Raw genomic sequence first — 115,343 nt, 5'->3', positions numbered from 1 at the left:
TCCATTTTAGTGCAACATTATTTTATAAGCGTTGAATTTCACCAACGAGCGTTGAATTTGACGCTCTTTTTAGTGTTTTTTCTTATTAATAAAATGTTAACAGTATTTTTTAGACTCACGCTTATCTTCTGCAAACATCTAAAAAATGACTTATTTTGATGGTCAATATTTAATTATGAATTTGTAGTTGCAGTAGTTTTATTGAATGCAAAGAAGTAAACTCCGAAACTAATATGCAATTAGAATTGAGTATATAAAGCAATTTATATTATAAACGATATCTTTAAATGAGTTTAAGAAATTACCCAACACTCAAAACTGACTTTTATAAGTCAGCTAAGAATGTTGGGGGAATCATTATTGTACAGTTTTACAGAAGCGTGGAATTATTCTTTAATTCCTTTAATGACCTTATTCACTTTTCCATTAGTTTCAATAGCTATGTAATATATTCCACTACTTAATCCTTTAGTTTGAATTGTGTAATGATTACTGTTCGGAAGAAATATTTGTGTTTCATGCCATTTACCTAAATTATCGTACAAACGTATTGTTACACTTTCAAATTGGGTATTTGTTGGAATAAAAATAGTTGCTTGTTCACTAAATGGGTTTTCGGTAAGATGTATGTCATCAGCTATACCAAACTCATCTACACTCAATGGGTCTTGAATAATAACGCCATAATCTTCAACTTGTCCAAAGGTGGGTTTGACACAAGCATTACTTATTGAATTTAAGTCAGTAATAACGCGTAATCGAAGGAGCGTCCCAAGGGTGGTGTTTGCATTAGTTAATACAATGTTTTCGGAAACGGTCAGATCACTACTATCGCTATCAAGTATTAATTCGTCAACGGTAAAATTTCCGTCATTATTATAATCAAGCCATGCTTTAGTGAAAATATTAAAGTTAGATGTTCCTTTTGTTACAGATAACGTTACGGTAGAATTTTCATCTTCAATAGTAGTATTCGAGCAAGTATGATTTTCAAGCACAAGCTTATTCACAAATACATCTTCACTATCATTATCAATGGAGCCAAAACTTACATTAACAATTCCTGCTTGTAATTCATTATTCATTCCTTGATTTGAATCATAGTTGGTAGTACATGAAGCTTCCTGTGGCGGAACTAAATCTACAACTTCAATTGATTGGGTATTGATTGTTGACGTATTATTACACGCTGTATAACTATTCTGAACTATTAATGATATATCTTTATCCCCTATTGTATTGAAAGAAGTGGTTACTTCTTGTCCAGATTGTGGTGCTCCTTCAGAAAATGACCAGTTCCACATTGTCGTATTACGTGATTCAGCACCATTTAAGATAATTATTTCATCCTTACACGCTTTTTCTGCCAAAACAAAATGGGCGTTAGGTGTTCCTTCAATTGCATTAGTGCCAAAATTACAATCACTTGCTTGCTCTTTTGCATTAATGATTGCAATTGAGCTTGCATCCCATGAAGTAGAAGTACTTACAGATGGAGTCATAATACCGCTTGAAGTATGTGGAGATCCAAAACTATGACCAATCTCATGGCTTACTTGATTTTTCGTAAGCCCTCCAGAATAAACATCTTGTATTACGATATATCTATTTTGTGGATTTGAGCATAAGGCATCAGTAAATGCACCGCCAACTGTTGTTCCATCAAAATCAGTACGTGTAAATAATATTCCTATATCATAATCTTGTGCTGTAAGGTTCCCGTTATTTGACCAATCTTTAAAGGTATTTAAAATATCAATGTAGTCAGTAAGTGTTCCTAAATCAGTATCTAAGCCCGATGATGATGAAGTAGCTACATTAATACTTGTAATTTCAAAATCAATTCGCTTATTAAAATCAGTATCAAAATTAGATGTAATATTATTTATGATCGTTGTTATTTCACTTTCTACATTAGGAGTAGAGCCATAATGAGTAAACATATTTGATGGACAGGCAATGGCAAGCTTAATATTAATACATTCGTTTGCCATTTCTTGATTTTCTAAATACGAATGTATTCGTGATTGTAATTGCTTGGTATATTCTTCTGTACTTGATACAGAACAGGTGTTATCTTTTATAACAGAATCACCATCAGCATACAGAACGTAGAGATTTTCATTGCTGTTAGGAATGAACTTTTGTAATCGTTCTATGTAATATGTACTTATATTATTTTTATAACTTAAAGAGTACAGCTTATTATCATTTACTAATCCTTGTATATATCCATTACCAATCTCCTTCTGAAATGATTTTACAGTATTATCCCCATCCATAGATTCTCTAGCCATACCATCGATATATACAGGAAAGGTATTTGTTTCTTGTTGTGAGTTTCCGAAATCCAATTCAATAGTTTGATTATTTGATAGCTGTATAATAATATGGCTATTTTCACTATGACTGTACTGTTGATTTGTCGTAAGTAATGTGTAATTCGAAAAATGCTTAGAGAGTTTGTTTTGTTCAACCTTTGTAGAGATCATCTCCATAAGAACTAATGGTTTTTGCTGTGCCTGAACGAATATTGAACAGACAAAAAAGCACAGACTAAGTATCGTTTTTTTCATTTTTTAAAGTTTTGGTGCTTCTTTATTTGAAGGAAGCGTTAGTAATGAGTCATTTATAGTTCAAATATAGTTTTTATTTTTAAAAATACTACTTATAAGTATGAATTTATAAATGGTAACAAATTAATGTGAATTGGAATTAATTTGTTTCATGGTTAAAAAAGACAAATACACAGAGGAGCAACTTAAAAACCTTGGAGAAAAACTACGTAAACTACGTATTGAAAAAGGCTTTTCTAATTATGAACAATTTGCATTTGAACACAACTTACCGCGTGCTCAGTATGGTAGATATGAGCAAGGGCAAGATTTACGCTTTTCTTCCCTACTTAAAGTTTTGAAAGCGTTTGATATTTCTTTGGAAGAGTTTTTTAAAGAAGGATTTGAATAGTGTCAATTATATTTTGAAAACTACTTATCTTTTATAGAATCCTTAGTTATATAGAATTGAGAAATACGTTTTTTAACTTCAGTTTTATAGGTTTCTGAAATTTTATATTTCTCTCCATCTCGTAATTTAAAAAATGAACCATTAATAGTTCCTTCTAATCCATCAGGATTTATATTTACGATCATGTGGTCACTTATTTGAACGAAATAGTCTGGCAAATGAGGTAGTATGCTTTTTAGATTACACGGTAGATACAATGATGTTCCCTGCCAATCGAAAAATCGTATGTAGTTATCTTTAAGCTTGATAAATTCTTTGTAATCTTTCCCAATTGATGCTGCTTCGTTAATTTGTGTCGAGTTTCGAGTAAAAAGTATAATATCTTTTAGTTCAACAGTTTTTTGCTGTGATTGGTCTTTAGGAAGGTTCTTGGTTTCACTAACATAATCTACAAACCCTATGATAGATTTTTTCTGTATGTATTTGAATTGTTTGTTTTTATTTCGTTCTAATACCGTCTGAATAGAACGAATAAGTCTCTTTTCATCAAGATATGGCTTAGTTTGAATAACCAAAGGCTCTGTTTCGTCAAGATTGATATCTTTCTTAGAAACAAAATCGTCATGTTTAGTTTTAAGACTTTCATAAAATGTTTGATCGTCATCAAAATCTGTAACATAAATAAAAGGAATGGAATATTCCTTTTGTAGCAAATTACCAAGATAAATACCATTATGATTACCTTGTAAATCAATATCAAGTAATACAAGGTCTGGTCGTTTTTGATCTATATTATCAATTGCATCTTTAACACTTGGAGTATAAGAATCTACAGAATAGTAATTTTCTTTAAGTACTTTTTTAAGTCTTTTGTATATAAGTGACTTATCTTCTACAACAAGTATACGAGCTTTGGATTTCATTATGCAGCAGTTTTAGGTAATTGTATGTTCATAGTAACTCCACCTTTTCCGTTTAAGGTGAATTCTCCATCATATTCTTTTGTCAGTAATTGTATTATTTCCATACCGAAGGAATCTAAATCTTCAATGTTGAAATCCTGAGGTAAGCCTTTTCCATTGTCTTGTAAAGTCAAATGGTAGTTAACGTCGTCAGAGGTTAAGCTAATATTTATAATTCCATCTTCATCATCACTAAAAGCATATTTATAGGTATTGGTTACAAATTCATTGACAATGAGACCAACAGGAAACGATGTGCTGGATAATAAATTTACATTATCATGAGTATCATTCGTAATGGTAATATTTTTTTTGTTGTATACTTCCTGCACATTTTGCACTAAAGTATCAATATATCTTTTTGCTTTTACTGATGTAATATCTTCTTTTTTAAATAATTGTTTGTGTATCTCAAACATACTACGCATTCTATTCTGTAATTCATTTAGTTTGGTTCGGTAGATATTATCCGAAAAACGTTCTTTTGCAAGATTAATGAATAAGTCTATGAACGAAAGGTTGTTTTTCATTCTATGGTGTAGTTCTTTTTGTAGTGCTTCAACAATGTTCTTTTGCTTTTCAATTTGATTTTTTTGCTTGCTGATGGTTTTCTTAGCTTTAGCTTCTGATTTATAGCGTCTCCAGATGAAAAAGGCAGATGTACTTAGAATAAGTAAACTAAATAGTAAAACCCAATTTCGTGTATTTGCTTTTTGCGTTAGTAGTTCTTGCTCAATATTGTCATTTTTTAATTGGAGGTTCTCTTTTTCTGTTTTTTCAGTTTCATATTTAGTTTCAAGTTCATTTACATCCTTTGTCTTTTCAATAGATAACTTTTTATCATTTACCTCTTTATAAAGTTTATGGTAATGAAGTGCGTCTTTATAATTACCTCGTTGGCTGTTAAGGTCGGAATATGCTTTGTAAGCAATGAGTAAATGATCTTGAAGAAGATTACTATTAGTTGTGTCTTTCAAAACTATTTTTAATTCGACCTCAGCTTTTTTTATATCTCCATTTTTAATTAAAGCTCTAGCTAAAGCTGCTCGTATTCCAAGTATATTATCCTGCATTTTAATATCTTGAGATAACTCTAGAGCTTTAGTGTGGTAGTTGATTGAATTATCTAAATCATTGATTAATTCTAAAGCATCTCCTAAAGAAGAATATGCTTCAATCAGAAAAACATTGTCATTCAACTGTAAATAAATTTCAGCTGCTTCTTTGAGATAAGAAATGGCATCATTTATATTTTTATTTTGCCAAATAAAAGATTTTCCAATATTTCTCTTGCTATCTGCAATACCAGTAAGATAATTATCTTCTTCAGAAATTTTCAAAGCTTCGTATGAATAGCTAAGAACTTTTTCTGGTTGCTCAAGAATATGATGTATCGTACCTAAATTAACTAATGTAATAGCTAATTTTCTAGGATTCTTATTAAACTCTCTATTTTCTAAAGATTTCATGAAATAATCTACAGCAATATTATAATTTTCCTGTGATTGTGCCATTGCTCCAAGATTATTATAAATTGCAATTAGACGGTCTTTCATGTCATAACGATTAACAATATCAATAGCTTTATTGTAGTATAAAGTTGCTTGCTCAAAATCTCTAGTATACCTGTAAGCACTAGCAATATTGGAATAGAATTTGTATTTATCTTTTTCTTCACCAACACTATCGATTAATTTGACTCCATTTTTAAATTCAATTATTCCTTTTTGAAGCTCTCCTTTTCTAATTAGGATTGAACCTTTGTAATTATGATTAAAACTAATCAACTCTTTTTTATTATTCTTTAATGCGAGAGCTGATAATGTATCTGCATATACAAGTCCTTCTTCTGGATTTATCTGATAGTAGTAACGGCATATTCTATTTAAGGTGTTAATTCTTAAACTATCAATTTTATGCTCTTTGTAAACTAATAATAAACTGTCTATATTATTTTGCTGACCAAAAAGTGAAGTAGAAAAGAAAGTCAAAATTATAAAAAGATAAACCTGTTTCATACTCTAAAGAATAAGTTATTAATAATATAGCTTTGTAAATATGTTTCCATTAGATTAAGCAGCAATTTTAGGTAAATATATATCCATAGAAACTCCACCAGCTCCATTGAGGGTGAGTTTACCTCCATATTCCTTTGTTAATAGCTGTATTATTTCCATACCAAATGAATCTAGGTCTTTAATATCAAAATCTTGCGGTAATCCCTTTCCATTATCATGTAATGTTAAATGATAATTACTACTATCAGATGTTAAATTGATATTTATAGTTCCGTTTTCATTATCATTAAAAGCATATTTAAAAGTATTGGTTACAAATTCATTAATAATCAATCCTACAGGAAATGAGGTGCTTGATAATAATGTTTCATTTTCATGAGTATCATTTGTTATAATGATATTATTCTTGTTGTAAGCTTCACATACATTTTCTACCAATGTATCTATATATTTTTTTGCCAGCACTGATGTAATATCCTCTTTTTTAAAAAGCTGTTTATGTATTTCAAACATACTACGCATTCTATTCTGTAGCTCATTGAGCTTGGTTTGATACTTGTTATTAGAGAAACGTCCTTTTGCAAGATTAATGAATAAGTCTATAAACGAAAGGTTGTTTTTCATTCTATGGTGTAGCTCTTTTTGTAGTGTTTCAACGAGGTTCTTTTGCTTTTCAATTTCATTTTTTTGCTGACTGATCGTTTTTTTAGCTTTTGCTTCTGACTTGTAACGCTTCCAAATGAAAAAAGCTGAGATACTAAGTATGAGTAGACCTAATAATAATATCCAATTTCGTGTAGTTGCTTTTTGTGTTAATAACTCTTGCTCAATATTGTCATTTTTTAGTTGGAGATTTTCTTTTTCCTTTTTTTCTGTTTCAAATTCTATTTTATATTTATTTGCTTGATCAGTAACTTTTGTTGAATATGCTTCCATTTCATTCTTATAAAGTTCTTTATATTCAATCAAAGCTTCTTTATAATTTTTTTGGTATTCATAAATTGAAGATAAGTTTTGATGACTTATTGCAATTAGTATTTTTTGGATTTCTTTTTTCTTTGATAGCTCTATAATTGATTTGTAAATGGCTATTGATTCATCAACTCTTCCAATTTTATAATATTTTGTTGCAAGGTTAATCATTGTCATTTCTTTATAGATATGTTCTGTATTTTTTACCATATCATATTGTAATTTATAATAGTCTATCGGTTTCTTTTTACTTAAACTATCTCTAGATGCTACATAAGCTCTTGAAGGGTATGTTATGTTTAGAAAATAAAAGTTCTTTGATTTTTTGAAAAATACAATGGCAGAGTCGAGATATTTTACACTAAAACCTATAGAGTCTTTCTTTTTTTGATAATATTTTCCAATATTTCCATAGGCTAAAGCTTTTACAAAATTGTTATTTATCTTTTCCCCATAATAATATATATCAAATGCAGTCTTTAAATCATGCGTGCCTCTTGTTAATAAATTTTTTTCCTCAGCTTTTAATATTAATAGATTTAATGAATCATGAGCTTGTAAGCTAAATTCTATAGCATCTTTAATTACAATCATGGCTGAATCTTTTTGCCCACGATTACTATAAATTGCCATCAGGTTCTTTAAATGCCTACCTGCTTGTTTCGGATTTTTATTTTTAGGTAATGATAGTGCTTTTTTACAAAAAATATATGCGCTGTCATTTTTCCCTAAGTCCTTGTAGTATCTTGCGAGAATATCATAATCTTCAGCTAACCCAATTTCATTGTTAGTAATTGAATCTAAGTATATAGCCTTCTTTATTTTCTTTTTTACCATTGGAAATTGAAATTGAATAATATCAATAAATGCAGAAATTCTATAGGCATTTGCATTTTTATCTTCAATAAGAAGTATAGAGTCTGTTTTAGATTTAAATTCCAATAACTGATTTTGAATTACATCTTTATCTATTATCTGAGAAGGAGATATTTTAATGTTATTGCTTTGTCCAAAAAGAAAAAGAGAGAAAAAAGAAAAAATTAAGGAAATATATAACTGTCTCATAGGCTGTAAATTGAAGTTAGTGAATAGGCACAATAATATTTTCATTTGTTTCCACGCGATTTTCCTTTTAATAAGGAACATTTTCATTCTAGTTATTCTAAGCTATTAGATTTAAATACTTTCACATCATAGTATTCAATGTAAATACAACTTTGTGCACAAAGACTCGTCTTTTAGTCCGTTGGTGGCGAGCCAAATCCGGATCAGGACATTTTTAAATGTAAATGTCATGATTAAAAAAATTAAATTACTTTTTCTATTGTGTTTCACAATAGCTTTACAAACTTCTTGTACTACAGATGATGATCATTTGGAGGTTCCTGTTGAACAATCAACTGATGGAGAAGCTGATGATCCAGCTAAACCAGATGAGGATGACTTTCAATAGTTTTCAAAAGAACAAATCCTTTACTAGGGATTTGTTCTTGTATTAGTATTAAAATTACAATATTTATTTATATTAGATGAAATAATTTTCTTTATAATTATGAATAATTATCGTATTGCTATTATTATCGTTATTCTTACCCTTACTAGTCTTGGAATTGCTCAAAGTGATCAAAAACAATACGTTAGTAATGAAGAACGTATTAAAACCTTTCTCAAGAAAATCAACGATACTACCATTTCAGATTCGCTAAAATATGTATTCAGTAAGGACGCGTACATACTATTAGATTCTGTACAACATGATTCGTTGAAAAACAAGGTATTGAAAAATTGTGTTAGATATAGCTATAAGATTGGTGACAAAGAAAAAATGCGAAAATATATTACCGAACATATTCAGATTGCTGAACAATATGGAGACTCTTTAGCATGGGCACGATCACTTTATTATGGTGGTTATTATCATTATATCGATAAAACGCATCCTGATAGTACCTATTATTACTTTGCAAAAAGTTCAGAAGTATTTGCGCGTATAGGTGATTCACTTGGTGCAGGGAAAGCACTTTTAAATATTGCTATCAGCCAGAAAAAGATTGGTGTTGATGGTGCTGCTTTAATAACATCGATTGACGCACTTAAATTTTTTGAAGGTACAAACCAAAAAAGAAGAATTGCTTCCATTTATAATAATATTGGGTTGATTTATAAGCATCAGAAGAACTGGAAAGAAGCATTGAAATATAATTTAAAAGCATACGATCTACGCAAAAATCTCGACAATACATTCTATTATCTACAAACGCTAAATAATATTGGTATTGTCTATTCTAATACAGGTGATTTTAAACTAGCGCATGAGTATTTTGATGAAGCATTAGCCTATGATTCATTATTATCACAACCAAAAAAGCGTTGGCTTAAAGCAACGCTCATTGATAACAAAGCAAAAGCATATTTCAGAGAAAACCCAAAACCAGATGTATTGCCTGCTTTTATGCGTGCACTTGATATTCATACTGAATTACAACGAGATGAAGGGATGCTAGTGGTTTATATACATCTCGCTGAATACTACAAAGCAAAAAATGATTTAAAAAATGCGCGGATGTATGCTGAGAAAGCAGATAGCCTGGCAGAGCAAAAAAATCTGTATCGTCATCATTTAGAGTCATTGGAGTTATTAATTGATGTATATCCAGATAATATGATCAAAACAGTATCGAAACGCCATATAGCTATAAGAAAGAAGCTTGATGAGTTTGAGCAAGATTACAATGGAAAAATAGCAGCTCATAAATATAACTATGACAAAATAGCAGAAGAAAATAATAAACTCAAAGCAATTAATAAAGAAGAAAAAAACTATCGCAATATATTATTTGTAGGTAGTGCAGGTTTGTTGATAGTGTTAGCTTTTCTTGTTTACAGAAAAAGAAAACAAGGCAAAAAACTCAAAGAAACAGAATCACAGTTACAAAAAAGTGATAGTAAATTATTTGAACAAATCCAAAAAGGAGCAACTTCAAATCAAGAGGACATAGCTAAACATCATCAAAAATTAAAAAAACAGTATGGAATTAATGATCTTTTTATTGAATATTGGATGTTAAGAGCACAAAGATTTACAAATAAACAGATCGGAGAAAAATTACACATAACAGAATTTGCTGCTAAAAAACGAGGGGCACGATTAATTGAAAAGATTAAAGAAGTTGATAATATTGATAATATTGATAAACAATTTCTGAAAAATCATTATATAAAAAAGTTAAAGGAATTTAATGATTAACTTATGCTTTACAAGAAGTATCCCATAAGGGTTACTTTTTATTTCCATTAGCCACATAACTATCAAAACCATAGTTTTTAAAGGCTAATTTTTATTAGTATTGAATACATCAAATCCCAAAAGTGTATCAATATGAACAAAAAATTACTTCTCCTTTTTCTTTTATTTTTTTCACAATATACGTATTCTCAATGTACAAATGATTGTGTGTCACGCGCAGTATTAGCAGGACTCATTTATGAAGTCGTTTATGATCAAAATGATCCTGATGATTATCAACCAATGGTCGATTATCCCATTGCATTTGTTGATTTAAACTTTTCAACAACATTACAAAAGAAAATCAGTTTAGTCAGCTATCTTGATTATAATGACGGTGTCACCGTACTTGGACACCTAGCCGCAGGTGATTATTTACTGACAACTGGTGCTGTTGGACGAACAGAGGCAATTGTAGCATTACTTGAAGCATGGAACATTCAACCTGACTACACAGGTACTGTTACATTTAATGATGTAGATTCCAGTCATCCTTATTTTGGTTATATCAATGAGGCAGATGATTTAGATTTACTTGACGGACTTTTCGGAAGTAACTTAAATGGAGATTTTGGTATTACTACAAATGAATTGTTGACAATTATTAATCGTATTCAAAATACCGATTATCATCCCGTTTCAAATTCAGCTCTACTCAATCCAAATAATTATTTCACACCAAATAATTATCAACCTGAAAATATGGGATTTCTAAGAGGACTCGAACAAGGCGTATTTAGTCATTATGCAAAAAATAGCTTTGTCATTCCTGATAGAAAAATGAGTTTGAACTTTTCTCATTACTACAGCACGCAACTTGTAGAGTTACCACAATCATATTTTCCTATCCAACCGCTTGGACGTGGTTGGACACATACTTATAATTCATACATCATTCGTGAAGAAAATGTTATAGGAAACGATGATCTGTATTATATAAAATGGTCAGACGGTACGATTCATATATACAACGATAATGAAAATGAATACCTCACTAAAGGCGTATATGATGATTTGGATGAATTTGATGGCGGTGATAATATAGAAATTACTACCAAAGATCAAATGCATTACTTCTTTGAACGGCTCGATAATTCCTTAGAAATATTTTATCTCTATCGTATTGAAGACAGTAATGGAAATGTAATAAATATTGAATACGAAACGAGTGATGTTGATAACGATCTTGAGCGAATTAAATGGGTTGAAGCACCTTCAGGAAAGAAGCTACGTTTTTACTACCATAATAATACTGACTTTATTGACTACATAGAAGATCCAATAGATAGAATTATACGTTTTGAATACAATGAAGAACGTCTCAAGAAATTTTATGATGCAAAAAATCAACGAACAAAGTATTTCTATGTTTCAAATGATGAAGATATTCCAGATCAGCATCAGTACAAACGATTTCTACTAAGAAAAGTAAAACTTCCTCTGGGAAATACTATTGAAGCTAGCTACGACGAAGATGATGATGGAAAACTCAAAGAATACCAAATAAATGATAATCCAGCAGTAGGCGTCGATGTCCAATTTGATTATTCAAATTCATCAACTCCAATGACTGCTGAGTTAGAAGTTCCTATGCCAAATACAGGCAATACTCAACAATTTAATTATGAGTTCAATGTTGACGGAATGGTAACAGAGTTTCAAAATGACACTCAAGATATTGATATAGAGTATCCATCACCAACGAACACTAATGCACTCTTACCAACTAATATAGACGTCAATGGATTAGATACCTATTATACCTATGACGATAAGGGAAATGTTAAATCACGAAGGATAGAAAGTAATGAAGACGAAGATTTTTGGTATGACAACGATAACAATTTAATCCGTTATCGAGATGAAAATGGAAATGAAACACGGTTTAATTATGACAATAATAGTAATCTTACATCTATTGAGGATGCTCTAGGAAACTTCATATACCTTACCTATGACAATCATGGTCAATTAACATCAATTACTAACCAAGAAGGAATTACCGTCAATTATACGTATGAAGATGATGGAGCAGTCTCGACAATAACAGCACCAGAAGATCTAACTTCTTCATTTACGTATGACGGTGTCAATAGAATGTTGTCGAAAACTATCAATGGGCAAACGTCATCATATAATTATGATGCAAATGATAATCTACTGACACATACTAATATTGGTGGACTCACAACAAGTTTTAACTACGATGCAAATGATAATTTAATTGAAATTATTAATGCCAACAACGTTTCTACATTATTTACTTATAATGAAGACGATCAAGTCACAAGTGAAACTTTTGGTTCATTAGTAAAGCAATATGAATACAATGAAAATGGTACACTCGATAACTATATTAAACCAAGCGGAGATGTCATTCACTATGACTATTTAAGTAATGGAAAGCTCAATGATGCAGGAACAATTACTGATATTGACTATTACGGTAGTAGTGGTGGAAAAAAAGAAGGACTAATAAAAAGTATAGCCTCTAGTGATGTACGCTATAACTTAGATTATGATTATCTGAATAGACTGGATGAAGTAGAAAATGATGAAACAAACGAAAAGGTAAAGTATGATTATGATGATGTAGGTAATATAACTGAAATAGAATACCCAAACGCTGATATAGGAGATGATGTAAAAGTCTTTTACACCTACGATGCAAAAAACCGCTTAACACGGGTTCGTGTTAGAATCAATGGAAATTATACTACCATAGCAGATTATCAATATCGACAAGACGATTTGGTGAGTAATATTCTTTATGGAAATGGTGTTAGAACAATCTTTTTCTATGATGAAGCAGGAAGAAGAACAGGAGTCAACCATGTTGGGCCTGCTGATAACCCTTTGTATAAAGAAGCTGTTACTATTGATGACAGAGGAAACATAACCAATCAAGATGTTGAATATGAAGTTAGTTATGAACACTTACATTTCAGTCCAAATAAAGAGGAGCAGAACTTCAGTTATAATGAAAACAATCATATAGACGGATCGTATGCTTTCAATGATGATGGGAACTTAGTTTCTGATGGTTACGCATCACATGTATATAATATAGACGATCAACTTATCAGTCGTACAGCTTCTGGAGAAAGTTTTGTGTTTGAGTACGATGCTTATGGTAATCGAGTCTTAAAAACTGATACTCCAAATTTAGGAACACGCCGATACATCTGGGATATTATTGGTCAAAATATTATTCAAGAGCTGAATGTAAATGGAGCGGGTGTTAGACGCAATCATGTTTATGGTTTAGGCTTGGAAGCAAGCATCTTACCCGCAGGAGGCATTCTTTACTATCACGGTGATTTAAGAGGTAATGTTGTTATTATAAGTAATTCTGATGCTGAAGAATACCGAGATTATATATATGATGATTTTGGCAATACACGACCTTTTAGTGTAGGGCATATTCCTGACCATAATTCATTTACTTTTTTAGGCAAATATGGTATAGTCGAAGATGATAGAGACAAAGGACTCTATTATATCCGTGCAAGATACTACGATGCTCGTATTGGACGATTTCTAACCCAAGACCCTATTTGGAGTACGAATTTGTATCCATATTCAGGGAATAATCCTATTAGTAGAATTGATGTAAATGGTAAAGATTTTAAGAATATTTTAAATTTAGCAGAGGCTTCAGGATTGGATGCTGTCAGCATAAACGCAAGTGCAGGATTTGCTGCACCTGTAGGAATTTCTTTAGGACTTTCGTCAACTTACATACTTTCAGGAGAAGATAAGTCTTCTTGCCCAATAATTTCTGGTTCTTTTCAGATAAATGGAGGTGTTTATGCTGGAGCTGATATAGGGATTTCTGGACAAGAATTTACTGGTGAAGGAGGCTATCAAAAAGAATTTATTAATTCAAACTTATTTCAGGAGGAAGCTGCAAGCATTTCTCTAGATCTTGCTGCTGGTGGTTTTCAAGCAGGAAAATCTGAACCAAATGGTATTGGTAATGGTAACCTATATGAAATTGGAGCTAGCTATGGGCCTGGTTTAGGATTTCATGCGTCTACAACTGGTGAAAGGATACTTTTAGATACTAACAGAGTTCGTGGCTTTTTAAATTTTTTTGGATTGGATAAGATACTTTGTAGATAATTATTATGAAAAAAATAATAACAATAACAGGAATTTACATTTTTACTGGTTTGGCATTTTTATTACTGCAAGATAATAGTGTTCTGGTAAGACAAAATCAAAATAGAGAGAAAATGTTAACACTTGAATTTGAGGGGACTGTAGAAAGTGTTGCTTTTACTAGAACAGGAGAATTTCTTACTCTTGAAGATAATCATAAAAAGATTAAGTTTTATAGTTGTATAGATAAGAACGGTAATCGTTTTGCTGATATGGCAAATAAGGGTGATTTTGTTGTAAAGGAACAAGATTCATTAGAAATTACCTTACACACAGATAAAGAAATAAAAAGAATTAAAATTTGTTAATAATGAAAAAAATATTGTTTTTAATCTTTCTTACGCCAATAGCACTCTTCGCCCAAATCCACGAAGAAAGTAGAATCTATGAATACGACAACCTGAACCGTTTGGTGAAGGTTGTTTATTATAGCGGAATTGTATATGAATATAATTACGATAATCTTGGTAATCGTTTAGGAAGAACGATTGATGTAGAACTACCATACAATAACTATAGTATTAATGCGATTGGACTTACCTGTATTAATTCAAATGATGGAATTATAACTATCGAAGCATTGCGAAGAAATAAGTATGTTGCTCGCCTTGTTGGCAGTGATAATAATGTTGACGAGACCATAACAGCAAATCCAATAAATAATTGGGAGTTGCAATTTGAAAACCTAGATAGTGGCGAATATTACTTGTACATCACAATTCAAGACATACCAGAAAGCACCTATCAAAAAACATTCATTCTTAATATTGACGAGCCTGAATTACTTGATGTTGATGCAACGTGGAATGGTAATGATAGCGGTGCGAATAGATATGCTGTTAATATAAACGCAGGAACAGCGCCGTACACGGTAAGAATAAACAATGAAATCATTCTGAATACCAATGATTCAGAATTCAGCTTTGATGTAAATCATGGTGATCTTGTAGAAATATCAACGGCAAAGGCATGTGAAGGAACATTTAGCAAAACAATATCAATACTAGATACCGTTACACTTTATCCAAATCCAACTCGCGATAAAGTGCACTTTTCAATTCCGAAAATAGAAAATATTACTTCCATAAATGTAGAACTCTATGATCTAAGTGGACGCTTAATAGGTGTGTTTACACCAACGATAAAAAATAAACAAATAGAAATATCAATTCAACATTTACCAAGTGGCGTATATGTTGCGACTTTCCCAACGCTTGGAGATAAAACTTTTAAAATTATCAAAGAATGAAAAAAATAGTTCTCTTATTATCGATAATTCTGATTTATTCTTGCTCTGATGAGGAAGAAACGATAACTAACAACAATATTACACCAAGCGCACCAAGTCTTATATCACCAAATGATGGAAGTACTATAATCACACAAGAAGTAAATCAAGAAATTTCTTTTGAATGGACTGTAGCATCTGATCCTGATAATGATATTATTGGTTATCGTTGGTATGCTGATACCGATCCCAATTTCAGTAATCCTTTTCATCATTTTAGTGAAACAAATAGCACGACAGCATACTTAACTCCAAATCAAACATATTATTGGAGAGTAACTACACGTGATAGTAATGGAAATATTAGCAATTATAGCCAAACATGGTCGTTCTATTTAGAAGATGGTTTATATCCATCAGCACCAACCCTTATTTTTCCACTTCATGAAACAGAATGTTCTAATGATAATTTGACTTTTCAATGGAATGCATCTGATAATCCATCTGGAAATACTATTGAGTATAATCTCTATATATCTGATGTTCCTGATTTTAATCAAGCACAATATATCTATACTACGTATGACACAGAATATAATGTAACCTTACCACAAGGAACGGCGTTGTATTGGATTGTAGAAGCAACTAATGGGAATAATAGTAGTTATAGTGAAGCTCGTAGCTTATATACTCAAGGTGATGGCGTAATAAATACTGCTCCCCAACTTCAATACTTAAGTCCACAAGATGGCGCAATTGTTACTGGAAACTCAATTACCCTATCATGGATTGGAGATGATCTTGAAACTAATAATTCTGATCTCAGTTATAGAGTTTATGCTTCTGAAATAGGTTCTAGCCTTAATCTATTACAAGAAGGAAATAGTATTCAGTATACATTTAATAATCTTCAAACAGGAACTGAATATCAGTGGTTGATCTATGTTACTGATGGAGATGGAGCAACCAATGTTGGAGATATACAAACATTTCTTGTTCAATAATATCTAACCAAAAATTATAAACTATGAATTACGTCATTTACTACCTCATGGAATATGGTAGATATCTTTTATTTGCTATCATTATCATATTTGTCATTGCTTCAATTTTTGGAAAACTTTTGAAAAATTACCATTCGCATTGGAGTACCTTAATTGATGATTTTAAATTTTCTACTAAAGAATTTTATAAACTTATTGAAGAAGAGTTAAAGTCAAAAGGCATCAAAGGAATTCAATTTGATGAAGTGCAACTTTATGAAGGTGCTCAATTTTCTAGCGTACGACTCTATTTAAAAGTTACATGGAAAGAATTTGACTTCTACATCTGTGGAGCTCCATTTGGAAAAGGTTTTTTTGTATCCTATTGGCTTATCAATAGAAATTCAGCATTCCAAATACTTCTCAGTAAAATTCCAGCTGTTGGACACAGATTGGTAAAGCTACTATATCCTGATACTTTTTATCGTCATGATAGTGCAAGCATGTTTATGACTTACGGCGATGCAGTTATTAAATCAGTGGTAGATGCTATTATGAAAGAAAAAGGCATGCGATTAATTCCTGATGAAGATCGAAAACCAATAATGAAAAATATTTTTATACGTTAAATTACTTGTAAATGACGGCAAGTGAATTAGCAACTCTTCATTTCTATCAATGGGAGTACCGAAATCGTGGTTACTATCTTTTCGGTACACCTGTTGATATTGAACCGCCATATCTTCCCTTTTATCACAAAAGTTTTGCAGATTCCTATTCCGTTGATGACGGACGTGTTCCTTCAATCTTTGAGCAGATTGGAAATTTATTCAAACCTTCAAAGCCCGAAATACCGAAGATAGAACAAGATAGTTTCCCTCTCGATCCTCGCTTTATTGACATCAACGACATTCCTCTTTTTAGTGGATTTTCCCTTTCATTCCCGAACGGATCAGATATTCTCCCACATAGGAATATTGAATTCCTGAGTATGCTATCGTTTTCGGATTACCCAATTTCCTTTGAAATAGTCGGTACGTATGATGATATTCAGGTACAAATAGTATGTAGGATACAAGATAAAGAACGTATTTCGTCTCAACTATCAGCATATTTCCCAACAGCGATCATCCGTGAGGTTGATATTCAGAGTTTCGGTTTTGACGATAGATACGAAGTTGCTATCGCTGATTTTGGTTTGAATAATGAATTTATGCGAACAATCACCTCTGCCGATTCATTTAGCATTGATCCGTTGACCTCAATCATTGCAACAATGGATTCATTAAAACAAGACGATGTAGTTGTATTTCAAATGCTTTTTAAAGGAATCACATCTCTACTTGCAAAAGACATTCCTTATGCCGTTTCTGATGGTACTGGTGGATCATTCTTTTCAGATGCACCAGAGATGCCTCAATGTGCGAAAGAAAAAATATCTCAACCACTATTCTCTGTTGTTATGCGAGTAGCAACGCAAGGAAATAGTAACTATCGTAGTCAATATCTTGCTCAAGAATTATCACGAAGTATTACGAGCATTTCGCAATCAGAATATAACAAGTTGATACCATTATCAAACGAAGGATATGCATATGACTTTCATCATTTTAATCTTCATCATAGAACAAGTAATCGCCTTGGTTTTATCCTCAATGCCAAAGAACTATCAACCTTCGCTCATTATCCAAACAAAACAGTTGTATCAACTAAATTAGGTATACAAGGAAAAGTAACGAAACGAGTTGCTCAAGAATATATCAATGGAAAATATACGCTTGGTATCAATGAGCATTATGGCGAATCATACAAAGTTGGAGTAAATGATGAAGCACGTTTACGTCATATCCATATTATTGGGGCAACTGGTGTTGGTAAATCAACTTTGATAGCTAATATGATGTTAGACGATATGCAACAAGGTAATGGTTGTTGCATATTTGATCCACATGGCGACATAGTCTCTGATATTTTAATACGTATTCCTGAATACCGAAAAAACGATGTGATTTTAATTGATCCGTCGCACCTTGACTCCCCTATTGGCTTTAATCTTCTTCATGCAAGCACTGAAGCTGAAAAGATGGTGCTAAGTTCAGATTTAGTCGGAGCATTTAAACGTTTTGCAACCTCATGGGGAGATAATATGAGTGCGGTATTGTCGCAAGCGATTAATACGTTTTTGGAAAGTACTAAAGGCGGAACACTCATTGAATTAAAACGTTTCTTACTTGAAGATGATTTTAGACATGATTTTTTAGAACATGTACATGATCCATCAATTCATTACTACTGGAATAACGAGTATCAATTTGTACGGAAAGGGATTGCACCATTGTTAACTCGTATAGATACGTTTTTACGTCCAAAGATCATTCGTTATATGTTTGCACAACAGCATGGCGTTGATTTTAGAGCCTGTATTGAAGAAAAAAAGATTCTCCTCATCAAATTATCACAAGGACTCATTGGAGAAGAAAATAGCTATCTCTTAGGTTCGTTGTTCCTTTCTAAATTCAATCAAGTAGCACAAGGACGGCAACAACTTTCAAAGCACGAACGCCATCCGTATTACATCTACCTTGATGAATTTCAAAACTTCATGACAAACTCAATCACCTCAATATTGAGTGGTGCAAGAAAATATGGTCTTGGGTTGATCCTTGCTCATCAAGAATTAGCACAAATTGATGATCCAAAAATTCTCAACTCGGTTATTTCAAATCCATATATCCGTATTTGTTTCCGCTTGGGTGATCGTGACGCCAAACAGCTTGAAAGTGGTTTTTCAGCTTTTGATATGGATGACCTTCAAAGCCTCGGTATTGGAGAAGCAATAGTGCGGATTGGAAGTTCGCAAGATGATTGTAATATAACTACAAGTAATCTATCTGAACCAAGTGACATATCCGACATCATTCGTCAGTCAGTTATTGAACATTCACAAACTACCTACGGAAAACCTAGGGCAGAAATTGAAGAACTGCTGAAAGAACTATTACCCAAAACAATAAACAGAAAGACAAGTAAAACTGAGAAAAAGGAAGAGAAATTAGAAACTAAAAAAGTAGAGTCAAAAAAGAATCCACAGCAAGAAGTGCGCGTTGATACCGATACAAGTCAAGAGCAAAGAAAAACTGTTTCAGAAGAAGAAAAAGAAAAACTCATAGAAGCCGAAGAAGTTTCAAGACGTAATCGTGATCATCAATATCTACAAAGGCTAATTAAGAAAATAGGACAGGAGCGTAATTTCATTTCTACGATTGAAAAAGAAACAAAAGAGGGCGGAAGAATAGATATTACCTTGGAAAAAGAAGGTGTACAAATCGCTTTTGAAATCTCCATAACTAATACACCAGAATACGAAGTCAAAAACATTAAAAAATGTTTGCTTAATGGATATCTTCCTGTAATTATGATTTCCAAGAATAAACATCACTTGGATAAAATTGAAAAATTAGCAAAAGAGCAGCTCTCCAAAAAAGATTTTTCTCATGTTGTATTTATCCAACCGAATAAGATTGTTGAGGTATTAGATAGTTTTAATGTGAATAGACAACCACGACAAGAAATCATCAAAGGATTCAGAATCACAACTGAAATAAATGCCACACTATCAAATGATGGAAAGAGTATTAGAGATCGAATTCTGAAGATTCTCTCGAAGAAAAAATAAAACTTCAATATTACCTTGGATTCACTTTACACTCTTTATAAATTGATATAAACGTAAAAAAGCAATAATATGAATGTAGGTATATATGTGCGTGTAAGCTTTATTGATGCCAAGAATCAAGAGAGTCCCGAAATACACGAAAATAGAGGACGGAAATACGCAGAATTAAAAGGATGGAATGTGAAAAAAGTATATACACTTCCTAGTATTTCTGGTAAATCAACAATCAATCACAAAGAAACACAACGAATGCTTGAAGATATTAAAAGTGGAACTATCCAAACACTTATCTTCAGTAAACTTGCTCGATTAGCCCGTAATACAGAAGAGTTAATCTATTACTCAAATTACTTTCAAAAACATGAAGCCAATATGGTTTCTCTTGGAGAACATATTGATACATCTACCGCAAGTGGAAGGTTGTTCTATACGATGATTGGAGCGATGGGACAATGGGAGCGTGAGAACAATTTGGAACGTATGATGGCATCAATTGAGACACGCAGAGAAATGGGAAAATTTGTTGGCGGTATTCCATCATACGGATATAAGGTTGAAAACTCTTTTGTAGTTATCAATGAAGAAGAGGCTCCTATACGAAAATTGATTTATGAACTTTTTCTAGAACATAAACGAAGAACAACGGTTGCTCGTATTCTCAATGAACGAGGATATAGAACTCGGAAGAATAAAAAATGGTCAGATATGACGATTTCACGACTTATTAAAAACTCAGATGCGAAAGGTATTCGTAAATCCAATCATACAGCAAAACGAACAGAGGATAATCCAGATGGTATAAAACCTAAATCAGAATGGCGATTTGATCCATGTCCTGCTATTATTTCAGAAGAACTATGGGACTCATGTAATGCAATTTTAAGGGAACAAGAAGCCAAGAGTAATCAACGAAAACCATTAAACCAACGTGTGCATATTTTTACAAGTTATCTGTATTGCCACAATGGACACAAAATGTCTTTGACTACAAAGACAAATAAATATACTTGTGTTGCCTGTAAAGTTAGAATAGATAAAGATGATTTAGAAGAAATTTTCAAAACACGATTAGAACAATTCATCATCTCAGAAGAAGAACTCAATTCGTATAATCAATCAAGTAATGAGGAAATGAAATTGAAACAAGATGAGATTGAATTTGCAGAAAATCATTTGGAAGAAGTTGAAGCGAAAATGGATCGATTGCTTACGCTTAATATTGAAGGTGAATTACCGATCAAAGGTTTTAAGAAACATTATGAACCATTGTTTGAACAGAAAGAACAGATCATATCAAATATCGCCGTTTTAAAAGGAGAACTTCAAGAGATGAAAGAAACACAAGGTTTCTTACCAAATGTACTTACACAATCAAAAGATTTATATGCTAAATGGCACACACTAGATCGTCCCGAGAAACGATACATTGTACAGTCTGTAGTCAATCGCATTGAATTTGATGGTCACAATATCAAATTCAACTTAAAGCAAATAGCTCCGCTATCTTCTTTAGAATTGGGTCAGAATGACCAACGTAAAGGCACAACCTAATCGCTTGGAACAAAACGGCCGAAATCGTTGAAAAATATTTATTGAAAGGAAAAGAAATTGCAGTGGAAGGGAAGTTGACCAATCGTACGTATGAAACTGACGAAGGTGAGACAAAGTATGTAACCGAGATTTTGGTCAATGAAATATTAATGTTAGGGAGATAGATTTGGGACATCTATTGCTTATCTGTAAAGAGGCTGGTTGTTGGGAATCAGCCTCTTTTTAAATCCCAGTTATTCTAAAGATAGTTATCTGTTGTAATTATTTACTTATGGAGACTTCTTCTGATAAGCAAGACTGGATAACTGTTTGAAAAACCATATATTAACGTGAATACTAACGGGGATTTTTTTTCATACTATTTAGTTTTCTGGTAATTGTTCTTGTATTTGATATGTACTAAAATTCAGGAAGTTTTCTGGATGTGCTAAAACATTCTGAAGAATGAATGGCGTATCTGGTGTAGTACCTGTGTATTGAATTGTACCATTCATATCGACATCAGAATTATTGTATCCTAATACAGCATAGGTTGGTAAATTTAAGAAGTTCCCAGCATCATTTAATACTAATGAAAGTATGCTTGGTACATCAGGATTTGTTCCTGAGTATTGTATAACAGCATCTTCATTTACATTTCCTGCCCACATGGCTACAATTCCGCTTGGCATTCCAAAGGTCGTTTGTGCATTAGAGCCAAAAGTAATCTGATTTGTCGCATTTGTAAAGTCTACAGTAGCGCTTGTACCTGATAATGCTACTGTATTTGCTGTCATAATTCCTAAATGGCTTCTGTGTTTTATAACCACATAATAATCATCTGCTCTTACTTCTATTTCAATATCAGATAATCCATCTGTTGCTACAATATCGCCATCGCGTTGTAATAAGGCTGATTGACTTGACGCTACTATGGTATTATCTACAGCATCACGAAGCTCAATAAAAACCCAATCTACAATATCATCATTATCCATTCCTGTTCCTGATGTACCGCCTGTGTTTAAAACACTAGCAGCACAGGTTAAACCATCGCTGTATGGAGACGTTGTTGTTAAAAGAGTACTACGTAAATCATCTCGCATTAAATTATTAGAACTATTTAATAATGCGCCTTGTAAAAACACGATTAGATCTATTTTTATGCCTAAAAGAATAGTTGTTTGATGGAAACCTTGAGTTAAAGTCGAATTGCCATCAGTAATAGTTGTAACCGCAAGTTCTCCTACTGTAAAATTTAGACTAACAGTTCCATTAGCGATTGTTTCTCCTGATGAGGCTACAACTTGACGTTCAATATCCTGAGCTTGACTAAAAAAGCTTATGCATATAATTCCCAAAAATAAAAAGTAATGTTTCATAGTTTTAATTTTCTGGTAATTGTTCTTGTATTTGATACGTGCTAAAATTTAGGAAGTTCCCTGGATGCGCTAACACATTCTGAAGAATGAAAGGCGTATCTGGATTGGTTCCTGAATATTGTGTGTTACCATCCATATTTATATCATTTGCATTGTATCCTGTTACGGCGTATGTAGGGAAGTTTAAGAAGTTTCCGGGATCATTTAATACTAGCGATAAAATATTTGGTACGTCTGGAGTTGTCCCTGAATATTGTACTATTGCATCTTCATTTACATTTCCTGCCCACATTGCCACGATTCCGCTTGGCATTCCAAAAGTTGTTTGCGCATTGGTACCATAAGTGATTTGATTTGTAGCATCTGTAAAGTTTACCGTGCTTATTACTTCTTTTAAAGCTATTGTATTTGCCGTCATGATTCCTAAGTGGTTTCTGTGTTTTACGACCACATAATAATCACCTGCTGCAACATTATGAAAGGTTAGTGGTGTTATTAAATCGTCTGCAACATCTACGACATCTCCATCACGTTGTAATATGGCTGATTGTCCAGCTACTACGATTGTAGGATCAGTTGCATCTCGTAATTCCACCCAAACCCAATCGACTATTGAGTTATTTCCGTTATCGGTTATTCCAACTGCTTCACTTATGGATGCTCCATCCGTATATGGTGTATCCGAATCAATATGTCCATTTACTCTTAAATCGTCTCGCATTAGGTTTTCTTCTCCTACATTTGGATTTAATAAAGCACCTTGTAAAAAGACATCGATATCCACGATTACATACTCGCAGCTGATCTCGTTAAAACTTGCTGTGACATCTTTATTATTTGTCCAATTATCAGTACTCCATGCGGCATCATCTACTAAAATACAAGTCAAATTTGGATTATTTAAAGCATTGAATACAGTAAAATTTATATTATTTCCGTTTTTGGAATTTAGACTAGTTAATGCATTATTAGATACATCTATGTATGTTAATGCTGAATTCAAACTTAAATCTAAGTCTACAATATCATTGTTTTGGCACAATAGACTTTCAAGATTTACATTGTTACTAAGATCTAATGCGGTTAGGTTATTATCAAAAATCGCAAGGATTTTTAACGCTGTATTATTACTAAAATTCACCACTGTTAATCCACTATTAGATGCAAATACCTCTTCTAAAGCTGTATTATTTGTTACATTCATAGTTGCTAGATTTGCGTTATCTGTAACATCTAGTATTTTTAGATTTAGATTAGTACTTAAATCTAAAGTCGTTAATAAATTATTGCCTACATACAGGTTCTCTAGTGCTACAAAATCTTCGATACCTGTTAAATTTGCAATACTCTGATTTGTAGCGTTTAAATTAGTTGCTGCCTCAATTAACGCAGTAGGAACTAGACCATCATTGCTAATATCGTCGTAACCCAAAGTATCTAGCCAAGCTTCAAAATTAGCATCTGGGATCGTGGTATAACGACAAAAAGTATCAGTAAAAGTGGCTGTAGCGTCTTTGGTCCATGTAGTATAATCGTTTACTAAATCATCTACTCTAATACAGGATAAATTAGGGTTCCCCGAGGCATTAAAATTGTTCACATTCGTATTGTTACCGTTTTTAACATCCAAGTTTTCTAATTCATTGTTATATATCTGTACTATTTCTAATGCTGTGTTTAAAGAAAGGTTTAAACTAGTTAGGGTTGTATTATAACAGTATAAATCTTCTAATAAAAGGTTCTGTGATAAATCTAACGTTACAATATCTGTATCAAAACATATTAATCTTTTCAATAGCGTATTATTCGTAACATCCAAAGACGTGATGTCTGTACCTCTACAGTTAAGCTCTTCCAATAACGTGTTATTTGTTAAATTTAAACTCTCTATAGGGTTTGCAGTACATTGTAGCGCTGTTAAATTCACATTAGTACTAACATCTAAAACAGCTATATTGTTAAGATTACAATTGAACGTTTCTAAAGCTATAAAGTCTTCTATTCCTGTTACCTCTGTAATCCCTTCATTTCTGACATCTAAACTCGTTACTACTTCAATTAACGCAGTAGGCACTTGTCCGTCATTAGTAATATCATCATAGCCTAAAGCTTCTAATGCAGCTTCAAAATTTGCATCTGGAATTGCCGTATAATGACAATAGGTATCATTAAAACTTGCTGTGATATCTTTACTCCATGAGCTATAGTCATTGTTCGTTACATCATCTACTAGAATACAGGTTAAATTTGGATTCGAAGTCATATCAAAATAACCAATAATCCCATTATTCCCGTTTTTAATGTTTAGTGATGTCAATTCACAATCAATACATTCTACATCTTCTAATAGTGTATGATTGCTTAAATCTAGACTGGTAATTGTATTAAAAGATAAATAAACACCTATTAGTTGAAGGTTATTAGACAGATCGACCTCAACAATTGAATTGCTATAAGCATCTAATGATTCTAATAATGTATTGGCACTAACATCTAATGCAGTAAGGAAATTAGTATCAATGTCTAAATTTTCTAATATCGTGTTTTGAGAAAGATCAATAGTTGTTAAATTATTCTCGAAAGCATTTATGCTTTTCAAATTTACATTGTTTGTAACATCTATTGCTGCAATGGTATTTCTTGAAAAATTAAGACTTTCCAACGCTGTATTTGAGTTTACATTTAAAGTAGTTAATGAGTTTGACGAACAGTTTAAAGTCGTAAGCGCAGCAAAGTCTTGGATTCCCGTTAAATCAGCTATGCTAAGATTTTTTACATCTAAATTCGTTACCGTCTCTATTAAATAGGTAGGTACTTGTCCGTCTGCTGTAATATCATCATAGCCTAAAGCTTCTAGTGCAGCTTCAAAATTTGCATCTGGTATTGCGGTGTAACGACATCCTGTTAACGTATAATTTGTGGCATTGTCTTTTTCCCAATCAGCATTTCCTGAACTATACGCAATATCATCTACTATAATACATAATAATGAAGGTGTGCCCGTTGCTAGAAAGTCTGTAATATTAGTATTGTTTCCATTCTGAATATTTAGATACGTTAAATTACTACAGTTTGTAAGCTCTACTTCAAGTAAGTTTGGCAACATGCTTAAATTTGCCTGTACAATAGCCGTTTCTTCAGCAAAAAGAGTTTCCAAATTGGTATTGTTAGATAGATCTAAAGAAGTAAGCGGATTAAAACTGATATTAAGATCCGTTAAGGCTGGACAACCACCAAGGTAGATGCTTTCTATGTTGTTATTGTGCGCTCGAAGTGTGGTGAAATTTGCTTTCGCACCTAAGTTAATAGTACTAAGCGTCACATTACTAAGGCAATCTAACACTTCTATTGACAAGTTTGCTCCTACATCTAACGTTGTTAATGAGTTAGATCTACATTCTAAATTTTCTAAGGCTGTAAAATCTGCAATTCCAGTTAAGTCTGCAATTCCTTGGCTATTTACATTTAATGACGTCACTACTTCTATTAAGGCAGTTGGTACTTGTCCGTCAGCAGAAATATCATCATATCCTAAGGCTTCTAATGCAGCTTCAAAGTTTGCGTCTGGAATTGCGGTGTAACGACAATAGGTGATCGTAAAACTTGTTGCAACGTCTTTGGTCCACTCTGTATAATCATTCGCTAAATCATCTACTATTATACACGTTAGACTTGGATTGTTGTCAGCTACAAAATTGGTTACATTCGTATTATTTCCATTCTGAACATTTAGATATGCTAAATTAGCATTGTTGCTACAGGTTAATGCTGTCAATGCTGTATTGTTACTCAAATCTAAGCGTGAAAGATTGTTATCTTCTACAAATAGTGTTTGTAATAGTATATTGTTTGAAACATCTAATGCTGTTAAATTATTTGCTAAAAGATCTAATTCTACTAATTGGGTATTTAATGAAACATCAAGACTCGTTAGTGAGTTTCCATATAAAATTAAGCTTTGAAGACTTGTATTATTTGAAACATCCAAATTTGTTAAATCGCAATTGAACGCACTTAATGACAGTAAGTTTGTATTGTTAGAAAGATTAATAGTGCTAAGTGAATTGTTATTAGTACATAATAAAACTTCTAAAGCCGTAAAGTCTTCGATACCTGTTAAATCTGTAATATCTTGATTGGAAACGTTTAGATTGGTTACAACTTCAATCAGTCGTGTTGGTACTTTTCCGTCTCCAGAAATGTCATCATAACCAAGAGTTTCTAATCTGGCTTCAAAATTAGCATCAGGAATTAATGTATACTCACAATCTGTATCGCTAAAGTTTACGGATCCATCAATTCCCAACCAATAGGTTGTTGAATACGCTGCATCATCCACTAAAACACACCCTAAATCCGCATTTCCTGTTAATTGGAAGTTTGTTCCTCCAGTAATGTTGGTATTGGTACCATTCTGAAGGTTTAGAGCTGTTAAACTATTACTACTTGCTCTAAATGAATTTAATGCTGGATTATTGGATAAATCTAACGAGATAAAGTCATTTCCATTTCCCCAGAAAGAAGCTAATGCTATATTATTACTTACGTCTATTGCGGTTAAGTCGTTACCTGTTATCCATAATATTTTTAAATCTAGTAGATTGGTTACGTCTAAACTAGTCAATCCGCAATTTTCTGCTTTAAATCCTACTAGCAATGTATTTGCTGAAAGGTCAATAGTTGTGAGGTTGTTACTTCTAACAATTAATTGCCTTAATTCGGTGTTATTTGCGAGATTTATAGTGTTTAGTGAGTTATAACCAACATCTAAGACTTTTAACGCACGGAAGTCTTCAATACCTGTTAAATCGGCAATACTTTTGTTTTCTACATCTAAAGTTTCTACAACTTCAATGAGTTGTGTTGGCACTTGTCCGTCTCCAGAAATATCATCGTAGCCTAATGCTTCTAGTTCTGTTTCAAAATTGCCATCTGGTATTAAAGTATAACGACAATAAGTATCGCTAAAACTTGCCGTTCCATTAACATTGGTCCAATTAGTTGCGCTGTATGTCGCGTCATCTACGAGAATACATGTTAAACTTGGATTTTGATTTGAATAAAAATCAGTAATAACTGTATTTGTTCCATTTTTAAGGTTTAGGAAAGATAAAGACGTTTGAGATATTTCAATTTCTTCAAGCGCCACATTATTACTTAAATCTAAATCTGTAATAGGAACATCAATAACCAATAAATCAGTTAATAATGTATTATTAGTTACATCAAGACTTGTAAGATTAACACCAGAAAGACCTAAAGTCTCTAAATTCAAATTTTGTGATACATTAATTGAAGTTAAATTAGTATTACCAGTTATACCTAAATATTCAAGAGCAATGTTGTTTGTTGTATCTAAACTCGCAAAACTGTTTCCAGTACACGTTAATGATTTAAGAAGTGTATTGTTTGACACATCTAAACTTGTTAGGTTAGAATTATTACTAGTCTGTAAGTCTACTAATTGTAAGTTCTGTGATAAATCTATAGTAACAAAATTATGCCCACTTACATCTAAGGTTTCTAAAGCTGTAAAATCTTCTAATCCTGTTAAATCTGAAATATCTACAAAGCCATAACTTATATCTAGGTTTGTGATATTCTCTATTAAAGTGGTGGGCACTTGGTTGTCTCCAGAAATATCATCATAACCTAAGGCATCTAATCTAGATTCAAAATTAGCATCTGGTATGGCAGTATAACGACAATAAGTCTCACTAAAATTTGTGGTAACATCTTTAGTCCATGTGCTATAATCATTATTAACTATATCATCGACTATAATACAGGCTAAATTAGGATTTCCAGAAGCGTCAAATTCAGTAATAATTGCATTATTTCCATTCTTTACATTTAAATACAATAAACTATTCTGAGAACAATTTAAACTTGTCAATACTGTTTGTAACGATAGATCTAGCGAAGTAATTTGTGTGTTTTGTACCCTTAATTCTTCAAGTAAAGGGTTTTGACTGAAATCTACATTAGCAATAGAAGTCTGATGCAGATAAGCTAATGTTAATAGTGGATTATTTGAAAAATCGATAGCCATAATACCTGTATTATTGGCTTTTAGTGACTGTAGATTTACATTAGAATCAATATTTAAACTGGTTAATGTTGCCATATTATACACATCAAGGTTTACTAATTGTGTATTATTTGAAACATCTAATGCAGTTAAGTTATTTGTATCACATCGCAATGTTGATAAATTGACGTTATTAGAAACATCAAGCGTTGCTATGTTATTATCTGATATTCTTAATGATACCAACTCCGTATTATTAAGAACGTTTAGTGTTGAAAGCGAGTTCTCCTTCAACATCAAACTTTCTAAATTTAAATTATTAGAAAGGTCTATTGTTGTTAAAGCATTATTAAAGCATGATAATGATACTAGTGCTGTAAAATCTTCTATTCCTGTTACATCTAAAATCCCTTCACTGTCTACATTTAGGTCTGTAATAACTTCTATTAAAGCTGTTGGCACCTGCCCATCTGCTGAAATATCATCATAACCTAATGCTTCTAAAGCAGCTTCAAAATTTGCATCTGGAATAGCAGTATAGCGACAATAGGTATCGCTGAAGCTTGTGGTAACATCTTTAATCCAGAAGGTATAATCTTTATTTAAATCGTCTATTAAAATACAGTTTAGATTAGGATTTCCAGAAGCATCAAAGTCTGTTATAATTTGATTGAAACCATTTTTAAAATTAAAAGAACTCAAGTTATTGTCTGCGCATTCAACTTGTGTCAGGGCAACATTTGTGGTAAGATCTAATTCCGTTAAATTATTTCCAGAAAGCCTTATAATTCGTAAAACCGTTTGATTAGATAGATCTATAGAAGTTAAATCGCTATTCGTTAAATTTACATTTTCTAATAACGGATTTTGTGTAAAATCTATACTCATTAGTGCGTTTCCGCTTAAATATAGGTAGGCTAAAGCTACATTATTCGTTACATCTAAACTTGTAACTCCTGTTTGGTTCAGGTTAAGTGTTCTAAGATTTGTATTGTTAGAAACATCAACCGTTGAAAAGGTGTTGTTCCTTAAATTCAAATTTGTTAAACCTGTATTTGCACTTACATCTACTGATGTTAATTGATTGTATCTTCCAGATACTTCACTAAGGTTTGTATTTGTTCCAAGAACTAAGTTAGCTACATTATTATTATCAAAATCTAAATTCTGAAGATTTACGTTGCTGCTAACATCTAAACTCGTTAACGAATTGTTACTACAAATTAAATCGGTTAAATCCGTAAAATCTTCAATTCCTGTTAAATCTGAAATAGATTGATTACTTACATCTAAACTAGCGACTACTTCTATTAAAGCAGTTGGCACTTGCCCATCTCCAGAGATATCGTCATGGCCTAAGGCTTCTAAAGCTGCTTCAAAATTTAAATCTGGTATAAGTGTATAATTATCACAGTATAAACTAAAATAAGAAGCGCCATCTATATTGGTCCAATTGGTAGTACTCCATGCAGGATCATCAACTAAAATACAATTTACGGGTGTTCCTGATGTATTGAAACCTGTAATACTAGTATTCGCGCCGTTTTGAATGTTTAAACTTGATAAAGTTGTTATATCATTAGCAATTAAAGTAGTTAATGATGTATTATTAGATAAATCTAGTGTTGTAAGATTTGTTGAATAAACATCTAGTGTTTCAAGATTGGTATTTAAGCTTAAATCTAGTGATGTAATATTTGAATTCCATAAATCTAAGTTCACTAAGTTTGTGTTAGAGCTGGTATCTACAGTTAAAAAATCACAACTTGTACAGTTAAAACGGGTTAAAGCAGTATTTGTAGATAAATCTATTGTAGCTCCAGAATATTGTCGTAATCTAAAGTCTTCGAGTAGCGTATTATTACTCACATCTATTGTACTAAAAACATTTCCACTAGCTGCCCAAAGCGTTCTTAAATTTATAAGATTCGATACATCTAAGGATGTTAAGCTATTATTATTCAATCTTAATGATTCTAGAGCTACAAAATCCTGGATTCCGGTTAAATTAGTAATACCTTCATTAGATACATCTAGTTCTGTTACTACTTCTATTAAAGACGTTGGCACTTGTCCGTCACTCGAAATATCATCATAGCCTAAAGCCTCTAAAGCATTTTCAAAATTTAGATCTGGAATAGCGGTATAGTCACAAAATGTACTACTAAAAGTTGCGCCACCATTTTGAGTCCAATTGGTAGTACTCCATGCGGCATCATCCACTAGAATACAGGTTAAACTTGAGTTTCCTCCTGCATGAAAATAGGTGAAGTTTGTATTATTACCATTTTTTATATTTAAACCTGTAAGATCATTGCCTTGCACAGAGAAATTGACTAATGAAGTATATGCAGAAAAATCATAACCTCCTGATAGATTACAGTTTGACAATGTTATTCGTGTAATAATTGATGGATCTGCTATGCTAAAAGAAGATAAGCTTGGATTGTTGTATGCTATTAACTCCTTCAATGCAGTATTACTACTAACATCTACAGTAGTTAAGCTATTATTGTCTGCATACAGCGTTTCAAGTGCTGTAAAGTTTTCAATTCCAGTTAAATCTGCAATGTTTTCAACACGTACATTTAAAGAGGTAATTGTATTGATTAATGAAGTTGGTACTTTGTTATCATTCTGATAATTGTCATATCCTAAATTATATAGCGCATTTTCAAAATTTGCATCAGGTATTTGCGTGTAGGCGACTTCAGTTATCGTAAAGTTTCCTAAGTCTTTAAAACATAATTCATCTCCATAAGTTACCCAAACATTATACGTATCAGCAGCTAAACCTGTTAATTCTCCTGTACCTATGCTATCATCAAATACAAAAGGATATGAAATACCTCCATCTACACTAAATTTTATTTGCGTTTGTGTTGCTTCATCTGGAAAACTAACTTGTATAATTCCATCAACTTCAGCAATATTGGCTTCTATGATTGTATCTACAGAAGCCGTTGGACTAGATAGTGTTTCTATTGTATATGTTCCAACTTCTATTGGACATTCATCTCCTCCGCGTCTCGCCCATACATTATAGTCGCCTGTTGCCAAATCTGTTATCGTTTGGGTTCCCGAATTATCTGCATAACTATAAGGATAGGTAGTTCCTCCATCAATACTGAATTCTATGGTATTCAATTCTGCAACATTATTAAAATTAACAGTTAGTGAACCGTCTGTAGTACTTGTACAGCCTGCGCCACTTGGTACTACACTCGTCACATCAGGCAATCTTTTTACATAAAGAAATTTAAAGTTTGTTGTTGAAGTATTACCACAACCGTTAGAAAATCTTAATCTAAAACGCACACCATCTAATGATACATCAGGATTTGTAACGGTTAAAGTATTTGTCGTTACTCCTGAATATGTTGTATCATTACTCAAATCTGTCCAAGATCCGTCAACATCATTTTGCCAAATCATACTATCTGCATATGCTGCTTCCGCATAGAATGTTCCTGTTCCGCCTACGCATACATTTAGATTTGAATTATCTACTATAATTACAGGATTGCTACCACTATAAGTATTTCCAACTCCTACGGCATACCATGCATAAGTAACTTCTTCTTCTTCAATAGAACAGTTGCCATAGATATCTTTAGCAGCTTGTATGGCAGCATCACGCGCATCTGCATAATCACTAGTACTTGTTAAATAGACACTTTCCATTCGTACAGCGATGGCGGCGGCGGCTTCAATTCCTATTCCTGTAACAGTAAAACTGTCTCCATTATCATTTGTTCCCGATCCTCCTTGAGATAGTAACCAAAACCAGTGCGCTAATACACCACTATTGGTATGTACGCCACAATAATCATTAGCCGTTCCATTAGGTGTACAACCACTTACATCATACCAATACGTTCCGCCATATGTATCTGGTTGTCCATAGGTGTTTGGGTTAGACATAGAGCGTAAAGTGCCTCCTCCGTTTTCATCATTTAATAACTCAAAGTTTTTAGAAGTTCCGTATGCGTTATTTGAATAATTGTCAATAGCTATTGCCCAAATATCTGAGAAACCTTCGTTCAATGCTCCAGATTCTAACTCGTAATCTAAATTCGAATTTGAGTTCGTAACACCATGTCCTATTTCGTGCGATACTACATCTAGATTTGTTAATGGTGTAAAAGAACCTGCGCCATCACCGTATACCATAAAACCTTTACTACTATTAAATGCTACCCAACCAGCATTTGTGTAATCTGTGTCAAAATGTACATAAGATGCTATGGTAGAATTTAGGTCATCATAACTATTCCTACCATGTTCATTTTTCCAATAATCATACACTACTTGTGCGCCCCAATGTGCATCTAAAGCATATTGATCTTCATCATTGCTCATGTCTGCCGCTGTCCAATTATTGTTCGCATCTGTAAAATCGGTAACGATAGCTGAATTGCCATAATTATTCAAATCATCATTATGATTAAAATTTACAGTTACAATACCATTTCGTTGGCCACTTCCATAATTATGTGCTTGCCCAGTATTTGCACGTGTTTGATCGTATAAAATATAATCTGATGACTCTAGCGTAGTTTCTATATTTTGAGAACCAGAATATACAGTTGCGGCTGTTCCAGATACAAAAGGAGAAAGCGTATTCATTGTATTTGATGCTTCTTGGTTATCATTTACGTCATGATCATCAAAACATGAGAATACTAAATTTTTATATTTTAAAACCTTCCCCGTGATAGCGTCTATATATAAAACGCCCATTTTTAGTTCCGGTTTAGAAGTTCCAATACCAATGCTATATGCTAAATTGAGTATTTCATCTCTTCTGTTCGGCAAAATAATCAATTCCGGTTCTGGCTGGTTATCTTTTGAAATTCCATCTGCATTCACCCAAAAAATATCACTAGTTCTCATGTGATTTTTTGCAATGTTATATACAGAGCTTTTTGAAATCCGTGCCTGTGTAGAAATTCCGGTTGGATTAAAATAAGCACCATTAAAAGACTGTGTATTACCGTTGATTTTATGTGATTTTAGAATCCCAAATTCAACCTTAACACCATTGTAATATTGTTGATAGGTAAAGTGTTGCATTCCTAACTTGTCGGTTTCGGTTTTAATTAATCGAAACTCTGTGCCAGATATAGGTTGGATTTCAGATTGAAAAATACTTTGATCTGTGGTTCGCTGATTTGCTTGCTTGATTTTTTTTAATCTAACTTTCCCATAGTTATCTTGAGCTAAAATTGAATTAAAACTTAATAACAATGGCAATAACAATAGTAGTGATCTATTCATAGATTCGTTATTTTAAATTGTATAATTTTTACAATTACTTTTTATTCTTTATCAATTCTTTGATTAATTCTATTTCCTTTTTTAAGCTTTCTATTTCTAGATTTTGATTATCTATTAGCTTTTGTTGTTCTTTCATTCCTTCTAATAAAACTGGTATTAATTGTGTATAATTAACACCAAAATACCCGTCTTTATTTGTAAGCTCTTTAACCATTTCTGGAAACACTTTTTGAACATCTTGAGCCATTACTCCATATTCACGTTGTTTCGTTTTATCATTAATCATATTGTAGCTATAGCCATTAATTTCATTTAGCTTATCTAAAGCATTTTCTACTGGCTTCACATTTTCTTTTAAGCGTCTATCAGAAACATCCGTGATAGTTCCTGTGTATTCTATACTTCCAGCTACGTACAACAAATTTTCTGTAATATTGACTTGCGAATCTCCATCGGTTACAAAATGAATTTCATCATTTCCTCCATACGTTCCATCGTTTCCAATAGTGATAAGTGTAGATCCTGTTCCTCGTTCACTTTGAGCTTCAATAGCGTTGGTGTATATCCATGGTGTTGTTGTGAATCCTAAACCACTATTTCCTGACGCAGCTTGATCTGTACTTTCTGTGCCAATACTTATGTTTCCTATAACAGCAGTATCTACAACATCTAAGCTTGTTTGTGGGACAGCTTCTCCTATGCCAACATAGCCATTTGTATCTATGTATAATGAGTTTGCTCTAGCACCTGTTTCTATAGTAACTGGAGAATTATCATTAAGACTATCGTAAAAATTAAAGCTATCATTAGTACTATTCGTTCCTAAGTTCCAAGACACTGTATTAGTACCATCATCTTTGTCAAATAAAATGCGTGGGTTATATCCCGAAGGAGGTGTTAATTTGATTGTAGCATTTTCTGAAGTTGATACAACATGTAAGTTAGCACTTGGAGCATCGGTTCCTACACCAATATTTCCGCCAGTATCTACATACATTCCTTCATCATCGCCGTCTCCAGATATCCAATTTCCATTCGTTTCTGAATTATATTCTGCTACTCCTGGATGAATTTGCGTTTGAATTGGAATAAAATAGACTGCTCCAGAATCATTCGGGAAATTAGTGTACTTAGCACCTACTACTAAAGTTCCATTTGAAAAACTAATAGCCTTTCCTCCAAACCAAGTAAAATAACCAGCTCCATGAGTGATTTTTGCTATTTGTGTCCAGTTATGATTTCCATCGTTTTCAAATACATAAACAGCATCTCCTTCTGTTCCAGAACCGCCTCCAAAACAGGATACGTATAGGTAATTCCCGTCTAAAACAACATCGGAAGCAAATTGCTGATTGTTAAAACTATCTTTATCATCGTTCTGAACCATCACACGATTGGTCTCTAAATAATCACCATTTTCGTCGGCTCTATAAATATATACGCGTCCGTCACAACTATCCGATTGACAAGCAGCTCCTACTGCCATATATTCTCCATCTACTGCTATACTTGTTCCAAAAAAACGATAACTATTGCCGCCTCTTAAATCTTGAGCAATGGACCAAGTACCATCGCCAGCTTGTTCAAAAATTTGAACAGCTCCTACTTGCGCACTACCACTATTATAACGATCTGGTCCTCCTACATAGGCTTTTCCATTAGACAATACAACGGCTTCACCAAATCGTGTTTGATCATAGTTAGAAGCAATAGTTGGTTCTAATGTATTTTCTGTCCAAGTACCATTTCCGTTATCCTCATAAGAATAAGCGCCTCCACCAATAAAGGCATTTCTAGCGCCTACCAATACCATATTTCCTTCTATATCGACATCTTCTCCAAATCGATCACCATCTGCTCCATTACTAGGCTCAAAAATGGCGGTTTCTGTCCAAGTGCCTACACCATCATATTCAAATAGATAAGCCTTTCCACTAGCTATTCCTGATGTATTTGTTTGTGATATGGCGCCAACTACTAATTTATTTCCTTCTAAGGTGACACTTCTACCAAAGTCATCATTTGCAAAAGCATCACTTGCAGATAAAATGGTTTGTTCTGTCCAATTTCCAACGCCATCATTTATAAATATATATACCTGACCCGCAATGGACGAATCACTATATGCAGTTACAGCTGCTATATTGCCATCTATAGCTACACGATCACCAAAGCGATCGTTTGTAGATTCATTACTCGCTTGAACCTCTGAAGCTCCTAAGGTTGGTGCTGTTGCAGTGCCAGATAATGTATTACTCCCTAATGAATATCCTGTTAGCGAATGCCATTTTCCATTTTTAAAGCCTTCAAAATCATCTGTTTCGGGATTGTAACGAATTGAACCTACGGCATCACTCTCTGCTTCGTTTTCCCCTAAAGTAATGACATTGCTGGTTGCTATTCTACCATCTTCATCTATCGTCAAACCTTCGTCGTCTCCATCATTAGAAATGTAATTTCCTCCTATTTTTAGATTTTCTGTGACTGTATGATTTCCCAAATCATCACCATTTTCTACATTTTTAGCCATTAAAGCATAAGGTGTACTCATTAATTGAGAAGTTCCTACACTAGTATAAGCTGTTCCGCCAGTAACATCAACACTTATTTCTATAAAGTATGAATGTGAAGACCAATCTATTGCTGTAAAATCATCTGAAGTTGTTCCTTGACCTACAATAGCCGCAAAAACACCATAAGCATTAGTTGTAACAACATGTGTTTCTGTATACACTACCGTTCCCGTTGCTGAAGTTTGATGTAACTCAAACTGAACACCAACTGTTGTGTCTGTGATAACATTTCCCGAATCATCTCGCACTAAAGATTGATAATTAAAACCTTGTGGAGTTTGTGAAAAACTAATAATTGGAATTAGCACGATTAATATAAGTAGTATTTTTTTCATATTATTTCTGTAAAACATTAATCTCTTGAGTATGAATTATGCATAAAACCTAAAGGGATTGCAACCAAAATGAGTTTAAAAAAGTAGAGTTGTACATGTGTAGGTTTTATAAGTTTTTATTCAATTTGAAAATAATTATACCTCAAAAAAAAGGGGATAATTTTAGGGGTTTCAAAAAATCTTACAACAAATAAAATCAAATCTTAAATACTTGACTGTTTTTTGAAGGGTACTAATAGGGTTTCATGATTTTTTAAGGTGTTTAAGCCTCTTTTGATCAGCCTTTTCAATAGAAAATAAATTTTATGAAGAATTGAGTAAATCTTTACGAAGTCATGATATATAAGGTTTTAAAAGGGGTTTTAAAAGGGTACTTTTATGCAAAAAGTATCGTTAGAATTTTAAAATCTAGTTAATTATTTGTTTCATTGTTGTATATTATGATTTATTAAAAAAATAACATATTTCCATTTGAGAATGCTGCAAAGAACCCTTGTGATACTATTCTTTTTATGTGCAAAAAACATGCTTGCAGATACTCAAGAAATTGATTTCTGTAAAATACCGAACCTTACCGTTGAAGAGTTAAATAGTTATGTTGGTAAGGACTGGTTTGAAGAATTGCATAGTGATAGAGAAATCGTAAAAATAGAACGAGAACGAACGTATGCCATTCTTCAAGAAAATGCCATGAATGGTGAAGATGATTTGAAGACGATTGTACTCTATGTTTGGTATGCAGCGCTCAGTAACAGAGTCAAGGAATATGGAGATACAAACCTTTATTTCCATAGAGCATTATCATTGGCTTTAAAAAAGAAATCCAATCGGTATATCTACTTTGTTACTCTAAATTATGTGAGGCATTTAAGAGCGCAAAAAATGTATCAACCTGCGCAAAAAATGCTAGAAAAACTTTTGGAAATATTTCATGAAAACTGCGGAAATGATGATTTAATTAATTCTTTAGAAGTTTTAGGAATATTGAGCTCTATTGCAGGAGAAACTGGCAAATGGACTATTTCTGAATCATTACTAAATGAAATGATTGAAATAGAAGAAAAACAACGAAAATCATTCAGACTATCCACGTATTACAATAATCTTGGCTATCTCCAATTACGACAATTAAAGAATACTTTAAAAGCAGAAATATGTTTTAATAAAGCATTGAAAAACTTAATAGAGATGTCTCCTTCAAAAAATTCGCAAAGAGATACACTAGCAATGTGGAATGTAAGAGAAAATTTGGCACATGTGTATGTCGAAAAAGGAAACTTTTCGTTAGCTGAAGAAACCTATATTAATGTACAAAAATATAGAACACTTCATAAGACGAAATCCATTCGGGCAAAGCTGTATTTAGCTGAATTGTATTTACATCATTATCCAGAATCTAAATTCGTTACTTATATGGATGGTTTATTAAATACCTATAAAGATACTCCGGAAGTAATTGATAGAAAAGATAAGCTTAAGTTTAGTAATCTCTTGAATTCGTATGCTAAAAAAGCAACAAAAGAAACCTCAAAAAATAATGCTTTAGATTTGGGTACTTTATTACTTCAATCGTATTATGAAGAAATATCAAAAGCTCAAATTTCATTTTCTAAATCGTATTTCGGCACGGTTTATAATGATGTTACTGAAAAACTAAAAATAGAATCCGACTTATTAAAGAACGAGAAAAGAAACAGTGATCAATCAAAAGTAATCTTACTATTACTTGTCGTAGTTTTAATTAGCATTGCAATTGCTTCCAGAATCTATATTAAAAGAATTAGAACTCAAAAGAACAATCAAAAAATTAAAGCTGAACTTGCCGAAATGAAGTTTGTTCAGTCAAAACTAGAATTAGAAGCAAACAAGTCACTGTTAGACAATATTAAGTCAGATAATCTGGTTAAAAATCAACTGCTCAAAACATGGTTGAAAGATCTTAAAGAAATTGCAGGAACTAAAGATATTTTAGATGTAAAAAAACATGTGAAATCGCTCATCATCAATACGAATGAGCGTTTGAATGATACCAGTGCTTATAACCATATTATTGAAAGTCTAGACGAAGCAAATCCGTTATTTCAAAAGAAGTTAATCGAGAAATTTCCAAATCTTACAAAACGAGAAATACAATTTTGCTTACTCGTTCATTTAGATAGAAGTCGTAGTGAAATCATGAACTTAATGAAGGTGAATTTGAATGCTTATAAATCTTCTCAACACAGAATCCGACGCAAATTAGAATTAGATAAATCAATTACACTTAGAGATTTTATAAAAGACTTCTAACATCAATGTATATCTGTAAAGAGACCTTTTTTTAGATGAAATGACTCTTTTTTATTGGTCTTCTCCTTCCTTTTCTTTTTTATTAATATTAAAAATACCTTTTGTGTCTAAATTTTGATCGTCAAACTCCAAATAAAAATCATGCAATTCTGTAGCTTTTTTAATGACGTTAGAATGTAGTTTGTTGAATGAAATAGAATCACCATTAATGTCAAGACCTGTAGCGCAATAATTGACTAATTTCTTCTGTAAATTATCATAATTAATATACGCGAGTCCATTTCTATGAATGCTCTTTTCTTGATCAAATGTACTTGCCGACAATCCGAAAAAAGAACTCAACGAGGTAAATATCAAAAATAAAACCTTCACCGTAAATGCCGTTCCTTTCCAACCTTCTTGAGTAATCACAAAAACGGTTAATGCAGCAAGTATCGAGAAAAACAAAAACAAAGTTGTTGATGTAAAATGATAGGTGTATAATTTTAAAAATGTGACTTTATGTTGTTCCTTATATAATTGCAAATTATTATTTAAAACAATCAATCGTTCCGCTTCAACGGCGCTAGTATTACTACAATTTTGTATGCCTTTTTCAGCGTGTAATACACTCACAGCATCCATCGAACTCATTAATTCTTTTCCTTGTTTATTGGCGTGTTGTCTTAAAAAGAAAATTCCAATTCCTGTTAAAATCACAATGACTAAAATAATGATAACGGTTTCTTTCAATTTTTGTTTATGAGCAGCTTCCATGATGGTTGGTTGTATGTTTGATCGGATTAAAGATAACGAAAAGATGGAAAATGCAGAAAAGTCAAAAACTATATAGATAATTGAGCAATTTCGAAGCTACGAAACACGCTTCAAAGCAGTCAAATCTTCAATCTTAATTTGTTTGCCTTTGGTAGAAATAAAGCCTTCTTTTTTGAATTGGGATAAAATTCGAATTGCCGATTCGGTTGCTGTTCCCACAATATTTGCATAATCTTCTCGGGATAAAACCACACGAAGCATACCTTCATCAGTTGTTCCAAAAGTACTGTGAATATACATCAATGCTTCTGCCAAACGTTGTCGTACCGATTTCTGTGCCATATTCACAATCACATTATCGGCTTCCCGTAAATCCTTTGCCATGTGTTTTAAAACATCAAAAGTAAATTCAGTATTTTCATGCAAATCGGTCATGATTTCATGTTTCGGAATAAAGCAAACTTGCATTTCACTCAAAGCAGTCGCACTCAAATTTGCGGCTTCGTCACAGACCAAAGAACGTTGTCCCATCAAGTCACCTTTTACCACCAATTTTACAATCTGATCCTTTCCGTTGGCGCTCAACTTGGTCAGTTTGCAAACGCCTTCTCGAATGCAATACACACCATTCACATTTTCGCCTTCATCGAAGATCAATTGTCCTTTTTTGATGGTTTTGGAAGTTTTACAATTGGAAATCCGAACCAGTTCTTCTTTCGTCAAAGATTTTAACGAATTAAACTGTCGGACAATGCAGTGTTCACAATTGCTCATAATGGAAAATTTACATATCTATAAAGTTACTCAAACTATGACAAATATCATATTTTATCAGCAATTCATTTGTAACCTTTGTTACAGGTATAAATGAGCAAAGTTATGAATGAAACTACATGTTTTCATTGTGGAGATGTATGTGAAGAACAAGTCATTCAACTTGAAGAAAAATCTTTTTGTTGTTTTGGATGTAAAACGGTGTACGAACTGTTTTCAGAAAACGATTTGGTATGTTATTACGATTTAGAAACTTCACCAGGCGCCATTCCCAAAGAAATAGAAGGGAAGTACGATTTTTTAACGCAGCGAAATATCATTGATAAATTATTGGAATTTAACGATGATGCTATACAAATTGTCACTTTGTACATTCCGCATATTCACTGCAGTTCTTGTATTTGGATTCTAGAAAACTTACATAAACTCAGTACACAAATCACAGCTTCGCAAGTCAATTTTGGTAAAAAAACAGTCCGAATTACTTATAATGCTACCACATTTTCACTAAAAGAAGTGGTATTGCTTTTAAGCAAAATTGGCTACGAACCGTATATCAGTTTGGAAGATTATAGTACAGGAAAAAGTAAAATCAATCGTTCGCTCATTTACAAACTCGGAATTGCAGGATTTTCGTTCGGAAATGTCATGTTTCTATCGTTTCCGGAATACTTTCAAGTCAGCGGATTTTGGATAGAACAATACAAAATCGTCTTTCGTTGGTTAATGTTTGCTTTTTCGCTTCCTGTGGTATTTTATGCAGCACAAGATTACTTTATCTCTGCTTACAAAGGCTTGCGTGCAAAATTCTTAAACATTGATGTGCCCATTGCATTGGGAATTTTAGTATTATTTGTGAGAAGTTCTGTGGAAATTATCTTTGACTTAGGAACCGGATTCTTTGATAGCCTTACGGGATTGGTCTTTTTTCTATTGCTAGGAAAGTTCTTTCAGCAAAAAACTTATACTTTTTTGTCGTTTGAACGCGATTACAAATCATACTTTCCAATTGCCGTGACCAAAATTCTGAAAGGGAAAGAAACACCAATTCAAGTCTACGATATCAAAAAAGGCGATCGTTTGCTCATTCGTAACGAAGAACTCATTCCAGTGGATGGAATTCTGATCAATGGAAATGCTACGATCGATTATAGTTTTGTTACGGGCGAATCTGAAACGGTTCAAAAGCAATCAGGTGACAAGGTATTTGCTGGCGGAAAACAAACCTCAGGGAGTATTGAAATTGAAGCTGTCAAATCGGTGGAACAAAGTTATCTCACACAATTGTGGAGCAATGATGTTTTCGAAAAAAACAAAGAAGAAAGCTTTACCACTTTAACAAATGCCATTAGCAAACACTTTACCATTACGGTATTATCCATTGCAGTTTTAGCAACTTCTTTTTGGCTGATTATTGATGCTTCCAAAGCAATGAACGTCTTTACAGCGGTATTAATCATTGCGTGTCCGTGTGCCATTGCCTTAGCAGCGCCATTTACCTTTGGAAACCTATTGCGCATCTTCGGAAAACTCAAATTTTATGTGAAAAACGCAAGTGTTTTAGAACAACTTGCTTCTATAAACACAATTATTTTTGATAAAACAGGAACGATTACATCCAACAAAAAAAGTACGGCAAGTTATGAAGGCGAGCAATTAACAACAGATGAATCTGCTTTGCTCAAAAGTACTTTGCGTGGTTCAAATCATCCATTAAGTAGAACCTTATACGACATTTTAGACGCGCAAAATATTGTCACACTCGATCATTTCGAAGAACACATCGGAAAAGGAATGACAGCGAGTTATCATGAAAATAAAATTAAAGTCGGAGCCGCAACATTTGTAGGACATCAAGAAGAAACAAAAGTGCTCAATACAACGGTTCATATCAGTGCTAACAATACGTACAAAGGAAAATATACCTTTTATAATAGCTATCGAAAAGGACTGGCAAAATTATTCAACAATCTGAAGAAAAACTTTGATCTAGCAATCCTTTCGGGTGATAATGAAGGCGAGCGTGAAAACTTAAAAAAACTATTGCCAGCAAAAACCAAATTGATCTTCAATCAAAAGCCAAATGACAAATTAGAATACATACAATATCATCAAGCAGAAGGCGCAAAAGTGCTCATGGTGGGCGATGGTTTAAATGATGCAGGAGCCTTGGCGCAAAGTGATGTTGGAATTGCACTATCAGAAAATGTAAATGTATTTTCTCCTGCGTGCGACGCTATTTTAGATGCTTCCAAATTCAATCAATTGGATCAATATATCAACGCTTCTAAATCGGCAATTAAAATCATAAAATGGAGTTTTGTATTGTCGTTTATCTACAATTCTATCGGTTTATACTTTGCGATCACAGGACAGTTAGCGCCTGTCATTGCGGCTATTTTGATGCCACTAAGTTCAATTAGTATTGTCGTATTCACAACGGTTTGTACGTCTATCTTGGGAAGAAAACTAACGTAGCATTAATTTTTCTGTTTTATATAATCAAGAAGTTTTTTGCGTCTTTCTTCTTTGTTGGAAGCTTTGAGTATTAAATCAGGAACTGTCTTTGTTTCATCATTGGCACTTCCATCTGGATTCAATCCCATTTCTCCAGTAAAACGAATTACAATGCCACTATTAGGAAGTGTCAATAACAAAGGATCAGTTCCAACACCATCACCACTAGTTTTTTCTCCAGCAACGGTAGCAAAGTTTGTAGCTTTACAGAAATAGGCCAGCGTTTCAGAACTAGAAAATACGGCATTATCTACAAGTAAATAGATGTTTTGTACGTGTGTATAATCATTAGAAATTGGAGTAATAGTTGTATTTTCCTTTCTAAATACATAGCTGCCATTGGTCAATTCTTCTGGCATGTTTGGCAAACCTATTTCTTCATAAGTAAGTGTATTTTCAAAATAATCAGGCTTGAATTTTTGTAATCTCTTGGAATTTTTAAATGCATAAATTACGGGAAAAGTAATGGTGTCTTTAATCAGATATGGAATCATATTTTGCAACCAATATTCCGTACTACCACCATCATTTCCTTGTATGTCTATAATTAGATTTTTATAATTAGTTGTTTTATGAAAAAGAGATTTTAAGGTATCGGCATCTTGAGTTACATATTCATAACTAAACGATTTTATATGAACAATTGCCGTTGACAAAGAATCTATAAAATATGCTTCTATATTTTTAGGAGTTTCTTCTTCAATTTTTACAACTTCAACCTCATCACTATCAGTGTCAGAAAAAAAGAGTTTGTGATTAATTGCTTTCCAATACTGAGAACGGATAGAATCTGTTTTCTCCAGTTCTTTTACATAATTATAATACACAGAATCTTGAGCTACACCTTGTTGATATCCTGTATAAAAGTAATTATAAATAATAGTAGGATATGCATCTGTATGCCCATTGTGTAAGTCATTTAAAATATCATTAATTGCTTTAAAAAAGGCTGTGTCATTCTTTGTGTTTTTTATTGTTTTGAGATATTTCTTTTTGTTTGCAAGCCAATCAATTTGATACACTCTTTTGTTGATTCCAAAATAAGGATATGAAGCCTTAAATTCTTCATACAAATACTCAAAATCAGCTACTTTTTCTTTTTTAGATAACTGTTTTTGTGCACAACCTAAATTCACAAAAAAGAAAGTGAACAACAGTAAAAAAATAGCTTTCCTGTAAGTAGCAATAAAAGGTAATACGTTAAAATTCATGGGTTGTTTCATATATCGTTTCTATAAAGAAATTTCTATTCTTTTTGCTGAAAATACACAGTATACAATTACAAGTATACAATGATCTTCTGAAAATATAGTATTGGTTTCTAAGCGTGTGTTTTTCAAAAATAAAATACAAACACTTCAATTTCAGTTTCAACTTCAATTTCAAGCTCAAATTCAGTTTCAATTTCAAAAAAATAAATCCAAAACATGATAAAAGTCATTTTTTAGGAAAGTACACCACAGTAATTTTGGGCTATAACTTCAATAGGTATGAGTGTTATATATGTTTTACTAACCATCAGTATTGTGGTCGCAATACTCTTCTTTGTCGCTTTTATCCTCGCGGTAAAAAACGGACAATTTGACGATAGTTATACACCATCGGTTCGCATGCTATTTGAAGATGAATTGGTAAAAAAAGAGTCAACGACTTCGGAGCAAGTTCACGAAGCATTCAATGGAAACAATTAAAAATATTTCGAAGCAAACGTTGAGCATTTAAATCTCGATTATCGAGTCAAAAAAACAGAACTAACTATAAAATAAATAAACAGTATTATGGAAATCCAACAGTTTTATTACGATAATAAAATCGTTAAAAACTTCATCTATGCAACCATAGTTTGGGGAATTGTGGGAATGGCAATAGGATTGTTACTAGCATTCTTATTCATGTTTCCAACTTGGTTTGAAGGTGTTTCATGGCTGAGTTTTGGTCGTTTACGTCCACTACACACAAATGCAGTAATTTTTGCCTTTGTGGGGAACGCCATTTTTGCGGGTGTTTACTATTCGCTTCAACGATTATTAAAAACAAGAATGGCAAGCGATTTCCTGAGTAAAGTCAACTTTTGGGGATGGCAATTAATCATTGTAGGTGCTGCGATTACCTTACCATTAGGCTACACAACCTCAAAAGAATATGCCGAACTCGAATGGCCGTTTGATATTGCCATTGCTGTAATTTGGGTTGCTTTTGGAGCGAATATGATTTGGACGATTCTAAAAAGAAGACAACGTCACTTATACGTGGCCGTTTGGTTCTATTTGGCAACGTTTGTAACAGTCGCAGTATTGCACATATTTAATAGTTTAGAATTGCCAGTAAGTGGTTTAAAAAGTTATTCTGTATATGCAGGTGTGCAAGATGCCTTAGTACAATGGTGGTACGGACACAATGCGGTAGCGTTCTTCCTTACAACACCATTCTTAGGATTGATGTACTACTTCGTGCCTAAAGCTGCGAACAGACCTATTTATTCGTATCGACTTTCCATAGTCCACTTTTGGTCGCTCATTTTTATCTATATCTGGGCAGGACCACACCATTTACTATATACAGCCTTGCCTGAATGGGCACAAAACTTAGGAGTTGCCTTCTCGGTAATGTTATTAATGCCTTCTTGGGGAGGAATGATCAACGGATTACTGACTTTACGTGGAGCCTGGGACAAAGTACGAACCGATCCTGTGTTGAAATTCATGGTAGTAGCAATTACAGGATATGGTATGGCAACCTTTGAAGGACCATTATTATCCTTAAAAAATGTAAATGCAATTGCACACTTCTCGGATTGGGTGATTGCCCACGTACACGTTGGCGCCTTGGCTTGGAACGGTTTCTTAACCTTTGGTATGATCTATTGGTTAGTGCCAAGATTATTTAAAACAAAACTATACTCTAGAGGTTTGGCAAATGCACACTTCTGGATTGGAACCTTGGGAATTGTGATTTACGCCTTACCAATGTATGTAGCAGGATTTACCCAAGCATTCATGTGGAAACAATTTACGCCAGACGGAAACTTAGTATATCCAAACTTCTTGGAAACGGTTACGGAAATCATTCCAATGTATTGGATGCGTGCTATAGGAGGTTCATTATTCATCATAGGAATGTTCATCTTAGCTTATAACATTGTAATGACAATTGTGAAAGCGAAAGATAAAGTAACGGATGAATTAGCAGAAGCGCCAGCATTGCAACGTGTCTCTAAAAGACGTACCAAAGGAGAAGGATGGCACACTTGGTTAGAGCGTAAGCCAATCAAACTAACTATTTATGCTACGATTGCAATCTTAATTGGTGGAATTGTACAAATTGTACCGACGATTATGATTGATTCAAATATTCCAACCATTACGGAAGTCAAACCCTATACGCCATTAGAATTGGAAGGAAGAGATATTTACATCCGAGAAGGTTGTGTAGGTTGTCACTCGCAAATGATTCGTCCATTTAGAAGCGAAGTAGAACGTTACGGTGAATATTCAAAAGCAGGAGAATTTGTATACGATCATCCATTCTTATGGGGAAGTAAACGTACCGGACCTGATTTGCACCGAGAAGGCGGATTGCGAAATGATGCTTGGCATTACAAACACATGTATGATCCAAGAGGAATTGAAGAAAACTCCATCATGCCAGCATATCCTTGGTTGATTAGAGATGAACTTGATACATCGGGAACACAAGACAAAATGCGCGCTATGGTAACCTTGGGCGTTCCATATACCGAAGAAGAAATAGAAAAAGCTTTGCAATACATGGAAGAGCAAGCCGAAGGAATTGTTGAAAACTTAAAAGAAGATCCTGACTTATTAAAATCGTTCAAAACTGGTAGCGAAAAAGCAGCCGCAGAAGGAACAGAATTTATAGAGATTAAAGATCGTGAAATCGTTGCCTTAATTGCCTATTTGCAACGATTGGGAACAGACATAAAAGTAAAAGATTCACAAAAGCTAACATCAGAAAATAAATAGTAAATATCATGTTGAAATATGTAAAAAATCATTTGGAAACCATTACGGGAATTGAGATTTATCCGCTGATTTCCTTAGTCATCTTCTTTACCTTTTTTGTGGTGTTGTTTTGGTGGGTTGTGACTGCCAAAAAAGAATACATCACGAAAGTGAGTAATATACCATTAGACAATCCAAAAAATAATCAAATATCATGAGAAATTCAATTCCATCTTGGGTACGCGTACTCGTCGTTTTTTTCCTAATTATGATAGGAATCGAATACTTTGTTGAATCTGGAGATAAACCAGCATTTATTGAAAATCCAATGATCATGCTGTTTTTATTACTCGTATTACTCATCCTAATTGCTATTGAAGGAATTATTGGCGCGGTAGAAAATATCTTATTCAATAGTTTAGATGAAAAAGGTAAAGAACGCTATCTGGAAGTAAAAACCAGAAAGCCAAAGTTTACAAAGCTTAAAAAACTGTATGATCGTTTGATGGACTCAAAACCTGTGGAGGAAGAAACAGAAATCATCCTCGATCATAACTATGACGGCATCAAAGAGTTAGACAATAACTTACCGCCATGGTGGTTGTACGGATTCTACGCTTCTATCATATTTGCAGTATTTTATATGCTAAAATACCATGTGTTTGACGGCGAAGGACAACTTGTAGAACTCGAACGCGAATATGTCGAAGCACAAATTGAAATTGACTTGTACAACGCCAAGAATACCAACAATGTAATAGACTATGATGCAGTTACATTATTGACGGATGCATCTGATATTAGTGCAGGAAAACAGGTCTACTCAAAAAGTTGTATTTCCTGCCACAGAATAGACGGAGGAGGAGGAATTGGTCCAAACTTAACCGATAAAAACTGGATTTTAGGTGGCGGAATTAAAAATATATTCAAAACTATTTCACTAGGAGGACGACCAGGAAAAGGAATGGCAGCATGGTCAAAAGCTGGACTAAAACCTAAACAAATTCAGCAAGTGGCAAGTTATGTGCTCACCTTTCAAGGAACAACACCTGCGGAAGGCGCCAAAAAGCCAGAAGGAGACATTTGGGAAACGTCAACTCCAACAGAGAAAATCAACGATGAAAAAGTCAATGACTCTGTAAAAATAGAAACTGAGGAAGTCAAATAATCAAATAAAAAAACACATTGTGGAAACACCAGAAAACGAAAAATTCAGAGATTCCCTCGGAACCATCAATGATGAAGGAAAACGTGCTTGGGTGTATCCAAAAAAACCGAGCGGCAAATATTATGAATGGCGAAAGATTGTTAGTTATGTATTGCTACTCTTCTTATTTGCTGCTCCTTTTGTAAAAATTAATGGAAATCAATTTTTACTGTTCAATGTGTTGGAACGTCGTTTCAATATTTTCGGATTTCCATTTTGGCCACAGGACTTTCATTTGATGGTGATTTCTATGATTATTGGCGTCATTTTCATCACACTATTTACGGTCGCTTTTGGACGTATATTTTGCGGTTGGATGTGTCCACAAACCATTTTCATGGAAATGGTCTTTCGACGTATTGAATATTGGATTGAAGGCGATCGAGGGAAACAAATTCGTTTAGACAAACAAAAATGGAATGCTGAAAAAATTAAAAAACGACTGCTAAAATGGTTCATTTTTTTAGTAATTTCTTTTGCAATAGCGAATGTGTTTTTAGCATATTTGATAGGAAGTGACGCACTCATTCAAGATATTTTGGATGGTCCTTTTAAGCATTTAGGAACCTTATTTCCGCTACTCATATTTACAGCCGTATTCTACTTTGTCTTTGCATGGTTTCGTGAGCAGGTTTGTATTATAGCATGTCCTTACGGAAGATTGCAAGGTGTATTACTCGATGAAAAATCTATTGTAGTTGCGTATGATCATAAACGTGGAGAAGGTGAAAATGGACGTAAAAAATTCCGTAAAAATGAAGACAGATACGAATTAGGTTTTGGCGATTGTATTGATTGTTTTCAATGTGTAAATGTATGTCCTACCGGAATTGACATTCGAAATGGAACACAACTCGAATGTGTCAACTGTACCGCGTGTATTGATGAATGCGATACCATTATGGAAAAGGTAAACTTACCAAAAGGATTGATTCGTTATGACAGTGAAGCAGGTATTGAAAACAAAGAAAAATTCAAATTTACACCGCGATTAAAAGGATATACCGCAGTATTGGTCATTTTAATCGGAATATTAGTTGGAATGTTATTATTGCGAAACGATGTAGAAGCAAATATTTTACGATTACGCGGGCAATTATATGAACGAAAAGCGAACGACATTATAAGCAATGTGTTCACATACAAAGTCATCAACAAAACCACAGAAAACATTCCGCATGTAGAATTTAGAATACGAAAAGTACCAGGAACGATAAAACTCGTGTCTACCAGCAACGAATTTGTAATTCCAAAACAAGGAATAGCAGAAGGAACGATGTTTATAGAAATCCCAGAACATCAAATTGAAAATGGAAAACGAAACCTGACGATTGAAGTCTATAGCGAAGGAAAACTGATAGAAACGACTTCCGTAAGATTTCTTGGGCCGTCGAGTTATAACTAAATTAGGTCTTAGGTCTTAGGTTTTGGGTCTTAGGTGTTGGGTGTTAGGTGTTGGTGATGTTTGTTGTTCGCAAACGTCAATTCGAGTGATTTTGTCATGTTGAGTGCAGTTGAAACAGACAAAATAGTATCGAGAACAGCTTTGAAACGAGAATTGCATTAAGGATAGAGGCGGCATCCTTTTTTTAATATGAAACGTCATTACGAGGAGTTTGCGACGAAGTAAGCTGTTTTTAGAGAAACAAATTGTCACAACAAATTAAAATTTGTCTCGCAATGACGAATCAAAAAAAGATATAGCCGATAGCCTGACCGAAGAGGAATCGGAGGAAATGCCATAAAAAATATAAAAAACGAAAAGATGAAAATAAATTGGGGAACAGGAATTGTAATCGCGTTTATCGCATTTATTAGCTTTATCATGTATTTCATTGTGAATATGAATGTGCAATCCAAGTACGATCATGATTTGGTGACCGATTCCTACTACGAAGAAGAATTGCAATATCAATCGAGTATTGACAAACAACGCAACGCACAAAAATTAACAGAAAATATACGCTTAACACATACAAATTCAGGCATACAAATTAAGTTTCCTTCAGCGTTTGACATTCAAAAAATAAAAGGAAACGTGTTCCTATATCGACCATCAAACAAACAATTTGATTTCGAAATTCCGATTTCATTATCTCATCACACATTGCTCATACCTGACAATCGTTTGTTAGATGGTCGTTGGAACATTCAAGTAGATTGGAGTTATAACAACACGGATTATTTGTTTAAGGAAGAAATTAATTATTAGATATAGATTGTCATTCTTGCGTAGACAGGAATCCAATGTGTTACGAAGTAGATTTCGCATCAAGTGCGGAATTATAAAAATAAAATTTTTATAATGATTGTTGCAGGTTTTATATTAGGATTATTAGGAAGTTTACACTGTGTAGGCATGTGCGGACCAATTGCTTTTATGTTGCCTGTAGATCGTACGAATACGTATAAAAAAGCAGCGCAAATTCTACTTTACCATATTGGACGGTTACTTTCGTATGCTACGATCGGATTTATTTTTGGACTGCTCGGAAAAAGCTTGTACATCTTCGGAATGCAACAACGTTTGTCTATTGCTATTGGAATTTTAATGATTGTGGTGATGCTGATTCCGTACAAAACAATTAGCAAGTACAATTTTTCAAAACCTATTTTCAAAATCATCTCTAAAGTCAAATCGAGTTTAGGAAAACAGTTCAAAAAGAAGACTTTAGATACTTTTTTTACAATCGGATTTTTAAACGGATTTCTCCCTTGCGGATTGGTCTATATGGCAGTTTTTGGAGCCGTAGCCACCGGAAATATGCTCGAAGGAAGTTTATATATGCTCTTTTTTGGCTTAGGAACCATTCCGTTAATGACGACAGCGATTTACCTTGGAAAATTCCTCAATACAACCATCAAACAACGTATTCAAAAAGCAATTCCAATTTTTGTCGTTATCATTGGAATGTTGTTTATTCTTCGTGGTTTAGGTTTAGGAATTCCGTACATTTCTCCGAAGCCAAATGTTGGTATGGTAACCAATACCATGAATTGTCATTAAGCTGAATTTAAATATTTGAATCAATATACACATACCAATTTCCGTCTGCTTCTTTTTTCCAAACAAGAATATATTTTCCTCCATAACCTCCGCTACATTGTCCAATTTCAAAGGCAAAATTAGCATTCACAATTGCTAGTTTTAGTGGATCAAGTTGTAAAGAATAGTTTTCATTATTCATATAATTATATTCTTTAGTTAGTGCTTCTGTTCCTTGTATTAAAGGTTTATGATTAAAATACATCGTATTCTTACTATAGAGTTGTTTTACAAGATTTTCAGCATTGTGCGCATTGCAAAGCTCCATCCATAATTTTCGCCTTTTTGCAATTTCCGAGGAATTAACCTCAGCAGCAGTATATGTTTCGGTAAATTCAAATTCACGAATTACTTTTTCATCTTTTGTTTTCCAAATTACAATTTGAATATGTGCTGTTTGATTGTCTAATGTATAACGAACTATCTCATAGGTTATACCTCTTTTTTTATTTGCTTCTACACTAAAGAGCGATTCCACAGAAGTGATTTTGTCCTTTTGTATTCCATAATAATTGGCAATTTCCGAAGTACTAGTTAGAATATTATCGGCAGAAATAATTTTGACAGCATTTGTCTCATAAGTATTTCTGAGTGCATTACGGTTATAACTATTAATGGCGTTTTTCCAATTGGTTAAATGACTAGAAGTTTTTTCAGGTTGAGGTATTTCCAAAGTGGATTTGGAGGTGTTTTCTTTTTTTTGTTCTTGTTGTTTACATCCAATCATGGATATGAATATGGCAAGTAGGAGTATGGTTTTTAATTTCATTTTTCTAGGACTTAATGGGTGCTATTCTATTGAAAGAGTTGTCTTTAAAGCTATAACAATCTGATTGAAAAATCAAAGAAAATTAATTAAGGCATCATTTTTGTTACTTCTCGAAAAAATATATTAGATGTGAATTTAAGTTGCAGATCTGTTTTGATGCGAGTTTAGATTATCATAGTTTTATCAACAATCAAAAAACAATAACATGAAAAAAAACATTACGCTATTATTATGTATTCTTTATGCATCACTATCTTTTTCTCAAGATAAGAAAGTTGCAGTGGTATCATTTTATACCGATAAAATAATTGGTTTCGAAGAATTAGGACTTGGAAACGAAGGACTCATCGAGGCGGTTCTAAATTTAAGTGACAATCGTGATTTTAATTTAACACCAATGCTAGAAAAATTTCACAAAAAGTTTTTCGATGACTATTCGCAAAAATTACCTTTTTCTTTACTTCCAGAAGAAGCAGTAGTCACCAATGAAGCATATAAAACGTTTGAACCTAAATGGGATAAGTCTGAAGACGAATTAAGACATTTTTTGGTGTATGATGGATATAAATATATCTATGAAGGCTTTTTAGGAAAAAAGAATGAGGAAGGCATGGCAAACATATTTAAAGACCAAGCAGATGGCGTATTGTTTGTTGAAATTCACTTTAGTTTGGTAAAAGGTTTTGGAATAGGAGGAACGGCTTCTATCAAAATGAAAGCATTCTGTCGAATGGCATTGTATAATAAAGAAGGTAAAAAAGTATTTGCGATTAACGAATCGGCAAGATCAAAAAAGACAGCCGTAATGATAGGAGGAATTCCAGCCATGAGTCCTAAAAAAATATTGCCAATGTGTGAGAGTGCGATGGATAGACTCATGAAACACTTGGATAAAAAGATAAAGAAGATTACCAAAAAAGCTGGTAAAAAATTATAAAAATCCTTGTAAAATAACATCAATTATATAGAAAGCCCTTTTAAGGGCTTTTCTGCTTTTTAAGAGATACGTGTCATCATGTAAACAATGTCCAAATTACTTCACTAGCATGATATATATCATAGTTTTTCACTGGATTCTAAAGTACTTTTAGTATAGAATTTAAAACCTAAAATACGATGAAATCCACAAACGTACATTGTGTTTACCTACCATCACAATTTGCGTCGGATTTCATCAAATCTAACTAAAAATATAAAAAAGATGAAAAAAAGAACTCCAGTTTCAACGATCATGACCGCCAATGTTATTACACTAAATCATACCGACAATTTAGACACGGCAGAACGTTTGTTCAAGGCAAATAATATTCGTCATATTCCTGTAGTCAGTGGCGATGCTATTATTGGAATGTTAAGTTATACAGACTTACTCCGTATTAGTTTTGCCGACGGAGCGTATGAAGAAGAAGACAACGTAGAAACGGTGGTGTATAATATGTTTACGATTGAGCAGGTCATGGCGAAAAACTTAGTCAGTGTAAGCTCCAAAACAACCATAAAAGAAGCCGCAGAAATATTGGCAGCAAAAGAATTTCATGCATTACCGGTAGTTGACGATGGAAAGCTTGTTGGAATTTTAACTACGACCGATTTGATCAATTACCTTTTAGACCAATTCTAATAATTGATAGAAGCTTGTAAAAAATCACTATTGTCACTTCGAGCGCAGTCGAGAAGTCTTAGAATTATATAGTTCTTCATTGAATCTCGACTGCGCTCGATTTGACATTTTTTGTTAAAAATTTGAAGATCAGAATTATAAAAATCAAAGTTATATCGAACTCCGTTAAAATATACTGACATGAAAAATATAGTAATACTTACCGATTTCTCAACATGTTCACGCAATGCGATACACTATGCGATTCAGTTTTTAAAGGACAAAACCTGTCGTTTTTATGTGATGCATGTGCACAAATCAGGAAGTTTTACACTAGATGATTTGATGTCTTCCGCTACTGCTAATGTATATGAAAGTGTATTGAAAGCAGAAAAAGAACGTTTGGAAAAACTAAAAACGGAATTAGAGCAAACTGCTTTTGAACAGCATACATTTGAAACCATTTTAGAATACAATAGCTTTATTGAAGCAACTCACAAAATCATTGAAGAAAAAAATATTGATCTCTTAGTCGCTGGTTTCAACGGAGTTTCTAATGCTGCCGAAATTCTCTTTGGAAGTCACACACTCAGTATCATTAGAAGAATCAATTGTAACACTTTGGTAGTTCCTGAAGAGGTTACTTTTCAGCAACCGAAAACCATGTTAATACCCTTAGATGCAAAAGATGACATCCAAAGTGCTGCTTTTGCTAAAATCTTAACGGTCGCCAAAGATCAAAACATGCACGTACATGTATTACGTGTGTATGAAAAAGGATTTACAGACAATCGCTATGACGAATCGTTCTTAGTGAAAGCATGTAAAGAACTCAACTACACATATCATGTCATTGAAAATGTTCCCTTAGAACATGCAAAATCGTGTTATGTACAACTACACGACATAGACACGATTGGATTAATAGTGCAAAAAGAATCTGTCTTTGAGCGTTTGTTTAAACACTCTTCTACCACAGCCATTAGTAAAACGTTAAAGAGACCTTTGTTGGTGGTGCATCCTTCGTAGATTTAGGAATGATTTTTTAAATCTAATTTGGTAATAAAAGTGATGTATTCTGTAATATAAATATTGTTTGAATGTGTTGTTTCTATTTGTTTAATTTCAGCAATCCAATCACTTGTTTTTTCTTTAGCATACAAATGTAAGTTTCTTAGAAAATCTATGGGTTTTTTACTTAGAAGTATCAATTCTTTTTTAATATTAGTATAATCGTACTTTGTTAATAGATTAAGAATATAAAGCTTTATAACTTCATCTTTTTCAACTTTATATCTGTTCCATAATACACTAATAGAAGCATCTGAAAGTTTTTTAAAGCTTCTTATATATGCTAAAGAAACTAATTTCCAATAGTGTTCTTTTCTATCAAGAAATCCTTTAATACAGCTTTCTTCAGACTCTATTGTATACAAACTAGATTCCATTATTTTTTCTCCAGAAATAATTGCATCAAGCCAGCTTTCGTACCAATCTAAAAAATTGATTTCATCGACAAAACCTGGAGGATATTCCATTTCATCGTATGTGTGTATAATACGTCCTTTATCTTTCCCATGTAGCATAATGCCTATATAACCAGAGCATCCACGAGCTCCAATATTAAGCACTCCGGCATACATTTTTCCGACACCATTTTCATATTCTTCATCAGAGAAAGTATCTCTAAAAGTAGCGTACATTTTATCCCATTCTTCAAAAGTAGTTTCAGTACTTAAAAAAGGTATACTTTGAAGATAATGTTTTGGAACTTCTATCATTTGACTTAGATTTTCCAATGGAAATATTCCGTAAAAAGGTCCAGCAGCTGAACTATCTTCTTTTAATCCTCCGTTTCCAATTTCTGTTAAAAAAACCTTGTATTCATTAGGAAATAAAATATTGTATTCATTTTCAAATTCCTTTACTCTATCCTGACTTAAAGGTTTATTTAGAACATAATTATGAGAAGATGCTCCAAACACTTCTAAAAAAGTATCATTCATTTTAGCAAGTCGTAACTTGATCTTAATTCTTTCTACTTGATTTATTTTTTGTATTTCCATTAGTAATAATACTCATTCAAAAGTTTCATCCAATATAGAATTTATGAGCTAATATTCAAACCAAAAAAAGCAGGAAATCCCCAAAATTTCCTGCTTTTCACTATGTACCCATAGTTAACTAACAACTACTAATATTAAATTCTGAAAGTCATTACGGGCAATGCGGAATGATTGGCAATATCTTCAGAAATACTTCCTTCAAAGAAATGTGCCAACCCTTTACGACCATGCGTGGCTACCGCAATTAAATCTGCTCCTTTTGTACTTGCAAAATTTAAAATACCTTGCTCTATTGAATAATCGTTTACATAATGTACATTCTCTAAGTTGTCTAAATTTCCATCGGCAGTCTTTAAAAAGTCAGTCACTTTAATTTCCATCTCCGTAGAACTCTGGAAACCTGTACCTGGTAAATTCACATACACTAAGTGTAATGTTGCACCAAGCGTTTTAAACAAATGTGTAGCATTGATATAAGGTTTGATAGCTTTTCGAGAAAAATCGCAAGCAAAAACAACCTTTCCAAAGTCCATCAAAATAGGATGATGTTTTACCACCAATACTGGAATTTCTGCATGACGCACTACTTTTTCAGTATTAGAACCAATAAAAATTTCTTTGAAACCACTCGTTCCATGCGAACCCATTACAATCAAATCAGCTTTGTGTTCTTGTGCTACATCATTTACTTCTTTAAACACCTTAAAATGCTTTACAATAGGTGTAATTTTTAAATCTTTTAAATAGGGTTTGTCTAAAAAGTCGTTGAACTTCTGTGCAGCCAGTTTCAAGAAAAAGACAGCCTCTGCTTGTTTAGAATTATCATCATCTGAAATCAGTGCGTTTGATAATTCTAACATGTGCAATGCTAAAATTTCAGCGTTGTGTTTTTGTGCCAAAGCAGCTGCAGCTTCTAAAGCGTATTCAGAATGCTTTGAAAAATCTATCGGAACAATAATTTTTTGTATCATAATAAATGGAAGTTTAATGTTAAATAGTCATAGAAAACAACTGTGTATCTGGCTTTTTTCGTTGCAATAACACATCAAACGCCATGCAAATATTGCGGACAAATGGTTTCCCTTTTTTAGTAATGCTAAGTGTATTATTTTTGATCTGAATGAGTTCGTCTCGTTCAAATTCAGCTAATTTTTCAGTAATATTTGTCAACTCAGGAATCTGTGTCGTTTCCGTATTCCAAGACGTTTTAAAGTGGCACATTAGGTTTAAAATGTGCTTGCGAATTAGTAAATCTTCTGCACTCAAAATATGCCCCTTGCTAAGCGGAATCATACCTTCATTCACCAAGTGATAATAGGTTTCAATATTTTTCACATTCTGTGCAAATCCGTACCAACTATCACCAATAGAAGACACGCCTAAACCAATCATGAGCTGTGTTTTTTGTGCGGTATAACCCATAAAATTACGATGCAAACGCTTTTCAATCATAGACGTATACAACGAATCGGTTGGCAATGCAAAATGATCCATGCCGATGTCTGTATAATCAGCTTCCTGTAATAATTGTTTTCCTAAGTTGTACTGCGCTGTTTTTTCAGTAGCCTTTGGCAGATCTTCATCACGAAAACCGCGTTGTCCGTTTCCTTTCATCCAAGGCACATGCGCATAACTATAAAATGCAATTCGATCGGGCGCTAATAGTTTTGTTTTTGCAATGGTTTCCTGTACGTGTTCGGTCGTTTGAAACGGCAATCCAAAAATAATATCGTGTCCAACGGATGTATAACCAATCTGTCGCGCCAATTCGGTAACACGTTTTACATTTTCAAAAGGTTGTACTCTGTGAATGGCTTTTTGAACCGTTTCGTTATAATCTTGCACACCAAAACATACACGTCTAAATCCAAGATCGTACAAGGTTTGCAAATGTGCTTCAGTAGTATTATTGGGATGACCTTCAAAACTAAACTCATAGGAATCTGCTATGTTTGCATGACACAACAAACCTTTTATCAATTCTTGCAAATGTTGCGGTGAAAAAAACGTTGGTGTTCCGCCGCCTAAATGAATCTCCTTGATTGTTGGTTTCGATTCAAATAACTCACAATACAACGCCCATTCTTTCAACAATGCTTTGATATATGGTTTTTCAACCTCATGACGTTTGGTAATGCGTTTATTGCAACCGCAAAACGTACACAAGCTCTCGCAAAATGGCAAATGAACATACAAACTGATGCCTTCTGAAGCATTACTTTCGTTGAATGATTTTTGGACAGCCGTTTTCCATTTATTCACAGAAAACGTTTCCATATTCCAGTACGGAACGGTTGGATAACTCGTGTAGCGCGGACCTGCTACGTTATACTTGTTTACTAAATTGCACATACCTGATTTTGTTATAGTTCAAAATTAGGCATCGTGTCGCAGGCAATATATGATTTATATCATGTTTGGAGGTTTTGTGTTATTAAATTCAATTTTATTTAAATTAAAATCTTTATTACCATATTGTTAAGCCTATTTGAAAAATACGTCTAATGAGTAAATAATGTCTACTTTCGTTAATAATTTGATCCAATAAAAAGCCTAAAATGTCACTAACTTCTACCGAATATTACAACAGAGATGTATCATGGTTGCGTTTTAATCATCGTGTACTACAAGAAGCTGCCGATACACGAAATCCGTTGTACGAACGCATTAAGTTTTTGGCGATATTTTCTTCTAATTTGGATGAATTTTTTAAAGTACGCGTATCTGCCATTCGTCAAATTAAAACCTTAGACAAAGGTTTGCGTAAAAAGCTCATTACAAAGCCAAATAAGTTGTTGAAAAAGATCAAAAAAGAAGTCAATTTGCAACAAGAAGAATTTGGTAAAATCTTTAGAGAGCAGATTATTCCCGAATTGAAACAAGAAGGAATCGAGCTGATTGATTATACACAGTTTTCAGAAACACAGCAGCAATTCGCGAATGTATATTACAAAGAAAATTTAGAAGCAAAACTGACACTTGATGCCAATAATTTACAAGAATCAGCACTTTTTATTGAGAATGAAAAATTATATGTAGCAACTGTTCATGATGAGCAATTGGTGGTGTTTAAAATTCCAGTAGATTCAGGTCGATTTGTAGTGCTTCCAGCAGAAAATGACACACATTATATCACTTTTGTAGATGATATCTTAAAGTACCATCTCACGAAAGTGTATCCAGAAAATACATTTCATTCCATTAAAGTTTCCCGAGATGCCGAATTGTATATTGACAACGAATATTCGGGCAATTTATTAGATAAAATTAAAAACTCTTTAGGCAATAGAAACACAGGACAAGTAACGCGGATGTTGATTGACCAACAGGCATCTGAAGACTTATTAGACGAACTGAAAGATGAATTGAATGTCAATGATACGGATGTTGTTTTGGGTGGAAAGTACCATAATTTCAAAGACTTTTTTGGCTTTCCAAATCCTACCAATAAAGAACTATCGCTGCCGGATTTGCCGCCAATAAGAAATAAGCAATTGAGCAGTTATGATAGCATGTTTACAGCAATTACTGAAAAAGATCGATTATTATACTTTCCGTACGAATCCTTTGATCATGTGTCGGAATTGTTGGAAGAAGCTGCCGCAGATGCAACCGTGACAAAAATCAAAATTACCTTGTACCGAGTTGCCAAAGAATCGCGCTTAACCAATGCATTGATTGATGCGACGCAAAATGGCAAAGAAGTCACTGTTTTTATGGAAGCCAAGGCACGTTTTGATGAGCAAAACAATATCAAATGGGGAAAAATTCTGGAAGACAAAGGCGCCAAAGTTTTGTACAGTTATCCGGGCATCAAAGTACATTCGAAAATCTTGTGCATCGAACGAATAGAAGATGAAGTTCCTGCATATTACGGCTATGTTGGTACAGGAAATTTCAATGAAAAAACAGCTACATTATATACAGATTTCTGTTTGATGACCAAGCGTGAAAAGATCACTTCAGAATTGATGCAAGTCTTTCAAGTGTTGGAACGCGAAATCATCATTCCGAAAAGTAAAAAACTATTAATTTCTCCGTTTACGACACGAAGTACATTTTTAGAACTAATTGATCAGGAAATTAAAAATGCGCGTGCAGGAAAAGAAGCGTATATCATTTTAAAACTCAACAGTCTCCAAGACAAACGTATGATTGAAGCCTTGTATGAAGCGAGCAATGCAGGCGTAAAAATAGACATGGTAGTGCGTGGAATTTGCTGTTTGGTGCCAGGCATAAAAGGACAAAGTGAAAACATTAGCATCAAAAGTGTGTTGGGACAATTTTTAGAACACGCTCGTGTGTATATTTTTGCCAATGGTGGCAATGAAAAAATGTATATCGGTTCTGCCGATTGGATGACGCGTAATTTAGATCATCGTATAGAAGTTATTGCGCCAATTTTAGATGCAGATATGCATCAACAATTACGAACATTCGTACAATGGCAATTGGATGATACAGTAAAAGCTAGAATCATTGATGCCAAGCAGAAAAATAAATATGTTTCGAAAAATGCAAAAGCTATTCATTCACAGCAAAAAGCGTATGAAGAATTGGTAAAGATGAATTCATAAACAATGGCAAAAGAACACAATGAATGGCTATAACTCATTGTTGTTTTTTTAGTATACCATTACCACTTTATAAACTCATTAATGTTTTCTCACTATTAATGAAGTCTTTTAAACAAAACTTACAATGAAATTATAGCCAATAATTTATAGCTAGGACTTGTACTTGTATTGTTGTTTTGCAAACCAACCAACAATAAAACCAACGATTCCAATGAGCCAATATCCTTTTGTGGTTAGTGTAAACAGTTGAAAAATTATTAAGATACAACTACCAATAACCCACATAACATCTAGAAATATAATTAGAGAGATGATATTCTTACGTTTTAGATGATATTTAATAATGAATAGAATACAACTAGCAAATAAGAGTAAGCTGATTCCAATACTTGGTAGAATGTCTGCATTGTGAATTCCTAAAAATGTTTGTAAAAATTGATTTGCAAATAGCAAGCACAATCCGCTTGTTACAGAAAATACAGCGTTACAGTATAACCAAAACTTTAAATGCTCCATATACTTTATCTTTTATGCAAAGAAACAATTGGAATTGAGGAGTTTTATGATATTTCACGACAATCAATTGCGATAGTGCGACATCAGTTTTATTCCTTAAACATTTTGTATACTTTTAAAGTATGGACAAAAAAGTAATAGCAAAAACAATATATATAAGTTACCTAAGTTATGCGTCGCAATTGAAAATAGACACCACAAAGTTTGTTCAGAATGAAGTCAATACGAATGAAGACGATTTTGTATCGTTTGAGCAATTTGCTTTTGTAGTGCGATTGCTAGTTCAAAAAACAGGGAATCAAAATTTAGGACTTTATTTTGGAGAACAATCTAATATTGCTGCACTTGGTATTGTTGGTCAACTGATACAAACTAGTAAAACTATTGGAAATGGTATTGAGCAGGCATTATTTGCATTTAATTTGATCAGTAATGTAATTGCATTACGATTAGAAAAAACGAGTACAAGCTTCAAATTGTATTTTGAAATTGAAGCAGATGTTAAAGAGAAATATCCAATTGCGTATAAACAATTAATCATAAGTTCGATGACTTTTGTGTATAAAGAAATCTACTTTTTAACCTTAAAAAAGCAGCAACCAAGGCAGGTAACATTCGAATTTGAAATTGATAATGTATCATTATACGAACGGATATTTGATTGCGAAATAGCTTCAAAAAACGAACAAACCTTTATAGAGTTTGCTCCTGAAATTTTAAATGAAAAAATTGTGTATGCTGATTATGAATTGTTTGTGCATTTAGAGAAATTAGTTTGTAAACGTTTATCAGCGCAAACGAAAAAATCAGAAAAAATAGCGGATGTTGTAAAAGAGATTATTTATAAATTATTAGATCCTGATTTTCCGAAATTAAATACTGTTGCAAATCATTTACATATGTCAGAACGCGCATTGCAACGCAAACTCAAAAATGAAAAGACTACGTATAGTCAATTATTAAATGAACTCAAGCAAAGCATGGCGTTGGAATATTTAGCATCAACAAATAGTATTAAAGAAATTAGTTATATGCTCGGCTATTCCAATCCTAGTGCCTTTGTAAATGCTTTTAAAGGTTGGTATAAAGTTTCTCCTTCTACTTATAGACAAGAACTTGTGAGGACGAATTTGTAGCTAACGGTATTCAAAGTACTTCTCGATACAATTTTTCTTCATTTTATTTCGAAAAATCACTCGAAGTGACGCGTGATGGTTTGAAGTAAGGAAGTTACTAACAGCGAAGCAATTTAAAATTTAGCATTTAAAATTTCACATGTAGAATTTTCAAAATGTCAATTCGAGCGCAGTCGAGAATACTTAGAAACGAACTACTCTTCATAACTCGCCAAACGTTCATCAATCCATTCTGAAACGTTTTTATAGTAATTCTCACTTACATCGGCCTTTTGTGCTTCAAGTAGTTTTTTAGTCTTTAAAAAAGCAGGTTTTGCCAAGTCTTTTTTGTTCATTTTATCATACAAATCGCAAATATTCACATGCACTTTTACATCGTTTGGTTTTTTGTCTAAAGCCAGCTTATAAATTTGAATGGCAATTTCATATTTATCCTGATCTCTAAAATCGTTTCCAACAAAATTCAAATAGCCAACACTTGCTTCGTGAATATACCCAAAGACTTCTTTTTGTTGTTTGTTAAATTGAGTAAGCTGCGTTCTTAAATCGCCCTTTTCAGCAAAATCTTCAAATACTTTTTGATCGGCAAAATAGTTTCTGCTCATGCTTATCAAACCATCACAAATAGAAGGTCCTACAATTTGCCAATGTCCCACACGTTCTATAGGTCTTGGTTGCCAAGCAATGGTTTTGTTTGGGTATTTTTTTAGCAGTGAATCAATCGTATTCACATAACCAGCAAATTCAATTTCCCTTCTTCCAACATCGCCATGACTGAAATACAGATATTTTCCAAACGTAGCATTGTTTTTCAATAAGGAATCGGCATGTTTTACAATGACATTGTCTTTATCGCCAAACGAAGGACTGATGCCAATATACGCATCAAACATGTCTCGTTTGTTACTAAAAATAGTATTCCCTACAAAAGCGCCGCCCCAAGAATGACCAAGAATCGTTCTAAAACCATCGGTTCTGTAATTTTTGGCAATCAAAGGAAAGACTTCATTTTTAAGGTGTTCTTGAAGTTTTGAATTTTTAGGGTTAAACTCAGGTCCGCGACTGTCGGAAACCACACCAACCACAATCATTGGTATTACCGAATAATTATCGACCATATAGCCAATATTGCCTTTGGCGGCATCCCAAAATATTTGATGTTGTGCGTCTAAAACGTAGGTTACAGCAAAGTTTGAAATGGTATCTCTGTTGTATCTGTTGGGTAAAAAGACTTTTACTTTGCGTTCTTTTCCAAAAACTTCGGAAGTAATTGTATGTTCAATTTCTGATTTGTCTTGTGCATAACTAACAAATACAAATAACATGATATAAAGAATACTGATTGTTTTGAAGAATTTCATGATGGTCGGTTTTTTATAGCTAACGTTTAAAAATGCGCTTTAATTGTTTAAAAATTAAAGTTTTACAATTTGTTAAACAATCACGGTAATACATTTTTTAAAATATTCGCACTCATACAGACACTGCTTTTCGCTAAAAAATAATGTATTTTTGAAATAAAAATTTCGCAATGATTTCCACTACTTTCGAGCAATTTCTATCAACACTAGGACAGCAATCTTTATATGTGATAGATCAAAACATTGCAAAGTCAGATTATATTCCCTTAGATTTATCTGTGACGAATGAACAATTAAAAACGGTTGATGTTTCTTCTTCTTACACATTGGGACAATATATTAATAGTTATATTGCGATGAATGAAGCAAAAGTAGCTTTTGGTGGATATTTAGAAAAACGCGGAATTTACAATAGAAGCAATTATTTTAACGATCAGAATCCAGTAACGGAACGCAATATTCATTTAGGTTTGGATTTGTGGATTGCAGCTGAAACACCTATTTATACACCTTTAGATGGCGAAGTACATAGTTTTCAAAACAATACTAATTTTGGCGATTACGGTCCGACGATTATTCTAAAACATTGTATTGATGAGGTTGAATTTTATACTTTATACGGTCATTTAAGTGTAGCTTCTATCGAAAACTTATATGTTGGACAAACTTTTGCAAAAGGCGATCAAATAGCTGCTTTAGGTGATGCAAGTGTCAACGGAGATTATCCACCACATTTGCACTTTCAAATCATAAAAGACATGCAAGATTTTTCAGGAGATTATCCTGGTGTATCTTCGCAAAAAGATTTGGAATTTTACAAGCAAAATTGCCCTGATCCGAATTTATTATTGCAATTATTTTAACGTATAATTTTCGGCAAAATCTTTAAATTGATTCATCCATTTTTGACTTTGCTGCTTGAATTTACCCGGAAATAACTTTGCCATCAGTTTAATCATAAAGCCATTAAACTTTGTATACTCAACTTCAGATATGTATTGTGTTTTATGTTCGTCAATTGCTATAAAGCGTGAAGTTTGCGTATTTGTCATATGAATATGTTCGTAAAGTCCCACTTTTTCATTCGGTAAATCGTTGGAAATAATGGTTTCCAATAATTCCATTTTATGTTTCCCGTTGAAAAAAATCTTTGATTTGGCACCTTTTGTATCTGGAGTTCCGCTGATAAGTTCAATACGCTCAAACCCATCTTGCCATTCTTTAAAATACGCTTCATCATTCCAAAGCGCGACTACTTTGGTTATTGGTAAATTTATATCAATTGTACATGTATATTTCATGATAATTTTTTTCTTGGTTTATGCTTCTTCAATAGTATTTCCTTCAGCATCCAATTCCAAAAACGGATTGTATGCAATCTCCCATAAATTATCATCTAAATCGGCAACATAACCGCTATATCCGCCCCAAAAAACCTGTTCAGGTTGTTTGACAATCTTCACATTTTTACTGCTTAAATCGGCAAAAACTTCATCAACTTCTTCTTTTGTGCGTGTATTGTATGCTAAGGTAAATCCTTTAAATCCTGAACCTGTTGGATTAACGGTGGCATCTTCTGCAAGTTTCTCTCTTGGATAGAGTGAGAGTAACACGCCGTTTAACTGAAAAAATGAAATATTTTCGTTGCTAGCATTGGTTAATTTCCAGCCAAATTTTTCTTGATAAAAAGTAGTTGCAGCTTTTAAATCTTGAACGCCTAAGCCAATAATGGTAACTCGTGGTTGCATGGTTTTGTTTAGAATAAATAGTTAACATGAATATCTAACTAAGATATAAATAAACAAGAAAACCACTTCTGAAAAAGCGGTTTTTTATTGTATACTGCAAAGAATCATTTATGCTATTTGTGTTGCCACACCATATGGATCTTCTGTAGGTTCTAAGTTTTCATTAATGCATCCTACATAATTTACATTGATAAATTCACCATCCTTTTCTACTACAAGATCAAGCTTTGTTGCATTAGTATCTGGCAATTTCCCTTTCATTTCTATCCAAACAATATTTGGAGTACGTGCATTGCAGAAATAATACTTTAATTGATGATGATCTGAAAGTGTAGTCCAAATTGTAGGTGCAATATTTGGATGCCCTTTAAATCCTTGCATTCCAATTGGTACAGAAGCATTGGCAACTACTGATTTGGCTTGTGCTAAAGATTCGTGTTCATTTTTAGGGCTTTCTAAATGTTGATAGTAGTATGTTGCTCTTTCAAAACGATCTGAAGGAAATGGTCCTCCAGGAATGGTGTGACTGGGAAACTCATTATTTTCATTCCACTGCCATAACCAGTATTGATTTAAGTGTAATTGAATCTCAAAATTTGGTTCATTGGTCATTACATTGTACTCTTTACTGTAATGTACATGATACTGTCCTTCATACACTTCTACAATAGTGTTATACCCTTTGATATCGGATACCGAAAGGTGAAGTGCGGCAGGTGAATCACTACCAGGAACATCAATCTCTACAAGTTCAATTTCACTGTTTTCAAAAGCGTCTTTGACGTCTTCGGCTGTCTCAAAGTTATCCAATACATATTGTACCCATCTTAATACATTCAATGGTTTATAGGTTTTGTCGCCTTCTAGTTTATAATCAGCATTTTTGTCATACAATACATTGGCAACCAATCCTTTTGAATTAATTCCATCGGAAGCAGCATAGCCTAGCTCGTCATTTCCAACCATGGCTAAATACTACTGTATTTTGAAGTCCAATGCCAATTGGTTAATTCTTCGGATTCTTTTCCGTCTAAAGCATACTTTTTTAATCCACTTTTAAAAGTGTAAATACTTGTTGGAAGTTGGGTTTTCCAGTCCATGTTGCGAGCGGTTGTTAAATACGCTTCGTCTCTGTTGTTGAATACTCTCGTACACATAATGGTAGGTTTTGGTTTATAAATTATAAGGGTAAAAGTACTGTCAGTACGCAGAAGATATTAGGGTACAAATACCTATTTTTATTTTTACGTACATCAAATGGTAGAAACAGGAAGTTTAGCGTGGAAATATAAAAAGTTGTACTGTCGTAGTAAATAATGGAGCTATGGTTCTTAAAAATCTAAAGGTTCTGGATCATCACCTTCATCCCTTTCGTAAATAGTGACAGTTCCTAAAGGTTGTATGGCTTGTAATTTATAGTTTTCTAATGACTCTATGATCAATTGTTATTTGAATAGTTGAATGGTGTAATCTAACAGCTCGGCATTTCCATATTTTCCATGTCCTGGAATTACAATATTCAAAGTAGGGATTTCTTTTTTAATATTTTCCACAGTTGCAGACCATGCATTCACATTAGCATCTTCAAGATTTCCTTTGCCAGCTTTTAATGATTTAATCAAACAACCGCCAAACAATGCTTTTTCGCTTGGAATATAGCCTACAATATTGTCGCTTGTATGACCTTCTCCAAAAAATTGTAATATTACAGTTTCTTCTCCAATGGTAAGTTCAAAAGAATTATTAAAACCATGTTTTGGCATTACTTTTTTTGGGTCTTGTTGAACCAATTCAATGGTTGCATAGTGTGCGTATGATGGTGTTCCATTGTTATGGAATTGTTGCAGTCCGCCTAAACAATCTACATGAAAATGTGTAACAACCACGGCTTTTACGATCTTTTTTTGTTCGTTTTCAATCCAATCAATCAATTCTTTAGAAACAGCATCGTTGGTTGGCGTATCAAACACAATAGCTTCATTCTTATTAAAATAAATCATTCCATTGCAAGGCACATTTCCGAAGTCGTTCGTTTGCAAATAGGAAATATGCATAAATACATTTGGACTTATTTGTTGAATCTTCAAAGTTTCAGAAGCATAATTAGTATTGCCTTTTTTAGCAGGTTTACAACTAAAAAATAGGAATAGGATGATGAGTACACTATACGGTTTCATACTGTATATTTTATTTAAAAAGCGTCGTTGCATATACAATACCAAACATCCAACCTACATATAATATTGTGTAGCTAAACGCATAATTTATGGATTCTAGCAAATTATTTTCAGTCGCTGCTGCCTTTGAAAACACCAAACGCAAGGCTCTAAAAAATACCCAATACAACATGGTTAACAACAATGCTACCGAAAACCAAACTACGGTTTCCAATACAATAAAAAGAACGATAAGTGCAATAGAAATAAGAATCCACAGCACAATTGATACAATGACTCCTTCAATACCGTCACCAACGCTAATACCAGACATATCTGTTGGTTGAAAGTGTTCACTCAGTTTTTTCTTAAACTCAAAACCTTTTAATTTGGGAAAATTATCTTCAATGGAAATGCCTTTATACAGTCCGTAACTCAAAAACACAAACAATACTACGGCTATAATTCCTAAGGAAATATAAAAGTTGTTGGTAATGCTTCTGTGTGAATTAATTCCTGAGAAATACACGGTCAATGCAGTGACAATAATCACGAGTAAAGACACTATAAATACAGATTTCCCTTTAAGGTATGTTTTGCTCGGTTTCATGGAAATGAAGATAAGGAAAATAATGTATTGGTCTAATCTCAAATCTTCTTAAAATACCTTTTTGACTACATTTTAGGAATGATACATAGATACTAATTCTGAACTTAACAAATAAAAAGCTTCTGCCCATTATCTCAATTCAGTTTTTCAACCCTGAAGCTACTTGATCAAAGATGTCTGCTGGCTTTAAATAGTGCTGACAGTAGTATTTGTTTTTCTATATTCTTGATTTAAAATAACTCCATTTATTAGAGTCCATAGGGAAACAGCAAGACCCAATAAAAACCCATTATTTTCTATATATTCATAAGGCATGAATACAAGACCACTTAGAATTGATGCTACTATAATGTGTGTCCATTTTATGAGCTTTTTCAACAGAATCCTTGTGATAAATAAGAAAAGAAAAGCACCTGAAAAACCTGCCAATAGTGTGATATATGGTATTCGTCCTTCCCCAGAAAATAACCATACACTTCCAAAATAAATTCCAACGGAAAGTACCAAGTGAACAAGCTTTAGAAGGTCTGGAGTTATGTCGTGTTTTCTTTTAAAATAACAGGTTGTTAATGGAAATGTAAGTCCAGGTAAAAAAAGCATTAAAAACATAAATAGTCGTTTCGTTGCATCTCCAAAATCTGTAGACCAACAAAACAGAAAATAACATATTGCTAGCAATGTAGAATTTATGAGCGGTTTGTTTTTGTTGTATGCTATTTTTAAATTCATGATTTTTAGCCTTTTCTATTTGAGACTTTATCTCATTCCTAACTGTTTACTATAAAAGTAAGTCAATCATTATAAACCTGCAATACGGTTTTTAGTAAATAAGTATCTCATTATATATACTGACTTTTATAACGAAGGACACGGAACAAATGAAAAACTTCCGCCCATCATTCCTATGAGGTTTTCCAATCCAGAAGCTACTTGTCCAAAGATGCCTAAAACGGTATAGACAATTTCTTTGGCAATAGAACACGCCAGTTCTTGCAAGGCTAAATCGAGTTTGCCATTGATGTCTTTTAAGTTGGCATCCATGATGATGACAGATTCTGTGGCAAACGCGATGAGTTTGACTAGCGTTTTTGAATACACCGCCGCAATACCAACCATGACGCCAGAACCACTTGCGAGTGCTGCCATTCCTAATCCAGCATATAATTTTTCATATTGCTTCATCACTTCTTTTAGTGCTAGCAATTGTTCTTTTGTTGAGGTTGTTCCTCCTCCGGTTTGATCGGGTAAAATACCATACAATTCTCCGGTTTTAGGATGCATGGACCAATACGATGTAGATTTTGACTGAAGATCCACAAACTTTAACTCATGTCCTCTGCTGATATAGCTTCTGTAATAATTATAATTTTCTCCAAAATTTCGATCGCGAATAGCCTCTTTATATGCTTGTGAAGTATGCACGATTAAAGGTTTTCCTTTTAAAGTTTGAAAAGTGCTATTTTCAAAAATCTTGCCTTCTAGGAGTGCAAATTGTGCGGTCTTTTTTGCGGTTTCAGAAAAGGCATTTTGGTTATTCTTTGTGATGCTTACATAGTTTGAACTTCGCACATAGTCAAAAGAAGAAATACTCGTTTTGTTGTACAGACCGGGTTTGGTTTTTAAAATTCCAATTCGATAGCCTGTTGGATAGGTAATAGTGTTTTTGGTAAAAGCGTCTTCTAAAGGTTGCATCACAGAAAGTAAAACTTGGGGATAGGTATGTACTCCTTTAGATAAAGCTTCTATGGCTTTTTTAGTATCGCCTTCTTTTTGCGCTTCAAACCAATCTTGGTTGCTCATCATCGCTTTTAAATATTCTTCCAATCTAATGGATGTTGAAGCGCCTTCTCTTTCAAAACTAATCACGCTATTGCCAAGCATACATTCGTGTACTTCTTGCGCCATTTCCTTTGTGGGACGACTTGAAATGTTTTGATCCCAACCAGCAAGAACTCTGCTATACTTTCGGTCGTAACTAATCTGTATGTCGAGATACAATCCAATAATTCTATTCCCAAGTCCTTCATCAAACAGTGGCGAAAATGTAAAATCATTTTGTCCCGTTTTTTTGGTTTCTACGACACTTACGTTGACAGTATGATGTGTATCGATGTCAAAAGAACTGTAATTAAATTTATAGACAGGCAATGGTAAAGTTTTTAAAAACGCAACAATTTCTGAGACCGTTTTTGCTTGATCTTTACCGTCTAGGACTTCAGCTCCAGTGTTTTTTGCGATATCTTCCACACTTGTATAATCAGGATAAGAGGAGTTATACATTTTAATATATAGTGTTTTAGGACCTTGTTTGAAAATTTGTGCGGTTTCTGGATTGAACTTATCATTATTGTGACCATCTGTAGCAAATAGAATTAAATCATACGCTTGATTTGCAGCTTTCAAATGATCTGTATAAATGTTTGATCCTGTTTGCTTCATGCTCACGACAGCATTCGGATATATCTGTTTTATTTTTTCTTCTAAATCCATTTGAAATTTTTCGGCTCCTTTTCCTCTGTATGCACTTGGCATGCTCAAAGACGTATCGAACATGAATAAAATTTTAGGTGCAATTTTATTTTGAGTCAGGTATCCTTTTACATCTTTGCCATTGTCTTGTATAGAAAAATCATTAGCCAACAGTCCTTCTACAATATTTCCGTCTTTATCTCTTGGTGTAAGTGCTAGACTAACGGTTGGAAACGTTTTCGGATTTGCCTTTACTTCTATCTCAACGATGCTTTTAGCTTTGGTTGATCTTTTATGTTGATCTTCTTGAGTGATAGCAAATGTTGAATCTATGAGTTTATCGGCAGTAAGATTGATCGGTTCTCCCAAAAATGAATGTTCTTCCAAATATGTTGCATCTTTATTTAAATCTTGCAATCCCATGACTGGTGTAAAACTTGAAATGTTAGATACGGTTTTCAATACCGATTCTTCAAAAGACATATTGTTTAGAAAGCCAACTTTTAGCTGATTTCCGATTAGCTGAGAAGCTTTCCAAGTGCCCGTAAGTAGTGGCTTTTTTTCGGAAGTATTAAATGCTGTTCTGTAGCTTAAGGTTACTTTGATATTTTCATCTGGATTCTTAAAACTTCCGACACGCCCAAACTTTTTTGAAGGATTTTTAGGATGCGCTTCTCCAAAAGGAACGGTTGCATCAAAAATGTGGATTAACTGCTCTTGTCCGTCTTTTGTAAAGACAACAGCAGGAATTTGATCTGCGTTAAATTTATATGGTAAAGTATCTTCTTTTTTCTTTTGTTCCTCGCTGAGTTGATCTAATAAGGTTTGTGCTAATTGATCGGCTTCTTCCGTAATATTAGATATGTATTCCACATTTTTAGAGATGTCATTCAGCCCTAATCTTTTTTGCCAATCTTTATATTGACTTTTGGGAATGTTGGGTTGAAAACCGATCTTTTTTTGATTGAACAGTATGTTTTTCACTTCACTTTCTGTCAAAGGAATATTTTCAGATACTACGCGAGCTTCAAAACCTGCTGCGATCAACATATCTTTTAAAATCTCCGCTTTTTCGCGAGGAGAAGCGATACCTGTTCGTAAAGCAACATCGGTTCCGTAGAGTGCTTGACTTGAAAATTTATAACCAAAATAATTTTTGTAATGCGGCACAATGCACAAGCTTTTTTGAACAAATTCCGTAATTTTTTTAGGATCTTTTGTCGCAATCATATGGTTGCGTAAAGCGGGTAAATTATCCGAACTATAGCCCAAAGCTTCAATAATTTCTTGCCATACATTAAAAGGAGCCGCTCCTTTTCCGGGTGCTAAGTTTAAGGGTTTCTTCTCGTCGCTGCAAGCATGTAGTGTAGGGAACAGATAGAGTCCCAAACTACCAAGCATGAGTTGTTTAAAAAAGAGTCTGCGTGAATAGTCGTTTTCCAAGATAATACATTTTATACGTTATGTATTAGTGTTGGATTTGGTTTGGATGTTAACAGGTGGTTTGGTGGAAAGTAATACTTTTATTCTTTTGTCGTTAAAAATTCCACTGCACTTTTCATTCCGTTAAAAAAGAGGTTTGGTCTATTATCTATCAGATTTAAGCATTTGTCCGAATAGGCAATAGCTTTGGGGAAATTCAATGTATGTATAAGAGTTATCGTATTGAAAATATAATTTCCAAACGTATATTCAAGATTGGTAAAGTCAATTATAATTCCCTTGAAGTCATTTAAATTCAATTTTTGAAATAATTCATAAAGACTTTCATAAATGAATTCACCTTGTTCATTTCCTTTACTACCTGAAAAAGATCTTCCTACGAATTTGACCAACAATAAATTCAAGTCAGTTTTCTCATAAGAGAATGCAATTCCATTATAATTATTCTTTTTCAATATTTTACCTATTAATGTTTCGTGTTGATTAATTAGCAATATCAAATTCTTTGTATTTCATTCTCTTAACATCATTGTATTTCTCAACCCAATGTCCATTTTCAATTTTTTGGACAATTAAACCTAGTCTGAGTTTATTTTTGATAAGGTTTTGTACGATACTTTTTAAGTCAATATCCATTCCTTCATACTGAAGTTCAGTTCCAAATCCACCTTTTACTTCAAAAGCGTGATAATTAAAAGCAAACTTGATATTTTTCCTCAACAACTCTTCACAGATTATCAATCTAAAATGGTCTTCCAAAGTTTCTTCATACATTCCTTCTCCTTGAAAATTAAATATTGTTCTTGTCGGAATACTAAACCTTAAACGCTTTTTATTTTCCTTATTCATTATTGAATTTATGTAGGTTTAAATGATTTGAAGTCTAAAAATTATTGTGCAATTATTTCATAAGGTGTTTTCGGGAAACCGAAAAGAATTGCTTTTTCGTTGGTAACTTCCTTAATTCCAATAAGAGTTTGTCTCTCTCCATTTTCATAGCGTGTAGCAAAATAAGTTCCTTGTAAGTTTTCTAATAGTAGTTTTTCTCCTTCTCTATTTAGCCTTTTGTTAATTTCTTTTATTACAGGACTATCTAGTTCTTTATTGAATATGAATGAAATTTTCTCATTATTCCATTGCGCAGTGAATTCAAGTTTTTGAATTTCCTTTGCGGTTAATTCTGTTTTTGTTGGAGCAATCCTAACATAGTCCGTAACATATTCATAATCTTCTGTAATAGATGCTGTTTCACTTAGGACAGTATGCATTTTTCCTTTTCTAAAAAAGCGCACTCGATGTTCGCTAATAAACTCGTATTTTGATTCAGACAGTTTTTCACTCCATTTTTTTGCCTGTTTTGATAGCTCATCAGCATTTTTTTGCTCTACATCATAATGAATAATTTGATCGTTTTCAAACTCGATAAAACTTGGTTGAGTGTACTCATCACCTTTTTTAATCTTCAACCATGTGCCTTTTAGTGTATTCATTTTTTTAGCTTTCTAGATGAAACAGAAAATTTATAGAATCATCTCATTTTGTATAAATGTAAAATAAAGATGGCGCATATGCAATGTAGTTTCCCATGAAACAATGCAATTTATCCATAAAAGCCATCCCGAAAGCTTCTCGCAGCACTGAAGCAATATTTCAAATAGACTCAATAATACATTACATAGAAGACACGCCCAAAATACAATAAGAACGGAATTCCTGAAAACAGTAAAAACATAGTCACAGCATCTTCACTAGAAATCACCGCGCTTATATATGAAAATACGAATACTAGTAACCCAAGAATAGTGCATCAACGTTTCCATGATTTTTGCGAAATAAACAAACTTAAAATGATGATGATTTTTCCAAGAAAGGAGCTTAAAACTCTCAAAGGAATTAGATTTTCAAAGCCACTAAAATCTAATTCTCCTGTATATAATAAATAAGGGAAAAGCACATCTGTAATCTCCAAAAAAGCCATTCCATGTACCAGCAACAATGATGATGAAACTATGAAAAAATAATAGTAATGATTTTGGCGTTTCGGAGTTGTTTTATAGAAAAGGATGGATTTCACAAAGGCAACACATAAAAATACACACTCACAAAGTGACAAATACTTCCCGCTAATACAAACACATGAAAGATAGCATGATTCAACGGAAGTTTTTGAATGCTGTATAAAACAGCGCCAATAGTATAAAAAACGCCGCCAGCGAGCAACCAAAATAAACCTTCGCTCGAAAAGTTAGCAATCAATGGTTTGATGGCAAAAATGATAATCCAACCCATAAAAACATACATTAAGGTAGAAAGCTTGTCAAATTTACCCGTAAAGAACAGTTTTAAGGTAATGCCAATGAGGGCAAATCCCCAAACGAGTCCAAAAATAGTCCAGCCAACAACACCTTCTAAAGTCACCAATGCAAAAGGCGTGTAGGTTCCTGCAATGAGTACATAAATAGCAGCATGATCAAAAATTCGAAGTCGGTTGCGCACCAAAGGTTTTGTGGCTTTGTGATATAGAGTAGAAGCAAGGTATAATACAATAATACTCACACCGTAAATGCTAAAACTTACTACATGCACTGGAGTACCATTTTGCACGGCATGTAGCACTAAAAAAATCAAGGCAACAACTCCTAAAATAATACCAATACCATGCGAAATGATATTGAGTTTTTCTTCAAATGGAGAATAATAATACGCGCCGTCCTTTTCTGCTTTCATCTGCCAACCAATTTGAAACAAAGATACATTACTTAAATTAGATGTCAAGCCTTAAAGACTGACCTTATTATGTGTAAATTACTACTTAAGTATTTTATCATTTCGAAAGAATAAAACTACTTTATGTATAGTTAAACAGAAGTTATTTTTTTGTTTAAAACATTTTTTTTTGATTTCTTTATAGGAATCAATTAATTAAAAATGAATAGTATGGAACAACAAAACAGCGCTTTACGCACGACTTTTATCAAAGCATTGAGCAAAGAAGAATTACTAGAAATTAAAGGTGGTTACGATCCTTGGGCAGATGGTACGCCGGAACCTTAGAGATTGAAGTCAACTAAAGTTTAAAAATCAAAAAGCTACCTTTTTATAGAGGTAGCTTTTTTTAATATATATTACTAATATTTGTTTAATACAAAATTCTAAATTTAATAGTGTCCTCAATCTTCTTTAATGCTGAGGTTACTTTTTTGTTGTATTCTTTATCTACATCTACAATTACATATCCTACTTTACTGTCGGTAGATAAGTATTGTCCTGTAATGTTTAATTCGTATTTGGCTAAAACCTTGTTGACTTTTGCCATAACTCCAGGCACGTTTTTGTGAATGTGCAAGAAACGATGTGCATTGGTTTGTCGCGGCAAACGAATGTTTGGAAAATTGACAGCATCTACCGTATTTCCAGAGTTGATGTATGCCATAATTTTATTTGGAACGAAATCGGCGATATCACGTTGCGCTTCTTCGGTGCTTCCACCAACATGTGGCGTTAAAATCACATTGTGCAATCCTTTTAAAGCCGTTTCAAAAGCACCATTGGCTCTTGGCTCTGTTGGATATACATCAATGGCAGCTCCAGCAACCTTTCCGCTTTCTAAAGCCGCTTTTAAAGCGTCAATATCGACCACAAAACCTCTTGCCAAATTGATCAATAAAGAACCATCTTTCATTTGGGCAAATTGTTCTGTACCAAAGAAATTTCTGTTAGCAGCATTGTCATCTACATGCAAAGAAACCACATCTGAAATGGAGAGTAATTCTTCTAGAGATTTACATTTTTGCGCATTTCCGAGTGCCAAACGGTCTTCAATATCATAATAGAATACTTTCATTCCCATGGCTTCCGCTAAAACCGATAATTGCTTTCCGATGTTTCCATAACCTACAATTCCAAGGTTTTTTCCACGGACTTCGCGCGAACCTTTGGCGGTTTTATTCCACTCTCCGTTGTGCAATTCGGTACTTCTAGGAAATACACTTCGCATCAACATGATAATTTCTCCAATAGCCAATTCTACTACCGAACGCGTATTGCTATACGGTGCATTAAACACCACAATTCCGTTTTCTTTACAGGTTTCTAAGTCAATTTGCTTGGTTCCGATGCAGAAGGCACCAACAACCAACAATTTCTTAGCCGCAGCAATTACTTTTGGAGTTACTTTTGTTTTGGAACGAATTCCTAAAACATGAATATCTTTTATTTTTTCGATTAAATCTTCTTCAGAAAGACTGTGCGATAAAATCTCTACACTAAAACCATCATCTGCCAAACGATCAAAAGCGTCTGAGTGAATGTTTTCGAGCAGTAATATTTTGATTCTATTTTTTGGGTACGAAATGTTTCTCGGTAATTTATTTACAAATAGAAACTCGTCTAAATTTGGTGTTACGTGATCGGCTTTGTTCACCGCTTTTTCACGTGCTACATTTTCGGTAAAGGCAAAAAACTTATCGGCAACTCCAGCTTCTCTAGTTACATAATCGCTATAACCATCGCCAATTACTTGAATTTCTCCATCCAAATTCATGTCTTTTAAACACTGAATTTTTCCATTGTGTTGCGATAATACATTCTCAGCATCAAATCCTGTAATATACCCTTCAGCATCAAAAGTAAATGTATTAGCATACACACGATCGGCAGGAATATTATAGTCTTTTACAATGGGATCAATAAATTCTTTAAATCCGCAAGAAACCACATAAATATCTGCTGAAAATTTTTCGAAAAACTCTTTATTGCTTTCAATGGATGAGGACAGTTGTAATCGCAATTTTGAAATCAATTCGTCCAAGTTAGATTTGTGCGCTTTCAATAATTTGATACGTCTTTCCAAGGACTCTGTAAACGAAATTTCTCCGTCAATTCCCAAGTTGGTAATTTCTTGAATTTCGTCAATAATTGCTTCTTTTTTAGGATTATTAGCCAAAGTAATTTCAGCCAAAACATCCAACGCTTCTACACTGGTAAGCGTACTGTCAAAATCGAAAATATAGTTTTTCTGAACCGTTTCCATGTCGTCATTAAATAAGTGGTAAAAATATTAAAATCATTCTGTAAAAACCATGTCTTTGAAGACATTCCATTAACAATTCTAATAGTTTTGTTGATAAGCTACCTTCTAGCTTTCAGATTGAAAGTTTTATGTGTGATTTGTGACTTTTTGTTATTTTTTTGAAACAACTTTGCAAGACATGTTTGAAATAGAAAACATTCCCCTTCTAGCATGGCGAAAGGGAATGTAAGCACTCTAAAACACTAAATAATGGTAGATTGTCCAACTCGGATGTTTCCAGAGTTGATATGCAAGGCATCTACGTTTTCAATAAATTCTTCAATAAAAGTTCCTACGTTTTGGGTGGAGTATCCTCCATTTGCATTGAGATCAGGCGTGCAAATTTCAAGATCAATAGCGCGTTCTACGGCTTCACGAATCGTGTCTGCTTCTTCTGCTAATCCAAAATGATCTAGCAACATAGCTGCCGATAGGATAGAAGCAATCGGATTGGCAATACCTTTTCCTGTAGCTTGTGGATACGAACCGTGAATAGGCTCAAACAGCGCATATTTTTCTCCAACCGAAGCAGAAGCCAATAATCCAATAGATCCACCAATGACACTGGCTTCGTCAGAAATGATATCACCAAACATATTTTCGGTCAAAATCACATCAAACTGACTTGGATTGAGTACCATTTGCATGGCCGCGTTGTCTACAAATAAAAAGTCGAGTGTAACGTCTGGATATTGTGAAGCCATCGCAGTCACTACTCTTCTCCACAAACGAGAAGTTTCGAGTACATTGGCTTTGTCAACTAAAGTTAATTTTTTACTTCTACTTTGTGCTGCTTTGAAGGCAAAATGTGCAATGCGCTCAATTTCTTCTTTGCTGTACGAACATAAATCCGAAGCAGCAGTTCCATCTTCATTTAAAGTTTTTTCACCAAAATAAATTCCACCCGTCAATTCGCGATAAATAGCAATGTCTGTATTTTGGATGATGTGTTTTTTTAGTGGCGATTTGTCCAATAAGGTATCATAGGCTTTTACAGGACGAATATTTGCAAACAAACCTAACGCTTTGCGTAAGGCCAATAAACCTTGTTCTGGACGCACTTTTGCATCTGGATTGTTGTCGTATTTTGGATCGCCAATAGCTCCAAATAACACAGCGTCTGCGTCTAAACACAGATCCAATGTTTTTTGTGGTAATGGATTTCCTGTAGCATCAATAGCAACCGCACCAACCAATGCATTTTCAAAGGTGAATGTGTGTTGATATTTATCTGCAATCGCAGTTAATATATTTATGGATTGTGCCGTTACTTCTGGCCCAATTCCATCGCCTGAAAGGACTGCAATGTGTATGTTCATAACTAATTATTTAGTATATATGTTGTTGTTCAAATGCTTCAATTTTTGATAAGTTATTGACTAAAAAGTCAATATCGTCATATCCTTTTTGTAAGCACATTTTTTTGTATGGATTGATGTCAAATGAAGCTTTTTCACTTTCAAAAGCAATGGTTTGTGCTTCTAAATTTACTTCAATTTGAGTGTTTGGGTTTTCTTGAATTGCTTGTAAAAGCTTTGCTAAAAATTCTGGAGTTACTTGAATTGGCAATACATGATTGTTCAATGCATTTCCTTTAAAAATATCTGCATAAAAACTAGAAACAATCACGTTAAAACCAAAGTCTTTTAATGCCCAAGCAGCGTGTTCACGACTCGATCCGCAACCAAAATTATGTCCAGCTACTAAGATAGAACCCGAATATTGTTCGTGATTTAAGACAAAATCAGTGTTGACGCTTCCATCTTTTTGATAACGCCAATCTCTAAATAAATTTTCGCCAAATCCTGCTCTGCTAGTCGCTTTTAAAAAACGTGCAGGAATGATTTGATCGGTATCTATATTTTCTACAGGTAATGGATACGCCGTAGAAGTAAATGTGTTGAATGTACTCATAACTAAACTTCTTCTAAAATTGGAACGTTAACATCTACAATTTTTCCTGCAATGGCAGTTGCTGCGGCTACTAACGGACTTGCTAATAGTGTGCGTGAACCTTGTCCTTGGCGTCCTTCGAAGTTTCTGTTGGAAGTAGAAACACAGTATTCGCCATCAGGAATTTTATCATCATTCATGGCCAAACACGCCGAACAACCTGGCTGACGTAGTTTGAAACCTGCATTTTCAAAGATTTTATCCAAACCTTCTTCTTGTATTTGTTTTACGACCAATTGTGAGCCTGGCACTAACCAAGCATTGATATTTGGTGCTTTTTGTTTTCCTTTTACATAGTTGGCAGCAACTCTAAAATCTTCAATACGTGAATTGGTGCAGCTTCCTATGAAAACATAGTTTACTTGTTGTCCTAGTAAAGAAGCTCCTTTTTCAAAGTTCATGTACTGCAATGATTTTTCTAGGTTGGCATCGTTATCCGTTGGAATGTTTTCAGTCAACTGAATTCCCATACCCGGATTTGTTCCAAACGTAATCATTGGTGTAATATCTGATGCATGGAAAAAATATTCCTTGTCAAAAGTTGCGTCTGCTTCTGTTTGTAATGTTTTCCAGTATGCCACTTTTTTGTCAAAATCGTCACCTTGTGGTGCAAATTTCCTTCCTTTTATGTATTCAAAAGTAGTTTCGTCTGGAGCAATCATTCCACCACGAGCGCCCATTTCAATACTCATATTGCAAACGGTCATTCTTCCTTCCATAGACATGTTTTCAAACACTTCGCCTGCAAATTCTATAAAATGCTCTGTTCCGCTATCGGTTCCTAATTGTGAAATGATATACAAGATGACATCTTTTGGAAGCACATTGTTTTGCAAACTTCCGTTCACGGTAATACGCATCTTTTTAGGCTTCGTTAATAATACGGATTGACTTGCGAATACTTGTGCTACTTGACTGGTTCCAATACCAAATGCAATAGCGCCAAAAGCACCATGCGTTGAAGTATGACTGTCACCACAAACTAGCGTCATTCCAGGTTGCGTGATGCCCAATTCAGGCGCCATTACATGTACAATACCATTGTATTGATGTCCTAGTGCATAGAGTTCAATATTGTGTTCGTCGCAGTTTTTTTGAAGTTGTTGTAATTGGTTTCGCGACAATTCATCTCTTACTGGCAAATGCTGATCTACTGTTGGTGTATTATGATCGGCAGTGGCTACAATTTGTTTTGGTCTAAAAACCGGAATGTTTCGCCTTTTTAATTCGTTGAATGCTTGCGGACTCGTTACTTCGTGAATTAAATGCTTGTCTATATATAAAATTTGTGGACCATTAGGAATGCTGTCAACAACATGTATGTCCCATACTTTATCAAATAATGTCTTTTTCATATCAGCTATAAAGTTTTCTTTGACTTATGCATACATGCGTTTGTCAATAGTACTCATTTTTATGATTTGATGAATGTCTGTGTCGGTAACTTCTTTGTGCTTATCTGCAAAGTTTAAAAAGTCGCTATATACGGTATCCAATTCGCGTTTTGTAAGATTGTATCCAACATTCTTAGCTCTGTATGCCAATGCTGCACGTCCGCTTCTTGCCGTCAATACGATTGAAGAAGTAGCGGCACCAACATCTTTTGGATCCATGATTTCGTAGGTTTCCCTATTTTTAATGACACCATCTTGGTGAATTCCTGAACTGTGTGCAAACGCATTTGTTCCTACAATAGCTTTGTTAGGTTGTACAGGCATTCCCATGGTATCAGAAACCAATTGACTCATTTCAGTCAACATTTTTGAATTGATATTCGTATTTAAGCCTAAGTATGGATGTTGTTTTAAAATCATCGTTACTTCTTCTAAGGAAGTATTTCCTGCACGTTCCCCAATTCCATTGATGGTACATTCTATTTGTCGCGCACCATTGATGACTCCTGCAATAGAATTTGCTGTAGCCAATCCTAAATCGTTATGGCAATGACAGGAAAGAATCGCTTTGTCGATTCCAGTTACATTTTCTTTTAAGTATTTTATTTTTTGTCCGTACTCTTCTGGCAAACAATAGCCAGTGGTATCTGGAATATTTAGTACAGTTGCGCCAGCTTTAATGACAGCTTCACAAACTCTGGCCAAGAACTCATTGTCGCTTCTTCCTGCATCTTCTGCATAAAATTCAACATCTTCTACAAAAGATTTTGCGTATTTTACTGCTGCAACTGCACGTTCAATAATTTGTTCTGGAGTTGCTTTAAATTTATGTTTCATGTGCGATTCAGAAGTTCCGATTCCTGTATGGATTCGCGGACGTTTTGCATACGTTAAGGCTTCTGCCGCTACTTTGATATCGTTTTGCACAGCTCTGGTTAGTCCACAGACTGTAGCATTTTTTACTAGTTTTGCAATGGCTGCTACCGATTGGAAATCACCTGGACTTGATACAGGAAATCCTGCTTCAATTACGTCCACTCCTAAGATGTCTAATTTGGAAGCGATCATTAGCTTTTCTTCCGTGTTGAGTTTACAACCTGGAACTTGCTCACCATCTCTTAAGGTAGTATCAAAAATATAGACTCGATTTGAACTCATAAATTAAAAATTTGAGTGTTTATTTCTTTTTATTCATACGAATGTATACTTTGTATTTCCCAAAAGGAATGATAAAGCATTCTGTTTTACAGTGCTAATTGCATTTATTTTTAGGGTAAATAACTGATAGTAAATTATTTATAGAATAGTTTTTTACAATGCCAAACTCACAAAAGGAATCTTTATTTGTATTAATCAAATCGTTATCAAAATCTGAAAAACGACAATTTAAGTTGTATGTAGGACGATTTGAAGGCAATGTGAATTCTAAATTTTTAGCCTTGTTTACGTTCTTAGAGAAAAGTCAAACGTATGACGAACAAGCCATTTTAAAAAAGAAGATTGTCACCAAGCAACAATTGTCAAACTTAAAAGCCAATTTATACAAGCAAATTTTAAGAAGTTTGCGCTTAAATCCTGCACAACATAATATCCGAATTACCATTAGAGAACAGCTAGATTATGCCACTATTTTGTATAATAAAGGTTTGTATACACAAAGCTTAAAATTATTGGATAAAGCCAAAATATTGGCGTTGGAACATGAGGAGAAAAATGTTGCGTACGAAATTGTGGAGCTAGAGAAAGTGATAGAAACACAATATATTACGCGAAGCATGTCGAGCAGAGCCGATGAACTTTCTGCAGAAGCAAAAGAATTGAGCATTCAAAATGCATTGACAAGTAAACTGTCCAATTTATCATTAGAATTGTACGGTTTGTTGTTAAAAGTGGGTTATGTAAAGGATGAAAAAGATTATGAGGAAGTTACCACCTATTTTCACGATCGATTGCCAAAAATAAACCTTGAACAACTTGGATTTCGAGAGAAGTTATGGTTGTACAAAGCGCATTTGTGGTATAGTTTTTTGACACAAGATTTTCTGTCGAGTTATAAGTTTTCTTATAAATGGGTAGAGTTGTTCAATCAAGCACCAAAAATGAAAGAAATTCATCCGGTGTTTTATTTAAAAGGGAATCACTATTTGTTGGAATCGTTGTTTTACATTAAACATGAAGTGAAATTTAAAGAAGTATTGCTTCAATTAGAGCATGATATAGAACACAATATTATTCCGCAGAACGATAATACCAAAGTATTGAGTTTTTTGTATGTGTATATGAACAAGCTGAATTATCACTTTTTGACAGGAACGTTTAGTGATGGATTGCATTTGGTAGCGGAAGTCAACGAACGTATAAAAACTTTTGAAAATAGAATTGACGAACATCACGTTATGATTTTTTATTATAAGATAGCGTCCTTGTATTTTGGTGCAGGCGATAATAAAAATTGTATTGAATATTTGCAGAAAATCATTCGAAATAAATCCTTGAAAGTACGAGAAGATTTGTTGTGTTTTTCACGAATCTTGAATTTGGTAGCGCATTATGAATTAGGATTGGATTACCATTTGGAAACACAGTTAAAGAGTACATATAAGTATTTGTTGAAAATGGACGATTTGCATGAGGTTCAGAAAGAAGTGATTAAGTTTTTACGAGGTTTAGGCAATATTTATCCGCATCAAATTAAGAAAGCTTTTGAAGCCTTACATGCCAAATTGAAACCTTTTGAAGACGATCCGTACGAACGCAGAGCCTTTTTGTATTTAGATATTTTGTCGTGGCTGGAAAGTAAGATTGAAAACAAACCTGTTGCTGAGATTATTCATGAGAAAGCGAAGTTGTTGTTGCGATGAGATTTTTAGACGCGCTTTGCTTTTAGAATGTTAGAATTGGCTTCGCCTCTTAGAATTTTGATGCTTTAAAATACTTATAAAGAAAATTAGCAGCTTCCTTATTCAAGAATATAATTTGATCTTTAAACTCATTAGATAATGAGTCGAAATTCTCTGGCGATCCAAGACACGTGCAAACGTTTGGTCTTTCTATCTTGTGTTCTTTTATATTTTTGAAATCGATCATCTAATTGTAGCTAAAAGTTGTGACTATTACTAGTTGCGAGTTTTAGTAATAACCATTGTTAGACACAGTTATTATTTTATTTCGAGTTTGGTTTTTATTTCGGATAATGAATTTGTGTAAATAACAATATCTCTGTTTTTGTCTAGCAGTATATAAGTTGGAAATATTCGAATTTCTAAATTGTCAGTTAGACTATTAGTTTTTTTCTCTATATAGTTTGTCCAAGGAAGATTTTTTGATTTTAGATATTTTTTCCAAGTTTCAATCCTATTTTCTTGGTCGCTCGATAAACTTACAATTTTTGTTTTTTTGTTCTTGAAATCAGTAATTAAACTTTTAATTTCTATATGATCTTTTAAACATGGCGGACAAGCTGTATGCCAAAAATCGAGAAGTAGATATTCATTATTATCAATTAAGATTCTATTTTCTTTATTTTCTAGGTCAAAAAACGTAAAATTAGATAAATTGATATTGCCACTATTTAGTTTAGATTTTAAAGTTTTTATTAATAATCCAGCAGTATAATGGCTTTTCAGACTTTCAGGTTGTAAATTGATTATATCCTTAAGTTGAGAAAGAACTTCTCTTTTACTTTGATTTTTAAACAAGATATTTAATCCAATAAAATAAGAAAATGGATTGTCAATATTTTTATCTAATTCTTTAAATAGAAACTTGGTGACTTCTTCATCTGTTGCATTAGTCTCAGTTAAATTTTGATATCCAGTTTTATAATTAACTGTTTTATTAAAAATTTCAGAACCAATGACGTCAATTTTTAAGGATTTTGATTTTAGAGATATGTTGATGTCAATGTTACCTCGGTCAAGCCAAACTCTTTCTCTGAATAAAGTATCTTTAGTCTTAATGTCAAAAAAATACTCTTCAATTAAATCATTTTGAAAGACAAGAGAGGTACTTTTATTGAAATTATGAAGTATGCTTCCTCTGAAGTTTCTAAAATCGACTGATTCTATTTTTTCATCAGATTCGATTTTAATAGATAATTTTAGATCAATTTCTTGGCTGAATACTAAGTTTATAAAAAGGAGAGATAATAAGTGTAGCGTAAATTTCATTTCAATCTGATGTTAGTCATGCTTAACATGTACATAACAGGAATTCCTGTTATTTCTAGGATAACTAAGTCTATTTTCTTTTTAGTTATTTTTAAAACTACGGTTTTCTTAGTCAACGTCAACAATCATTTTTAAGTTTAAGATGTAATTAACATGAAAGGATATTCTTTTACTAGTAAACTGACTGTTTTTGGAGTTTTTAATACGTCATTGCGAGGAGTTGGCGACGTGGCAATTTGTTTCTATAGTAAAAGATAGCTTCACTACGTTCGCTATGACGTTTCTAAGTGTGTTCTTGGAAATATGAAAAACAAAAAAAGCGATTGAAAAACTTTCCAATCGCTCTTATTATATTATAAAATAGGTGTTTTATACTGCTGGACCAGTAGACGGTTGTACGGTAATTGCTTGTACATCTCTGTCAAATAAGTACAATCCACCTTTATCGTCACCAATCAAGTTGATTTTATCTAAGATAGTACGTGCCAACGCTTCTTCTTCAATTTGTTCTGCAACATACCATTGTAGGAAGTTGTGTGTAGCGTAATCTTGTTCTTGCAAACTGATATGTACTAAATCGTTGATGCTTTTTGAAACTTTTACTTCATGATCAAACAGTTGTTGAAACATTTCTTTTAGCGAACCATATTCTAATGGTGGTTTCGATAATTCTGAAACGACAGCATGTCCTCCGCGTTCGTTTACATATCTAACAAATTTCAGCATGTGTTGACGTTCTTCATCAGAATGCATATACATAAATGATGCTACGCCTTCAAAACCTTGCGTTTCTGCAAAGCTTGCCATGGCTAAATATATTTGTGAAGATTCTGCTTCTATTTTGATTTGCGCATTTAACGCATTTTCCATTTGTTTTGATAACATAACGAGTCTTTTTTGAGATATGTAAAAATACGCATAAGATGTGAGTTTTACTTACACGTATGATAATTTTAATTTATTCTAACTAAAGGAATATTGATGAGTATTTACTTTTTTAATTCATAAACACTATTGTCTGCATTGTCTGGGTCTATTTTACCTTCAATTAAAGTAAATCCATTTTTTTTGAGAAGTTTTTTTGAGCTTTCATTTTGACGATGTGTGTAAGCTTCAATCAAGTCTAAGTTCAATTTTTGGAATCCAAATTCGATGATACCTTTCAGTGTTTCGTTCATGATTCCTTTTCCTTGATGTTTTGGATGTAAATCGTATCCGACTTCGGCAGTTTTCTTATCTTCAGAAAAGTTCCATAAACAAATACTACCAATCATTTCAGAAGCATCTTTTTCAGTTATTTTCCAATAGTACAACAGCTGATTGTCAATTCCGTTGTTTATTTTTTCAATAAAAGCCAATGCTTTTTCTTTGGTTTCTGCACTTGGTCTTTTTACAAATTCATTGACAGTTTTATCGGAACGCAAGAAAGAAATTATTTCCCAGTCAGCGTTTCCTAATCTTTTGAGTAGCAATCGTTCTGTTTGTATTTCAGGAAAATTATTGTCAATCATTTTTTTTGAATTTGTGAAGTATGTTTTTATTCCAGTTCATCAATTTCGATACCGATAAACCCTTCAATTATTTTTTGTTCTTCTGCACTTTTTGATTTTATTTTTTCAATATCAATATAGCCTAATTCGTCATCTTCATAGTGATATTTCAATACGGTTTCTAGTGCCAAAGGATCTGCATTTAAAAAGTTGACATACGCTTCATATTGTGTTGCAGAAGGTTCTTTGATTTCCGCTAACATATCTCGCATAGCGTACGTTCTGTCGCTTGTTGGCAAGGTTAAACCGCAACTTTTAGCTTCTACAGCAAATAAAGTATATAATTGATGTTCTAAATAAGTCACAAAGTCGCAATGTACCTTATCCGTATAAGCAGCACTGTGATCTTCTCCAAAGGCAAGATACGGATTGCTATTTTCTTCAGACAACACCATACAAGTATCATAATACGTATTGTAATAGTCTAGGAAAACCAGCATTCCACCGTTATTTTCTTTCAAATCTTCAGCGTATCCTGTGTAATCAAGATCGCCCATGACATTTACTTTGTATGGACTTAAGATGTGACTTAAAGGCAAGAGACACAAATTTCCTTCAAATCCATCAAAATCATAATCGGCAGCAATGAATTGATCAACAGATGCGTTGGTGATTGTTTTTACTTCAATTTCAGACGATATTATATTGGAATGCCAGATAATATTTAGTCCATTACTGATTTTGTAAAACTCTCGGATATACTCTGTAAACTTAAAACTTACGTCTCCTTCCTCAGAAAGTTCAAGTGCAATATCTGCTTCAACAGCATCTATTTCACTATCGGAAAGTCCTTTGTATTGAGTGAAAATAATTTTATCAACTAATGGACTACTTTCTAAATTTTTAATCACTTTTTCTAATCGCAAAAAATAGTTTTTCGCCCATTCTTTTGCTGAAAAATCAAATTCACTCATCGTTTATATATTGTAAAAATGCTTAGTTTATAGTTTCTCCGTTTTTCACATTATCTTCATCTGGATTGACAAAGACCAATTTACCTTCTGGCGTTTCGGTCATTAAAATCATTCCTTGACTTTCTACTTTGGCAATGACTCTTGGTGCTAAGTTGGCTAAAACTGTTACTTTTTTGCCAATGATTTCTTCTGGTGTAAAACTTTCTGCAATTCCTGAAACAATGGTGCGTTTGTCCAAGCCTGTATCAACAATAAGCTTTAAAAGCTTTTTTGTTTTGCGAACTTTTTCTGCTTCAATAATAGTTCCTACGCGTAAATCTAACTTTGTAAAATCGTCAAAAGTAGCCGTTTCTTTTTGTGGAACTACTTCTTTATTGGCAGCTTCATTTGCTTTTTTAGTTGCTTCTAGCTTGTCCAATTGCGCTTGAATTTCTTTGTCATCTATCTTTGCAAATAATAATTCGGCAGGATTGATTTGATGTCCTGTGGCAATTAGAACATCTTTTGTCGGAATATCATTCCAACCTAAATCAGTATCAAGTGCTAAAATATTCTTTAGTTTTTTTGATGTGAATGGTAAAAATGGTTCTGATAATACCGCTATCGCAGCAGCAATTTGCAATGCTACATACATAATTCCTTTTACAGCTTCAGGATCTTCTTTGATCTTTTTCCAAGGTTCATTGGCTTGTAAAAATTGATTTCCTAAACGTGCCAAGTTCATTAGTTCTTGACTTGCTTCACGAAAACGGTAGCGCTCAATAGAACTTGCAATGACTGCTGGAAAATGCTTTACTTGTTCTAATTCTGTATAGCTTCCTGTATATTCTGGAACACTTCCATCGTAATATTTATGTGTCAATACAATTACACGATTGATAAAGTTTCCTAAAATGGCAACCAATTCGCTATTGTTGCGTGTTTGGAAGTCTTTCCAAGTAAAATCGTTGTCTTTAGTCTCAGGAGCATTCGCGGTCAATGCATAACGCAATACATCTTCTTTTCCAGGAAAATCTTCTAGATATTCATGCAACCAAACGGCCCAATTTTTAGAAGTAGATAATTTATTTCCTTCTAAATTCAAGAATTCATTTGCTGGAACATTGTCTGGCAAAATATAATCACCATGTGCTTTTAACATTGATGGGAAAATGATACAGTGAAATACAATATTATCTTTTCCGATAAAGTGAACCAACTTGGTGTTTTCATCTTTCCAATATGGTTCCCAATCTTTTCCTTCGCGTTCAGCCCATTCTTTGGTCGCCGAAATGTATCCAATAGGCGCATCAAACCAAACATACAATACTTTTCCTTCGGCACCTTCAACAGGAACAGGAATTCCCCAATCTAAATCACGCGTTACCGCACGTGGACGCAAACCATCATCAACCCACGATTTTACTTGTCCGTGGACATTAGGTTTCCAATCTTTTTTGTGTCCTTCTACAATCCATTCGTTTAAGAAATCGCTGTATTTATCTAAAGGTAAAAACCAGTGTTTTGTTTGTTTTAATGTCGGTGTATTTCCTGTAATTGCCGATTTCGGATTGATCAATTCAGTTCCGCTTAATGAACTACCGCAGTTTTCACATTGATCGCCATAGGCTTCTTCATGATTACATTTTGGACAGGTTCCTACCACAAAACGATCTGCTAAAAACTGATTGGCTTCCGCATCATACAATTGCTCGGTTACTTCTTCGACAAACTCTCCATCTTCATATAATTTCTTAAAGAAATCAGACGCAGTTTCATGATGAATTTCCGCAGAAGTCCTAGAATAATTATCAAACGAAATTCCAAAATCTTCAAACGATTGTTTAATGATTCCGTGATATTTATCAATAATATCTTGCGGCGATACACCTTCTTTCTTTGCACGCATCGGAATGGCAACACCATGTTCGTCACTTCCGCACATAAAAGCAACATCATTGCCTGTTAATCGTAAGTAGCGTGCATAAATATCAGCAGGTACATACACACCAGCCAAGTGGCCAATATGAATAGGTCCGTTGGTATACGGTAAAGCTGCAGTAATGGTATATCGTTGTTTATTTTGACTCATTTCGTTTATTTTCAATTCAATAAGATTCGATTTTCATCATAGATTTAAGTCGAAAACCGTGTATTTAACGTGCAAAAATACGTATTTACGCCACAAATTTTAAAGATTTCAGCAGTAATAATTCTGTGAACTATCACAAGAACGATGATTTTTGCAGATAATCTAAAAATGAATTTTGTTTTTCTCGAAATCTATGGACTATATTTTTTCTATTACTTTTAATATATGAACCAACCGAAACCACTACACAAAGGCGCAACTGTAGGTATTTTGTCGACAGCGCGAAAAATCTCTATTGCAGAGATAGAAGCTGCTATTGAGCTACTACACAGTTGGGATTTGAAAGTTGTTCTTGGAACAACAATCGATCTTGAAGAAAACCAGTTTGCTGGTGATGACATGACACGTGCTATGAATTTTCAACAATTTATGGATGATGATAGTATTGATGCAATTTGGTGTGCTCGCGGCGGCTATGGAACCATTCGTATCATAGATCATTTAGATTTTTCAAGATTCATTCAAAAACCAAAATGGATTATTGGCTATTCTGATATTACCGTTTTACATGCTATAGGACAACAATTACAGTTTGAAACAACACACGCCACGATGCCTATTAATGTTTCAAAAAATAGTACAGCATCTTTAGAGAGTTTACGAAAAGTACTTTTTGGCGAAAGCTTACAGTATAAGATTCCAACTGTAAATTATAATAAAAAAGGAAAAGCAACCGGCGAACTTATTGGCGGAAACTTGAGCATGTTGTACAGTATGACAGGTTCAAAATTGTCGTTGGATACTACGGGGAAAATTTTGTTTTTAGAAGATTTGGATGAATATCTGTATCATGTTGACCGAATGATGATGAATTTGAAACACAACAAGTATTTTGAAGGTTTGTCGGGATTAATTGTTGGAGGAATGACAGATATGCATGATAATTCGATTCCGTTTGGGAAAAATCCGCATGAAATTATTTTGGATGTTACTTCAGAATATGATTTCCCAATATGTTTCGATTTTCCAGCAGGACATGTAAATGACAATCGCGCTTTGATTTTTGGAAAAAAAGCACAATTGGAAGTCGCTTCAGAAGTAAAACTCAGTTTTTAACTTTCTTTTTGACTTAGCAAGAAAAGGTAATCGCCAGTACGATTTTCGTATGATTTGATGATATTTTTAATTTCTCCAGAAGCAATATCTTTTTCAAGTTGTGCCAATCCTTTTTGCACTTCATCTTGATGTGCTAAGTGTGAGAATGAAGAAATTCCGTTGCGAATCGTTGCGTCTAAATACATGCTCGGATTTTGTTTTCCAACATATAAAAAATGATCTTTCAAATCGGGTTGAATAAAGTATCTTTCTGTAAAAATATCTTTAAAACCAGCAGCTTCCATCGCTTTGCTTATTTTTTCTAACGATGGCATTTGTTGCATAGAGTCTTCCATCATTTTAGGGAAATAATGATTTAGCCAATAGCCTTTCATTTGTTCGGGCGTTGCCGTGAAGAATACAATATTTGTATAATTTTTCATTACGCGAAATAATTCTGAAAACCCTTTTTGCAAATCGTTCCAATGATGTAACGTCAGTGTTCCAATAACACCTTCAATACTATTACTTTCTGTTGGAATATTTTCGGCAGTTCCAAGTTTCCAAGTAATTTCTGGATGATTTATTTTTGCTTTGTCAAGCATTTTTTGAGAAGGATCTACACCTATAAATGTTGTTTCCTTATTGTGAAGTTTTGAAGTATAATTTCCTGTGCCGCAGCCAATATCTAAATACCAACCTTTATGGATTGGATTTAAGTGATACAGGAGTCGTTCTACTATAAAAGGATCGGCTTTTCGGGTGTCGTTGTATCCTTTTCCAATATGATCGTATTTTGCTTCCATATTGTTTCGGTTATTTAAGTACCAATGTAGCAAATATGATGGATGATTTGCAATGCTTTATCATCACAAAAATTGATACAGGTATGTAGATATTCAGGTGGCTATTGTTGATTTTCCTGATTAAGATACGTATTTTATATGAAAAATTTACAAACGAGTTCATGGCAACACATAATGAATTAGGAATTGAAGGCGAAAAACTAGCTGTTAACCATCTTAAAAGTAAGGGATACGAGGTTTTGGAGACAAATTATCGGTTTCAAAAGGCAGAAGTAGATATCATTGCACAAAAAAATGACACACTTGCTGTTGTAGAAGTAAAAACAAGAACTTCGGATCATTTTGGGAATCCTGAAGAGTTTGTCAACAAAAAGAAAATTAATTTATTGGTAAAAGCGATAGATAATTATGTCAATGACAACGATTTAGATGTGGAAGTGCGTTTTGACATTATTGCTATTTTAATGCAAAAAAGTGATGTCACAATAAATCACATAGAAGACGCATTTTATCATTTTTAAAAAATACTGTTGTAATTATAACAAATTGTTTTGAAAAGAACTTTTCGGTTCGTACTTTTGTAGTCTACTAAAATAATAGACTAAATGAAGACAATTTCATCGATTGTAGAAGAATATATAAAAACTAAGCCATTTTTATCAAGCGCCTTATCACAAGGAATCATCAATTTAACCTCTTTATCACGATTGATCAAACCTGAAATAGAACATCAGTTAGGAAAAGAAGTGAAAAATGGAGCTATTGTAATGGCTTTAAAAAGATTGTCATCGGAATTAGAATTTCGTGTGACGCATCGTGTATTAAAATTTGTTCGCAATATTGGTGAAATTACCGTTCGTTCTTCCTTAAACGATTATACATTTAAAGTATCGGAAACGTTATTGAAGAGTCAGGCAGCATTTATGTCTGAAATAGAAAGCTTGAATACCGTTTTTTATACATCATCACGAGGAGTAAACGAATCCAATATTGTAGTAAGTAATGAAGTTGCTGAATTGGTAGGAAAGATTTTTAAGAATGAAATTTTACTCGAAAAACAAGAAAATCTATCTTCAATTACGGTTAAGCTTCCAAAAGACAATGTAAACGTACCAGGAATTTATTATTTCATCTTTCAAAGATTGTCTTGGGAAGGTGTCAATATCTATGAAGTGATTTCTACCACGAACGAATTCACTATTTTAGTGAACGATGAACAGGTAGATAAAGCATTTACCGTAATTAAAAACTTGAAATCACTTTAATACACATGTTGAAAATCTTACAAGCGTACGTATCTGATTAAAAAACAGGTATTTTTACGCTAAAGAACTTCAATATTAATTCAGAAATTTGTTTAAGTAGAAATATATTTTCACTATTTTAGATTTATATAAGAAGAGTTTAGCCAACTATTTTTATAATTCATAAAGCAGAAAGTGTATTAGCTACACTATACGTTACCCCTAACGCCCACTTTATTATAGATTCTGTTAGAGAATCAATTAAGAAGACTATATATAGATTTCGATGATAAGTATCGATACAGGTATTTTATGCTATTTTTTTACGAATAGTATATGCCAGTATAAGTATTGAATATTAGAAACGAAACTGTTTATAGAAGCAGTGATATATGATATATAAAAGTTTGCGTGGAAGAATTGACAATTTCTGTTTAGTAGGTAGATAAATCTTAGGGCTATTTTCGAAAGAAAAAAAGATTTATCAGATTTGAAATTAACAAACTCTTTACGTAATTTTAGTTTTACGAGAAATCCCGCTCCTATCAGAGAGCGGGATTTTATTATGTACAGGGTTGGTAATTTAGTAAAACAATACATTCAAAATTGTTTCAATAATGCCTATACATAGAGAGAAAGTCATGTTACAATGAATTTCTTTAAGATCTTTTTAATAGTGACAAGGATTTGGTCGCTTAGATTTTTTCACAGGACATTTGCAACAAGTTTCAAGACAAGGTCCATGTGTTGATTTTGCATCATCTGCTGCGCCTCCAATTATATGAAATGCAGCAATAGATTTCTTCTTAAGATTTAAGCTTTTTAAATTTTGTTTTTTCATAATATTCGTGTTTAAGATTTAATTAAGTGTGTAATAAATAAATCTGTCTTTCAGATAGTTGCGCAAATCTAAAATGTGTTCTTTTTTAACCACAGTCTATCATAGAAAGACATTTTTAAAATATTATCTACATGCGCGGCACCAAGAAATAAAAGTTACTACAACTGAACCTGCTGAATCATCTTCATCACATATTAATACTGATTCTATAGTACAAGCACCACTTCCTCCGTGGATAGTTGAAGAGTTAAAAGATGAAATTGATTTCTTGTTTAACTTTAACGATTTAAGATTTTGTTTTTTCATAATAATAATATTTTGAGTTATATTTATTTGTTGTGAACTACTCACAAGAACAAAACAATGATTAAATTGATTACCAGTCAATTAAAGCAAACCACGATTCCTTGAATTTCGCCTTGAATTCCGTGAATTGCGAGAAAACTAGCTATGGAAAACTGTATATCCAATATGCTTTTCGGTTATATTTGTTAGAAATATTTCCTGATTTATGAGAAAGTTACTCCTGTATGTATTTTTATTTTTGATTGGAACTACTGTATTTGCGCAAAAGCAAGAAGATTTATTGAAAGAGTTTAATACATTAAAAATAAAACTTAGAGATACAAGTATCAATTCTGAAACAATCAAAACACTTGCGAAAGATTATTTGAAGAAAGCGAAAAAAAGTGGTGAGAAACGTTTTATTGGAAGAGGTTATTACTTGTTTACAATTAGGAATACTGATAAAAAGGAAAAACTTCAATATTTAGATAGTACTATTTATGCTACAAAAGACGTAAAAAGTGATCCTGTTTTTCCAGTGCAGGCATATATGTTTAAAGGATTTTTATTATCTGGATCAAACGACTATGAACAAGCTTTGGATTATTTCGTATTGGCAGAATCAGTAGCCAAATTCAAAAATGATCTTAGTTCTCAATATTATATAAAATACAATATTGCTTTATTAAAACGCTTTTTGGGAGAATATAAAGAAGCAGAAGCCTTATTTCTTGAGTGTAAACAGCATGAGAAATCTTCAAAAGACATCAATCAAAAATCTTATCTAAAGACGTTGTTTCAATTGTCTTCTATTTATTATGAAACAGCGCAAGTAGAAAAATGTAGTCTGATTAATGTAGAAGGAATTCAATTGGCTAAAACGCTAGGTGATGAAAAGAAATATTATTCTTTTGTGGTAAATGAAGGGATCAATCTAAATGTAAAAGGAGAGTATCAAGCTTCTATTGATAGTTTAGAAAAAGGATATCAATATTTACCAACAAGCGATCAACAAGTAGCTGATTTTTACTTGGGAAGAAGTTATTTTTTATTAGGAGAAAAAGAAAAAGGACTTAATTATTTTAAAAAAGTAGACACAACTTTTAATCAGACAAATGATTTGTATCCTCCATTAATAGGAGCATACGAATATTTGATTAATGATAGTAAACGTCGAAATGATAAAGAGTCACAATTATATTACACAAATCAATTATTGAAAATAGATAGTATTCTTGATAAAAACTACAAGTATCTTTTAAATACAATTGTAAAAAAATATGATATTCCAAGGTACGTGTCAGAGCGAGATGATACCATTGAAGAACTAAGAAAAGAAAATGAACAAGTAGTTGAAGACAAAAAACATACAATTCTTATCAGTATTTTAATTAGTGTTTTGGCACTTGGAGGATTGTTGTATTACTATCGTTTGAAAAAAGTATATGAAAAGCGATATAATGCTGTTATGAAGTCATCAAAAGCAATTATTGAGGAAGAAATTACGGTAAAAGACACAAATTTAAAACCTATTTTGGCTGTTGGGATAGATGAAGACATTGTTGAAGATGTTTTAAAAAATCTACAAATATTTGAGAAAGGAGAAGCTTATCTTACCAAACAAATTAGTTTAAAGGATGTAGCAAAAATTGTAAAAACCAATTCTAAATATCTATCGAAAATAATTAATGTATACAAAGACAAGAACTTTGCAACGTATATAAATGACTTACGAATCGACTATTTAGTGAATCATATCCAGCACAATACTAAGTATCAAAAATATACGATTCGGGCTACGGCAGAAGAAATTGGATTCACAAATTCTGAAAGTTTTTCTAGAGCATTTCAAAAAAAGATTGGTCTCAAACCTTCTTATTTCATCAAAAAAGTGCGTGAAAGCGAGCAAAAGAATCCTTAATTCGCGGAATTAAGGATTCTTCAGCGTTTTTTTTAATCGTTTTTTTATTTTGAATATCTATGTTTGAACACATTCAAAAATTTTAAAAATTATTATAAGATGAGAGAAAACAAAAAAGTATTGAAATTCAGAAAGTTCAAAATAGCAAATTTACAAGTTAAAGGAGTTGTTGGTGGAACAAATAGTAACCCATGTGTGCACACAGAAACTCACCAACCAACTCCAACAGTTGATGAATATACTTGCCGTGTATCAGAACGTTACCACGCAAGTGACTGTACTAAAGGAGAGTTTTTAACCGATGAAGACGTATCAGATTGTAGACTTCCAGGTTTATAATAAATACGATAAAAAGCAGAAAAGGCAGAAAAGTATCAGTACTTTTCTGCCTTTTCTATGTAAAATGGGTATTAAACATATAAAAACACACTGATTTTTAGCTACAATTCATTGAATTGTCGTAAAACTTGCAATTAAAGGGAACAATTCCATACTACTTTTCACCTATATTTGTTTTAAACACTTCCCTTAATATGAAAAAGATTGTACTACTTGTATTGTTATTTTTTATTGGAACTACGGTATTTGCGCAAAAACAAGAAGACTTACAAGAGGAGTTTCAGCTGTTGCAAAAACAACTAAATGATACGACCATAACTCCTGAGCAAGGAAAAACAATGGCAGCCGATTATTTGAAGAAAGCGCAAAAAAAAGGAGAAAAGCGTTTTGTCGGAAAAGGATATTACTTAGTGGCCTATAGGGCACAAGTGTTGAAAAACAGAATTGCTTATATAGATAGTGCCATTACAAATACTGAAAGTATCAAAGGTGAAGCAGAATTTCTAATGATGCTTTATATATTTAGAGGAGCTTCTCAAGATTTGAAAGGTGATTATTATAAAGCTTTAGACAATTACTTAGTTGCAGATTCATTAGCAGAAAAGCATAAATCAGGACGTTACATTTTTGCGGCAAAATATAATATTGGGTTTTTAAAGCGTTTACTCGGCGAATACGAAGCCTCTGAAAAATTATTTAATGAAGTTTTAGTGCGATTAGAATCTAAAGAAGATTTTAATATTACTCCTTATGTACAAACCTTATTTCAATTGTCTTCTTTGTATTATGAATCTGAAAATAATACAAAATGCACAGCGATTAACGCAAAAGGAATTAAGCTGTCTAAAGAACATAACCTTCTTAATTTTTACTATCATTTTGTAGTAAATGAAGGAATAAATCTAAGTGTGAAAGGCGACTATAGTTCTTCTATTGATAGTATTCAAAAAGGATATCCACATTTAGAAGAAGTAGATAAAGGAATTGCTAATTTTTATTTAGGGAAAAGTTATTATGCAATAGGGAAAAAAGAAAAAGCATTGTATTACTTTAAAAAGGTTGATACAATTTTTAGAAATACAAATGATCTATTGCCGCCATTAAGAGATGCTTATGTTTATTTGATAGATGAAGCGAAGTTGGAACAAGATAAGGAACAGCAATTGTACTACACAACGCAGATGTTGGAGGTAAACAAAGTGATTCATTCAAATTATAAATATCTCTCTTCTAACATATTTAAAAAGTATGATACACCTAAATATGAAGCAGAAAGAAACGAATTGATTGATGAATTAAAAGAAGAAAATTTAACGATTCTTCAAAAGAATAAATGGATCACTATTTCAAGCATTATATTTTGTGTGTTGATGTTGATAGGATTTATCTTCAATTACAGATTGAAAAAGAAATATGAGCAACGTTATAATGAAATAATGGAAAAACCTCAGTCGAGTAGTATTGAAGAAGAAATCATTGCACAAAATGTAATACCACAAGCAGTTTCTTTAGGAATAGATTCTGCAATAGTGAACGAAGTTTTACAATCATTAGATGTCTTTGAAAAAGGAGAAGCTTTTCTCACCAATCAAATCTCATTGAAAGATGTTGCTAAAATTGTAAACACAAATTCGAAATACTTATCTAAGATTGTAAATACATATAAGGAGAAAAATTTTACTACGTATATCAATGATCTACGAATTGATTATTTAGTAAATCATGTGCAAACAGATAGCAAGTATCAAAAATATACCATTCGTGCCATTGCAGAGGAAATTGGATTTTCAAATCCAGAAGGATTTTCAAGAGCTTTTCAAAAGAAAACGGGATTAAAACCCTCTTATTTTATAAAAAAAGTAAGGGAAAATGCAGTAAAAAAACAATAATTCAGTGAATTGTAGTTTTCAAACAATTGATTTTCAATAGATATTATAATTGAATTCTTAGTTTTGAGAACATTCAATAAATTAAAATTATTTAAAATGAGAGAAAAGAAAAAACCTCTAAAACTGCGGAAATTTAAAATCGCAAGTTTGCATGCTTCATGGCTTAAAGGAGGCACAAATTCGAATCCTTGCCAACATACAGGTAATACAGGTTCACAACAATCAGAGCCAACAATATTCACATGCAATACGGATGAATACACGTGTCCTGCAGCTTGTGGTACTGACCCTACAAGAACGAAAGCAATAACACAACCCGGAAATCCTTGTTCGGATGCTTGTGCAGTTAATGGTATTGATCTAACTCATAATGGTAGCCAAAATACTGGAGTTAATTGTTAAGCCTTAAACATTCATATTTACATTCAAAAAATTAAAAATTATCATAGATGAGAGAAAAGAAAAAATCCCTAAAACTGCGTAAGTTTAAAGTTGCAAGTTTACATGCTTCATGGCTTAAAGGAGGAACAAATTCAAATCCTTGTAACAATACTCAACAATCAGAGCCAACAGTATTTACATGCAATACGGATGAATATACATGTCCTGCAGCTTGCGGTAATGATCCTACAAGAACGAAAGCAATGACACAACCCGGAAATCCTTGTTCAGAAGCTTGTAATGGTATCAATCCTACGCATAGTCAAGATACAAATTGCCTTTAGACAATCATATTAACATTAACATTTAAAAATTATCAAAAATGAGAGAAAAGAAAAAATCCCTAAAACTGCGTAAGTTTAAAGTTGCAAGTTTGGATGCCTTTTGGTTAAAAGGTGGTACCAATTCAAACCCATGTAATAATACGCAACAATCAGGCGCAACTCAGGTTGCATGTCCTACATATGAACATACATGTCCTGTGCCATGTGATCCTGATACACGTACATTGCCAATGACACAACCTGGTAATCCATGTACTTGTCAAGCAGACAGTATTGACCCTAATAATAATGGAAGTCAAAATCAAGCTACAGACACCGTTTGTCGTCCATAAAACTTTATTACCATAAGAAATAACCTGAAAAACAGAAAAGTAATATACCTTTTCTGTTTTTTTTATGTTATGGCAGATTTATTGATGCATGATTCAATAATCATAGTATCATTTAATAAATAACTTAAAAAATTAATTTATGAAAACTCAAAAGAAGAAAACATTCAACCTAAACAAATTACAAATCGCCAAATTTGAATATATAGACGCTATAAAAGGTGGAACAAAAACAAGAACAATGAATGCAGATTGTGGAGGAGATACAGGACAATGTATAGAAAGTTTTGGCTGCTAATTTATAATACATAAAAAAAGGTTGTACACATCGTATACAACCTTTTTTTATGTTATAATATTTCTTATTCTTCCGTGTAAAATTCTATCAATTCTTTTACACCATACGGTTTTCCGATAATGCGTTTGTCTTTATTTAATACAAAGAAAGTTGGCGTAGCACTTACATCATACATGTTTCCAATTTCATTATCCCACTTTTGCAATCCTAAAACGTGAATGAAATCTGGATAAAATGAACTCTCATCTGCCCAACTTGCGCGCTCATCTTCCAAGCCAATAGCAATCACTTTAAACTTTCCTTTTTCTTGAGCGTTGACAAAAGTTTTGAGTTTTGGCATTTCCTCTAAACAATGCGAACATGTACTACTCCAAAATACAATGATATAGTTCTCCGCTTCGTCTAATTCGCTTAATTTTTGAGTCTTGTTATCTTTTACCCAAGAAAAATCGGGAGCAACTTCACCAAAGGCTAAACGTTTATACACGGCTAGTTTTTCAACCAATACTTTATCATTCAACTCTTTTGCTAAAGGCATTAAATATTCGTCTCCAATATGAATCGCAATCTCTTGATTTTCTACTACAGTCATTTGTTCCCACAATACGTTGAGTAATGATTTTTGATAATCATTAGGAACAGATTTAATTTTTGCTACAATCGTGGCAATATTCTTTTTGTATTCACTGGTCAATTCTTCTCCAGTAAGTTCTTTTAATGGTAAGGCAGTAAAGACATAATTTGACATTTTATCAGCAATAAAATCTGAGTTTTGCAATACTGGATTCGAAAAATCTACATCGTCAAAATAGTGTTTCTTAATGTTGTTAACCATCACTTGTGGTTTCTCGTATGTCGTTGGCATATATGTGCGACTTGCCTTGATAAATTCATACGCAATGGTTCCTGCGGCTTCCTTTTCAAATGTTTCCTGAAGTGTTTTAATAGTATTAAATACTTCTAGAAACTCAGCTTCATTAGTACTTCCGCTTTGGTAAAATGAATTGATCAAACGTTTTGCCTCGTTTATGTTTTGGAAATAAGATGTGTGCAATTTATTTTCTTTAGAAACAGCAAAATCCAGTATTCCTTCATTAAATGTAAACACAATCTCTTCATCGCCACTATAAATAAAATCGAAATTTTCAGATTCTTGTGGCAATCCATACACCAAACGATACATACCTTTTTCGACTTCTGGCTTAAAAGTATAGCTCAGTTTTCCATCGACAATCTTTCCATTATCTATGTATGCTTGATGCGTTGTTTTTAATTTATAAATGATAAACCATTCGAATTTTTCGGCTGGAGAAAATGTACCTGACATGACTTTCTGTGCTTGCATGCACATTGGAATCAAGATGAGAATACAAAGTAATTTTTTTATCATGATATTCTTTTTTTTAGTTTTCTTGAAGAATTCACTTAAATGAATTCAATAATTGAGCCAAAACAAATTACACTATTTTTTCTAAGGCATTCAATGCTTTCTTTGCTGAGGTAATTTGCTCAAAAGTAAGCAATAAGCGCAAACCATTTCGAGTTTGTTTCTCTTTCATCTTACAAATCGATGAATTGTGTTGAACAAACTGTAAAATGCTTGTAAAAGCCGAACTTTGATAAAATTCAGACTGCTGATCGGCAATAAAATAACCGACCATTTTTCCTTTTTTCATAATGATTTTTTCCAAACCAAATCGCGTCGCAATCCATTTGATACGAACCGAATCCAATAAGGCAACCGCAGGCGCTGGCAACGGACCAAATCTGTCAATTAGCTCTTTTTCATAAGTATGTAATTCTTCTTCCGTTTTGAGTTCACTCAATTTGTTGTACAACACCAAGCGTTCTGAAACGGTGTTGATATATGCATCAGGGAATAGCAATTCAAAATCAGAGTCAATCTGTGTTTCTTTTAAGAATACTTTTTCTTTCTTGCTTTGCTGTGTTTCATACAACTCTTTAAACTCATTTTCCTTGAGTTCTTCAATGGTTTCGTTTAGTATTTTTTGATACGTGTCAAATCCAATTTCATTAATGAATCCGCTTTGCTCGCCACCTAATAAATCTCCTGCACCACGAATTTCCAAATCTTTCATGGCAATATTAAATCCGCTTCCCAAGGTAGAAAATTGTACGAGTGCATTGATACGTTTGCGCGCATCTTGTGTCATCACAGAATCTGGCGGCGTAATAAAATAACAAAACGCTTTTTTATTGCTTCGTCCAACGCGACCTCGCATCTGATGTAAATCGCTCAATCCAAAATTATTGGCATTATTAATAAAAATAGTATTCGCATTCGGAACATCCAAACCGCTTTCAATAATTGTGGTAGAAACCAACACATCAAACTCTCCATTCATAAAGGCAAGCATGAGTTTTTCCAGTTTCTTTCCTTCCATTTGTCCATGACCAATTCCAATTTTGGCATCGGGCACCAAACGCTGAATCATTCCGGCAACTTCTTTGATGTTTTCAATACGATTGTGAATAAAAAACACTTGTCCACCACGTTGAATTTCATAACTCACCGCATCGCGAATGGTTTCTTCTTGAAAACGAATAACGTGTGTTTCAATCGGATAACGGTTTGGTGGTGGCGTAGTAATCACTGATAAATCGCGGGCAGCCATCAAACTAAATTGTAGCGTTCTCGGAATTGGTGTTGCAGTCAGCGTTAACGTATCTACATTTTCTTTAATGGTTTTTAACTTGTCTTTTACAGCAACTCCAAACTTTTGTTCTTCATCGACAATCAGCAAACCAAGATCTTTAAATTTTACCGCTTTATTTACCAATTGATGCGTTCCAATAACAATATCAACAGTTCCAGCTTCCAATCCTTTTAAAACTTCATTGCGCTGTTTTGTAGATCGGAAACGATTTAGATAGTCAACAGTAATTGGCATATCTTCTAAACGCTCGCTAAAGGTCTTAAAATGCTGAAATGCTAAAATCGTAGTCGGAACCAAAATAGCAACTTGTTTTCCGTTGTCTACCGCTTTAAAAGCAGCTCTTATGGCAACTTCTGTTTTTCCAAAACCAACATCACCACACACCAATCTGTCCATGGGACGTTCGCTTTCCATGTCTTCTTTTACATCGCGAGTTGCTTTCGACTGATCGGGCGTATCTTCATAAATAAAAGAAGCTTCAAGCTCATGTTGCAGATGCGTATCAGGTCCGTACTGAATTCCTTTTTGCATGCGGCGCTTTGCGTACAATTCAATTAAATTATAAGCAATATGCTTCACGCGAGCTTTGGTTTTTTGCTTGAGTTTTTTCCAAGCGCCAGAACCTAATTTGTATATTTTTGGAGGTTTTCCGTCTTTTCCGTTGAATTTAGAAATTTTGTGTAGCGAGTGAATGCTCAAATACAAAATATCGCGTTCGCCATAAATCAATTTGATCGCTTCTTGCTTCTTTCCTTCAACATCAATCTTTTTCAATCCGCCAAACTTTCCAATTCCGTGATCAATATGTGTTACATAATCGCCAACTTCTAAATTGGTCAGTTCTTTTAGAGTAATTGCTTGCTTTTTGGCGTATCCATTCTTTAAATGGAATTTATGATAACGCTCAAAGATTTGGTGATCTGTATAACAAATAATTTTTTGTTGATGATCTGCAAAACCTTGATAGAGTGGAAGCACAACCGTTTCATAATGTACTTTTTGTTCTACATCTTTAAAAATATCATCAAAACGTTTTGCTTGTTGTTCACTGGTGCAAGTAATATAATTGGTATATCCTTTTTCGTGATTTTCATCTAAATTTTCAATCAGCAAATCAAATTGACGATTGAAAGAAGGTTGTGGCGTTGTATTAAAATTGATAAATGTATCTGCTTTTAATAGCGGATTTGTGGTCAATTCTACAATCGTATATTCTAAAAATTGACGTTGTAATAATGCTTTTGTACAGAATAATTCTTCTGGCGTATTGTGTTTGATGTCTTCAGATAATTCTGCAAAAGCGGTTGTGGCTTTTCCAAATAACTTATCAATTCGCCCTAACAATAATTCTGTGTTTTTGGCAAATACAATCGTTTTTCCAGGAATGTATTTTAAAAAGCTTTCGCGAGATTCTTGCAAGGCTTTATTTTCTACATTCGGAATAATGCTGATTTTTTTTACCTTTTCGGTAGATAATTGTGTTTCTACATCAAATGTTCGTAAACTATCTACTTCGTCGCCGAAAAACTCAATTCTATACGGTTCATCATTGGAGAATGAATATACATCTACAATTCCTCCACGAACTGAAAATTCGCCAGGTTCTGTGACAAAATCTACACGATTAAAATTGTATTCAAACAGGGTTTCATTCACAAAATCGATGGATAATTTATCGTTCAGTGAAACTTTGAGTGTGTTTTTTTCGAGTTCTTTTCGTGTCACTACCTTTTCAAAAAGTGCATCCGGATAAGTAACAATCAACGAAGGTTTTCTGCGCGAATTGATTCGGTTCAAAACTTCTGCACGAAGCAATACATTGGCATTGTCTGTTTCTTCAATTTGATAGGGTCTGCGGTAACTTCCCGGATAAAAAAGTACATCTTTATCGTTGAGTAAAAATTCTAAGTCATTTAAGTAATAAGCAGCTTCTTCCTTATCATCTAAAATAAAAAGAAAAGGCATTTCACTTTGCTTGTATGCTTCTGAAATAATGAACGATAAACTAGAACCTGTAGTTCCTTTTACATGTATCTTTTCTTGATTTTTGGCAATAGCTTGCCTCAATTTCCCAAGTTCGGGAGACTGTGAAAAGTGCTGCGAGATTTTGGATATACTCACGGTGATAAAAATTTAGATGCAAATATACTGAACTCATCAGAAAGCATATAAAATCAAGCTAAAATTTTGCATAAAAAGACGAGAGAATAACTATATTTGCAGCACTAAAAATTAAGAAATGTCTATATCAGATTTATATTCAAGTGGATTTCGTAAAAGAAATCAAAGTCATTTTGCAGCAATCGTTCGCATAGCGATGAGTGATGATGTTATTACAGACGATGAAAAAGCGTTTTTAGATAGAATGGCAAGAAATTTAGATATCTCTGAAAGTAATTACAAAGAGATTCTAAAAGATTACAAATCGCATCCAATTAATCCACCAACAATGTACAACGAACGTTTAGAGCGTTTGTATGATTTGTCGAGAATGGTGTATGCTGATCATGAGTTAGGACCAAAACAAACCGTTATTTTAGAACGTTTGGGAATTGGTTTAGGGTTTTCTCCTGAAAATGTTGCGTACGTAGTTCATAAAGCATTAATGTTAGTGAGCAAAGGCGTAGATGCAGACGATTTTAAAGATGAAATCAAAAATATGAATCGTTAATTTTAAAACGATTTCACGATATAAAAAAACCGAGTTAGTTTATAGCTCGGTTTTTTTTATTTCAAATACTTATAAATCTTCTTTAATAGTGTGCTTTCGTCAAACGGTTTTTCAATGATGTCGGTCATTCCCATTTTCTTGTAGCGCTTTTTATCGGTATCGTATAAATTTGCGGTCAATGCTAAAATCGGAATGGTTTTACAGTTTTGTACAGGTAATGAGCGAATCATTTTTGTCAATTCATCTCCATGTGTACCTGGCATGCGAATGTCCATTAAAATTAGGTCGTATTCGTTATGAATGACACTTTCAATAACATCTTCGCCATTGGTAATAATATCTAAAAAGAAATTACCTTCTTGTGCTAATATTTTCAATACGGCCATTTGTGCCAATTCTGAATCTTCAGCAAGTAAGATGTTGTATTTTTCTTTTGATAAATAGTTTTTTCGTTCAATATCTGATTTCCTTTCCAAAGAAGTAGATTCTTGGTTGATCGGATATTTTAAGTTGATATTTATTTTAAAGGTAGAACCTGCTTTTACTTTACTTTCTACGGTAATTTTACCTTCCAATAATTCTACCAATCCTTTTACGATAGATAAACCAAGTCCAGTACCTATAAACTTTTGTGCGTTGTTCAGTTGTGTAAAGCTATTGAAAATTACCTCTAACTTTTCTTCTGGAATTCCAATTCCAGTATCTTGTACACTGATATTTAAGTTTACTTTTCGAGCTCTGCGTTGATTCTGTTTTATAGAAACCGTAATTTTTCCAGATAAAGTAAACTTTAGCGCATTTTCGATTAAATTTTCTAAAACCTGTTTGATGCGTGTTTTATCACTTTCAATATATCTTGGAATTTTCTCGTCAAACTCAATTTCAAACTCAATATTTTTTTGTTTTGCTTTTACACTATAGGTAAACTCTAACATTTCTATGAGTTCGTGGAAATCGAATAATTCTTCATTCAAGGAAAGTTTTCCAACTTCAATTTTAGACACTTCCAAGATGTCGCCAATCATATTTTTTAAATGATCTGCCGAAGATTTTATGACTTCAACATAATCTTGCTGTTCCAAAGTCATGTCCGTTTTTTGCAATACGGAACAAAATGCTGTAACACCTGTTAACGGATTGCGTAATTCATGACTAAAATTGGCAATGAAAGTATTTTTAAAGTCTTCTTTTTCTTTAAGATATTTATTTTTGAGTTCTAATATTTGCGAATTAATGACTGATTCGTTTCTGCTTTGCGCTACTTCTTGGTAATATTTATAATGATCGGAAAAGTCATGAATAATGACAAGTGCAGGTTGATCGTTTGCAAAGGTTTTAAACTCTATATCACAGGTATATTCTCTTTGCTCTTTATTTTCTAAATGAATACACGTAAACTTAATATCATTGTCTTCATTGGCATCAAAATAAGAAGCAAGTCCTTCAAAAAATCCACTTACTGAGCTAATATCATCTCCTTTTTTCAGCGCAAAGAGAACATTATCGCTTTCTAATACATTTCCAGAAGTATCAATCGTTATAAACTGTGTTCTAGGATGAAAATAGGTTCCTCTATACGTTTCTAACATCATAATTATTTCACAAGTTCTTTAGCAAGTGCGGTGAACATATCGTCTACTTTATCACCTGTTTTTGCACTTGTAAAAAAGTCAGGCGCCACACCAAACATGTCTTTATTTTCTTTTAAATACGTTTTTGTCACTAAGTCTGCTTTGTTTCCAACAACTTTTAGTGGCGTATTTGCATATTGATCGGTGAGGTAAGCAATGTCATTTTCTAAATTTTCAAAAGTTGCAGGGCGAGTCACATCAAATACATAAATAAATCCGTGCGTTCCTAGTAAATACGATGCACGTGTTTTTTTAATATCATCATATCCTTCCAAATCCCAAATAATAAGTGAAATGGTTTCGTCTGGCGAAATTTCAACTTCCTTTTTTAAGATGTGAACTCCAATGGTAACTTTATAATCACTTGTAAAAGTGTTCTCCACAAATTGTCGAATCAATGAAGATTTTCCGACACCAAAGTGACCTAATAGAATTATTTTTTTAGAGGCTTTCTTCATTCGTACTAAAGTAGAATTCTAATTCGTTAGTAATGTCTTCTTCTTTAATTTCACTTAAATCGTTAAATAAATTTAAGAAGTTGTCTGTAAAATTAAAGATTATATCTTGTAATTTGTTCTTAAATATAAGATTATATTCTCCAGAAATAGCAACTGCGACGTAAAAAGATACAAAGCTCTGAATATGAATGTGATATAATTCGTACTCAATCAGTTCTAAGTTTTGACTTTTCCCTTGAAAGGCATCTTCCACAAAACTTTTAATAGCTGTTAGCATTCCAGAGACCATATCCTTATCAATCGTTTCGGTTTTGGCATATTGTCCAATAAGAAGTCCCGAATTTTTTTCAATAACCAGTACTTGTTCTACCTTAGAAATAGCAGTCAATTCACTAAGCAATAATTCTTCTTCTTTAACGCCACCAAACCAAGATTTAAACTTTCGTTTCCAGCTTTTTGTAGAGAAACTATCTTCCAATTGTTTGTTGATACGTTCCGAAAGTAAGCTAATTTCTTGCGAAATATACTTTTTAATCATTTTACCCATAATTGGATACAATGCTTCTACAACTTGATCTTTGGAATTTTTAATCTGCTCAGCTAATGCTTCTGTAATGGTTGGTCCAAGTGTTTCTGGAATTTCCTCAATAAACTCCTCTAACCTTTCATCTATGATTGGATCAACTTTATTCGAAAGCTTTTTTTGCTCATTTATAATCTGCTCGAGCGCTCTGATTTTATTGTGTATCGATTCCGCATACGCACGATCGTCCGTGAGTAATAAATCTTTTAATAACGTTAATTTATCAGCTTCCGTCATAAATACACATGGAAAATACGTTGAGTTTTACTCTTTTCCTATCTTTTCTCCAAGATTGATAAGTAATTGACCTAATTGTCTGCGATCTACTTTTTTCTCATTCAAATCGTCCAACTTATTCTCCATGTTGGATTCCAATTCAGTAATGCGAATATTTAAGTCAGTGCTCAGATTGTCTATATTTTGGATCAATTCTGAACGCACTTCTTCAATTAAGTTTTCCAGCGCTTGCTTTTTGGCAAGAATGTCATTTTTAATATTGTCGAACTCAGAATTATACTCCTGAATATTTTCTCCAAAAATTAAATTCTTTATTGCTTCAATCTTAGTAGATGGATCTGAAATGCTCGGATTTGTTTGATCAGCATCGTTGGTATTTTTACCTTTTGTTGCCATTTAGAAGTATTTTATTGTTCTAGGGTTTCACACAAAAGTAATAATTTTTAGGAAAGTGACTGCGTTTCCTACGAGTTCTTCATAAACTCCTTTGCTTTTTCTACCATTTTTCGACTTCCGCAGAAAATTGGAACACGTTGGTGAAGCTCTGTTGGTTTGATGTCCATAATGCGTTGAAAACCGTCTGAAGCCAAGCCATTCGCTTGTTCAGCAAGGAAAGCCATTGGGTTGCATTCATACAATAAACGGAGTTTTCCGCTTGGTGCTTTGGAAGTTTGTGGATAAATGTAAATTCCACCTTTAATTAAGTTTCTATGAAAATCAGACACTAATGAACCAATATAACGTGAAGTATATGGTCGATCTTCTTTTTCTTCTTGGCAATACTTGATATAATCTTTTACACCTTGTGGAAAATGTGCATAATTACCTTCGTTGATAGAATAAATACGTCCAGTTTCTGGAAATTGCATATTTGGATGCGATAAATAGAAGGTTCCAATAGCTGGATTTAAGGTAAAACCATTTACACCATGTCCTGTAGTATATACCAACATTGTAGAGGTTCCGTAAATTACATAACCAGCGGCAACTTGCTGATTTCCTTCTTGCAGAAAATCTTCAATTTTTACAGGTGTTCCTACAGGTGTAATTCTTCTGTACACAGAAAAAATAGTTCCCACAGAAACATTTACATCAATATTAGAAGAGCCATCTAAAGGATCCATCAAGACCACATATTTATTCTGATTGTTTTCATCTAAACTATTAATCTCGATAAAATCATCGTTTTCTTCAGAACCAATTCCGCAGACAATATTTCGATTGCTCAAAGTTTGTATAAACTTATCATTGGCATATACATCTAACTTTTGCTGATCTTCTCCTTGAATGTTTGTTTCGCCGGCTGCACCGATGATATCTACCAATCCAGCTTTGTTCACTTCATGATTCACCACTTTTGCTGCCAATCGGATAGAGTTAATTAATCGGGAAAGTTCTCCAGAAGAATATTTGAACTCTGATTGATTTTCAATAATAAATTCTCCTAAGGTTTGATTTTTTTTAGCCATTTTGTCTACTTTGTTTCTCAGATCACAAATATCGATAATTTTGTAAAACTATAACGTTTTCGTAAAAATTATAATTTTTGCCTTGTTACCTTTGTGTAAATATTTTGAAACCTATGAACTTTACCATCCGAAAAGCCGTTGCCACAGATGTTGATGCTATCTTTCAACTAATTAATGAATTAGCAATTTTTGAAAAAGAACCAGAAGCAGTTATTACAACGCCAGAAATGTTGCGGAAAGATGGTTTTGGAGCCGTTCCAAAATTTCATTGTTTTGTTGCAGAAACGACCGAAGAAGTAGTAGGAATTGCATTGGTATACATGCGATACTCTACATGGAAAGGAGAAGTCTTGCATTTAGAAGATTTAATTGTGAGTGAAAAAGCACGTGGTAAAGGAGTTGGAGGCGCATTATTGCAGAAAGTTATTGAGTTTGGAAACGATTTAGGCGTAAAAAGAATTGGCTGGGAAGTATTGGATTGGAATACACCAGCGATTGAATTTTATGAACATATTGGTGCCAACGTCATGCGCGATTGGCATGTGGTGCAATTAGACGAACAAGGAATTGAAAATTATTTAGCGAAACGATAAGGAAGATTGTCTATGTTGAATGCTGAATTTTAAATGTCACTTCGAGCGCAGTCGAGAAGTGCTTGGAAATAAAATTAGATGTTAGATATAAGTATTGAGTAGTGAGATTTTGGAAACGTCATTGCGAGGAGTATACGACGCGGCAATCTGTTTCTTTAAAATCACTATTATAAATTTCAAGCAGATCTCGATACAACGAATCATAGATTCGCCACTCGATCAGATGTTTTGAGATATACAACGAAGCATAATTGTCACTTCGAGTGATTTTCTGTCATATTGAGCGCAGTCGAAAATAGATAGAAAATAGTATCGAGAAGTGCTATAAAAACAAATTGATCTAAAAAAGAAAACTGATTCCCGCTTTTGTGGGAACAACAAAATAAAATTTTGTTATGAAAATATTCAAATTTGGTGGCGCATCTGTAAAAGATGCCAATGGAGTCAAAAATTTGGTCAACGTATTGCAAGAAGTTGGCTATGACAACACATTAATTGTGATTTCTGCTATGGGAAAAACAACCAATGCCATAGAAGTTGTGATCAAAAACTACTTTGAAGAAAGTAAAGAATTGCAAGCATCTATTCAGGAAATTGCAAAATATCACAATGAAATTCTATTGGAATTATTTCCAAATGAAAGTCATCCAATCTTTGGAAAAGTAAAAAAGTTTTTTGAGGAAATGCAAGGCTTTTTGGGGCGAAATAAATCTCCAGATTATGATTATGTGTATGATCAGTTGGTTTCGTTTGGAGAATTGATTTCTACCACAATTGTGAGCGCGTATTTAAATAGTATTTCCATTGAAAATACATGGTTAGATGTGCGTGAGATGATTAAAACCGACACGAATTACCGTGATGCAAAAGTTGATTGGGAATTAACGCAGGAAAACATCAAACGCAACGTAAATCGTAACAAACTCAATATTTCACAAGGTTTTATTGGAAGCGACCCGAATAATTTTACAACAACACTTGGGCGAGAAGGTTCCGATTATACAGCAGCTATTTTTGCGTACTGTTTAAATGCGGAAAGCGTAACCATTTGGAAAGATGTGCCTGGTGTATTAAATGCAGATCCGCGCTATTTTGAAAATGCGCAATTATTACACAATATTTCTTACAGAGAAGCTATTGAATTAGCATTTTACGGAGCATCTGTAATTCACCCAAAAACATTGCAACCATTACAGCGTAAAGAAATTCCGTTGTATGTAAAATCGTTTTTAAACCCAAAAGGTGCTGGAACTGCGGTAGCAAAAGGTGTTGGAATCACGCCAAACATTCCGTGTTTTATTGTAAAAAAGAATCAAGTATTGATTTCACTTTCTTCCTTAGATTTTTCATTTATCGTAGAAAATAATATCAGCGAAATTTTTAAATTATTACACGATTGCAAGATGAAAGTAGATGTAATTCAAAACTCTGCGATTAGTTTTTCGGTATGTGTAGATAATAAGTTTAACAATTTAGAAAAATTACTCAAAACACTGCGTTCAAAATTTAAAGTAACACATTATGAAAACGTGTCGCTGTATACAATACGACACTTTACAGAATCAGCGATTGAAGGATTGCAAAAAGAGAAAGAAATTCTGTTAGAACAGCGTGCAGAACAAACGATTCAACTAGTTGTAAAATAAATAAAATATATTAAGGTTGTTTTGCTATATTTGTAATTCGCCTTAAAATGGATATATGGGATTGGTAACTGCTAAAGAAGTTGCAAAAGCTGTCAAATTAGATAAATATGGCTTTATCGGAACCTTCGTAAGTTGGATTCTGATGAAAGTGTTGCGTATCTCTGATGTGAATAAAATTTATGACAAACATAAACATCTTGATGATTTAGAATTTCTAAATGCATTACTAGATGAGTATAAGATTAAATTTGAAATTCCAGAGGAAGACTTAAAGCGTCTTCCCAAAGATGGTGCGTATGTTACAATTTCAAATCATCCACTTGGTGGAATTGATGGGATTTTGTTGCTAAAACTAATGGTAGAACAGCGACCAGATTATAAAATCATTGCAAATTTCCTATTGCACCGAGTTGATCCATTAAAGCCATATGTAATGCCAGTGAATCCTTTTGAAGATCACAAAGGAGCAAAATCAAGTTTGGCAGGTTTTAAACAATCCATCATGCACTTGCGTGAAGGAAAACCATTAGGGATTTTTCCAGCAGGTGAAGTTTCAACTTATAAAGATGGAAAACTAATTGTAGATAAACCTTGGGAAGAAGCAGCTATGAAATTGGTGCAAAAAGCGAAAGTTCCTGTAGTGCCAATATATTTTCATGCAAAAAACAGCCGTTTCTTTTACAGGCTAGCTAGAATTAGTGACACTTTGCGAACTGCTAAATTACCTTCGGAATTATTAACACAAAAAAATAGAGTCATTAAAGTGCGAATCGGAAAGCCAATTTCTGTAAAAGCACAAAATGAATACGAAAACTTAACAGAATTCACAGAGTTTCTTCGTAAAAAAACATACATGTTGTCCAATACGTATGAGAAGCAAAATCTGTTAAGTAAAGTGCCAACATCTTTAAAAATTCCAAAACCACCAAAAGAAATTATTACACCAGTTTCTGCGGAGGTAATTCAAAAAGAAGTTGAAAGCTTGTCTAAAAAACATCATTTGTTGACTAGTAAAAACTATCAAGTATTTTTAGCTGAAGCTGAAGAAATTCCGAATGTATTGCGTGAAATGGGAAGACTTCGTGAAATTACGTTTCGCGAAATCGGTGAAGGAACTAACAAAGCAATCGATTTAGATAAATTTGACTATTACTATCATCACATGTTTTTGTGGGATAGTGAAGCAAAAAAATTGGCTGGAGCATATAGAATGGGCTTAGGAAGTCAGATTTATGCAAACCACGGAATCAACGGTTTTTATACGCAAGATTTGTTTCGCTTTGAACCAGAATTGCATAAAATGATGAGTCAATCCATTGAAATGGGAAGAGCATTCATCATCAAAGAATACCAGCAAAAACCAATGCCACTGTTCTTATTGTGGAAAGGAATTGTGCACACAACATTGCGTTATCCAGAACATAAATATCTAATTGGTGGTGTAAGTATTAGTAATAAGTTTTCAAATTTCTCCAAGTCATTGATGATTGAGTTTATGAAATCGCATTACTACGATCCATACATTGCACAGTACATTCATCCAAAAAAAGAATTTAAAGTAAAGTTGAAAGATGCTGATAAAGACTTTATTTTTGATGAAACAAAAGCGGACTTAATCAAGTTTGATAGAATCATTGACGAAATAGAACCAGGAAGTTTACGTATGCCTGTGCTGATTAAAAAGTACGTAAAGCAAAATGCAAAAGTAATTGCGTTTAATGTAGATCCGTTGTTTAATAATGCAGTCGATGGTTTAATGTATATACGTATTGCGGATCTTCCAGAAAGTACCGTGAAACCTGTGATGGAGGAATTCCAAGCAGAACTAGAACGTAGGCTAAACGATAACGAAGAGGAATAAAAGCGATCCCGAAATACGCTTTTTTCTGATTCACTTCAAGAAATAAAAAATAGAAGCGTGAAAATAATATCTTATAACGTAAATGGAATTCGTGCTGCCATTAAAAAAGGATTCTTAGAATGGTTGCAACAAGCCAATCCAGATGTAATCTGTATTCAAGAAACCAAAGCACAAAAAGAACAACTCGATTTAGAAGCTTTTGAACAAGCTGGCTATCCATATCACTACTGGTTTAGCGCACAAAAAAAAGGCTATAGTGGCGTGGCAGTTCTTTGCAAAGAAAAGCCAAACCACGTAGAATTCGGAACTGGCATTGAAACGATGGATTTTGAAGGTCGTAATTTGCGTGTCGATTATGATAATATCTCGGTCATGAGCATGTATTTGCCATCGGGAACCAATGATGCGCGTTTGAGTTTCAAGTTTCAGTATATGGACGATATCAAAGAATATTTGACGAACTTAAGAAAAGAAATTCCAAACTTGGTGGTTTGTGGCGATTACAATATTTGTCATGAAGAAATCGATATTCACAACCCAAAAATGAAAGGTGTTTCAGGATTCTTACCTGAAGAACGTGCTTGGATTGGAAGTTTTATTGATAGCGGATTCATCGACTCGTTTCGTCACTTAAATAAAGAGCCACATCATTACAGTTGGTGGAGTTACCGTGCCAATTCGCGTGCCAATAATAAAGGTTGGCGTATTGACTACAATATGGTGAGCGAACCGTTAAAAGACAACATTACCAGAGCAACCATTTTGCCCGAAGCTAAACATTCAGATCATTGCCCAATTTTAGTTGAGGTGGAAGTGTAGTTTTTTGGCATTCCCAACGACAAATCGGAAGTCGGGATCTCATTCCTGCGTGTCATATTGAGCGCAGTGGAGATGCTCTATCCTTAATTCAACATCATAAAAAAACCGAAAAAGAAAAGAAAATGAAGTACACAAAAATTCCGCATACTGATATAAAAGTCAGTAAAATATGCTTAGGAACTATGACTTGGGGAAATCAAAATACCGAAGCCGAAGGTCATGAGCAAATGGATTATGCCTTTGAACAAGGTGTTAACTTTTTTGATACAGCCGAATTGTATCCTGTGCCAGCAACGGCAGAAACTTATGCGGAGACAGAACGCATTATAGGAACGTGGTTTAAAAAAACTGGAAACAGAGATAAAGTCGTATTGGCATCTAAAATTGCTGGTCCAGGCGATTATACAGCACATATTAGAACTAACGGATTTAGTCCAGAAGCAATCAAAGATGCAGTAGAAAATAGTTTACAACGTTTACAAACCGATTATTTAGATTTATATCAATTGCACTGGCCAGAACGCCAAGCGAACTTCTTTGGACAACGCGATTATAAACATAATCCAAATGATCCTTGGCAAGATAATTTCAACGAAAGTTTACACGCGTTAGATGGTTTAATAAAAGAAGGGAAAATTCGTCAAGTAGGAATCTCAAACGAAACGCCTTGGGGAACCATGCGTTATTTGGAAGAATCTAAAAAAGGATTGCCAAGAATGGTTACCATTCAAAATGCATATTCATTATTATGTAGAAGTTTTGAAACCAGTTTGGCAGAAGTTTCCATGCGTGAAGGTATTGGTTTAATGGCCTATTCGCCACTTGGATTTGGTGTGCTTTCTGGAAAATATTTAGGTGGAAATCTTCCTGAAGGTTCAAGATTGACCTTATTTCCAAGATTTGCACGTTACAGTGGAAAAGAAGCAACCGAAGCAACGCAACAATACTATGATTTAGCGAAAAAGCACGGATTAAGTTTGGCGCAAATGTCATTGGCATTTATCAATCAGCAGCCGTTTGTTACAGGAAATATAATTGGAGCTTCAAAAATGGAGCAGCTTAAAGAGAATATAGCAAGTATTGATGTGGAATTGTCACAAGAAGTGATTGACGGCATCAATGAAATTCATAATAGTATTCCGAATCCGGCACCTTGATAAGGTCGCTAGCGCTATTAGATTTTAGACCGCTTTGCTGTTAGATCGGCTATGCCTTTTAGATTTTTAGACACGACTTCATCTTTTAGTATTTTGGTAGCAGGTTAATTTGTTTTCTGTTTTGGTTTGAATACGTAAACCCTTAAACTTATAAACCCTTAAACTTTTTTAATGGCTAGATGCTTTTTGATCGCTTCGCTTTTTGATCGCTTCGCTTTTTGATCGCTTCGCTTTTTGATCGCTTCGCTTTTTGATCG

General features: G+C 33.4%; 90 protein-coding genes and 1 pseudogene. 43 read left to right on the top strand and 48 right to left on the bottom strand.

Annotated features, from left to right (window positions below):
* Positions 1 to 386 precede the first annotated feature (386 nt).
* Positions 387 to 2,576 (bottom strand): zinc-dependent metalloprotease family protein, encoded by a 2,190-nt coding sequence (locus tag Q0845_RS03220; RefSeq protein WP_298509083.1) that lies wholly within the window; start codon positions 2,574 to 2,576, stop codon positions 387 to 389.
* 151 nt (positions 2,577 to 2,727) lie between these two features.
* On the opposite strand from Q0845_RS03220, the gene Q0845_RS03215 reads away from it, so the two are divergent.
* Positions 2,728 to 2,967, top strand: a complete 240-nt coding sequence (locus Q0845_RS03215) for a helix-turn-helix transcriptional regulator (protein ID WP_298509080.1) — start codon at positions 2,728 to 2,730, stop codon at positions 2,965 to 2,967.
* A gap of 20 nt (positions 2,968 to 2,987) precedes the next feature.
* On the opposite strand, the gene Q0845_RS03210 is transcribed toward Q0845_RS03215, so the two are convergent.
* The 3 genes from Q0845_RS03210 to Q0845_RS03200 are packed head-to-tail and all read right to left on the bottom strand — an operon-like array spanning position 2,988 to position 7,984.
* Positions 2,988 to 3,890 carry a response regulator gene (locus Q0845_RS03210; protein WP_298509077.1) on the bottom strand — a complete coding sequence of 301 codons (903 nt, stop codon included), beginning with the start codon at positions 3,888 to 3,890 and terminating at the stop codon, positions 2,988 to 2,990.
* The gene (locus Q0845_RS03205) at positions 3,890 to 5,947 is read right to left on the bottom strand and encodes a tetratricopeptide repeat protein (RefSeq protein WP_298509074.1); all 2,058 of its coding nucleotides are present in this window, start codon (positions 5,945 to 5,947) and stop codon (positions 3,890 to 3,892) included. Before Q0845_RS03205 ends, Q0845_RS03210 begins: the two co-directional genes overlap by 1 nt.
* A 54-nt stretch (positions 5,948 to 6,001) precedes the next feature.
* On the bottom strand, positions 6,002 to 7,984 hold the full coding sequence (locus Q0845_RS03200) for a histidine kinase dimerization/phosphoacceptor domain -containing protein (RefSeq protein WP_298509071.1): 1,983 nt from the start codon (positions 7,982 to 7,984) through the stop codon (positions 6,002 to 6,004).
* Positions 7,985 to 8,243: 259 nt separating this feature from the next.
* On the opposite strand from Q0845_RS03200, the gene Q0845_RS03195 reads away from it, so the two are divergent.
* From Q0845_RS03195 to Q0845_RS03150, 10 genes and pseudogenes are all read left to right on the top strand, one after another.
* Positions 8,244 to 8,372: a hypothetical protein gene (locus Q0845_RS03195; RefSeq protein WP_298509068.1), complete on the top strand. Its 129-nt coding sequence runs from the start codon at positions 8,244 to 8,246 to the stop codon at positions 8,370 to 8,372.
* A 99-nt stretch (positions 8,373 to 8,471) separates the two neighbouring features.
* Positions 8,472 to 10,166 (top strand): tetratricopeptide repeat protein, encoded by a 1,695-nt coding sequence (locus Q0845_RS03190; RefSeq protein WP_298509066.1) that lies wholly within the window; start codon positions 8,472 to 8,474, stop codon positions 10,164 to 10,166.
* 132 nt (positions 10,167 to 10,298) lie between these two features.
* A complete protein-coding gene (locus Q0845_RS03185) occupies positions 10,299 to 14,330 on the top strand; it encodes an RHS repeat-associated core domain-containing protein (RefSeq protein WP_298509063.1) in 4,032 nt (1,343 codons plus the stop codon).
* A 5-nt stretch (positions 14,331 to 14,335) separates the two neighbouring features.
* Positions 14,336 to 14,677, top strand: coding sequence for a hypothetical protein (locus Q0845_RS03180; RefSeq protein ID WP_298509061.1), 342 nt, complete (start codon positions 14,336 to 14,338; stop codon positions 14,675 to 14,677).
* A 2-nt stretch (positions 14,678 to 14,679) separates the two neighbouring features.
* Entirely contained in the window at positions 14,680 to 15,618 is a 939-nt protein-coding gene (locus Q0845_RS03175) for a T9SS type A sorting domain-containing protein (protein WP_298509058.1), read from the top strand.
* Positions 15,615 to 16,601, top strand: a complete 987-nt coding sequence (locus Q0845_RS03170) for a fibronectin type III domain-containing protein (protein WP_298509056.1) — start codon at positions 15,615 to 15,617, stop codon at positions 16,599 to 16,601. Before Q0845_RS03175 ends, Q0845_RS03170 begins: the two co-directional genes overlap by 4 nt.
* Positions 16,602 to 16,624: 23 nt before the next feature.
* A complete protein-coding gene (locus tag Q0845_RS03165) occupies positions 16,625 to 17,209 on the top strand; it encodes a hypothetical protein (RefSeq protein ID WP_298509053.1) in 585 nt (194 codons plus the stop codon).
* A gap of 11 nt (positions 17,210 to 17,220) precedes the next feature.
* Positions 17,221 to 20,256 carry a type IV secretion system DNA-binding domain-containing protein gene (locus tag Q0845_RS03160; protein ID WP_298509050.1) on the top strand — a complete coding sequence of 1,012 codons (3,036 nt, stop codon included), beginning with the start codon at positions 17,221 to 17,223 and terminating at the stop codon, positions 20,254 to 20,256.
* Positions 20,257 to 20,325: 69 nt separating this feature from the next.
* On the top strand, positions 20,326 to 21,807 hold the full coding sequence (locus Q0845_RS03155) for a recombinase family protein (RefSeq protein WP_298509046.1): 1,482 nt from the start codon (positions 20,326 to 20,328) through the stop codon (positions 21,805 to 21,807).
* Positions 21,798 to 21,971 (top strand): annotated as a pseudogene (locus tag Q0845_RS03150) (single-stranded DNA-binding protein); the annotation flags it as partial. The gene Q0845_RS03155 and the pseudogene Q0845_RS03150, both read left to right, overlap by 10 nt.
* 198 nt (positions 21,972 to 22,169) lie before the next feature.
* Here Q0845_RS03150 and Q0845_RS03145 read toward each other — a convergent pair.
* The 3 genes from Q0845_RS03145 to Q0845_RS03135 are packed head-to-tail and all read right to left on the bottom strand — an operon-like array spanning position 22,170 to position 37,387.
* On the bottom strand, positions 22,170 to 23,168 hold the full coding sequence (locus tag Q0845_RS03145) for a hemagglutinin protein (RefSeq protein WP_298509043.1): 999 nt from the start codon (positions 23,166 to 23,168) through the stop codon (positions 22,170 to 22,172).
* Positions 23,169 to 23,172: 4 nt separating this feature from the next.
* Positions 23,173 to 34,479 carry a M4 family metallopeptidase gene (locus Q0845_RS03140; protein ID WP_298509040.1) on the bottom strand — a complete coding sequence of 3,769 codons (11,307 nt, stop codon included), beginning with the start codon at positions 34,477 to 34,479 and terminating at the stop codon, positions 23,173 to 23,175.
* A gap of 34 nt (positions 34,480 to 34,513) precedes the next feature.
* A complete protein-coding gene (locus Q0845_RS03135) occupies positions 34,514 to 37,387 on the bottom strand; it encodes a tail fiber domain-containing protein (RefSeq protein WP_298509037.1) in 2,874 nt (957 codons plus the stop codon).
* 525 nt (positions 37,388 to 37,912) lie between these two features.
* Between Q0845_RS03135 and Q0845_RS03130 the strand changes: the two genes are divergently transcribed.
* Positions 37,913 to 39,676, top strand: a complete 1,764-nt coding sequence (locus Q0845_RS03130; protein WP_298509033.1) for a hypothetical protein — start codon at positions 37,913 to 37,915, stop codon at positions 39,674 to 39,676.
* Positions 39,677 to 39,727: 51 nt separating this feature from the next.
* Here the strand turns inward: Q0845_RS03130 and Q0845_RS03125 are convergent, their stop codons facing one another.
* Both Q0845_RS03125 and Q0845_RS03120 read right to left on the bottom strand, forming a co-directional pair.
* Positions 39,728 to 40,432, bottom strand: a complete 705-nt coding sequence (locus Q0845_RS03125) for a hypothetical protein (protein WP_298509030.1) — start codon at positions 40,430 to 40,432, stop codon at positions 39,728 to 39,730.
* 96 nt (positions 40,433 to 40,528) lie between these two features.
* The gene (locus Q0845_RS03120; protein ID WP_367180639.1) at positions 40,529 to 41,155 is read right to left on the bottom strand and encodes a Crp/Fnr family transcriptional regulator; all 627 of its coding nucleotides are present in this window, start codon (positions 41,153 to 41,155) and stop codon (positions 40,529 to 40,531) included.
* Between the two features lie 156 nt (positions 41,156 to 41,311).
* On the opposite strand from Q0845_RS03120, the gene Q0845_RS03115 reads away from it, so the two are divergent.
* Positions 41,312 to 43,684, top strand: a complete 2,373-nt coding sequence (locus Q0845_RS03115) for a heavy metal translocating P-type ATPase metal-binding domain-containing protein (protein ID WP_298509024.1) — start codon at positions 41,312 to 41,314, stop codon at positions 43,682 to 43,684.
* A gap of 2 nt (positions 43,685 to 43,686) precedes the next feature.
* Here Q0845_RS03115 and Q0845_RS03110 read toward each other — a convergent pair whose 3' ends face one another.
* Complete coding sequence (locus Q0845_RS03110) at positions 43,687 to 44,934, bottom strand: S41 family peptidase (protein WP_298509021.1); 1,248 nt, start codon at positions 44,932 to 44,934, stop codon at positions 43,687 to 43,689.
* A 279-nt stretch (positions 44,935 to 45,213) separates the two neighbouring features.
* Here Q0845_RS03110 and ccoS point away from each other — a divergent pair, with 279 nt between their 5' ends.
* The 7 genes from ccoS (at position 45,214) to Q0845_RS03075 (ending at position 51,899) form a co-directional block, all read left to right on the top strand.
* Positions 45,214 to 45,414 carry a cbb3-type cytochrome oxidase assembly protein CcoS gene (gene ccoS, locus Q0845_RS03105; RefSeq protein ID WP_298509019.1) on the top strand — a complete coding sequence of 67 codons (201 nt, stop codon included), beginning with the start codon at positions 45,214 to 45,216 and terminating at the stop codon, positions 45,412 to 45,414.
* 87 nt (positions 45,415 to 45,501) lie between these two features.
* The gene (gene ccoN / locus Q0845_RS03100) at positions 45,502 to 47,706 is read left to right on the top strand and encodes a cytochrome-c oxidase, cbb3-type subunit I (protein WP_298509016.1); all 2,205 of its coding nucleotides are present in this window, start codon (positions 45,502 to 45,504) and stop codon (positions 47,704 to 47,706) included.
* Positions 47,707 to 47,714: 8 nt separating this feature from the next.
* Complete coding sequence (locus Q0845_RS03095) at positions 47,715 to 47,903, top strand: CcoQ/FixQ family Cbb3-type cytochrome c oxidase assembly chaperone (protein ID WP_298509013.1); 189 nt, start codon at positions 47,715 to 47,717, stop codon at positions 47,901 to 47,903.
* The gene (locus Q0845_RS03090) at positions 47,900 to 48,853 is read left to right on the top strand and encodes a cbb3-type cytochrome c oxidase N-terminal domain-containing protein (protein ID WP_298509010.1); all 954 of its coding nucleotides are present in this window, start codon (positions 47,900 to 47,902) and stop codon (positions 48,851 to 48,853) included. Before Q0845_RS03095 ends, Q0845_RS03090 begins: the two co-directional genes overlap by 4 nt.
* Positions 48,854 to 48,872: 19 nt before the next feature.
* Positions 48,873 to 50,297, top strand: a complete 1,425-nt coding sequence (gene ccoG, locus Q0845_RS03085; protein WP_298509007.1) for a cytochrome c oxidase accessory protein CcoG — start codon at positions 48,873 to 48,875, stop codon at positions 50,295 to 50,297.
* A gap of 360 nt (positions 50,298 to 50,657) precedes the next feature.
* Positions 50,658 to 51,104: a FixH family protein gene (locus Q0845_RS03080; protein ID WP_298509004.1), complete on the top strand. Its 447-nt coding sequence runs from the start codon at positions 50,658 to 50,660 to the stop codon at positions 51,102 to 51,104.
* A 93-nt stretch (positions 51,105 to 51,197) separates the two neighbouring features.
* Positions 51,198 to 51,899 carry a sulfite exporter TauE/SafE family protein gene (locus Q0845_RS03075; protein ID WP_298509002.1) on the top strand — a complete coding sequence of 234 codons (702 nt, stop codon included), beginning with the start codon at positions 51,198 to 51,200 and terminating at the stop codon, positions 51,897 to 51,899.
* Positions 51,900 to 51,906: 7 nt separating this feature from the next.
* Here Q0845_RS03075 and Q0845_RS03070 read toward each other — a convergent pair whose 3' ends face one another.
* Positions 51,907 to 52,707, bottom strand: a complete 801-nt coding sequence (locus tag Q0845_RS03070) for a hypothetical protein (protein ID WP_298508999.1) — start codon at positions 52,705 to 52,707, stop codon at positions 51,907 to 51,909.
* 205 nt (positions 52,708 to 52,912) lie between these two features.
* Here Q0845_RS03070 and Q0845_RS03065 point away from each other — a divergent pair, with 205 nt between their 5' ends.
* The 3 genes from Q0845_RS03065 to Q0845_RS03055 all read left to right on the top strand — a co-directional run bounded on the left by Q0845_RS03065 (position 52,913) and on the right by Q0845_RS03055 (position 55,336).
* Complete coding sequence (locus Q0845_RS03065; RefSeq protein WP_298508997.1) at positions 52,913 to 53,644, top strand: hypothetical protein; 732 nt, start codon at positions 52,913 to 52,915, stop codon at positions 53,642 to 53,644.
* A gap of 264 nt (positions 53,645 to 53,908) precedes the next feature.
* A complete protein-coding gene (locus tag Q0845_RS03060; protein ID WP_298508994.1) occupies positions 53,909 to 54,328 on the top strand; it encodes a CBS domain-containing protein in 420 nt (139 codons plus the stop codon).
* 180 nt (positions 54,329 to 54,508) lie between these two features.
* On the top strand, positions 54,509 to 55,336 hold the full coding sequence (locus tag Q0845_RS03055; protein WP_298508991.1) for a universal stress protein: 828 nt from the start codon (positions 54,509 to 54,511) through the stop codon (positions 55,334 to 55,336).
* Positions 55,337 to 55,338: 2 nt separating this feature from the next.
* Here Q0845_RS03055 and Q0845_RS03050 read toward each other — a convergent pair whose 3' ends face one another.
* The 3 genes from Q0845_RS03050 to hemN all read right to left on the bottom strand — a co-directional run bounded on the left by Q0845_RS03050 (position 55,339) and on the right by hemN (position 58,725).
* Entirely contained in the window at positions 55,339 to 56,373 is a 1,035-nt protein-coding gene (locus Q0845_RS03050; RefSeq protein WP_298508988.1) for an SMI1/KNR4 family protein, read from the bottom strand.
* Positions 56,374 to 56,507: 134 nt separating this feature from the next.
* The gene (locus tag Q0845_RS03045) at positions 56,508 to 57,341 is read right to left on the bottom strand and encodes a universal stress protein (RefSeq protein WP_298509899.1); all 834 of its coding nucleotides are present in this window, start codon (positions 57,339 to 57,341) and stop codon (positions 56,508 to 56,510) included.
* Positions 57,342 to 57,363: 22 nt separating this feature from the next.
* Positions 57,364 to 58,725, bottom strand: a complete 1,362-nt coding sequence (gene hemN, locus Q0845_RS03040) for an oxygen-independent coproporphyrinogen III oxidase (protein WP_298508985.1) — start codon at positions 58,723 to 58,725, stop codon at positions 57,364 to 57,366.
* A gap of 206 nt (positions 58,726 to 58,931) precedes the next feature.
* Between hemN and ppk1 the strand changes: the two genes are divergently transcribed.
* Positions 58,932 to 60,950, top strand: a complete 2,019-nt coding sequence (ppk1, locus tag Q0845_RS03035; RefSeq protein ID WP_298508982.1) for a polyphosphate kinase 1 — start codon at positions 58,932 to 58,934, stop codon at positions 60,948 to 60,950.
* A gap of 150 nt (positions 60,951 to 61,100) precedes the next feature.
* On the opposite strand, the gene Q0845_RS03030 is transcribed toward ppk1, so the two are convergent.
* Positions 61,101 to 61,466, bottom strand: coding sequence for a hypothetical protein (locus tag Q0845_RS03030; protein ID WP_298508979.1), 366 nt, complete (start codon positions 61,464 to 61,466; stop codon positions 61,101 to 61,103).
* A gap of 122 nt (positions 61,467 to 61,588) precedes the next feature.
* On the opposite strand from Q0845_RS03030, the gene Q0845_RS03025 reads away from it, so the two are divergent.
* Positions 61,589 to 62,602, top strand: a complete 1,014-nt coding sequence (locus Q0845_RS03025; protein ID WP_298508976.1) for an AraC family transcriptional regulator — start codon at positions 61,589 to 61,591, stop codon at positions 62,600 to 62,602.
* Positions 62,603 to 62,796: 194 nt separating this feature from the next.
* Here the strand turns inward: Q0845_RS03025 and Q0845_RS03020 are convergent, their stop codons facing one another.
* Positions 62,797 to 63,963: an alpha/beta hydrolase-fold protein gene (locus Q0845_RS03020; protein ID WP_298508973.1), complete on the bottom strand. Its 1,167-nt coding sequence runs from the start codon at positions 63,961 to 63,963 to the stop codon at positions 62,797 to 62,799.
* A 170-nt stretch (positions 63,964 to 64,133) separates the two neighbouring features.
* On the opposite strand from Q0845_RS03020, the gene Q0845_RS03015 reads away from it, so the two are divergent.
* Entirely contained in the window at positions 64,134 to 64,826 is a 693-nt protein-coding gene (locus tag Q0845_RS03015) for a peptidoglycan DD-metalloendopeptidase family protein (protein WP_298508970.1), read from the top strand.
* Here Q0845_RS03015 and Q0845_RS03010 read toward each other — a convergent pair.
* The 17 genes from Q0845_RS03010 to Q0845_RS02930 all read right to left on the bottom strand — a co-directional run bounded on the left by Q0845_RS03010 (position 64,818) and on the right by Q0845_RS02930 (position 81,965).
* Positions 64,818 to 65,264 carry an SRPBCC family protein gene (locus Q0845_RS03010; protein ID WP_298508968.1) on the bottom strand — a complete coding sequence of 149 codons (447 nt, stop codon included), beginning with the start codon at positions 65,262 to 65,264 and terminating at the stop codon, positions 64,818 to 64,820. The two genes, Q0845_RS03015 and Q0845_RS03010, sit on opposite strands and share 9 nt — an antisense overlap.
* Before the next feature lie 18 nt (positions 65,265 to 65,282).
* Positions 65,283 to 65,711 (bottom strand): VOC family protein, encoded by a 429-nt coding sequence (locus Q0845_RS03005; RefSeq protein WP_298508965.1) that lies wholly within the window; start codon positions 65,709 to 65,711, stop codon positions 65,283 to 65,285.
* A gap of 108 nt (positions 65,712 to 65,819) precedes the next feature.
* On the bottom strand, positions 65,820 to 66,677 hold the full coding sequence (locus tag Q0845_RS03000) for a linear amide C-N hydrolase (protein WP_298508962.1): 858 nt from the start codon (positions 66,675 to 66,677) through the stop codon (positions 65,820 to 65,822).
* 2 nt (positions 66,678 to 66,679) lie between these two features.
* Positions 66,680 to 66,868, bottom strand: coding sequence for a hypothetical protein (locus Q0845_RS02995; RefSeq protein WP_298508959.1), 189 nt, complete (start codon positions 66,866 to 66,868; stop codon positions 66,680 to 66,682).
* 288 nt (positions 66,869 to 67,156) lie between these two features.
* On the bottom strand, positions 67,157 to 67,888 hold the full coding sequence (gene bla / locus Q0845_RS02990) for a subclass B1 metallo-beta-lactamase (RefSeq protein WP_298508956.1): 732 nt from the start codon (positions 67,886 to 67,888) through the stop codon (positions 67,157 to 67,159).
* A 10-nt stretch (positions 67,889 to 67,898) separates the two neighbouring features.
* Entirely contained in the window at positions 67,899 to 68,477 is a 579-nt protein-coding gene (locus tag Q0845_RS02985; protein ID WP_298508953.1) for a hypothetical protein, read from the bottom strand.
* Between the two features lie 186 nt (positions 68,478 to 68,663).
* Positions 68,664 to 69,206 (bottom strand): hypothetical protein, encoded by a 543-nt coding sequence (locus Q0845_RS02980; protein ID WP_298508950.1) that lies wholly within the window; start codon positions 69,204 to 69,206, stop codon positions 68,664 to 68,666.
* Between the two features lie 126 nt (positions 69,207 to 69,332).
* A complete protein-coding gene (locus Q0845_RS02975; RefSeq protein WP_298508948.1) occupies positions 69,333 to 72,389 on the bottom strand; it encodes a hypothetical protein in 3,057 nt (1,018 codons plus the stop codon).
* A gap of 80 nt (positions 72,390 to 72,469) precedes the next feature.
* A complete protein-coding gene (locus Q0845_RS02970) occupies positions 72,470 to 72,844 on the bottom strand; it encodes a hypothetical protein (RefSeq protein ID WP_298508945.1) in 375 nt (124 codons plus the stop codon).
* A gap of 28 nt (positions 72,845 to 72,872) precedes the next feature.
* Positions 72,873 to 73,238, bottom strand: a complete 366-nt coding sequence (locus Q0845_RS02965) for a hypothetical protein (RefSeq protein WP_298508942.1) — start codon at positions 73,236 to 73,238, stop codon at positions 72,873 to 72,875.
* 41 nt (positions 73,239 to 73,279) lie between these two features.
* A complete protein-coding gene (locus Q0845_RS02960) occupies positions 73,280 to 73,879 on the bottom strand; it encodes a hypothetical protein (protein WP_298508939.1) in 600 nt (199 codons plus the stop codon).
* Positions 73,880 to 74,459: 580 nt separating this feature from the next.
* On the bottom strand, positions 74,460 to 75,116 hold the full coding sequence (locus Q0845_RS02955; protein WP_298508896.1) for a hemolysin III family protein: 657 nt from the start codon (positions 75,114 to 75,116) through the stop codon (positions 74,460 to 74,462).
* Positions 75,117 to 75,528: 412 nt separating this feature from the next.
* On the bottom strand, positions 75,529 to 77,421 hold the full coding sequence (serA, locus tag Q0845_RS02950; protein ID WP_298508893.1) for a phosphoglycerate dehydrogenase: 1,893 nt from the start codon (positions 77,419 to 77,421) through the stop codon (positions 75,529 to 75,531).
* 242 nt (positions 77,422 to 77,663) lie between these two features.
* Positions 77,664 to 78,779, bottom strand: a complete 1,116-nt coding sequence (gene leuB, locus Q0845_RS02945) for a 3-isopropylmalate dehydrogenase (protein ID WP_298508890.1) — start codon at positions 78,777 to 78,779, stop codon at positions 77,664 to 77,666.
* Positions 78,780 to 78,789: 10 nt separating this feature from the next.
* Positions 78,790 to 79,374, bottom strand: a complete 585-nt coding sequence (gene leuD, locus Q0845_RS02940) for a 3-isopropylmalate dehydratase small subunit (RefSeq protein ID WP_298508887.1) — start codon at positions 79,372 to 79,374, stop codon at positions 78,790 to 78,792.
* Between the two features lie 2 nt (positions 79,375 to 79,376).
* Complete coding sequence (gene leuC, locus Q0845_RS02935; protein WP_298508884.1) at positions 79,377 to 80,768, bottom strand: 3-isopropylmalate dehydratase large subunit; 1,392 nt, start codon at positions 80,766 to 80,768, stop codon at positions 79,377 to 79,379.
* Positions 80,769 to 80,792: 24 nt separating this feature from the next.
* Positions 80,793 to 81,965 (bottom strand): 2-isopropylmalate synthase, encoded by a 1,173-nt coding sequence (locus Q0845_RS02930; protein WP_298508881.1) that lies wholly within the window; start codon positions 81,963 to 81,965, stop codon positions 80,793 to 80,795.
* Positions 81,966 to 82,123: 158 nt separating this feature from the next.
* Between Q0845_RS02930 and Q0845_RS02925 the strand changes: the two genes are divergently transcribed.
* Positions 82,124 to 83,668 carry a hypothetical protein gene (locus Q0845_RS02925; protein ID WP_298508877.1) on the top strand — a complete coding sequence of 515 codons (1,545 nt, stop codon included), beginning with the start codon at positions 82,124 to 82,126 and terminating at the stop codon, positions 83,666 to 83,668.
* 297 nt (positions 83,669 to 83,965) lie between these two features.
* Here the strand turns inward: Q0845_RS02925 and Q0845_RS02920 are convergent, their stop codons facing one another.
* The 5 genes from Q0845_RS02920 to metG form a co-directional block, all read right to left on the bottom strand.
* Positions 83,966 to 84,976 carry a TlpA disulfide reductase family protein gene (locus tag Q0845_RS02920; RefSeq protein WP_298508875.1) on the bottom strand — a complete coding sequence of 337 codons (1,011 nt, stop codon included), beginning with the start codon at positions 84,974 to 84,976 and terminating at the stop codon, positions 83,966 to 83,968.
* A gap of 369 nt (positions 84,977 to 85,345) precedes the next feature.
* Entirely contained in the window at positions 85,346 to 85,861 is a 516-nt protein-coding gene (locus Q0845_RS02915) for a ferritin (protein WP_298508872.1), read from the bottom strand.
* 104 nt (positions 85,862 to 85,965) lie between these two features.
* Positions 85,966 to 86,487, bottom strand: a complete 522-nt coding sequence (locus Q0845_RS02910) for a GNAT family N-acetyltransferase (RefSeq protein WP_298508869.1) — start codon at positions 86,485 to 86,487, stop codon at positions 85,966 to 85,968.
* A 26-nt stretch (positions 86,488 to 86,513) separates the two neighbouring features.
* Positions 86,514 to 87,440, bottom strand: coding sequence for a hypothetical protein (locus Q0845_RS02905; protein WP_298508866.1), 927 nt, complete (start codon positions 87,438 to 87,440; stop codon positions 86,514 to 86,516).
* A gap of 22 nt (positions 87,441 to 87,462) precedes the next feature.
* Complete coding sequence (gene metG / locus Q0845_RS02900) at positions 87,463 to 89,511, bottom strand: methionine--tRNA ligase (protein ID WP_298508862.1); 2,049 nt, start codon at positions 89,509 to 89,511, stop codon at positions 87,463 to 87,465.
* A gap of 225 nt (positions 89,512 to 89,736) precedes the next feature.
* Between metG and Q0845_RS02895 the strand changes: the two genes are divergently transcribed.
* Positions 89,737 to 90,627, top strand: coding sequence for an LD-carboxypeptidase (locus Q0845_RS02895; protein WP_298508859.1), 891 nt, complete (start codon positions 89,737 to 89,739; stop codon positions 90,625 to 90,627).
* Here the strand turns inward: Q0845_RS02895 and Q0845_RS02890 are convergent.
* Entirely contained in the window at positions 90,624 to 91,412 is a 789-nt protein-coding gene (locus Q0845_RS02890) for a class I SAM-dependent methyltransferase (protein ID WP_298508856.1), read from the bottom strand. The genes Q0845_RS02895 and Q0845_RS02890 overlap by 4 nt on opposite strands.
* A gap of 161 nt (positions 91,413 to 91,573) precedes the next feature.
* Between Q0845_RS02890 and Q0845_RS02885 the strand changes: the two genes are divergently transcribed.
* Positions 91,574 to 91,933 (top strand): YraN family protein, encoded by a 360-nt coding sequence (locus Q0845_RS02885; protein ID WP_298508853.1) that lies wholly within the window; start codon positions 91,574 to 91,576, stop codon positions 91,931 to 91,933.
* A gap of 84 nt (positions 91,934 to 92,017) precedes the next feature.
* On the top strand, positions 92,018 to 92,677 hold the full coding sequence (locus tag Q0845_RS02880; protein WP_298508850.1) for an aspartate kinase: 660 nt from the start codon (positions 92,018 to 92,020) through the stop codon (positions 92,675 to 92,677).
* Between the two features lie 649 nt (positions 92,678 to 93,326).
* Here Q0845_RS02880 and Q0845_RS02875 read toward each other — a convergent pair.
* Both Q0845_RS02875 and Q0845_RS02870 read right to left on the bottom strand, forming a co-directional pair.
* Positions 93,327 to 93,497 carry a hypothetical protein gene (locus Q0845_RS02875; protein ID WP_298508847.1) on the bottom strand — a complete coding sequence of 57 codons (171 nt, stop codon included), beginning with the start codon at positions 93,495 to 93,497 and terminating at the stop codon, positions 93,327 to 93,329.
* A gap of 123 nt (positions 93,498 to 93,620) precedes the next feature.
* Positions 93,621 to 93,803: a hypothetical protein gene (locus tag Q0845_RS02870; RefSeq protein WP_298508844.1), complete on the bottom strand. Its 183-nt coding sequence runs from the start codon at positions 93,801 to 93,803 to the stop codon at positions 93,621 to 93,623.
* A 205-nt stretch (positions 93,804 to 94,008) separates the two neighbouring features.
* Here Q0845_RS02870 and Q0845_RS02865 point away from each other — a divergent pair, with 205 nt between their 5' ends.
* The 7 genes from Q0845_RS02865 to Q0845_RS02835 all read left to right on the top strand — a co-directional run bounded on the left by Q0845_RS02865 (position 94,009) and on the right by Q0845_RS02835 (position 99,283).
* Positions 94,009 to 95,703 (top strand): helix-turn-helix domain-containing protein, encoded by a 1,695-nt coding sequence (locus Q0845_RS02865; RefSeq protein WP_298508841.1) that lies wholly within the window; start codon positions 94,009 to 94,011, stop codon positions 95,701 to 95,703.
* 99 nt (positions 95,704 to 95,802) lie between these two features.
* Complete coding sequence (locus Q0845_RS02860) at positions 95,803 to 96,042, top strand: hypothetical protein (RefSeq protein ID WP_298508838.1); 240 nt, start codon at positions 95,803 to 95,805, stop codon at positions 96,040 to 96,042.
* A gap of 194 nt (positions 96,043 to 96,236) precedes the next feature.
* Positions 96,237 to 97,931, top strand: a complete 1,695-nt coding sequence (locus Q0845_RS02855; RefSeq protein ID WP_298508835.1) for an AraC family transcriptional regulator — start codon at positions 96,237 to 96,239, stop codon at positions 97,929 to 97,931.
* A gap of 96 nt (positions 97,932 to 98,027) precedes the next feature.
* Complete coding sequence (locus Q0845_RS02850; protein ID WP_298508831.1) at positions 98,028 to 98,333, top strand: hypothetical protein; 306 nt, start codon at positions 98,028 to 98,030, stop codon at positions 98,331 to 98,333.
* A gap of 47 nt (positions 98,334 to 98,380) precedes the next feature.
* Positions 98,381 to 98,656: a hypothetical protein gene (locus tag Q0845_RS02845; protein WP_298508828.1), complete on the top strand. Its 276-nt coding sequence runs from the start codon at positions 98,381 to 98,383 to the stop codon at positions 98,654 to 98,656.
* Positions 98,657 to 98,694: 38 nt separating this feature from the next.
* Positions 98,695 to 98,988 (top strand): hypothetical protein, encoded by a 294-nt coding sequence (locus Q0845_RS02840; RefSeq protein WP_298508826.1) that lies wholly within the window; start codon positions 98,695 to 98,697, stop codon positions 98,986 to 98,988.
* A gap of 139 nt (positions 98,989 to 99,127) precedes the next feature.
* A complete protein-coding gene (locus Q0845_RS02835) occupies positions 99,128 to 99,283 on the top strand; it encodes a hypothetical protein (RefSeq protein WP_298508822.1) in 156 nt (51 codons plus the stop codon).
* 64 nt (positions 99,284 to 99,347) lie between these two features.
* On the opposite strand, the gene Q0845_RS02830 is transcribed toward Q0845_RS02835, so the two are convergent.
* Both Q0845_RS02830 and mfd read right to left on the bottom strand, forming a co-directional pair.
* Positions 99,348 to 100,673, bottom strand: coding sequence for a TlpA disulfide reductase family protein (locus Q0845_RS02830; RefSeq protein WP_298508819.1), 1,326 nt, complete (start codon positions 100,671 to 100,673; stop codon positions 99,348 to 99,350).
* Positions 100,674 to 100,740: 67 nt separating this feature from the next.
* A complete protein-coding gene (mfd, locus tag Q0845_RS02825) occupies positions 100,741 to 104,082 on the bottom strand; it encodes a transcription-repair coupling factor (RefSeq protein ID WP_298508816.1) in 3,342 nt (1,113 codons plus the stop codon).
* Positions 104,083 to 104,200: 118 nt separating this feature from the next.
* On the opposite strand from mfd, the gene Q0845_RS02820 reads away from it, so the two are divergent.
* A complete protein-coding gene (locus tag Q0845_RS02820) occupies positions 104,201 to 104,632 on the top strand; it encodes a TerB family tellurite resistance protein (protein WP_298508813.1) in 432 nt (143 codons plus the stop codon).
* A gap of 56 nt (positions 104,633 to 104,688) precedes the next feature.
* Here the strand turns inward: Q0845_RS02820 and Q0845_RS02815 are convergent, their stop codons facing one another.
* The 5 genes from Q0845_RS02815 to fbp all read right to left on the bottom strand — a co-directional run bounded on the left by Q0845_RS02815 (position 104,689) and on the right by fbp (position 109,010).
* Positions 104,689 to 106,224, bottom strand: coding sequence for an ATP-binding protein (locus Q0845_RS02815; protein WP_298508811.1), 1,536 nt, complete (start codon positions 106,222 to 106,224; stop codon positions 104,689 to 104,691).
* A gap of 2 nt (positions 106,225 to 106,226) precedes the next feature.
* Positions 106,227 to 106,721, bottom strand: a complete 495-nt coding sequence (locus tag Q0845_RS02810) for a Rab family GTPase (protein WP_298508809.1) — start codon at positions 106,719 to 106,721, stop codon at positions 106,227 to 106,229.
* Positions 106,705 to 107,541, bottom strand: a complete 837-nt coding sequence (locus Q0845_RS02805) for a cell envelope biogenesis protein OmpA (RefSeq protein ID WP_298508807.1) — start codon at positions 107,539 to 107,541, stop codon at positions 106,705 to 106,707. Before Q0845_RS02805 ends, Q0845_RS02810 begins: the two co-directional genes overlap by 17 nt.
* Positions 107,542 to 107,568: 27 nt before the next feature.
* On the bottom strand, positions 107,569 to 107,937 hold the full coding sequence (locus Q0845_RS02800) for a fructose 1,6-bisphosphatase (protein ID WP_298508804.1): 369 nt from the start codon (positions 107,935 to 107,937) through the stop codon (positions 107,569 to 107,571).
* Positions 107,938 to 108,005: 68 nt separating this feature from the next.
* Positions 108,006 to 109,010 (bottom strand): class 1 fructose-bisphosphatase, encoded by a 1,005-nt coding sequence (gene fbp, locus Q0845_RS02795; protein WP_298508801.1) that lies wholly within the window; start codon positions 109,008 to 109,010, stop codon positions 108,006 to 108,008.
* A gap of 113 nt (positions 109,011 to 109,123) precedes the next feature.
* On the opposite strand from fbp, the gene Q0845_RS02790 reads away from it, so the two are divergent.
* The 5 genes from Q0845_RS02790 (at position 109,124) to Q0845_RS02770 (ending at position 115,086) form a co-directional block, all read left to right on the top strand.
* Entirely contained in the window at positions 109,124 to 109,603 is a 480-nt protein-coding gene (locus Q0845_RS02790; protein WP_298508799.1) for a GNAT family N-acetyltransferase, read from the top strand.
* 395 nt (positions 109,604 to 109,998) lie between these two features.
* Complete coding sequence (locus Q0845_RS02785; RefSeq protein ID WP_298508796.1) at positions 109,999 to 111,249, top strand: aspartate kinase; 1,251 nt, start codon at positions 109,999 to 110,001, stop codon at positions 111,247 to 111,249.
* Between the two features lie 55 nt (positions 111,250 to 111,304).
* Positions 111,305 to 113,110, top strand: a complete 1,806-nt coding sequence (locus Q0845_RS02780) for a GNAT family N-acyltransferase (protein WP_298508793.1) — start codon at positions 111,305 to 111,307, stop codon at positions 113,108 to 113,110.
* Between the two features lie 57 nt (positions 113,111 to 113,167).
* A complete protein-coding gene (locus tag Q0845_RS02775) occupies positions 113,168 to 113,929 on the top strand; it encodes an exodeoxyribonuclease III (protein WP_298508790.1) in 762 nt (253 codons plus the stop codon).
* Between the two features lie 122 nt (positions 113,930 to 114,051).
* Positions 114,052 to 115,086: an NADP(H)-dependent aldo-keto reductase gene (locus Q0845_RS02770; protein ID WP_298508786.1), complete on the top strand. Its 1,035-nt coding sequence runs from the start codon at positions 114,052 to 114,054 to the stop codon at positions 115,084 to 115,086.
* Positions 115,087 to 115,343: the final 257 nt, after the last annotated feature.

Source organism: uncultured Kordia sp., assembly GCF_947489565.1.
Lineage (GTDB): Bacteria > Bacteroidota > Bacteroidia > Flavobacteriales > Flavobacteriaceae > Kordia.
Note: the sequence above shows the minus strand (reverse complement) of the source record. Positions and strands in the feature narration are given on the sequence as shown.

Bases quoted from the DNA above. Each gene is read 5' to 3' on its own strand.
- Q0845_RS02880 (WP_298508850.1), top strand. From the start codon at position 92,018: ATGAAGACAATTTCATCGATTGTAGAAGAATATATAAAAACTAAGCCA.
- Q0845_RS02890 (WP_298508856.1), bottom strand. From the start codon at position 91,412: ATGGAAGCAAAATACGATCATATTGGAAAAGGATACAACGACACCCGA.
- Q0845_RS03125 (WP_298509030.1), bottom strand. From the start codon at position 40,432: ATGGAAGCTGCTCATAAACAAAAATTGAAAGAAACCGTTATCATTATT.
- Q0845_RS03055 (WP_298508991.1), top strand. From the start codon at position 54,509: ATGAAAAATATAGTAATACTTACCGATTTCTCAACATGTTCACGCAAT.
- fbp (WP_298508801.1), bottom strand. From the start codon at position 109,010: ATGGCTAAAAAAAATCAAACCTTAGGAGAATTTATTATTGAAAATCAA.
- Q0845_RS02870 (WP_298508844.1), bottom strand. From the start codon at position 93,803: ATGAAAAAACAAAATCTTAAATCGTTAAAGTTAAACAAGAAATCAATT.
- Q0845_RS03145 (WP_298509043.1), bottom strand. From the start codon at position 23,168: ATGAAACATTACTTTTTATTTTTGGGAATTATATGCATAAGCTTTTTT.
- Q0845_RS02995 (WP_298508959.1), bottom strand. From the start codon at position 66,868: ATGTGTACGAGAGTATTCAACAACAGAGACGAAGCGTATTTAACAACC.
- Q0845_RS03210 (WP_298509077.1), bottom strand. From the start codon at position 3,890: ATGAAATCCAAAGCTCGTATACTTGTTGTAGAAGATAAGTCACTTATA.
- hemN (WP_298508985.1), bottom strand. From the start codon at position 58,725: ATGTGCAATTTAGTAAACAAGTATAACGTAGCAGGTCCGCGCTACACG.
- Q0845_RS02960 (WP_298508939.1), bottom strand. From the start codon at position 73,879: ATGAATACACTAAAAGGCACATGGTTGAAGATTAAAAAAGGTGATGAG.
- Q0845_RS02850 (WP_298508831.1), top strand. From the start codon at position 98,028: ATGAGAGAAAAGAAAAAACCTCTAAAACTGCGGAAATTTAAAATCGCA.
- Q0845_RS02955 (WP_298508896.1), bottom strand. From the start codon at position 75,116: ATGAAAGCAGAAAAGGACGGCGCGTATTATTATTCTCCATTTGAAGAA.
- Q0845_RS02830 (WP_298508819.1), bottom strand. From the start codon at position 100,673: ATGATAAAAAAATTACTTTGTATTCTCATCTTGATTCCAATGTGCATG.
- Q0845_RS02810 (WP_298508809.1), bottom strand. From the start codon at position 106,721: ATGAAGAAAGCCTCTAAAAAAATAATTCTATTAGGTCACTTTGGTGTC.
- Q0845_RS03135 (WP_298509037.1), bottom strand. From the start codon at position 37,387: ATGAAAAAAATACTACTTATATTAATCGTGCTAATTCCAATTATTAGT.
- Q0845_RS03205 (WP_298509074.1), bottom strand. From the start codon at position 5,947: ATGAAACAGGTTTATCTTTTTATAATTTTGACTTTCTTTTCTACTTCA.
- Q0845_RS02920 (WP_298508875.1), bottom strand. From the start codon at position 84,976: ATGAAATTTACGCTACACTTATTATCTCTCCTTTTTATAAACTTAGTA.
- serA (WP_298508893.1), bottom strand. From the start codon at position 77,421: ATGGAAACGGTTCAGAAAAACTATATTTTCGATTTTGACAGTACGCTT.
- Q0845_RS02875 (WP_298508847.1), bottom strand. From the start codon at position 93,497: ATGAAAAAACAAAATTTAAAAAGCTTAAATCTTAAGAAGAAATCTATT.
- Q0845_RS02785 (WP_298508796.1), top strand. From the start codon at position 109,999: ATGAAAATATTCAAATTTGGTGGCGCATCTGTAAAAGATGCCAATGGA.
- leuC (WP_298508884.1), bottom strand. From the start codon at position 80,768: ATGAAAAAGACATTATTTGATAAAGTATGGGACATACATGTTGTTGAC.
- Q0845_RS02925 (WP_298508877.1), top strand. From the start codon at position 82,124: ATGCCAAACTCACAAAAGGAATCTTTATTTGTATTAATCAAATCGTTA.
- Q0845_RS02845 (WP_298508828.1), top strand. From the start codon at position 98,381: ATGAGAGAAAAGAAAAAATCCCTAAAACTGCGTAAGTTTAAAGTTGCA.
- Q0845_RS02915 (WP_298508872.1), bottom strand. From the start codon at position 85,861: ATGTTATCAAAACAAATGGAAAATGCGTTAAATGCGCAAATCAAAATA.
- Q0845_RS02860 (WP_298508838.1), top strand. From the start codon at position 95,803: ATGAGAGAAAACAAAAAAGTATTGAAATTCAGAAAGTTCAAAATAGCA.
- Q0845_RS02905 (WP_298508866.1), bottom strand. From the start codon at position 87,440: ATGAGTGAATTTGATTTTTCAGCAAAAGAATGGGCGAAAAACTATTTT.
- Q0845_RS02820 (WP_298508813.1), top strand. From the start codon at position 104,201: ATGTCTATATCAGATTTATATTCAAGTGGATTTCGTAAAAGAAATCAA.
- Q0845_RS03070 (WP_298508999.1), bottom strand. From the start codon at position 52,707: ATGAAATTAAAAACCATACTCCTACTTGCCATATTCATATCCATGATT.
- Q0845_RS02895 (WP_298508859.1), top strand. From the start codon at position 89,737: ATGAACCAACCGAAACCACTACACAAAGGCGCAACTGTAGGTATTTTG.
- bla (WP_298508956.1), bottom strand. From the start codon at position 67,888: ATGAAACCGTATAGTGTACTCATCATCCTATTCCTATTTTTTAGTTGT.
- Q0845_RS02770 (WP_298508786.1), top strand. From the start codon at position 114,052: ATGAAGTACACAAAAATTCCGCATACTGATATAAAAGTCAGTAAAATA.
- Q0845_RS03095 (WP_298509013.1), top strand. From the start codon at position 47,715: ATGTTGAAATATGTAAAAAATCATTTGGAAACCATTACGGGAATTGAG.
- Q0845_RS03010 (WP_298508968.1), bottom strand. From the start codon at position 65,264: ATGAAATATACATGTACAATTGATATAAATTTACCAATAACCAAAGTA.
- metG (WP_298508862.1), bottom strand. From the start codon at position 89,511: ATGAGTCAAAATAAACAACGATATACCATTACTGCAGCTTTACCGTAT.
- Q0845_RS02780 (WP_298508793.1), top strand. From the start codon at position 111,305: ATGGGATTGGTAACTGCTAAAGAAGTTGCAAAAGCTGTCAAATTAGAT.
- Q0845_RS03110 (WP_298509021.1), bottom strand. From the start codon at position 44,934: ATGAATTTTAACGTATTACCTTTTATTGCTACTTACAGGAAAGCTATT.
- ccoN (WP_298509016.1), top strand. From the start codon at position 45,502: ATGGAAATCCAACAGTTTTATTACGATAATAAAATCGTTAAAAACTTC.
- Q0845_RS03140 (WP_298509040.1), bottom strand. From the start codon at position 34,479: ATGAATAGATCACTACTATTGTTATTGCCATTGTTATTAAGTTTTAAT.
- Q0845_RS03080 (WP_298509004.1), top strand. From the start codon at position 50,658: ATGAAAATAAATTGGGGAACAGGAATTGTAATCGCGTTTATCGCATTT.
- Q0845_RS03020 (WP_298508973.1), bottom strand. From the start codon at position 63,963: ATGAAATTCTTCAAAACAATCAGTATTCTTTATATCATGTTATTTGTA.
- Q0845_RS03220 (WP_298509083.1), bottom strand. From the start codon at position 2,576: ATGAAAAAAACGATACTTAGTCTGTGCTTTTTTGTCTGTTCAATATTC.
- Q0845_RS03185 (WP_298509063.1), top strand. From the start codon at position 10,299: ATGAACAAAAAATTACTTCTCCTTTTTCTTTTATTTTTTTCACAATAT.
- Q0845_RS03060 (WP_298508994.1), top strand. From the start codon at position 53,909: ATGAAAAAAAGAACTCCAGTTTCAACGATCATGACCGCCAATGTTATT.
- Q0845_RS03160 (WP_298509050.1), top strand. From the start codon at position 17,221: ATGACGGCAAGTGAATTAGCAACTCTTCATTTCTATCAATGGGAGTAC.
- Q0845_RS02965 (WP_298508942.1), bottom strand. From the start codon at position 73,238: ATGAATAAGGAAAATAAAAAGCGTTTAAGGTTTAGTATTCCGACAAGA.
- Q0845_RS03005 (WP_298508965.1), bottom strand. From the start codon at position 65,711: ATGCAACCACGAGTTACCATTATTGGCTTAGGCGTTCAAGATTTAAAA.
- ppk1 (WP_298508982.1), top strand. From the start codon at position 58,932: ATGTCACTAACTTCTACCGAATATTACAACAGAGATGTATCATGGTTG.
- Q0845_RS03075 (WP_298509002.1), top strand. From the start codon at position 51,198: ATGATTGTTGCAGGTTTTATATTAGGATTATTAGGAAGTTTACACTGT.
- Q0845_RS03015 (WP_298508970.1), top strand. From the start codon at position 64,134: ATGATTTCCACTACTTTCGAGCAATTTCTATCAACACTAGGACAGCAA.
- Q0845_RS03180 (WP_298509061.1), top strand. From the start codon at position 14,336: ATGAAAAAAATAATAACAATAACAGGAATTTACATTTTTACTGGTTTG.
- Q0845_RS03170 (WP_298509056.1), top strand. From the start codon at position 15,615: ATGAAAAAAATAGTTCTCTTATTATCGATAATTCTGATTTATTCTTGC.
- Q0845_RS03175 (WP_298509058.1), top strand. From the start codon at position 14,680: ATGAAAAAAATATTGTTTTTAATCTTTCTTACGCCAATAGCACTCTTC.
- Q0845_RS03050 (WP_298508988.1), bottom strand. From the start codon at position 56,373: ATGGAAATACAAAAAATAAATCAAGTAGAAAGAATTAAGATCAAGTTA.
- Q0845_RS03000 (WP_298508962.1), bottom strand. From the start codon at position 66,677: ATGGTTGGAAATGACGAGCTAGGCTATGCTGCTTCCGATGGAATTAAT.
- leuD (WP_298508887.1), bottom strand. From the start codon at position 79,374: ATGAGTACATTCAACACATTTACTTCTACGGCGTATCCATTACCTGTA.
- Q0845_RS03215 (WP_298509080.1), top strand. From the start codon at position 2,728: ATGGTTAAAAAAGACAAATACACAGAGGAGCAACTTAAAAACCTTGGA.
- Q0845_RS03130 (WP_298509033.1), top strand. From the start codon at position 37,913: ATGCTTGCAGATACTCAAGAAATTGATTTCTGTAAAATACCGAACCTT.
- Q0845_RS02835 (WP_298508822.1), top strand. From the start codon at position 99,128: ATGAAAACTCAAAAGAAGAAAACATTCAACCTAAACAAATTACAAATC.
- Q0845_RS03065 (WP_298508997.1), top strand. From the start codon at position 52,913: ATGAAAAAAAACATTACGCTATTATTATGTATTCTTTATGCATCACTA.
- Q0845_RS03200 (WP_298509071.1), bottom strand. From the start codon at position 7,984: ATGAGACAGTTATATATTTCCTTAATTTTTTCTTTTTTCTCTCTTTTT.
- Q0845_RS03030 (WP_298508979.1), bottom strand. From the start codon at position 61,466: ATGGAGCATTTAAAGTTTTGGTTATACTGTAACGCTGTATTTTCTGTA.
- Q0845_RS03090 (WP_298509010.1), top strand. From the start codon at position 47,900: ATGAGAAATTCAATTCCATCTTGGGTACGCGTACTCGTCGTTTTTTTC.
- Q0845_RS02910 (WP_298508869.1), bottom strand. From the start codon at position 86,487: ATGATTGACAATAATTTTCCTGAAATACAAACAGAACGATTGCTACTC.
- Q0845_RS02855 (WP_298508835.1), top strand. From the start codon at position 96,237: ATGAAAAAGATTGTACTACTTGTATTGTTATTTTTTATTGGAACTACG.
- Q0845_RS02800 (WP_298508804.1), bottom strand. From the start codon at position 107,937: ATGGCAACAAAAGGTAAAAATACCAACGATGCTGATCAAACAAATCCG.
- Q0845_RS02840 (WP_298508826.1), top strand. From the start codon at position 98,695: ATGAGAGAAAAGAAAAAATCCCTAAAACTGCGTAAGTTTAAAGTTGCA.
- Q0845_RS03155 (WP_298509046.1), top strand. From the start codon at position 20,326: ATGAATGTAGGTATATATGTGCGTGTAAGCTTTATTGATGCCAAGAAT.
- Q0845_RS02790 (WP_298508799.1), top strand. From the start codon at position 109,124: ATGAACTTTACCATCCGAAAAGCCGTTGCCACAGATGTTGATGCTATC.
- Q0845_RS03115 (WP_298509024.1), top strand. From the start codon at position 41,312: ATGAATGAAACTACATGTTTTCATTGTGGAGATGTATGTGAAGAACAA.
- Q0845_RS02805 (WP_298508807.1), bottom strand. From the start codon at position 107,541: ATGACGGAAGCTGATAAATTAACGTTATTAAAAGATTTATTACTCACG.
- ccoS (WP_298509019.1), top strand. From the start codon at position 45,214: ATGAGTGTTATATATGTTTTACTAACCATCAGTATTGTGGTCGCAATA.
- Q0845_RS02980 (WP_298508950.1), bottom strand. From the start codon at position 69,206: ATGAATTTAAAAATAGCATACAACAAAAACAAACCGCTCATAAATTCT.
- Q0845_RS03165 (WP_298509053.1), top strand. From the start codon at position 16,625: ATGAATTACGTCATTTACTACCTCATGGAATATGGTAGATATCTTTTA.
- Q0845_RS02865 (WP_298508841.1), top strand. From the start codon at position 94,009: ATGAGAAAGTTACTCCTGTATGTATTTTTATTTTTGATTGGAACTACT.
- Q0845_RS02930 (WP_298508881.1), bottom strand. From the start codon at position 81,965: ATGAGTTCAAATCGAGTCTATATTTTTGATACTACCTTAAGAGATGGT.
- Q0845_RS02815 (WP_298508811.1), bottom strand. From the start codon at position 106,224: ATGATGTTAGAAACGTATAGAGGAACCTATTTTCATCCTAGAACACAG.
- leuB (WP_298508890.1), bottom strand. From the start codon at position 78,779: ATGAACATACACATTGCAGTCCTTTCAGGCGATGGAATTGGGCCAGAA.
- Q0845_RS03025 (WP_298508976.1), top strand. From the start codon at position 61,589: ATGGACAAAAAAGTAATAGCAAAAACAATATATATAAGTTACCTAAGT.
- Q0845_RS03190 (WP_298509066.1), top strand. From the start codon at position 8,472: ATGAATAATTATCGTATTGCTATTATTATCGTTATTCTTACCCTTACT.
- Q0845_RS02885 (WP_298508853.1), top strand. From the start codon at position 91,574: ATGGCAACACATAATGAATTAGGAATTGAAGGCGAAAAACTAGCTGTT.
- Q0845_RS02985 (WP_298508953.1), bottom strand. From the start codon at position 68,477: ATGAAACCGAGCAAAACATACCTTAAAGGGAAATCTGTATTTATAGTG.